General features: G+C 33.6%; 118 protein-coding genes and 1 pseudogene (1 of these 119 running past the window's edge). 41 read left to right on the top strand and 78 right to left on the bottom strand.

All coding sequences use genetic code 11. The annotated features are described in order from the left end of the window. From ACP5QL_RS04865 to ACP5QL_RS04845, 5 genes are all read right to left on the bottom strand, one after another. On the bottom strand, positions 1-866 hold the 5' portion of the coding sequence (locus tag ACP5QL_RS04865) for a glycoside hydrolase family 44 protein (RefSeq protein WP_428125760.1). It extends 736 nt beyond the left edge of the window; 866 of the gene's 1,602 nt are visible here — the first part of the coding sequence; its start codon is at positions 864-866; its stop codon lies off the left edge, out of view. 478 nt (positions 867-1,344) lie between these two features. Further along, entirely contained in the window at positions 1,345-1,743 is a 399-nt protein-coding gene (locus tag ACP5QL_RS04860; RefSeq protein WP_012582522.1) for a hypothetical protein, read from the bottom strand. 170 nt (positions 1,744-1,913) lie between these two features. Then, positions 1,914-2,333, bottom strand: a complete 420-nt coding sequence (locus ACP5QL_RS04855) for an NAD(P)-binding domain-containing protein (protein ID WP_424662128.1) — start codon at positions 2,331-2,333, stop codon at positions 1,914-1,916. Between the two features lie 113 nt (positions 2,334-2,446). Beyond that, on the bottom strand, positions 2,447-2,656 hold the full coding sequence (locus ACP5QL_RS04850) for a HEPN domain-containing protein (protein ID WP_428125754.1): 210 nt from the start codon (positions 2,654-2,656) through the stop codon (positions 2,447-2,449). Next, positions 2,653-2,997 (bottom strand): nucleotidyltransferase domain-containing protein, encoded by a 345-nt coding sequence (locus tag ACP5QL_RS04845; protein WP_012582526.1) that lies wholly within the window; start codon positions 2,995-2,997, stop codon positions 2,653-2,655. The genes ACP5QL_RS04850 and ACP5QL_RS04845 overlap by 4 nt, the downstream gene beginning before the upstream one ends. 249 nt (positions 2,998-3,246) lie before the next feature. Between ACP5QL_RS04845 and ACP5QL_RS04840 the strand changes: the two genes are divergently transcribed. Further along, a complete protein-coding gene (locus ACP5QL_RS04840; protein WP_164930934.1) occupies positions 3,247-3,639 on the top strand; it encodes a class I SAM-dependent methyltransferase in 393 nt (130 codons plus the stop codon). A gap of 113 nt (positions 3,640-3,752) precedes the next feature. Beyond that, complete coding sequence (gene hepT / locus ACP5QL_RS04835; protein ID WP_424662123.1) at positions 3,753-4,085, top strand: type VII toxin-antitoxin system HepT family RNase toxin; 333 nt, start codon at positions 3,753-3,755, stop codon at positions 4,083-4,085. Between the two features lie 76 nt (positions 4,086-4,161). Here the strand turns inward: hepT and ACP5QL_RS04830 are convergent, their stop codons facing one another. From ACP5QL_RS04830 to ACP5QL_RS04815, 4 genes are all read right to left on the bottom strand, one after another. Next, the gene (locus tag ACP5QL_RS04830; protein ID WP_164930935.1) at positions 4,162-4,359 is read right to left on the bottom strand and encodes a hypothetical protein; all 198 of its coding nucleotides are present in this window, start codon (positions 4,357-4,359) and stop codon (positions 4,162-4,164) included. Positions 4,360-4,384: 25 nt separating this feature from the next. Then, positions 4,385-4,570: a hypothetical protein gene (locus ACP5QL_RS04825; protein WP_012582527.1), complete on the bottom strand. Its 186-nt coding sequence runs from the start codon at positions 4,568-4,570 to the stop codon at positions 4,385-4,387. A 178-nt stretch (positions 4,571-4,748) separates the two neighbouring features. Then, positions 4,749-4,952, bottom strand: coding sequence for a hypothetical protein (locus ACP5QL_RS04820; protein ID WP_012582528.1), 204 nt, complete (start codon positions 4,950-4,952; stop codon positions 4,749-4,751). A gap of 29 nt (positions 4,953-4,981) precedes the next feature. Continuing rightward, positions 4,982-5,323, bottom strand: a complete 342-nt coding sequence (locus ACP5QL_RS04815; RefSeq protein WP_012582529.1) for a hypothetical protein — start codon at positions 5,321-5,323, stop codon at positions 4,982-4,984. 285 nt (positions 5,324-5,608) lie between these two features. Here ACP5QL_RS04815 and ACP5QL_RS04810 point away from each other — a divergent pair, with 285 nt between their 5' ends. Next, the gene (locus ACP5QL_RS04810; RefSeq protein WP_272995694.1) at positions 5,609-7,066 is read left to right on the top strand and encodes a hypothetical protein; all 1,458 of its coding nucleotides are present in this window, start codon (positions 5,609-5,611) and stop codon (positions 7,064-7,066) included. Positions 7,067-7,120: 54 nt separating this feature from the next. Further along, on the top strand, positions 7,121-10,387 hold the full coding sequence (locus tag ACP5QL_RS04805) for a hypothetical protein (protein WP_273333261.1): 3,267 nt from the start codon (positions 7,121-7,123) through the stop codon (positions 10,385-10,387). Positions 10,388-10,685: 298 nt separating this feature from the next. On the opposite strand, the gene ACP5QL_RS04800 is transcribed toward ACP5QL_RS04805, so the two are convergent. The 14 genes from ACP5QL_RS04800 to ACP5QL_RS04735 form a co-directional block, all read right to left on the bottom strand. Further along, positions 10,686-10,892 (bottom strand): hypothetical protein, encoded by a 207-nt coding sequence (locus ACP5QL_RS04800; RefSeq protein WP_428125737.1) that lies wholly within the window; start codon positions 10,890-10,892, stop codon positions 10,686-10,688. Beyond that, complete coding sequence (locus ACP5QL_RS04795) at positions 10,865-11,134, bottom strand: hypothetical protein (RefSeq protein WP_428125735.1); 270 nt, start codon at positions 11,132-11,134, stop codon at positions 10,865-10,867. The genes ACP5QL_RS04800 and ACP5QL_RS04795 overlap by 28 nt, the downstream gene beginning before the upstream one ends. A gap of 68 nt (positions 11,135-11,202) precedes the next feature. Further along, positions 11,203-12,168, bottom strand: a complete 966-nt coding sequence (locus tag ACP5QL_RS04790; protein WP_428125733.1) for a hypothetical protein — start codon at positions 12,166-12,168, stop codon at positions 11,203-11,205. A 316-nt stretch (positions 12,169-12,484) separates the two neighbouring features. Continuing rightward, positions 12,485-13,366: an undecaprenyl-diphosphate phosphatase gene (locus ACP5QL_RS04785; protein WP_012582534.1), complete on the bottom strand. Its 882-nt coding sequence runs from the start codon at positions 13,364-13,366 to the stop codon at positions 12,485-12,487. Between the two features lie 9 nt (positions 13,367-13,375). Then, positions 13,376-14,743, bottom strand: coding sequence for a tRNA uridine-5-carboxymethylaminomethyl(34) synthesis GTPase MnmE (gene mnmE, locus ACP5QL_RS04780; protein ID WP_273333637.1), 1,368 nt, complete (start codon positions 14,741-14,743; stop codon positions 13,376-13,378). Continuing rightward, entirely contained in the window at positions 14,733-15,356 is a 624-nt protein-coding gene (gene jag, locus ACP5QL_RS04775) for an RNA-binding cell elongation regulator Jag/EloR (RefSeq protein ID WP_428125730.1), read from the bottom strand. Before jag ends, mnmE begins: the two co-directional genes overlap by 11 nt. A gap of 5 nt (positions 15,357-15,361) precedes the next feature. After that, a complete protein-coding gene (locus ACP5QL_RS04770; RefSeq protein WP_012582537.1) occupies positions 15,362-15,991 on the bottom strand; it encodes a YidC/Oxa1 family membrane protein insertase in 630 nt (209 codons plus the stop codon). Beyond that, positions 15,992-16,246: a membrane protein insertion efficiency factor YidD gene (gene yidD / locus ACP5QL_RS04765; RefSeq protein ID WP_420536158.1), complete on the bottom strand. Its 255-nt coding sequence runs from the start codon at positions 16,244-16,246 to the stop codon at positions 15,992-15,994. Continuing rightward, positions 16,246-16,605 carry a ribonuclease P protein component gene (rnpA, locus tag ACP5QL_RS04760; protein WP_012582539.1) on the bottom strand — a complete coding sequence of 120 codons (360 nt, stop codon included), beginning with the start codon at positions 16,603-16,605 and terminating at the stop codon, positions 16,246-16,248. The genes yidD and rnpA overlap by 1 nt, the downstream gene beginning before the upstream one ends. Further along, positions 16,606-16,740, bottom strand: coding sequence for a 50S ribosomal protein L34 (gene rpmH / locus ACP5QL_RS04755; protein ID WP_272996231.1), 135 nt, complete (start codon positions 16,738-16,740; stop codon positions 16,606-16,608). A gap of 79 nt (positions 16,741-16,819) precedes the next feature. After that, positions 16,820-18,004 carry a nicotinate phosphoribosyltransferase gene (locus tag ACP5QL_RS04750; protein ID WP_272996234.1) on the bottom strand — a complete coding sequence of 395 codons (1,185 nt, stop codon included), beginning with the start codon at positions 18,002-18,004 and terminating at the stop codon, positions 16,820-16,822. Between the two features lie 4 nt (positions 18,005-18,008). Beyond that, entirely contained in the window at positions 18,009-18,551 is a 543-nt protein-coding gene (locus tag ACP5QL_RS04745; protein WP_012582541.1) for a cysteine hydrolase family protein, read from the bottom strand. A 37-nt stretch (positions 18,552-18,588) separates the two neighbouring features. Further along, positions 18,589-18,732 (bottom strand): hypothetical protein, encoded by a 144-nt coding sequence (locus ACP5QL_RS04740; RefSeq protein ID WP_012582542.1) that lies wholly within the window; start codon positions 18,730-18,732, stop codon positions 18,589-18,591. 42 nt (positions 18,733-18,774) lie between these two features. Next, a complete protein-coding gene (locus tag ACP5QL_RS04735) occupies positions 18,775-19,179 on the bottom strand; it encodes a secondary thiamine-phosphate synthase enzyme YjbQ (RefSeq protein ID WP_012582543.1) in 405 nt (134 codons plus the stop codon). Between the two features lie 85 nt (positions 19,180-19,264). On the opposite strand from ACP5QL_RS04735, the gene ACP5QL_RS04730 reads away from it, so the two are divergent. Together ACP5QL_RS04730 and ACP5QL_RS04725 are read left to right on the top strand one after the other, a co-directional pair. Next, positions 19,265-20,725: an RtcB family protein gene (locus ACP5QL_RS04730; RefSeq protein WP_272996238.1), complete on the top strand. Its 1,461-nt coding sequence runs from the start codon at positions 19,265-19,267 to the stop codon at positions 20,723-20,725. A 94-nt stretch (positions 20,726-20,819) separates the two neighbouring features. Then, positions 20,820-21,407, top strand: coding sequence for a glycerol-3-phosphate responsive antiterminator (locus ACP5QL_RS04725; protein WP_012582545.1), 588 nt, complete (start codon positions 20,820-20,822; stop codon positions 21,405-21,407). Here the strand turns inward: ACP5QL_RS04725 and atpC are convergent. The 26 genes and pseudogenes from atpC to ACP5QL_RS04595 all read right to left on the bottom strand — a co-directional run bounded on the left by atpC (position 21,388) and on the right by ACP5QL_RS04595 (position 42,209). Next, positions 21,388-21,825, bottom strand: a complete 438-nt coding sequence (atpC, locus tag ACP5QL_RS04720; protein ID WP_012582546.1) for an ATP synthase F1 subunit epsilon — start codon at positions 21,823-21,825, stop codon at positions 21,388-21,390. The two genes, ACP5QL_RS04725 and atpC, sit on opposite strands and share 20 nt — an antisense overlap. Before the next feature lie 2 nt (positions 21,826-21,827). Further along, positions 21,828-23,225, bottom strand: a complete 1,398-nt coding sequence (gene atpD / locus ACP5QL_RS04715; protein WP_012582547.1) for a F0F1 ATP synthase subunit beta — start codon at positions 23,223-23,225, stop codon at positions 21,828-21,830. 1 nt (position 23,226) lies between these two features. Beyond that, complete coding sequence (gene atpG, locus ACP5QL_RS04710) at positions 23,227-24,099, bottom strand: ATP synthase F1 subunit gamma (RefSeq protein WP_012582548.1); 873 nt, start codon at positions 24,097-24,099, stop codon at positions 23,227-23,229. Beyond that, positions 24,077-25,603 (bottom strand): F0F1 ATP synthase subunit alpha, encoded by a 1,527-nt coding sequence (gene atpA, locus ACP5QL_RS04705; RefSeq protein ID WP_272996242.1) that lies wholly within the window; start codon positions 25,601-25,603, stop codon positions 24,077-24,079. The genes atpG and atpA overlap by 23 nt, the downstream gene beginning before the upstream one ends. Next, positions 25,600-26,337, bottom strand: a complete 738-nt coding sequence (gene atpF / locus ACP5QL_RS04700; RefSeq protein ID WP_012582550.1) for a F0F1 ATP synthase subunit B — start codon at positions 26,335-26,337, stop codon at positions 25,600-25,602. Before atpF ends, atpA begins: the two co-directional genes overlap by 4 nt. A 25-nt stretch (positions 26,338-26,362) precedes the next feature. Continuing rightward, entirely contained in the window at positions 26,363-26,620 is a 258-nt protein-coding gene (locus ACP5QL_RS04695) for an ATP F0F1 synthase subunit C (RefSeq protein WP_272996245.1), read from the bottom strand. A 14-nt stretch (positions 26,621-26,634) separates the two neighbouring features. Continuing rightward, positions 26,635-27,297, bottom strand: a complete 663-nt coding sequence (gene atpB / locus ACP5QL_RS04690) for a F0F1 ATP synthase subunit A (protein WP_012582552.1) — start codon at positions 27,295-27,297, stop codon at positions 26,635-26,637. Beyond that, a complete protein-coding gene (locus ACP5QL_RS04685; protein ID WP_272996247.1) occupies positions 27,281-27,622 on the bottom strand; it encodes a hypothetical protein in 342 nt (113 codons plus the stop codon). The genes atpB and ACP5QL_RS04685 overlap by 17 nt, the downstream gene beginning before the upstream one ends. Beyond that, positions 27,597-27,803 (bottom strand): AtpZ/AtpI family protein, encoded by a 207-nt coding sequence (locus ACP5QL_RS04680; protein WP_012582554.1) that lies wholly within the window; start codon positions 27,801-27,803, stop codon positions 27,597-27,599. Before ACP5QL_RS04680 ends, ACP5QL_RS04685 begins: the two co-directional genes overlap by 26 nt. A 13-nt stretch (positions 27,804-27,816) precedes the next feature. Further along, positions 27,817-28,278, bottom strand: coding sequence for a tRNA (cytidine(34)-2'-O)-methyltransferase (locus ACP5QL_RS04675; RefSeq protein WP_272996249.1), 462 nt, complete (start codon positions 28,276-28,278; stop codon positions 27,817-27,819). Further along, positions 28,275-28,730, bottom strand: a complete 456-nt coding sequence (locus tag ACP5QL_RS04670; protein WP_272996251.1) for a GatB/YqeY domain-containing protein — start codon at positions 28,728-28,730, stop codon at positions 28,275-28,277. The genes ACP5QL_RS04675 and ACP5QL_RS04670 overlap by 4 nt, the downstream gene beginning before the upstream one ends. Beyond that, positions 28,712-29,198, bottom strand: a pseudogene (locus ACP5QL_RS04665) (GNAT family N-acetyltransferase). Before ACP5QL_RS04665 ends, ACP5QL_RS04670 begins: the two are co-directional and overlap by 19 nt. Further along, a complete protein-coding gene (locus ACP5QL_RS04660; protein WP_273333626.1) occupies positions 29,185-30,132 on the bottom strand; it encodes an acetoin utilization protein AcuC in 948 nt (315 codons plus the stop codon). Before ACP5QL_RS04660 ends, ACP5QL_RS04665 begins: the two are co-directional and overlap by 14 nt. After that, complete coding sequence (locus tag ACP5QL_RS04655) at positions 30,119-30,637, bottom strand: IMPACT family protein (RefSeq protein WP_428125770.1); 519 nt, start codon at positions 30,635-30,637, stop codon at positions 30,119-30,121. The genes ACP5QL_RS04660 and ACP5QL_RS04655 overlap by 14 nt, the downstream gene beginning before the upstream one ends. Positions 30,638-30,709: 72 nt before the next feature. Next, positions 30,710-31,666: a S1C family serine protease gene (locus ACP5QL_RS04650; RefSeq protein ID WP_272996257.1), complete on the bottom strand. Its 957-nt coding sequence runs from the start codon at positions 31,664-31,666 to the stop codon at positions 30,710-30,712. Positions 31,667-31,669: 3 nt separating this feature from the next. After that, complete coding sequence (locus ACP5QL_RS04645; RefSeq protein ID WP_012582560.1) at positions 31,670-32,563, bottom strand: alpha/beta hydrolase; 894 nt, start codon at positions 32,561-32,563, stop codon at positions 31,670-31,672. After that, positions 32,553-33,731 (bottom strand): NAD(P)/FAD-dependent oxidoreductase, encoded by a 1,179-nt coding sequence (locus tag ACP5QL_RS04640; protein ID WP_272996258.1) that lies wholly within the window; start codon positions 33,729-33,731, stop codon positions 32,553-32,555. Before ACP5QL_RS04640 ends, ACP5QL_RS04645 begins: the two co-directional genes overlap by 11 nt. A 3-nt stretch (positions 33,732-33,734) precedes the next feature. Further along, positions 33,735-33,893, bottom strand: coding sequence for a rubredoxin (gene rd / locus ACP5QL_RS04635; RefSeq protein WP_012547478.1), 159 nt, complete (start codon positions 33,891-33,893; stop codon positions 33,735-33,737). A 52-nt stretch (positions 33,894-33,945) separates the two neighbouring features. Further along, on the bottom strand, positions 33,946-36,072 hold the full coding sequence (locus tag ACP5QL_RS04630; RefSeq protein WP_428125715.1) for an LPS-assembly protein LptD: 2,127 nt from the start codon (positions 36,070-36,072) through the stop codon (positions 33,946-33,948). Continuing rightward, on the bottom strand, positions 36,051-37,139 hold the full coding sequence (locus ACP5QL_RS04625) for an LptF/LptG family permease (protein ID WP_424662106.1): 1,089 nt from the start codon (positions 37,137-37,139) through the stop codon (positions 36,051-36,053). Before ACP5QL_RS04625 ends, ACP5QL_RS04630 begins: the two co-directional genes overlap by 22 nt. Positions 37,140-37,141: 2 nt before the next feature. Continuing rightward, positions 37,142-37,789, bottom strand: a complete 648-nt coding sequence (lptC, locus tag ACP5QL_RS04620) for an LPS export ABC transporter periplasmic protein LptC (RefSeq protein ID WP_012582565.1) — start codon at positions 37,787-37,789, stop codon at positions 37,142-37,144. Between the two features lie 11 nt (positions 37,790-37,800). Beyond that, positions 37,801-38,346: a hypothetical protein gene (locus tag ACP5QL_RS04615; RefSeq protein WP_012582566.1), complete on the bottom strand. Its 546-nt coding sequence runs from the start codon at positions 38,344-38,346 to the stop codon at positions 37,801-37,803. Next, positions 38,343-39,770, bottom strand: coding sequence for an apolipoprotein N-acyltransferase (gene lnt / locus ACP5QL_RS04610; protein WP_428125708.1), 1,428 nt, complete (start codon positions 39,768-39,770; stop codon positions 38,343-38,345). The genes ACP5QL_RS04615 and lnt overlap by 4 nt, the downstream gene beginning before the upstream one ends. Continuing rightward, positions 39,758-40,312 carry a hypothetical protein gene (locus ACP5QL_RS04605; RefSeq protein ID WP_428125704.1) on the bottom strand — a complete coding sequence of 185 codons (555 nt, stop codon included), beginning with the start codon at positions 40,310-40,312 and terminating at the stop codon, positions 39,758-39,760. Before ACP5QL_RS04605 ends, lnt begins: the two co-directional genes overlap by 13 nt. Further along, positions 40,309-41,544 (bottom strand): HAMP domain-containing sensor histidine kinase, encoded by a 1,236-nt coding sequence (locus ACP5QL_RS04600; RefSeq protein ID WP_012582569.1) that lies wholly within the window; start codon positions 41,542-41,544, stop codon positions 40,309-40,311. Before ACP5QL_RS04600 ends, ACP5QL_RS04605 begins: the two co-directional genes overlap by 4 nt. A gap of 2 nt (positions 41,545-41,546) precedes the next feature. Continuing rightward, on the bottom strand, positions 41,547-42,209 hold the full coding sequence (locus ACP5QL_RS04595; protein WP_273333615.1) for a response regulator transcription factor: 663 nt from the start codon (positions 42,207-42,209) through the stop codon (positions 41,547-41,549). Positions 42,210-42,250: 41 nt separating this feature from the next. On the opposite strand from ACP5QL_RS04595, the gene ACP5QL_RS04590 reads away from it, so the two are divergent. Continuing rightward, positions 42,251-43,147 carry a glycosyltransferase family 2 protein gene (locus ACP5QL_RS04590; protein ID WP_272996071.1) on the top strand — a complete coding sequence of 299 codons (897 nt, stop codon included), beginning with the start codon at positions 42,251-42,253 and terminating at the stop codon, positions 43,145-43,147. Between the two features lie 208 nt (positions 43,148-43,355). Here ACP5QL_RS04590 and ACP5QL_RS04585 read toward each other — a convergent pair whose 3' ends face one another. The 8 genes from ACP5QL_RS04585 to ACP5QL_RS04550 form a co-directional block, all read right to left on the bottom strand. Beyond that, entirely contained in the window at positions 43,356-44,528 is a 1,173-nt protein-coding gene (locus ACP5QL_RS04585) for an O-antigen ligase family protein (protein ID WP_272996073.1), read from the bottom strand. An 88-nt stretch (positions 44,529-44,616) separates the two neighbouring features. Beyond that, positions 44,617-45,975, bottom strand: coding sequence for an alpha-glucosidase/alpha-galactosidase (locus ACP5QL_RS04580; protein WP_272996075.1), 1,359 nt, complete (start codon positions 45,973-45,975; stop codon positions 44,617-44,619). A gap of 25 nt (positions 45,976-46,000) precedes the next feature. Continuing rightward, entirely contained in the window at positions 46,001-46,984 is a 984-nt protein-coding gene (locus ACP5QL_RS04575; RefSeq protein ID WP_012582574.1) for an ABC transporter ATP-binding protein, read from the bottom strand. Then, complete coding sequence (locus ACP5QL_RS04570) at positions 46,977-47,972, bottom strand: ABC transporter ATP-binding protein (protein ID WP_012582575.1); 996 nt, start codon at positions 47,970-47,972, stop codon at positions 46,977-46,979. Before ACP5QL_RS04570 ends, ACP5QL_RS04575 begins: the two co-directional genes overlap by 8 nt. Beyond that, positions 47,973-48,851, bottom strand: coding sequence for an ABC transporter permease (locus ACP5QL_RS04565; protein WP_012582576.1), 879 nt, complete (start codon positions 48,849-48,851; stop codon positions 47,973-47,975). Between the two features lie 13 nt (positions 48,852-48,864). Next, positions 48,865-49,875, bottom strand: a complete 1,011-nt coding sequence (locus tag ACP5QL_RS04560; protein WP_012582577.1) for an ABC transporter permease — start codon at positions 49,873-49,875, stop codon at positions 48,865-48,867. Between the two features lie 72 nt (positions 49,876-49,947). Then, complete coding sequence (locus ACP5QL_RS04555; protein ID WP_012582578.1) at positions 49,948-51,810, bottom strand: ABC transporter substrate-binding protein; 1,863 nt, start codon at positions 51,808-51,810, stop codon at positions 49,948-49,950. 138 nt (positions 51,811-51,948) lie between these two features. Beyond that, entirely contained in the window at positions 51,949-52,941 is a 993-nt protein-coding gene (locus tag ACP5QL_RS04550) for a LacI family DNA-binding transcriptional regulator (protein ID WP_428125689.1), read from the bottom strand. Positions 52,942-53,095: 154 nt separating this feature from the next. Here ACP5QL_RS04550 and ACP5QL_RS04545 point away from each other — a divergent pair, with 154 nt between their 5' ends. Continuing rightward, positions 53,096-54,310 (top strand): lipid-A-disaccharide synthase-related protein, encoded by a 1,215-nt coding sequence (locus tag ACP5QL_RS04545; protein WP_012582580.1) that lies wholly within the window; start codon positions 53,096-53,098, stop codon positions 54,308-54,310. 1 nt (position 54,311) lies between these two features. Continuing rightward, positions 54,312-57,332 carry a glycosyl hydrolase gene (locus ACP5QL_RS04540; RefSeq protein WP_012582581.1) on the top strand — a complete coding sequence of 1,007 codons (3,021 nt, stop codon included), beginning with the start codon at positions 54,312-54,314 and terminating at the stop codon, positions 57,330-57,332. Here ACP5QL_RS04540 and ACP5QL_RS04535 read toward each other — a convergent pair. After that, a complete protein-coding gene (locus tag ACP5QL_RS04535) occupies positions 57,329-58,081 on the bottom strand; it encodes a DUF4272 domain-containing protein (RefSeq protein WP_272996081.1) in 753 nt (250 codons plus the stop codon). The two genes, ACP5QL_RS04540 and ACP5QL_RS04535, sit on opposite strands and share 4 nt — an antisense overlap. 189 nt (positions 58,082-58,270) lie before the next feature. Between ACP5QL_RS04535 and ACP5QL_RS04530 the strand changes: the two genes are divergently transcribed. From ACP5QL_RS04530 to hpt, 3 genes are read left to right on the top strand one after another with little or no spacing between them, the layout of a single operon-like run. Then, positions 58,271-59,380, top strand: a complete 1,110-nt coding sequence (locus tag ACP5QL_RS04530) for an iron-containing alcohol dehydrogenase (protein WP_012582583.1) — start codon at positions 58,271-58,273, stop codon at positions 59,378-59,380. 2 nt (positions 59,381-59,382) lie between these two features. Continuing rightward, positions 59,383-60,315: a cytidylate kinase family protein gene (locus ACP5QL_RS04525; protein ID WP_012582584.1), complete on the top strand. Its 933-nt coding sequence runs from the start codon at positions 59,383-59,385 to the stop codon at positions 60,313-60,315. 4 nt (positions 60,316-60,319) lie between these two features. Beyond that, positions 60,320-60,844, top strand: coding sequence for a hypoxanthine phosphoribosyltransferase (hpt, locus tag ACP5QL_RS04520; protein WP_012582585.1), 525 nt, complete (start codon positions 60,320-60,322; stop codon positions 60,842-60,844). Here hpt and ACP5QL_RS04515 read toward each other — a convergent pair. From ACP5QL_RS04515 to ACP5QL_RS04480, 8 genes are all read right to left on the bottom strand, one after another. Next, on the bottom strand, positions 60,841-61,212 hold the full coding sequence (locus tag ACP5QL_RS04515) for a PadR family transcriptional regulator (protein WP_164930939.1): 372 nt from the start codon (positions 61,210-61,212) through the stop codon (positions 60,841-60,843). The genes hpt and ACP5QL_RS04515 overlap by 4 nt on opposite strands. A 132-nt stretch (positions 61,213-61,344) precedes the next feature. Continuing rightward, positions 61,345-63,678, bottom strand: coding sequence for a glycoside hydrolase family 31 protein (locus tag ACP5QL_RS04510; RefSeq protein WP_273333606.1), 2,334 nt, complete (start codon positions 63,676-63,678; stop codon positions 61,345-61,347). Positions 63,679-63,703: 25 nt separating this feature from the next. Continuing rightward, the gene (locus ACP5QL_RS04505) at positions 63,704-65,761 is read right to left on the bottom strand and encodes a discoidin domain-containing protein (RefSeq protein ID WP_428125678.1); all 2,058 of its coding nucleotides are present in this window, start codon (positions 65,759-65,761) and stop codon (positions 63,704-63,706) included. 16 nt (positions 65,762-65,777) lie between these two features. Further along, on the bottom strand, positions 65,778-66,656 hold the full coding sequence (locus tag ACP5QL_RS04500) for a carbohydrate ABC transporter permease (protein ID WP_012582589.1): 879 nt from the start codon (positions 66,654-66,656) through the stop codon (positions 65,778-65,780). Positions 66,657-66,671: 15 nt separating this feature from the next. After that, positions 66,672-67,544: a carbohydrate ABC transporter permease gene (locus tag ACP5QL_RS04495; RefSeq protein WP_012582590.1), complete on the bottom strand. Its 873-nt coding sequence runs from the start codon at positions 67,542-67,544 to the stop codon at positions 66,672-66,674. Positions 67,545-67,592: 48 nt separating this feature from the next. Continuing rightward, the gene (locus ACP5QL_RS04490) at positions 67,593-68,969 is read right to left on the bottom strand and encodes an ABC transporter substrate-binding protein (protein WP_012582591.1); all 1,377 of its coding nucleotides are present in this window, start codon (positions 68,967-68,969) and stop codon (positions 67,593-67,595) included. A 35-nt stretch (positions 68,970-69,004) separates the two neighbouring features. Next, positions 69,005-69,520 (bottom strand): hypothetical protein, encoded by a 516-nt coding sequence (locus ACP5QL_RS04485; protein ID WP_012582592.1) that lies wholly within the window; start codon positions 69,518-69,520, stop codon positions 69,005-69,007. A 244-nt stretch (positions 69,521-69,764) separates the two neighbouring features. Beyond that, positions 69,765-70,799, bottom strand: coding sequence for a LacI family DNA-binding transcriptional regulator (locus ACP5QL_RS04480; RefSeq protein ID WP_273333602.1), 1,035 nt, complete (start codon positions 70,797-70,799; stop codon positions 69,765-69,767). 614 nt (positions 70,800-71,413) lie between these two features. Here ACP5QL_RS04480 and ACP5QL_RS04475 point away from each other — a divergent pair. From ACP5QL_RS04475 to ACP5QL_RS04455, 5 genes are all read left to right on the top strand, one after another. Next, positions 71,414-71,617 carry a P-II family nitrogen regulator gene (locus ACP5QL_RS04475; RefSeq protein ID WP_273333600.1) on the top strand — a complete coding sequence of 68 codons (204 nt, stop codon included), beginning with the start codon at positions 71,414-71,416 and terminating at the stop codon, positions 71,615-71,617. Positions 71,618-71,870: 253 nt separating this feature from the next. After that, entirely contained in the window at positions 71,871-73,211 is a 1,341-nt protein-coding gene (glnA, locus tag ACP5QL_RS04470; RefSeq protein ID WP_428125672.1) for a type I glutamate--ammonia ligase, read from the top strand. 108 nt (positions 73,212-73,319) lie between these two features. After that, the gene (locus ACP5QL_RS04465) at positions 73,320-74,558 is read left to right on the top strand and encodes a M48 family metallopeptidase (protein WP_272995570.1); all 1,239 of its coding nucleotides are present in this window, start codon (positions 73,320-73,322) and stop codon (positions 74,556-74,558) included. Continuing rightward, positions 74,555-76,135: an NAD+ synthase gene (locus ACP5QL_RS04460; RefSeq protein WP_428125669.1), complete on the top strand. Its 1,581-nt coding sequence runs from the start codon at positions 74,555-74,557 to the stop codon at positions 76,133-76,135. The genes ACP5QL_RS04465 and ACP5QL_RS04460 overlap by 4 nt, the downstream gene beginning before the upstream one ends. 45 nt (positions 76,136-76,180) lie before the next feature. Continuing rightward, positions 76,181-78,103, top strand: a complete 1,923-nt coding sequence (locus ACP5QL_RS04455; protein ID WP_428125666.1) for a transketolase — start codon at positions 76,181-76,183, stop codon at positions 78,101-78,103. Positions 78,104-78,150: 47 nt separating this feature from the next. Here ACP5QL_RS04455 and ACP5QL_RS04450 read toward each other — a convergent pair whose 3' ends face one another. Then, positions 78,151-79,077: a hypothetical protein gene (locus tag ACP5QL_RS04450; RefSeq protein ID WP_428125662.1), complete on the bottom strand. Its 927-nt coding sequence runs from the start codon at positions 79,075-79,077 to the stop codon at positions 78,151-78,153. Positions 79,078-79,175: 98 nt separating this feature from the next. Here ACP5QL_RS04450 and ACP5QL_RS04445 point away from each other — a divergent pair, with 98 nt between their 5' ends. From ACP5QL_RS04445 to ACP5QL_RS04435, 3 genes are read left to right on the top strand one after another with little or no spacing between them, the layout of a single operon-like run. Beyond that, complete coding sequence (locus ACP5QL_RS04445; RefSeq protein ID WP_424662093.1) at positions 79,176-79,985, top strand: histidinol-phosphatase; 810 nt, start codon at positions 79,176-79,178, stop codon at positions 79,983-79,985. 17 nt (positions 79,986-80,002) lie between these two features. Further along, the gene (locus tag ACP5QL_RS04440; protein WP_273333589.1) at positions 80,003-81,436 is read left to right on the top strand and encodes a TldD/PmbA family protein; all 1,434 of its coding nucleotides are present in this window, start codon (positions 80,003-80,005) and stop codon (positions 81,434-81,436) included. Then, positions 81,436-82,755 (top strand): TldD/PmbA family protein, encoded by a 1,320-nt coding sequence (locus ACP5QL_RS04435; protein WP_012582601.1) that lies wholly within the window; start codon positions 81,436-81,438, stop codon positions 82,753-82,755. Before ACP5QL_RS04440 ends, ACP5QL_RS04435 begins: the two co-directional genes overlap by 1 nt. A gap of 31 nt (positions 82,756-82,786) precedes the next feature. On the opposite strand, the gene ACP5QL_RS04430 is transcribed toward ACP5QL_RS04435, so the two are convergent. The 4 genes from ACP5QL_RS04430 to ACP5QL_RS04415 form a co-directional block, all read right to left on the bottom strand. Further along, a complete protein-coding gene (locus ACP5QL_RS04430) occupies positions 82,787-83,239 on the bottom strand; it encodes an Hsp20/alpha crystallin family protein (RefSeq protein ID WP_012582602.1) in 453 nt (150 codons plus the stop codon). A 125-nt stretch (positions 83,240-83,364) separates the two neighbouring features. Beyond that, positions 83,365-84,711, bottom strand: a complete 1,347-nt coding sequence (locus ACP5QL_RS04425) for an FAD-dependent oxidoreductase (RefSeq protein ID WP_012582603.1) — start codon at positions 84,709-84,711, stop codon at positions 83,365-83,367. Between the two features lie 137 nt (positions 84,712-84,848). Next, a complete protein-coding gene (locus ACP5QL_RS04420) occupies positions 84,849-85,607 on the bottom strand; it encodes a hypothetical protein (protein WP_272996039.1) in 759 nt (252 codons plus the stop codon). A gap of 9 nt (positions 85,608-85,616) precedes the next feature. Continuing rightward, entirely contained in the window at positions 85,617-86,630 is a 1,014-nt protein-coding gene (locus ACP5QL_RS04415; RefSeq protein WP_012582605.1) for a hypothetical protein, read from the bottom strand. Between the two features lie 126 nt (positions 86,631-86,756). Here ACP5QL_RS04415 and ACP5QL_RS04410 point away from each other — a divergent pair, with 126 nt between their 5' ends. The 7 genes from ACP5QL_RS04410 to ACP5QL_RS04380 all read left to right on the top strand — a co-directional run bounded on the left by ACP5QL_RS04410 (position 86,757) and on the right by ACP5QL_RS04380 (position 94,101). Continuing rightward, positions 86,757-87,287, top strand: coding sequence for a chromate transporter (locus ACP5QL_RS04410; protein ID WP_012582606.1), 531 nt, complete (start codon positions 86,757-86,759; stop codon positions 87,285-87,287). Beyond that, complete coding sequence (locus tag ACP5QL_RS04405) at positions 87,266-87,796, top strand: chromate transporter (RefSeq protein WP_012582607.1); 531 nt, start codon at positions 87,266-87,268, stop codon at positions 87,794-87,796. The genes ACP5QL_RS04410 and ACP5QL_RS04405 overlap by 22 nt, the downstream gene beginning before the upstream one ends. A gap of 91 nt (positions 87,797-87,887) precedes the next feature. After that, positions 87,888-89,345, top strand: coding sequence for a tagaturonate epimerase family protein (locus ACP5QL_RS04400; protein ID WP_272996045.1), 1,458 nt, complete (start codon positions 87,888-87,890; stop codon positions 89,343-89,345). Between the two features lie 2 nt (positions 89,346-89,347). Continuing rightward, positions 89,348-90,358, top strand: coding sequence for a D-isomer specific 2-hydroxyacid dehydrogenase family protein (locus ACP5QL_RS04395; RefSeq protein WP_012582609.1), 1,011 nt, complete (start codon positions 89,348-89,350; stop codon positions 90,356-90,358). Next, positions 90,340-91,830: a gluconokinase gene (locus ACP5QL_RS04390; RefSeq protein WP_012582610.1), complete on the top strand. Its 1,491-nt coding sequence runs from the start codon at positions 90,340-90,342 to the stop codon at positions 91,828-91,830. Before ACP5QL_RS04395 ends, ACP5QL_RS04390 begins: the two co-directional genes overlap by 19 nt. A gap of 15 nt (positions 91,831-91,845) precedes the next feature. Beyond that, positions 91,846-93,258: an NADP-dependent phosphogluconate dehydrogenase gene (gndA, locus tag ACP5QL_RS04385; protein WP_012582611.1), complete on the top strand. Its 1,413-nt coding sequence runs from the start codon at positions 91,846-91,848 to the stop codon at positions 93,256-93,258. A gap of 12 nt (positions 93,259-93,270) precedes the next feature. Further along, entirely contained in the window at positions 93,271-94,101 is an 831-nt protein-coding gene (locus ACP5QL_RS04380) for an SDR family oxidoreductase (RefSeq protein ID WP_012582612.1), read from the top strand. Positions 94,102-94,127: 26 nt separating this feature from the next. Here the strand turns inward: ACP5QL_RS04380 and ACP5QL_RS04375 are convergent, their stop codons facing one another. Beyond that, positions 94,128-95,570 carry a CehA/McbA family metallohydrolase gene (locus ACP5QL_RS04375; protein ID WP_012582613.1) on the bottom strand — a complete coding sequence of 481 codons (1,443 nt, stop codon included), beginning with the start codon at positions 95,568-95,570 and terminating at the stop codon, positions 94,128-94,130. 84 nt (positions 95,571-95,654) lie between these two features. Between ACP5QL_RS04375 and ACP5QL_RS04370 the strand changes: the two genes are divergently transcribed. Together ACP5QL_RS04370 and ACP5QL_RS04365 are read left to right on the top strand one after the other, a co-directional pair. Next, positions 95,655-96,902, top strand: coding sequence for an SLC45 family MFS transporter (locus tag ACP5QL_RS04370; protein ID WP_012582614.1), 1,248 nt, complete (start codon positions 95,655-95,657; stop codon positions 96,900-96,902). 2 nt (positions 96,903-96,904) lie between these two features. Then, entirely contained in the window at positions 96,905-97,876 is a 972-nt protein-coding gene (locus ACP5QL_RS04365) for a glycerophosphodiester phosphodiesterase (protein ID WP_272996050.1), read from the top strand. A 3-nt stretch (positions 97,877-97,879) separates the two neighbouring features. Here the strand turns inward: ACP5QL_RS04365 and ACP5QL_RS04360 are convergent, their stop codons facing one another. The 5 genes from ACP5QL_RS04360 to ACP5QL_RS04340 form a co-directional block, all read right to left on the bottom strand. After that, positions 97,880-98,515, bottom strand: coding sequence for an N-glycosylase/DNA lyase (locus tag ACP5QL_RS04360; protein WP_012582616.1), 636 nt, complete (start codon positions 98,513-98,515; stop codon positions 97,880-97,882). Continuing rightward, positions 98,502-99,158: a DNA/RNA nuclease SfsA gene (sfsA, locus tag ACP5QL_RS04355; protein ID WP_012582617.1), complete on the bottom strand. Its 657-nt coding sequence runs from the start codon at positions 99,156-99,158 to the stop codon at positions 98,502-98,504. Before sfsA ends, ACP5QL_RS04360 begins: the two co-directional genes overlap by 14 nt. A 75-nt stretch (positions 99,159-99,233) precedes the next feature. After that, the gene (gene pstS, locus ACP5QL_RS04350; RefSeq protein ID WP_428125641.1) at positions 99,234-100,262 is read right to left on the bottom strand and encodes a phosphate ABC transporter substrate-binding protein PstS; all 1,029 of its coding nucleotides are present in this window, start codon (positions 100,260-100,262) and stop codon (positions 99,234-99,236) included. A gap of 61 nt (positions 100,263-100,323) precedes the next feature. Then, positions 100,324-100,719 (bottom strand): hypothetical protein, encoded by a 396-nt coding sequence (locus tag ACP5QL_RS04345; protein ID WP_272996054.1) that lies wholly within the window; start codon positions 100,717-100,719, stop codon positions 100,324-100,326. A gap of 125 nt (positions 100,720-100,844) precedes the next feature. Next, positions 100,845-102,185, bottom strand: coding sequence for an MFS transporter (locus tag ACP5QL_RS04340; protein WP_272996056.1), 1,341 nt, complete (start codon positions 102,183-102,185; stop codon positions 100,845-100,847). A 51-nt stretch (positions 102,186-102,236) separates the two neighbouring features. Here ACP5QL_RS04340 and ACP5QL_RS04335 point away from each other — a divergent pair, with 51 nt between their 5' ends. Genes ACP5QL_RS04335 through ACP5QL_RS04315 form a run of 5 tightly spaced genes read left to right on the top strand, consistent with a single transcriptional unit; the run spans position 102,237 to position 106,207 of the window. Then, a complete protein-coding gene (locus ACP5QL_RS04335) occupies positions 102,237-102,536 on the top strand; it encodes a methyltransferase (protein WP_012582621.1) in 300 nt (99 codons plus the stop codon). A gap of 35 nt (positions 102,537-102,571) precedes the next feature. After that, the gene (locus tag ACP5QL_RS04330; protein ID WP_012582622.1) at positions 102,572-103,366 is read left to right on the top strand and encodes a ParA family protein; all 795 of its coding nucleotides are present in this window, start codon (positions 102,572-102,574) and stop codon (positions 103,364-103,366) included. After that, entirely contained in the window at positions 103,338-104,156 is an 819-nt protein-coding gene (locus ACP5QL_RS04325; protein WP_012582623.1) for a ParB/RepB/Spo0J family partition protein, read from the top strand. Before ACP5QL_RS04330 ends, ACP5QL_RS04325 begins: the two co-directional genes overlap by 29 nt. A gap of 7 nt (positions 104,157-104,163) precedes the next feature. Next, positions 104,164-105,561: a diguanylate cyclase gene (locus ACP5QL_RS04320; protein ID WP_428125634.1), complete on the top strand. Its 1,398-nt coding sequence runs from the start codon at positions 104,164-104,166 to the stop codon at positions 105,559-105,561. A gap of 4 nt (positions 105,562-105,565) precedes the next feature. Further along, positions 105,566-106,207 (top strand): HAD family hydrolase, encoded by a 642-nt coding sequence (locus tag ACP5QL_RS04315; protein WP_012582625.1) that lies wholly within the window; start codon positions 105,566-105,568, stop codon positions 106,205-106,207. Here the strand turns inward: ACP5QL_RS04315 and ACP5QL_RS04310 are convergent. Continuing rightward, positions 106,196-107,401, bottom strand: a complete 1,206-nt coding sequence (locus ACP5QL_RS04310) for an NADP-dependent isocitrate dehydrogenase (protein WP_012582626.1) — start codon at positions 107,399-107,401, stop codon at positions 106,196-106,198. The genes ACP5QL_RS04315 and ACP5QL_RS04310 overlap by 12 nt on opposite strands. Before the next feature lie 102 nt (positions 107,402-107,503). Here ACP5QL_RS04310 and ACP5QL_RS04305 point away from each other — a divergent pair, with 102 nt between their 5' ends. The 7 genes from ACP5QL_RS04305 to ACP5QL_RS04275 all read left to right on the top strand — a co-directional run. Then, positions 107,504-108,946, top strand: a complete 1,443-nt coding sequence (locus ACP5QL_RS04305; RefSeq protein WP_012582627.1) for a hypothetical protein — start codon at positions 107,504-107,506, stop codon at positions 108,944-108,946. Positions 108,947-109,111: 165 nt separating this feature from the next. Beyond that, the gene (locus tag ACP5QL_RS04300; RefSeq protein WP_428125628.1) at positions 109,112-110,941 is read left to right on the top strand and encodes an ABC transporter substrate-binding protein; all 1,830 of its coding nucleotides are present in this window, start codon (positions 109,112-109,114) and stop codon (positions 110,939-110,941) included. A 128-nt stretch (positions 110,942-111,069) separates the two neighbouring features. Next, positions 111,070-112,101: an ABC transporter permease gene (locus ACP5QL_RS04295; protein ID WP_012582629.1), complete on the top strand. Its 1,032-nt coding sequence runs from the start codon at positions 111,070-111,072 to the stop codon at positions 112,099-112,101. A gap of 1 nt (position 112,102) precedes the next feature. Then, positions 112,103-112,945 carry an ABC transporter permease gene (locus ACP5QL_RS04290; RefSeq protein WP_012582630.1) on the top strand — a complete coding sequence of 281 codons (843 nt, stop codon included), beginning with the start codon at positions 112,103-112,105 and terminating at the stop codon, positions 112,943-112,945. 7 nt (positions 112,946-112,952) lie between these two features. Further along, complete coding sequence (locus ACP5QL_RS04285) at positions 112,953-113,948, top strand: ABC transporter ATP-binding protein (RefSeq protein WP_428125624.1); 996 nt, start codon at positions 112,953-112,955, stop codon at positions 113,946-113,948. 12 nt (positions 113,949-113,960) lie between these two features. Beyond that, positions 113,961-114,785 (top strand): ABC transporter ATP-binding protein, encoded by an 825-nt coding sequence (locus ACP5QL_RS04280; RefSeq protein ID WP_428125621.1) that lies wholly within the window; start codon positions 113,961-113,963, stop codon positions 114,783-114,785. Positions 114,786-114,869: 84 nt separating this feature from the next. Next, positions 114,870-115,343 (top strand): glycoside hydrolase family 3 N-terminal domain-containing protein (locus ACP5QL_RS04275; protein ID WP_428125619.1); only part of this gene is annotated, 474 nt, incomplete at its 3' end.

The raw sequence follows: 115,343 nt of genomic DNA, 5'->3' as shown, positions 1-115,343 counted from the left end.
GAAAGCACATCAAGAAGCCTCTTACCATAAGAGTCTGATGCTTCTTTCATCCTTTGTAGGTAATAGCTTATAAACCACTCATGACTTCCTTTTACACTATTCCAATCAGGAGCATCTTGAAGAGAATAGTATCCCATAAATCCATAGGATTCATATCCAAAGACTAAAGCACTAGGATCCATCTCTTTTATAACCTTTGCAAGTTCAATAGATTTTGATATAAGTTCATTACAAGTTACTTTATTGGGATGTATTCTTGGATGAGTACTTGACCAAAGATCCGGCTCATTATCAAGAAGATATCCTTTTATTCCTGTAGAAGTATCAGCTTTCCCATATTTGCTAATTAGATAATTCAAAAGTTCATCAATATAAACATAATTATCAGAGGTATCAGGATTTGAAGAAAAACCTACTCCCTTTCTAAATTTTACTTCAGCCCATCTTGAAGATGGAGCAGTTTCATCTTCTGAAACAGGCCCATTAGCATCTTTTGCCACATAGCCTGCCATTTGGAGGGTTACCAAACTAATAGCACCCATACTGAGAGACTGATCATGAAATTTTGTAAGCACAATTGCAGGAACATTATACTGATCTTGAGGTATTCCCATAACCCAAGGTAAATAGTAATCACTGGAATGATCCCAGTCAGATCCTGCATTAGACATATTGGTTTCCCAATTGTATCCTGTAAGTCTATTTCCTCCAATTCTTCTTGCAGTATGTTTTACCCCTTCCACATCTTGGTTTGCCCCATAAATATAGGGACTTATGGGAGTTCTATCCTGATCAGGATTCACAGTAATATTTACTGTAAATTCACCTGTTGGCGTAATAACACCTCCCTGAGATGATTCTTTCACACACCCCGATGTAAAAAAAACTAGGAATAGAATTAAAAGAAAAAGTTTGAAGCCTTTCAAAAAAAGTCCCTCCCTTCTAAAATTCTTCATATATTTTATACCTATTGGCAGGAGTTTTAAAAGAGTTAAAAAGGATTTAAAAATTTTTTCTAGGAAAAGAGAGGAGCCAAAAGAGTTTTGATTTGAAAATAAAGTGCCACAGGCTCAACAGATCCTACTTGGAAACTCCCCTGTACCCTCTCACCTTTCAGCCTCAGGATTTTTCAGATTTCGTAGGAGTACCAGGTTTCTCCAACACCCCTACTACTCTCTAAACCCTAAGTACTCAGTAAGGAGTCTTGCTCCTCCACTTTTCCCCAGCTACCCAAGACTTTACTCAGTGCCAAGGTACATCAGGAGTACCTTTTGGACCCCTTGACGCCTGTGGCAATTATAATTTTAACATAATTTTAAAAATTGTCAAGGGGTATCTTTTATATTAATTTAAAATTATATAAATTTCAGTTGCCACCAACTCTTTTTTATTATTCTCAAGAATGAATCCATTTATAAAAACCTTACTCTTTATTTTAAGAAAACCAAAACCCACACTTTTATGTTTTTTCAATTCCAAACCTTCGTTCGTTTTCACAAAGCTGGCAAAATAAAATTTTGTGCCCGAAGTTATTTTTATACTTACCACATCATTCCTCACAAATCCCTTTATATTTTTGCTATGGCTTTCAACCTTTACCTTAAGAAGCCCAGAAGGACCAATAAACATTATAGATCCTTTAATATTAAAATTTTCTCTTGGTTTTGCCTCAATCAGCTCAGTGTTAATAAGAGAAAATACTAATAACAAAAGAAGAAGAAAAATAAATTTCTTAAATCTCATTCAAAATACCTCCTTTTAAACTTAATTTATCCTAAAAAGCTCATCTGCTCTTTCTTTTATTAGTTTTCTCTTTTCAAGAGTTTTTCAAAAACTTCATCAAAAATTTTAGGAAGGTAACTCTCTAATACTTTAACTCCTTCTTCAGTTATTCCACCCTTTGTAGCAACCTTTTATATTATATCTTCAAAAGTCAAGTTCATATTATAGATTAACTTTGCAGTACTATATATAGTATAAATTAGTATATCTTTTACCTCGTGCATGAGTTCATTAAAAATAGAAGCCAAAAAACCTGGTGCACAACTTTTTATTTCCACCGCAAAAGGAAAATCTTCTTCCCTATTCTCTATGGTTATTGCTCCTGCAAGAGATATAACATGTTTATTATGATCAAGAAATTCCTTTATTTCATCTAAAACTCCTTTCACCTCTGGCTGTTTCACACAGATAAAAATATATTTCGCCTTCTTTGCAAGATCTTTATTATTCTCTGCAATATTAATTTCAGGATAAATTTCTTTTAATTCTAAAAGTTTACTTTTTGACCTTGTAGAAACAATTATTTCCTCAAATTTATCCTTACTTAACAAAATCCCTTAGAAAACTTATGACATTCCCAAACAAAGTAACAAGATATTGTTCTATCTCTTCAGCCAATTTTTAGCCTCCTCTTTATAAGACAGAAAATCTTCCTTTCTATACTCTATAAGCCTTGAAATTCCCCCTCATGACTTTTAGGTTCAAATCCTTTTGTAAAAAGAAGAGCTCTTACCATATGTAGAGTATAGTAATATAAGCGCGATATAGCATCCTTTATTAGTCCGTTCTCAAATAAAATGTTCGCAGATTTGTGAGCTTCTTTTGCTCTTTCTATCTCCTCTTTTACATTTAACCTTATATTCTCATCTTTCATATTTCAATTCCTTCTCTTTCTATATCAAGTGCTATTCTCCGCTCTCTTCTTTTTAAGAGCTCAAATTCTTCCCTTGAGATTACTAATGTCGATAAAGGAATGCCATATTCTGTCTCTAAATTAGTGACTATGGAAAGAATATTTCTCTTAAGATTTCTATCCAAATAATTCACAATTATTGCTACATCTATATCAGAATCATTATCATAATCGCCACGTGCTTTTGATCCAAAAAGAATCACAGCTTCAAGATTAGAACCTAAAAGCTCTAAAAGTTTAGTCTTAAGCTCTTTAAGTATTATTCTTTCACTTTCTTCTAAATGATCAATAGCTTTACTCATGTTACAAAAATCCATTTTTTAATTTTACCACACTCTTCCTTCATATACACAGGGGAAGGGAGTTGAGAATAGATTAGTTCCAAAATGTTATATACAGGATCTTAAAGATACGAAGTCATAACCAACATCCTTTTAGAAGCTGTTTTACTTTAAGCCAGACAATATTATTTAACCATAGAAGGGGAATGATAAGAAAATCATAGAAGTAGTGCTAGATAAAAATAACATTTTTGTAATATAATAAATCCTATGAAATCAAATTCAGATATGCTTTCCCTTCCATACGAGAATGAGTTTTTTGACTGTGTCTTATCCTATCATTCAATTTACCATACCAATAAAAAGGGGTTAGAAAAGGCTATCTCAGAGGTACATAGAGTACTTAAAAAAGATGGAGAATTTTATGTGACCTTTAACTCCAAATTTAGTAGAAGCTATAACAACCCTAAAAACACTGTCCTTAAAGACGGTACAATAATTAAGCAGGAAGGAATAGAGGCTGGAATTCCTCATTGTTATTTGGACGAAGAAGAGATTTATATCCTAATAAAGGATTTTGAAATTTTAAGCATGAAATATATAGAAGATATAATTCCAACAAGAAGTAATAAGTATTTTGTCTTAGCTAAAAAGGAAATTTAACTTTTTCTGTAAAATTTCTCTCTCCACAATGTGTTTTAATGAAAAAATAGAGATTATAAAATCTTTTACAACAATCAGTATTATTATCCCCACCCACAATAGAGAAAAACTCCTTGCTTGCGTGGTCTTTACCTCTCATTGAGTCCTATAAAATTTTAAAAGAGATATATGAAATATATGATAAAACTTTCAAAGAAAAATTAGAACTCTTTGTTCCCGGTCTAAGACCTCCAAAAGATTATTCAGATACTTTTAGAGTTCTTTTTGAAAATGGTTTTTTGGAAAAAGCGTTCTTTGAAAGTTTGGCGAATATGGTCAAATTTAGGGACAGATTAGTACACATATATTGGGAGATTGATAATGAGTTTTTATACTCAATTTTAAAAAACAATGTTAAAGATTTAAAAGGTTTGATCAATAGAATAATTGAAATTTTAGAGCTCTAAGGTCCTACGTAAAAGGTACAAATGTAGTTTTATAACCCTTTGTTTCATATCCCTCATAATTTGCAAATCTTTTTAACTAGAGTAAATTTAAACCTTTTTCAAGGGATAATTCATCTTTTAAGAAATTCAATACTTCAAACTCTTCTACTTTTTCACCAAAATAATTTAAAAGAGTAGCAATAGCACAGGCTCTGCAGGTGTGTTCCGTAGTCTGAATTATTACTTTCTCCCTTTTTATTTCTTGATAACTTTTGGCTTTGTTAATTTGTTTCAATATAATTTATAGTTTATTTTTTCTTTCATAAGAAAAGTTGTCCCTCAACTTTTTCAAGTTCTTCGTCAGATAGCTCTTCTCCTTGAGGAAGATTTACTTTTACCTGAATTTGAGCTGTTGGAACAGCAGGGGTTTGTGCAAAAACAGGTAGAAAGATAGGTACCAGTATGACGAATATAAGAAGAGCTATGAAAAGCCAAATACTAAACATCTCCTTGATAAAAACTCTCTCTCAATATAAGTGGAAAACCGTTGGAAGACCTTCATTTCTTAAAAGTAATACTTACGTCTCTACCAAGCGCTAAGATAAATTTGAAAGAGAACATAGCAAATTAAAAAATTTTAGAGGGGAGACTTTCTCCCCTCTTTATGACTCTTTTAACCTTATGTTAGTATCCAACTCCTATTAATTTTAGGAGTTTATCCGTCCATGTCCCTAACTTAATAATTATGAAAGAAAAAATATCTACGAAAATTCTAAGTATAGTCGCAGAACATATGAATAGAACTAATATTTGAATTAAGAGTCTTATAGGTCTCTTAAGAGTCATTGGACCAAAGATATCTTTTGTAATCTTTAACAATTTTTCCATTAAAATACCCCCTTTTCTTATAAATTTTCTTATAAAGCTACTGAATCTGAGACACTCAAAGAAAATGATCCTACAGTGATACCTACTCCGGATATTCCTATGTAAACTCTAAAATTTGCTTGTCCCCTTGCCCAAGCAATATTTGTCCCTACAGTTCCATAGGAACAAGAGGTAGTAACTTCAGCAAACATACCAGAGGAAGCAACAACATTAGCATTAACAGAGACTACTTTTCTTGTATCATAATTATAGTAAAAACTACCAAGAAGTACAACGGCCCCACCAAAAACTAGTGGACCAGCATTACTTGTATACTCTGCATAATCATATAAAGTTCCATATCCTATGCGAGAGGAAGAGTTATATATCAATATCTTCCTTTTAGGATCTTTTTTATGAATAACTTACCCTTCATTTCTATAACAGATAATTTTTGGAACATTATGTAAACACCCCTTTCTACTTAATGTTTTGTTTTTTATTTTACCTTCCCGCATATGACTTTCAAATTTACCCTATCTGGAAATATTGATGAAATCTTGATTTTGAAAGGGTAAATTTTTAGGTTTTTTTAAAATTTTTTAAAGTGAAACATTTTACAAAAAATAACTTGAAAAGTGGTATAATTAATCAAAAAGTTTTCTCAATTTTGAAAGATGCCAAGTAAAATTCCACATATAAATAGAATCATATCTACCTACGGTTCCTATGCAAAGCCATTCTTAAACTGGGCTTTAGAAATGGCAAAAATTCCTCCACCTTGGAAGCATTATTTCATTGCTTTGAAGTTCTATTGGAAAAGAGAGTACTTTTTATCTTTAGCTGAATTAGAAAAAGCACTTGATAAGTGTAATAGTAATAAAACGCTATATTATCTAATCCTTACCGAAAAACTTTCAATATTATCAAATATTAACAGTAGAGAAGGAAATGCAATTTATGAAAAATTAAAACGAGAATTTCCTTATATCCCTTCTTATGTAAGAAATATTGCGTCCCCATCCCTCCTTCATTATTATGCTACTAACTTCCCATCTAATCTTCGAAAATTCCGTATTTGGAGCAACAAGTATCCTTTGGATCCTTCCTCCAAAACTTTTATCCTTTTAGGTAAAGCAAGAGAAGAGATAAAAGGAAAAAATATTAGAAAAGCTATATCTTATTACTCTGAAGCTTTTAGAACTTCCCTCTCTATTCCTCATCCCACAGGAATCATCAATAGTTTAAATGATGCCTCTTGGTATCTTAAAGAAAAACATCCCAAATTTTCCCTTTTATTAGCTAAAAAGGCTGTTTATTATTCTGCTTGGTATAGAGAAGATCTATCATATGATTTTGCTGTCCTTGATACTCTCTTTGAGGTACAGAGAATTAATAATGACCCTTCCATTTGTGAAACCTCTATGATCATCCAACATTATTATAAATCTTTACCAAATTCTTCTGGAAAGTACACTAAAGAACACTACAAAAAACTTTTTGAATTCTCTAAAAAATTTTGCTTTAATTTAGAAGCTTCCTTCTATGAAAATGATGGAAAGAGGATAAATATCTTTGAAAATTTCCAGAAATCAATAGAAATACTAAATAGCATGTCAAAAAATAAAAGAGAAATTTTAATCCTTTCAACCTTTATGAGTATTTGCAATAGAAAGATGTTATTCCCCTTTATTTCCAAAAACCTTAAAAATATATTAGCTTACTCTGAAAGTATTAAAAAAATCATTAACCTTGCAAATAAAAATTTTGAAATCATAAGATTTCTATCATACATATCTACTGACCACCCATTCCTAAAAGCAAGAAAAGATTTGGCAACAAAATTTTTGGAGACCTTGCATCCTAATAAGAAAGAATTTTTCATAAGTTTTTACCTCTCTCTAAAAGAAAAAGAAAGAGAATTTATAGATACCTTCATAAGAAATTATGTAAGATATGATAGAGATTGGAATATTAAAATTCATACCCCAGAGGAAATAATTCCTTTCATTAAAAAATTTCAACTGAAAGAATTACCATCTTCTTTAGCTTATTTCTCCTTTGAAAAAAGAGAAAGAAGAGAGTTTGATAGTTTAATAAACCATATTTATTCCTTATTTATTGACCAACTTTAGCTTTCATATTAAAATAAGTTTTATAATGAAACAATTTTTATTATGGAGGGTTTTATGAATCCCAAAATTAAATATGAGGTGGATAAAAAGAAAGATTTGACTTTTAATATTTACAATTACAACTATGCCTTCCCCTTTTCCAGCTTCCTTCCCGGAATATCTGGAATTTTAGGAATCCCTATGTGGTGTTTTTATGTAAATAGGGGACAATGTATTACAAGTTTTGGATTCGAGAGTAAAGATGGTGCTATACTTGAGTTTCATCCTGCTAACAAAGCCTATAGGCTTACTCCTATATATGGTTTTAGAACCTTTATAAAAATTGACAATGTTTTTTATGAGCCTTTTAGAGAGTCCCCTGAAAATGAAACTTTTGAGAGAGAAAATTATATGAGTATAACTCCCTATGATCTTACCATATATGAGATAAACAAAACCCTAAATATCTCTTGCAAAGTGAACTACTTTACTCTCCCTAATGAGCCTGTAGGAGCCTTAATAAGAATTTTTACTATAAAGAATCATGGAGAAAACGAATTGAACCTTGAAATTATTGATGGTATACCTCAATTTCTACCCTATGGACTTACCAATGAAGTTATGAAGAATATGTCAAGAACCATTGAAGCCTGGTATAGGGTAGACAATTTAGAGAATAATGCACCCTTTTATAGGCTTTATACAACCTTTCAGGATATAACCGAAGTAAAGGTAATAAAAGAAGGACATTTTTATTTTGCTCTCTCAGAAGACGAAAAACTTCTTCCTGTAATAATAGATCCTGATCTCATCTTTTATCCTTCTAATGATTTCTCCTATCCTTATAAATTTGCAAAGGGAAAATTTACCCTTCCTAAGGCAGTATTTTATGGGAATAGAACTCCCTCTGCTTTCTCCTACACTATAATTACTCTTTCTCCAGATGAGGAAAGATCCATAATATCTTTTGCAGGAAAGGCAGATTCCTTGGAGAGATTAAATAAAATAGTAAAAGATTATGCTCATAAAGAATTTGTCAAGAAAAAAGCTAAAGAGAATGAGATACTCATAAAGAGCATTATGGATAATGCCTTTGTACATAGTGCTTCAAAAGAATTTAATTCTTACGTGAGACAAAGCTTTCTTGATAACCTTTTAAGGGGAGGCCTCCCTATTACTTTAAACTATAATTCTAAAAAAGATGTAATTTATCTCTTTGGAAGAAAACATGGAGATTTAGAAAGAGATTATAACTTCTTTACCCTCGAAGCTAATTATTTCTCTCAAGGAAATGCCAACTACAGAGATATAAATCAAAATAGAAGAAATGATATCTATTTTAATCCTGATGTAGAACACTTCAATATATGGTATTTCATAAACCTTATTCAACTTGATGGATATAATCCATTAGTAATAAAGGGAGTTAAATACCTTATAAAAGAAGATGTTTTAGGAGAATTAAAAAATTGGGTTTCCGAATATATAGAAAAGGAGTTAAAAGAAATACTTCAAAAACCTTTTATTCCTTTTGACGTAATAAAGGTTCTTGAAAAGTACAACTATGAGCTAAAAAAGGGAAATCTTATTGACTTTATCTCATTCCTACTTACAGGTAGTAGAAAAATAGAGTTTGCAGAACATGGAGAAGGATATTGGATAGATCATTGGTTTTACAACTTAGATCTCATAGAGAGCTATGAGTCTATATTTCCAGATAAAATGGAAGATCTCCTTTTAAATCAAGAGATTTTCACCTATTATGATAACTCTGAAATTGTGCTTCCAAGAGAAGAAAGGTATGTTCTTACAGAAAATGGAGTACGCCAATATAGATCTTTAAGAAATGATGAAGAAAAAGTAGCTCTTATAAGATCAAGGAAGATAGAGCCTAATAAAGTAAGAACCAAATATGGAAAAGGAGATATTTATTATACCTCTTTACTTTCCAAACTTATTGCCCTTGCTACTGTTAAATATTCAACTCTTGATCCAGAAAATATAGGAATAGAGATGGAGGCAGGAAGACCTGGCTGGAATGATGCATTAAACGGTCTTCCTGGACTTTTTGGATCATCAGTAAATGAAACTTTTGAACTCAAAAGACTTCTCTTGCTTATAAAATCATGGATTGAAAAATACAAACTTTATGAAAGAGAAGTGAGAATTCCAAAAGAATTATCAGAACTTTTAAATTCCCTTGTGGAAATAACAAAAGAAAATCTTAAAGGTAAGATATCAAACTTTGAGTTTTGGGATAAAAGTTCAAATCTAAGAGAAGAATATAGAGAAAAAACTAAATTGGGTATATCAGGGGAAGAAATATCCATAAGACTTTCTGAAATTTTAAACATCTTGGATCTATTTTTAGAAAAATTAAATAAAGAGCTTGAAAGAGCCTTTGATAAAGAAAAGGGACTTTATCATACATATTTTTATTATGATCTTGTGGATTATGACATTATAGAAAAAAATGGAAAAAAGGTAATAAAACCAAAGAAATTTGTAAGAAAAGATATGCCCCTCTTCCTTGAAGGACAAGTCCACTATCTCAAAACTGAAAGGGACAAAAATAAAAAGAGAGAGATCATGGAGAGAATAAAACAAAGCGATTTATATGACAAAAAATTGAAAATGTATAAAGTTAATGCTCCTTTGGACTCTGCCCCCCTTGAAATTGGGAGAATCAAAGCTTTTCTTCCTGGATGGCTTGAAAATGAAAGCATATTCTTACATCTTGAATACAAATATCTCCTTGAAATATTAAAAGCAGAAGAATTTGAAAAATTCTATGAAGAAATGAAAAATTGTCTTATACCCTTTATGAATCCAGAAACATATAGAAGAAGCATATTTGAAAATGTATCCTTTATTGTGAGTAGTAGAAACCCTGATCCAAATCTTCATGGAGCAGGATTCTCTGCAAGACTTTCTGGAAGTACTGCAGAATTTTACCATATGCTCCTTGTTATGGCTTTTGGTAAAAATCCATTTTACCTTGATGAAAACAATAATCTTTGCTTTAAACCAACTCCATCAATACCGGATTTCCTTTTCACCATAAAAGACGAATTTGTAAATTATTACGGCTGTGGTAAAGAAGAAAAAATATTCATACCTAAAAATTCTTTTGTTATAAACTTCCTTAAAAATACCCTTATCTACTTTATAAATCCTAAAAGGAAAAATACTTTCGGAGAAAATGGAGCTAAGATAAAAAAATACATATTATACAGCAGTAATGAAGAAAAGGAGGAAATAAATAGAGAAATACTAACATCTCCATACTCTTATAATTTGAGAAGTGGAGTTTATGAAAAATTAGAAATCGTCTTAGAATAAGATATAATCTATAACCTAATCAGCCTCCATAAGCCTCCTTCTTTCCTAAAAATAGGACTTACAATCCCATACTGGGAAAGACCATCAAGAGACCTTGGATAAGCTTTTATTGTAACATTTTCCCCTTCAGCTTTATATTCTTTTACTATAAAAACTGTGTTTTCGGAAATCAAATTTTTTAACTTTTCCCTTCAGATAGTAAGCAACACCTTTCTTTCAGGACTCATATAAGGAAAGATATCTAAGGAAAATAGGGAGTATTTTTCATTAAGTTTTTTGTAAATCCAGTAATATACATCTATACTCTCATCTTTATCGGAACATACCACATAATAGGGTAAAATATTTCTTCTTTTTTATCCCCCATAGTCCACACTTTAACATATATCCTTGCTCTCAAATCTCCTTCCCCATCACTTTTTATGAAAAATCCCGCTGGAATACTCCAAACTTTTGTGCCTAAGCTTACTGAATAACTCATATCCCTTGGATCAAATTCAAACACAAAATCCTTTCCGCTCCCGTTCTAATATCCATCTCCTCATCTTTATGTTGAGAGCCACGCAGTCCAGAATCACTTTCAAACATCCTTATTTGTATTCTCACCCTCCTATCATCCCAAAGAGGCTTTAAAACTCCCCATATAGTATAATGATACCCCATGGAAAAACCAAAAGCTATCTTTATAAGTTGAAGGGAAAGTAAAAGAATGAAAAATAAAGAATAAATAAATAGTTTATTTTTCATAACTTCTCCTCCCATACAAGGGAAAGCAGAGAAGCAATTAAATAAGCTTTATCTCTGCTTTCCCAGACTTACATTATGTTATCTGCACGTGTTCCATCATGTTTAATCAAACTTAAAGTGAAGCCATCTTGGCGATTATCTACTGCACCAGCCATAACTCCAGGTTTTGCCGATAAAACATATACAGGTCCTTTTGAAAAAGAGGGAGTAAACTGTATATTCTGCCCATTACTTCTCATCCTTACTTCACCTTTAAAACCATTTTTTGAGTTTGGAACAACTACCATCCATAACACCCATGCACCACTTACTGTCCTTCCACTATCATCTAAAATACATAAATCAAAACCATCAGGTGCATTATTTTGGGCACCACTTATCAATGCTTTACCATCTTTTTGAGCATTTGTTACTATAACTGGAGTTGAGGATAGCCTTGGAAAAGATATATGTTGTCCATGGCTTGCTATTAAAACTCCGCCTATTACCTCTTGGGTTGGAGAGGGAACAAAGGCTATCCATTGAACCCATGCATTGGGCACTGCTCTTCCCTGATCATCGGTTAAATAAAGAAGAAAATTATCTTTTGCAAGATTAACTGCACAACTTGAAATTGCTTTACCATTAATTTGTGCCGATGTTATGACTAGAGGATTATATGCTTGAGATTTGACAGCAACCCATTCATAAGCTTCAGTCATAGAAATAAAGCCATCACCATTTCTATCGGTTCTATTATCACTTGTTCCTCCTAAAAGAGCATTCCTCCATTCTCCAGCCCAGCCAAATCTGTTAGTTTGGTTAGCATTAACCGAAGTAATAACAATTACTCCTTTTCTGCTTATATCATCTACCACTGCACCACTATAACAAGGATTAAAACTTGCAATAATTACTTTCGCACCTTCTATTGGAAGCTTGTCCCTATGAGTTATTATCCCTTCTAAGGTAGCATAAGATAGCTGAGATTGACTAAAGGCAAGAGGAAGCAAAAGAATCATTAATATCAAGGAAAAACAAACTTTTTTAAGCATTATTTTCTCCTTTCTAATTTTAAAATGAGGCACTTTTACATTATACAAATATTGAACAGAAAGTTAGATGAAGAAATTATTCTCTTTTATGAACATTTGGTAGAACCGATAAAACTTATTGGAACTATTATAACCCTTGCTGCAAGGAGGTTCTGCAGGAAAAGAGGGGTCAAGTGCTCAAATTGGAGCAGGGCTTGTCTCATTTTTTCAGACCTTTTTAAGTTTGATTATAGGGATAGGAAAAAACTTGTAAGAAGTTCTACTTCCATCCTTATTCTGATAAAGCCACCTTATCAACCATAGATAGGGCAAGCTTTTAATTACGCTCTTTCTCACCTCTTACCATCCTAAAAATTAAGTAAACTATAGCTACTCCAAAAACTATAAGAGACAAAACTTGGAGATTAAAATACGCAAGCAAAATAGCTAAGGCAAGGATAAATCTATAATAGGAAAAAACTTTTAAAGAGGCTTTTTTAACATAATTTAAAAGTAGATGAATAGTTAAGATACCTACAATAAAAGCTACAATTGCTCCCCAAAGTATCAAAGAAAGAGATCCCAAATCTCCGCTTTTTATCACATGGAACAATTTAAAAAATACTGCACCACCTATTATAGGTAGGGAAAGATAAAAGGAAAATTTGGTAGCCTCATCCCTTTTTAACCCTGTAAACATGCCTCCTGATATGGTAGAGCCCGATCTTGATACCCCTGGAAAAAGGGAAAGAACTTGCCAAAAACCTATAATAAGACCCCTTTTTAAATTAAGATCTTTTATTTCAAGATTTTTCTTTGAGTATTTCTCAAGAAGTAAAAATATAATGCCAAAAGAAATTACTCCTATAAGGATTATCCAGATAGCAAAGGAATAAACTTGAGGCTGAGATATTTTTTCCACAAAAGGATCTAGAAAAACTCCTAGGATTCCTGCAGGCAAAGTAGCAAGTACAATAAGTCCCAATATTCTTCTTTTTTCTCCTCCTTTAAATATACTTACTAAGAATTCCCACCAATCTTTTAGAAAATAAATGAGAACTGCCCAAAAAGTCCCAAGGTGAAGTCCCACATCAAAGGAAAGCCCAAAATCAGGAATCTTTACCAGATAAGGGATCAAAATAAGATGAGCGGTACTGCTTATGGGAAGAAACTCCGTAATTCCTTGCACTATTCCTAAAATAATAACCCAAATATTCATTTCTACCTCCTATTTCCCTACACAGAAATTTGCAAAAATTTTATCTGCTATATCCAAGGAAACCTCTTCCCCAAGAATCTCCCCAAAGGCTTTCTCCATATCGTATAAAATATCTCCGAGAATATCTAAACTCTGAGGAAGATTTATAAGAACACTTATACCTTCTTCACAAAATTGATAAATCTCCTTTAATTTTTCCCTATGATATACATTTAAAAATATTCCATCTTCCAATTCTTGAGAGGAAATATGTCTCTCAATAGCTTTTTCAAGATCTTCTATCCCTATTCCCTCTTTTGCTGACACAAAGATCTTCTCTATATCCTCTGAAAAGACTGAAAGTTCTATCTTTTGAGGAAGATCTACTTTGTTTATAACAAGGATTATTTCTTTATTCTGATAACTTCTAATCTTCTCAAAAAGATTTATCTCTTCTTCGGAGATTTCACCACTTCCATCTACCACAAAAAGGATCAAGTTGGACTTTTCAAGAATTTTTTCGGTCTTTTCCATCCCCATTTTATCTAAGATATCCTTAGGTATGCCAAGTCCTGCAGTATCATAAATCTTAACAAGATGCCCTGAGGAAAGGTAAAGCTCGCCTTCTATATAATCCCTTGTAGTTCCAGGAATAGGAGTTACTATAGCTCTATCTTCCTTCATTAATGCATTAAAAAGACTTGACTTTCCAACATTTGGTCTTCCTACTAATATAACTCTATATCCTCCTTTAATCCAATCTCCTCTTTCTGCCTTTTCCAAAAGATAAGAAACCTCTCTTTTTATCTCTTCAAGCCTCCTTAACCAATCTTCTCTTTCTCTTTCTTCTACATCTTCAGGAAAATCTATAGAAGCTTCCAAATATATTCTCAAATGCTCTACTTTAGATTTCAATTCTCTCAGGCTTTTTGATACTTCACCTTTTAATTTTGATAATGCTCTTTTCAAGGCAGTTTTGCTTTCCGCTCTTATAATCTCGTTTATACTTTCTGCCTGCAGAAGATCAATTTTTCCATTCAAGAAAGCCCTTTTTGTAAACTCTCCTCTTTCTGCAATCCTTGCTCCTTCCTCCACAAGAATCTTCAAAATTTCTTCAAGAATAATAGGACTCCCATGGGTAAAAATCTCCACCATGTTTTCACCAGTATAGGAGTTAGGTGCTTTATAAATTGCTACAAGCACCTCATCTATAATCTCATCTTTGTAGATTATATTTCCATAATGAAGAGTATGGGATGAAACTTTTTCAAGATCTTTATTTCTCCTTGGGCTAAAAACTCTTTTAACAATGTTTATTACATTGGGTCCACTTAACCTTATAACACCTATAGCGCTAAAACCAAGAGGAGTTGCTATAGCAACAATATCATCCTTCATTTTTCCTAGGAGCTATAACTACCCTTCTTTCTGGTTCTTCCCCAATGCTATAAGTAATCACATCAGGATCATTTTGCAGAGTTATATGAATAATCCTTCTTTCCCTTGAACTCATAGGCTTTAAATGAAATTCCTTCTTCTCCTTTTTAACCTTTTCCGCAATCTTTTTAGCAAGATTAGAAAGGTATTTCTCTTTTCTTTCTCTGTAATGATCCACATCAAGGGTTATGGTTTCCGTAATTTGATTTTTAGCAGCAAAAAGTCTGAGTATAAATTCAAGAGATGATAGGGTTCTACCTCCAGGTCCAATTAATTCTCCTAAATTTTCTCCCTCTAAACTTATCTTAATATGTCCTTCTTCTTTTATCACTCTAATCCTTGCTCTTAAATTTAGTCTCCAAAGCAGTTCTTTTAGAAAATTTCTTAATGCATCTTCTGGGTTCTTCCTTATCCATGCTAAAACCCTAAAGGGTCTTGCACCTATCCCCAGAATGCCTTCTCTCCCATATTCCAAAACCTTATACTCAATCTTATCAAGAGGAACCTCCAAAACAGCTTTTGCCTTGAGAAGAGCCTCCTCTAAGGTCTTTCCCTCAGTTTCTATCTCCTTCATAATTATTAGCCTCCCCTATGGAGTCTAAAAACCACTACTTGCTGCAATAATTGGAATAAACTTGATACTAACCAATAGAGCATAACTCCTGCTGGCACTTTATAAAGCAAGAACATACCTGTGAAGAGTAAAGTTGTAAATATATTCATGATTCTTTGCTGGTTTTTCTGTTCCGGAGCTGCGGATAAGGATGAAAGTTCTCCTGAAAAATAAGTGACAATTGCCATAATGATTAGCAGAATATAGTCAGGCTTTGTTAAGTCAGAAATCCACAGGAATTGAGGAGTAACTGCATATTTGTAATGGAGTAATAACTGATAAAGGGCAATCAATATAGGGAATTGAATTAGCAAAGGAAGACAGCCCATCATAGGATTAATCTTATATTGTTGATATAGAAGCATTATCTGTTTATTCATCTCTTGAGGATCATCTTTAAATTTCTCCTGAATCTTTTTTATCTCTGGCTGAATTTTTTGTTGCATAAAAAGACTCTTTAATTGGGCATGAGTCAATGGGTAAAGAATGATTCTTACAAGAATAACAAGAAAAATAATTGCAAGTCCATAATTTCCTGTTAATTTATAAAAAAGTTCTAAAATATATCCAAGTCCGTTAGCAAGGGCATTTATCATTTATTTTTTCCTCCTTTTTAATTTCAATTCTAAAAATTCTTCTTTTGTAGGTACAGGATCGTATCCCCCAGGATTAAAGGGATGACATCTTAATATCCTCTTTATAGCAAGAATTCCTCCATCAATAGGACCAAACCTCTCTATAGCCTCCATGGCATATGTGGAACAGGTAGGATAGAATCTACAGCTTCTTGGAAGAACAGGGGAAATAAACTTTTTATAAAACTTTATGAGGATAATTAACAAATTCTTGATCATTTCTTTAAAATTCCAGCCTTTTCCCATATCTTAATAAGCATTTCCTTAACTTTATGGAAATCAAGATTCTTTATGTTTTCTCCTGGTTTCACTATTACAAGCATTTCTATATCTTCTTTCAAATAAGGTCTGTGAAGTCTATATACCTCTCTTATGAGCCTTTTTATTTTGTTCCTTACTACAGCCTTTCCAACCTTTTTGTTTACACTTATACCAATACGTCTTTTTTCTGCTCCCTTTCTGATATAGACCACAAAATTCTTAGAGAGGGAATAGGGCTTTCCCTCCCTTAAGATACGTAGAAAATCTTCTTGCTTTTTTAACCTTTCTTCCTTAGGAAAAAAATAAAGTCCCAATTATACAGTAAGTCTCTTTCTTCCCTTTGCTCTTCTTCTTTTGATAACCCTTCTTCCACTTGGTGTCCTCATACGGGCAAGAAATCCATGAACTCTTTTTCTGTGATGCTTTTTAGGCTGATAAGTCCTTTTCATTTCTTACCCTCTCCCTTTCTTCAGCATTTACCAAATTTTAATAAATACAAAGTAATACTAACAAAAAAGTGTTTTATCGTCAAGGTAAGAACTCTGGAATATAGACTTTTCCACCCTTTATAATTTTTAAGTTTTCGGGAAGAGAATTTAAACCATTCAAAACTCTTTTTCTTATGGAGTCAATCTCTTCAAAATCTCTAACTATTTGTCCCTCCTTGATAAGAGGCTTTAAAAGTGGTTTTTTTTCAGGAAGTAGTTCTGAGTTAAAAAGCCTTATAGTATCATTAAAACCATTACCTCTCTGCACCTGTTTCGCTCCAGGCATATTACCTGCCTTAGCCACAGGATTACCATCCACTTCCACAATTTTCAATGCAAAATCAATAACAGGTGCATTAGCAACCCTTGTGCCTACTCCAAAAGCATCGGCATACTCATAAAATTTTTCTACTTCATACTCATCAAGTCCACCGCTTAAAAAAATCTGTATGTTTGGATAACCTCTTCTCGCAAATTCCCATCTTATATCCTTTATAAGGTATGCATAATCTTTACTATCTATTCTTACACCTGCAAGTTTTTCTTTCAATACCTCTAAAGCATTTAATGCTCCTACTGTTGGAGAACCATAAGTATCAATTAAAGCAATCCTTGGAATTTTAGGATCCACATACTGATCAAAAGCTAAAAATGCCTCTTTTTCATCTCCTATTATAAGAATTAAGGCATGAGGCATAGTTCCTACAGGGGTCTTGAAGATATACTTAGCCCCAAGAACATTTGAAACCCCATCAAAACCAGATACATAGGTACAATATTCAACTACAGGAGATAAGAAGGGATGTTGTCTTCGGGTACCAAAACTGTAAATTTTTTTATCCTTTGCAGCTATTCTTACCCTTGCAGATTTCGTCGCGATGCCTGACATGAAAGAGAGAAAACCAAGAATAGTGGTCTCATATCTTGCAAAGTCTTTGTATTTCCCCCTTATCTGTAATACTGGTTCATAGGGGAAAAATATCTCTCCCTCATCCATGGCATAAACATCCACAGGAAGTCCTTCTAAAAGTTTTGCTACCTCATAAATCCCAAGCAAAACTCCAAATTGGTAGTTCTCATCAGGAAAACTTTTGGTAAAAAGTTCCATTACCACATTGGGGTTTTTTCCTATACCCTCAAGAACTTCTTCTGTCCTTAAAAAATATGCGTCAGTATTTAATCCGCTTTTTATTTCTTCTGGTTTTGCAATAAGAAATTCTTTCAATTTTCTACTCCTCCCATCTTTCTAATAATTCATAAGTAGTATATATTTTAGCATTATGGATTTCTTTCATATATTTTAAGGCTCTTTCATGCTCTTCAGGGACAAAAGAAGCAGTAGCATCAGAGATTACTATAATGTCAAACCCTCTAAAAAAGGCATCTGCTGAGTTATGAAGTACACAAATATGAGTACTTGTACCTGTTAATATCACTGTATCTACATTTAAACCTCTGAGGAGATCTTCAAGCTCAGTTTTATAAAATCCACTATATACTTTCTTTTTGATTATATAATCATCCTTTTGAGGGGCAAGCTCTGGAATAATCTCAGAGCCTTTATCTCCATCCATGGCATGTTTTCCCCAAAGAGAAAGCTCTTTATCTTCCTCTGTATGAGCGTCTCGCAAATATATAACTGGAACTTTTTTTTCATGAGCCTTGTCAATAAGAAGTTTTATATTGGGAACAATCTCTTGAACATAAGGATTACCAAACTTACCTGTTACAAAATCAACCACCATATCTACAATTATTAATGCGGGACGCATCTTACCACCTCCCCAAAATCCCACCATTTCGCTACTATTATAGCAAATAATAAGGGATGGCATAAAGCCATCCCTTCACTTCAAATTCCATAGAAAAACTTACTAAAATTACTTCTTGCCTTTTGTGAAATACCAGATTAAGAGAATAATAACGATTACTATTAATATCCACCAATACCATGCCATTTTATATCCCCCCTTTCCCAAAAATTATGCTCTAATTCTAATCTTTATCCTCTATTATGTCAATCCATAGCTTTCTATATCTTGGTCCATCAAACTCTGCAAGAAATATTCCCTGCCAAGTACCAAGCTTTAATTTTCCCTCTCTAATAAATACAAAGGTATTAACTCCTACTATAGTGGACTTAATATGGGCTGGAGAATTTCCTTCCAAATGAGCATATGGCAGATTCTGTGGTACTATTCTTTCATAGGCATTCAATATATCTCTTATAACACTAGGGTCATAATTTTCATTTATTAAAATCCCACAAGTGGTATGGGGCACATAAATAAAACAGATTCCATTTCTAACTTTACTCTCTTTAACGGTCTCTTCTATTTTTTCCGTAACATCAACAAGAGCAATTTTTTGGGGTGTAGATACAGATATTTCATAAAACATTATTTTTCTTTTCCTCCTTTCCTTGTTTTTTAGAAGATATATTCATTATAATAAAATTATAGGAAAAAATGGAGGTGAGTATATCATGAGCAATGAGTGGAAGGGAAAAATAATTAAGATAGATGATTATAAATTTATGATTCCAAAGGACTATAAACCTTTTATGAAGGTGGACGGAATAATTTTTGCTGATGACAAGCTCATGGAAGATATTGTAAAAGACCAATCTCCCGAACAAGTAGCAAACGTAGCCTCTCTTCCAGGCATAATTAAATATTCCTTGGCAATGCCAGATATCCATTGGGGATATGGCTTTCCTATTGGTGGGGTTGCTGCCATGAAGAAAAAGGGAGGAGTTATATCTCCAGGAGGAGTAGGATACGATATCAACTGTGGTGTAAGACTCATAAGAACAAACCTTAGTAAAGAAGATGTAATGCCAAGGCTTAAAGAGCTTGTAGATGCCCTTTTTGATAAAATTCCTGCAGGAGTAGGGTCTGAAGGAGATTTGAGAGTTAAAGGAAAAGAACTTGATGAAGTTTTAGAAAAAGGAGCCCAGTGGGCTGTAAAACAAGGATATGGATGGAGGGAAGATTTAGAGCATATTGAGGAAAGAGGAAGATTAAGCTACGCTGATCCAGATAAAGTTTCAAAAAAAGCAAAAGAAAGAGGAGAGTTTCAACTTGGAACCCTTGGATCTGGAAACCACTTCCTTGAGGTTCAAGTAGTAAGTAGAATCTTTGAACCAGATATTGCAGATAAATTAGGTTTATTCCCTGATCAAGTAGTAGTAATGGTTCATACAGGATCTCGAGGATTAGGGCACCAGGTAGCAGAAGATTATATTAGAGTAATGAAAAATGCCATGAAGAAATATGGAATTGAGGTGCCAGATATTCAACTTGCCTGCGCCCCTTTTGACTCGCCAGAGGGACAAGACTACTTCTCAGCAATGTGTGCTGCTGCCAATTTTGCTTGGGCAAATAGGCAAATGATAACCCATTGGGTAAGAGAGGTATTTGAGGAAATATTTAGAGAAAGCGCTGAATCCCTTGGAATGAAACTAATATACGATGTAGCTCACAATATTGCAAAGCTTGAAGAACATGATATAGATGGAAAACTTGAAGAGGTTATAGTTCATAGAAAAGGAGCAACAAGAGCTTTTCCAGCTGGACATCCTGATCTTCCAGAAGCCTATAAAGAGATAGGACAACCAGTAATCATTCCAGGAGATATGGGAAGATCTTCCTTCGTGTTAATAGGTTTACCAAAAGCTATGGAACTTGCTTTTGGATCTACTTGTCATGGGGCAGGAAGAACTCAAAGTAGGAGCAAACTCCTAAAAAGTGGTAGAAGAGCCTATGAAATCGAGCAAGAACTTTTAGAAAAAGGAATCCTCGTAAGGGCTGCATCTAAGTCTTCATTAGTAGAAGAAGCATCAGAAGCATACAAAAATGTAGTAGATGTGGTGAACGTAGTACATAATGCAGGACTTTCTAAGAGGGTAGCTCAAATGAAGCCCATAGCTGTGATTAAGGGATAAATCATATTTTCCTTTGACATAGTCTTTTTCTTTTTGATATAATGAAAAACAAGAATATATAAGGTTTTAAAATCTCTTTCAGAGAGGGGATAAAATGGAAAAGAAGAGACTTTCAAAAGAAGAGTTTCTTGATGTCCTTAAAGGTAACCCCATTATAGCAGCAGTCAGAGAAGAAGAGAGACTTTCACAAGCATTGCAAAGTAAAGCAAAGGTTCTTTTTCTTCTTAAAACCAACGTGTTAACATTACCAAATGTGGTCCAAGAGATTAAATCTCATGGAAAACTAGTATTTATACACTTAGACCTCTTAGAAGGTTTAGCACAAGACAAATATGCCCTTAGATATTTAGGGGATGTGGTAGGGATTGATGGAGTAATTACCACAAGAGCCAACTTAATACAACAGGCAAAAGCAGAAGACTTGATAGCCATTCAGAGATTCTTTGTACTTGACTCTTCGGCCCTTGCTACAGGAGTAAAAATTATGCAATCAGCTGAACCTGACATGGTAGAGATTCTTCCTGGAATTATATTTATCCATTTAGGAGAAGAACTAAGAACCCAAATTCCTTACCCTCTTATAGCTGGAGGATTAATAAGAACCCCTGAGGAAGCAAGAGAGATTTTAAAAGCGGGAGCTACAGCAGTATCTACCACTTCAGTTACTTTGTGGAATATGTAGTGTAAAGTTTAACAGCCTTTTGCTTTAAAGAATTTAAGAGAAGAGCTTTATGAAGCTCTTCTCTTTCTTTATAATTTTGAGCCTGATTTAATTTATTTTTAAGTTCAATCTCTTCCTTTTTAAGAACATCCTCATTCAGTCTTTCCCCTAATTCTCCATCCTCAGCAACAATATATATTTTATCCTTTGTAATCTCCATAAAACCTTCAGAAACCACTAAGATAATCTCTTTATCTCCACTTCTGGCTTTAATAATTCCTGGCATAACCCTTGCCAAAGTATTGACATGACCAGGTAAAATTCCTATCATGCCATCTTCTAAAGGGATACTTACTGCATCCACAAATCCTCTAAAGACAGATTTCATTGGAGTATTTACTTCAAGATATAGTCTCTTAGAAGTAGATTCTTTTTTCATAATTAATACATTAAAGCCCCGTGTTCTTGAGCTTTTTTCTTGACATCTTCAAGAGTTCCTACCATATAAAACGCATCTTCAGGAAGATCATCCACTTCACCCTCTATTATCGCCTTAAAACCCTCAATAGTCTTTTCCCTTGGGACATAAACCCCAGGTATATTAGTATATGCAGCAGCCACAAACAAGGGCTGAGAGAGAAAGAGTTGTATTTTTCTCGCCCTATTTACAATAACTCTATCCTCCTCAGATAATTCTTCAACACCTAAAATAGATATTATATCCTTCAAACTTTCATAGTGTTGCAAAATCTCCACCACTTTTCTTGCCACCTCTGCATGCTCATAGCCAACAAATTTTGGTTCAAGAATTTGAGAAGAAGAAGCAAGAGGATCTACCGCAGGATAAATACCCATTTCTGCTATGCTTCTCGACAAAACAAGGGTTGAATCAAGGTGCGAAAATATAGTAGCAGGAGCAGGATCCGTAAGGTCATCTGCAGGAACATATACCGCTTGTACCGCCGTAATAGAACCAGTATCGGTAGAAAGAATTCTTTCTTCCACTTCACCAAGTTCAGTGATAAGAGTTGGCTGATACCCTACCGCAGATGGAATTCTTCCAAGCATAGAGGAAACTTCCATACCAGCTTGGACATACCTAAATATGTTATCCATTAAAAGGAGAACATCCTTCCCAAGATAATCTCTAAAATATTCTGCAATGGTTAAAGCAGTAAGAGGAACCCTCATTCTTACTCCAGGAGGCTCATTCATCTGTCCAAACACAAGGACAGCCTTTGAAAGCACTCCTGATTCTTTCATTTCTAACCAAAGTTCATTCCCCTCACGGGATCTTTCTCCAATTCCTGCAAAGACCGATATACCTCCATGAGCCACAGCCACATTATGAATTAGCTCCATAATGAGTACTGTTTTCCCTACACCTGCCCCTCCAAAAAGTCCTATCTTACCTCCTTGAGGAAATGGCGTAAGAAGATCAATAGCTTTTATACCTGTCTCTAAAATAGAGTAAGAAGGCTCTACTCTTCTAAATTCTACAGCATTTTTTATAATAGGAGTCATTTCACCCTTTATTTTGTCTCCCCCATCTATAGGCTCCCCAAAGACATTCACTACTCTTCCAAGTACTTCTTCACTTACAGGAACACTTATAGGATGAAAAGTTCTCTTTACTTTCAATCCTCTACTTATCCCATCAGTGGAACCAAGGGCTATAGCTCTTACCCTATGATCTCCAAGAAGTATTCTTGTTTCAAGAACCAATTTTTCATTTTTTACAGGATTTTCTAATTCTAATGCCTCATAAACATTTGGGACGTCATCAGGAAAATATATATCAATCACAGGACCATTAACCGCTATTATTTCCCCTTCCAATTTATTTCACCTCTTCTTTCATAGCCTCAATACTGGAGGTAATATCTAAAAGTTCCTTTGTGATCTGAGTTTGTCTCAATTGGTTAAGCTGAAAAATCAATTTAGAATGTAATTTTTGAGCATTATCATAAGCTCTTTTCATTGCAAATCTTCTGAAAGCTTGCTCACTTGCAGCAGAGTCAAGCATTATTTGATGAATTTGAGTTTCAAAAATATCCATTAAAAGAGGATCTAATATAGAGGAGAGAGATGGGAGAAAAAGGAAATATTCTTCTTTTCTCTCCTTTACCTCAACAGGTATCATGGGAAGTATTTTCTTAATTCTTACTTCTTGTTTAACTATATTTATAAACTCAAAATATATTACATAGAGTTCGTCTATTACATAGTTAAGGAAATCATCAAGAAGGTCTTTAGAAAGAATTTTAGCTTGAGAAAAGGATGTATCCTCGAGAAATTTAATGTATTTTTTTCTAATGTTAAAATTGTTTGAAGATAGATACCTTTGAGCATAAAAACCAATAGAATAAAAAACTAAATTTTGAGCCCTTTTCCCTTCAATAAACTTTTTTAAACTTTCAATTATCTGTAAATTATAGCTTCCACAAAAGCCAAGATCAGAGGTAAAAACTAAAATTCCAGTTTTATACACTGATCTTTCCCTAATAAGAGGGTGATTCAAATACTCATTAGGTAGTCTCGTTATAAGTTCCATCAATATATTGTTTAATTCCTCGGTATATGGTTTTAATCTCAAGGATTTATCTTGTAAAGCCCTGATTTTTACCATACTCAGGGTTTCCATAGAGTGAATTATATGGCTTATGTTTTGAATTGTCTTTACTTTACGCCTAAGACCCTGTAGAGTTGGCATATACTTCTTTTTCAAACTCCTGAAATATATTATGAAGCTGATAAATTATCTGATCAGAAAGTTGTAACTCTTCTCTTAAGAGGGTTAGTACCGAAGAGTATTTTAGTTTTAAATATGCAATATACTTAATAACCACATCTTTAACCTTTTCCACAGGATAGTTATCAAGAAATCCTCCATTAGCAAGGTAAAAAGAAATAATTTGCTCTTCAATAGGTTGTACTTCATGGGCTCCTTGTTTTAAAAGCTCCTCTACTCTTCTTCCTCTCTCAATCTTCTTTTTTGTTGCCATATCAAGCTCTGTCCCAAACTCAAGGAACATAGCATATTCCCTATATTGAGCAAGATCAAGTCTTAATCTTCCTGCAACCTGTCTCATTCCCTTAGGCTGAGCTGAACCACCGACCCTTGATACTGAAAGTCCTACGTTTATAGCAGGTCTTATACCTGCATTAAAGAGATTAGTATCTAAATATATTTGTCCATCGGTTATGGAAATTAAGTTTGTAGGAATATAGGTAGAGATTTCACCTGAAAGAGTCTCTGCTATAGGAAGAGCTGTTAAAGCTCCCCCTCCAAGCCTTTTATTTAACTTTGCCGCTCTTTCTAAAAGATGGGCATGAAGATAAAATATATCTCCAGGATAAGCCTCCCTTCCTGGTACCCTTCTTAAAAGAAGTGCCACCTCTCTATAAGTATTGGCATGTTTAGTTAAATCATCGTAGACAATTAGTACTCTCTCCCCTTGTCTCATAAAATACTCTCCCATAGCACAACCCGCCATAGGAGCAATATACCTTAATGCAGGTGGTTCATCAGGGAAAGTTGCAATAACAATAGTATTAGATAAAGCACCATACTCTCTTAAAGTTTGAACAATCCTCGCAATGTTTGTTCTCTTTTGAGCTATTGCCACATAAATACAGATAGTACCATAATTCTTTTGAGAGATTATGGTATCAAGAGCAATAGTAGTTTTGCCTGTTTGTCTATCTCCAAGAATGAGTTCCCTTTGACCATGACCAATTGGAATTAAAGCATCAATAGTTCTTATGCCTGTATACAATGGCTCCTTCACAGGTTCTCTATCAAAAATACTTGGAGCCTCATTATCTATAGGCACATAAGCCTCAGGAAATATTAATCCTCCACCATCAATAGGATTTCCAAGGGGATCTATTACTCTTCCAAGGAAACCATTCCCTGTAGGAACTTGTAAAATTTTACCCGTTGAATAAACCACATCTCCTTCCTTCACATATTCGTCCTTTCCAAAAAGTATTACTCCTACCGAATCTTCTTTTAAAGAAAGCACCATTCCCTGAATACCTGACTCAAAAACTACCATCTCTCCTATAAAGGCAGAGTTTAAAAGAGAAACCTCAGCAACTCCATCTCCCACATGCTTTACATAACCAATATTAGATATTCGAGGAGAGAAATCATATTCTTTTATTTTTTTCTCAATCTTATCTATGGGCAGACCAAGTACTTCTTCTTTCATATATTTTCCACCTCTCTTATGGAGTCATATATCTGTGAGAGGTGATAATCAAGGGAATTATCAATCAAAAACTCACCTATAAATAGTTTAAATCCTAATCCAATGCTTGGGTCTAATTCAAAGTTAAGTTTCCAACTCCCAGGAAGAAGAGATCTTAATTTATCTTCTATCTTCTTTTTTATTTGACCACTCACATTATCAGGAGAAACAAACCTAATTTCTTCAATATTATCACCCTTTACATTTACAATCAGTAAATTCAAAGAATCTACAAATTGATTAATAAGGAGTTCTTCAGCCTCAACAGGAAGAAATCTCCTGAAAAATTCCTTTATTATTAGTCTTGAAAGAGACAATACCTCCTTTTTAGCAGTTTCCAAAACTCTTTTCCTTTCAGCCATGGATATCTCGTGAGCTTTAACTATAATCTTTTCAGCCTCTTCTTCAGCTTTTGCTGTAATATCTCTCTTCATCTTCTCAGCTGTTACAATTGCCTCATTAACAATTTTTGCAGCCTCATCTCTTGCTTGAGCAAGTTGAGATTCTCTTTGTTTCCTCAATTCCTCAGCCTCTTGAAGCTTTTTTTCTGCCTCCTTCATTGCTAATTCAATCTTTTCCCTTCTCTCATTCATTATTCGGATAATAGCACCAAGAAAGTATCTCTTTATTATCCAAGCAAGAGCGAGAAGATTAACTATGGAAGAAAAAATTGTCAACAAATTGAACGAAAACATATCCTTTCGCCTTCTTTATCATTTCTTAAGAGAGTTTTCCAAGAAGTGGATTTGCAAAGAGAAGAATTAAAGCAACAGTTAAGGTAAAAATCATTATGGTTTCTATAAAAGCAAGGGCAAAAAGAAGCATTCTATTTATTTGGTCTCCTGCTTCAGGTTGACGAGCCACACTTTCAAAGGCACTTGCCGCTGCATTTCCCTGAGCTTTAGTGGCATTCATACCCACAAGAGCTACTGAAAATCCTGCAGTAATAATAGAAACTATAATTACCCATGCAAGCATACTTTTACCTCCTTCTATTCCTCTAATGCTGCTGCAAGATATGCAGCGCTAAGACTTGTAAAAATAAAAGCTTGTATAAATCCCATAAACATATTAAGAGCCATTATAGGGACAGGAACGATAAGAGGAGCAAGTAAAGAAATAATGCCAAGTACAATATGTTCACCAGAAATATTGCCAAAAAGCCTTAATGCCAAAGAAACAGGACGAGTAATTTGCTCCAAGATATTTATAGGTAGAAATAAGACCGAGGGAGAAACAAAACTCTTAAGATATTCTACTCCTCTCTCTTTAAAAGCCACATACTGAATATAGAGGATAGTACCAATAGCAAGCCCTGCAGTTACATTAATATCAGAGGTTGGAGAGGTAAAACCAGGAATAAAGCCTGACCAGTTTGAGATAAGAATAAACAAAAACAAAGTTGCAAAGAAAGAGAAATATTTCTCCGCTATATGCTCTTCCAGAAAACCAGAAAGATATCTTTTAAACATCTCAACCAAAGTTTCTGCAATATTTTGCCTTGTAGTAATGGTTTCCTTGGGTTTATAGCTTAGCCAAAAAGCAAGAAGAATAACAAAGAGAGATACTATCTGTAAAGAGATAAGAGTGTTTGTTATAGGAATTCCAAATATTTGGCCTACAACCCGTGGTCCTATTTCAGGCCCTCGTTCCATCTTTACTCCTCCACACCTTCCATATCATATACCATTGTCCTACAACATATCCTATTAAAAAGAGTATGACGCCTATAAATCCTGCTTTAACACTCAACAAAAACAACAATATTAAAACTCCATACCTTTTTATTATACTCCTATTATACCCACTTAAGCCATATTTTTTCAAATCTCTTGCCAACCAACAAAAAGAGATTATACTCCCAGATAATCCAAAAATCAAGGAAGAAATAGGAGAATATATGAAAAGGAAAATAAGTCCTATTAATACTCCGTAAAAGGCAATATCTAAGTATTTACCGTAGAAATCTGAATATATCACGGAATCCCACCCATATTCCAAGGACTGTAAAAGCTAAAAGAAACACAGGAGAAGTATTAAAAAGTTTATCAAGGTAATAACCTATGAAGATACCCACAAGAAGAGATCCAAGAAGCCCAGTACCAAGAGCAAAAGTAAAATTAAATATCTCCCATATATTTTTGGGCTTTTTTCTCTTCATTTTAAACCTCACTTTAAAATTTTTTAATTTGTCTTAATGCCTCATAAACTACTACTGCAACTGAACTTGATAAATTCAAAGATCTCACAGGACCAAACATGGGAATAGTAACAGAATTTTCCCAATATTTTTCAATTATCTCTGACGGAATTCCGTAATCTTCAGATCCAAAAATTAAATAATCACCTTCCTGATAAGAAACCTCCGTATATAACTTAAAAGCCGGAGACTCTACAAAGATAAATCTTCCATTTTTGTTCCTCTCTACAAATTCTTCAAAGTTCTTATATACTTCATAATCCAAAAAACTCCAATAATCAAGTCCAGCTCTTTTCAAGTATTTATCATTAAGAGAAAAACCAAGCTTTCCCACAAGATGTAATTTGGAATTTGTTGCTACACAAAGTCTTCCTATATTTCCTGTATTATACGGTATCTGTGGTTCTATTAATACCACATGTAAATTGTATCTCATTCACCTTTTAATAATTCCTCCACAACCCTTCTTATTTCTTCTCCTTCAGCAAATCCTCTTAGTTCTGCCATAGCCTCTTTCATAACCTTCCCCATATCCTTCATGGTTCTCGCCCCAACTCTTTCAATAATACTTTTTATTCTTTCTTTGAGTTCTTCTTCTGATAAACCCTGAGGTACATATTCCTGTAAAATAGCAAGCTCCTTTTCTTCCTTTTCTGCTAAATCTTCCCTTCCACCCTGTTTATACATTTCTATAGCCTCTTTTCTCTTTTTTATTTCTTTTTTTATTACATCCAAAACCTCTTGATCATCAAGCTCTTTTCCTTTTTCTCTCAACTCTATTTCTCGGTACTTTATGGCTGATCTTAAAGTACTTAGAACCTCCGCTCTAAAACTATCCTTGTTCTTCATCGCAGACATATAATCCTTTGTTATCCTTTCATAAAGCATCCTTCATCCTCCTTTTTTAAAGACTGATAGAACTCTTCTCTTAATATGGAGTAAAGCTTCATATCCCAAAAGCTTCCTTTAACAAACACCTCTTCCCTCAAAACTCCTTCAAATTTCATTCCTACCTTTTGCATAACCCTTTCCGATGCAATATTTTCTACTTTACACTTTGCTTGAATCCTATCTTACTGCTTCCGTCATTAAACCTTGATTCCAGTACTTCCTCGACAAAACATAACCTATCTCTGCTTTGTAATTTTTCCTATCCCACCATACAAAACCACAAGTTCCAATTATCTTCTTGTTCTCTTTATACTCTATTCCCCAATCTCCATATCCCTCTTTTTCATACTTATTTACTTCTAAATCCTTTGCATAATCAAATATATCTTGAGCATCTTCTAAAAAAAGCTTTCTCAAAACAAGACGAGATGTCTCTAAGACAGGAAAATTTTTAAAACTCTCCATAAATAACCCTCCAAACCCTCATCCAGCCATTTTTAGTATTTTCAGGATTATATCCACCACCCCCAAGAATAAGAATCTTACCACCACATGTTTGATTTGCCACATCAACCATTCCCTCTACAAATTTACCATAACCCTCTATGCTATAATTCAAATGAGTTATAGGATCTCCAGAAATACCATCTACTCCTGCCTGAAGTATGATAAATTCAATCTTTACCTCCCACGCAAAATTCTTTACTTCCTCAAAAGCAAGTAAAAGTTCATCATCACCTGAACCTGGAAGAAGAGGAATATTAAGCTTTGTCCCATAAGCTTGTTTTTCTCCCCTTTCGTCCCTTCTTCCTGTTCCAGGATAAAGAAATCTTCCATCCTCATGCACATCAGCTATGAATAAGTGGGGATCATCTACATATTCGTAAAAAACTCCATCACCATGATGAGCGTCTATATCCACATAGAGAATATTCTTTACTCCATAATTTTTCCTTAAATATTCAATGGCAACCCCAATATCATTAAATATGCAGAATCCAGAAGCAGAATTTCTTCTTGCATGATGAAGGCCTGCCATAGGCACAAAAACCCTTTTATATTTTCCTTCCATTATTAACCTTATACCTTTCAAGGTAGAGCCAACCACATAAGAGGCAGCCTCATAACACCCCAAAAAAGCAGGCGTATCTCCATAATCCAAATACCCTTCTCCAGTCTTTGACTTCTCCTTAACAAGATCCGTATAACTTTTGGTATGAAACAGAGTAATTTCATCATAAGAAGCCATCTCAGGAGATTCCACATTGCTCAAATTTGAAAACTTTTTAAATTCTGAGTCAAAGCTTTCAAGTCTCCTTCGGTTCATTGGATGGGGCTCAGGGAAAGAATATAAAAAAGATTCTTCTCCCCAAATTATGCTACCTTCAGAGTTTTTCAATTTCTACCCCCCTTTTGAAAAGGAATTTTTCAAAATCATCTTTCAAAAAAATAGGAACCTTTATTTCCATAATCACATTATCTTCAAATTTTTCTTTCACTTCGCATCTAAAATGTCTTAAAACTTCACTTTTAAAGGCGTTAAAATCTTTGTAAGAAAGCCTAACAACATAATCACTAGTTATAATTTTTTCTGTAATTTTAGACTTTTCTAAAGTTTTTTCCATAGTATAATGATAAGCATCAATTAGTCCTCTTATTCCAAGTTTTATTCCTCCAAAATATCTTATCACAATTCCTATAATATCATATAAATCTCGCTCTCTCAGAGCATTTAGAATAGGAATTCCTGCAGTACCTGTAGGCTCTCCCCCGTCAGTAAAATATTCTTCCCCTGTTGCCTTTCTATAAGCATAGCAATAATGAGTTGCATTTTTGTATCTTTCTTTAACTTCCTTTAATATGTCAGAGGGATGTCTATTATTAATAGGAGAAACTATTCCTATAAATAAAGACCTTTCAATTTTTATTTCAAAAATCTCTTCCCTCTCTACTGTTAAATACTTTTCCCTTATAATCTATTCACTCCCCAAGACTATAGAAATTTCCTTTATATTATTATCTCTTATAACCCTAACTGCAACTCTACTTCCTGGAGGTGTATGGCTCAAAAATCTATGTAGATCATCAATACTATTTATAATCTCATTCTCTGCTTGTATTATTATATCACCACTATTTATTCCTCCTCTTTGAGCAGGACTTCCTGGAGCAACTCTCAAAATGTATACTCCACCTTCTTGAGATAAGGATAGATTCTCCCTTAATCTCTTTGGTAATACTACACTCTGACCAATAATCCCAAGATAGCTTCTTCTTACTCTCCCTTCTTTAATAAGAAGACCTGCTACCCACTTTGCAGTATTTATAGGAATAGCAAAACATATACCTTGAGCACCTTGTATTATAGCAGTATTAACTCCTATTGCTCTCCCATGTATATCCACCAAAGGTCCTCCTGAACTTCCAGGATTTAGTGCAGCATCAGTTTGAATAATATTCTCCATAAGATGTCCACTAAAACTTCTCAAAGATCTTCCCAAAGCACTTATTACTCCACTAGTCACACTATGGCCAAAACCAAGAGGATTTCCTATAGCAAGAACTATTTGTCCGACCTTTAATTTTTCAGAATCTCCCAGCTCTAAATAAGGAAGATTATTCTCATGGATCTTTATTACCGCAAGATCTGTTTGAGGATCTTCACCTACAAGTTCTGCCTGATAAGTTCGTCTATCTGCAAGGGTAATTTGAATTTTAGATGCCTGATGAGTAACATGGCTATTGGTTAATATATATCCATCAGGGGTAAATAGAAATCCAGAAGCAAAACCTTTGATCTCTTGAGGACCGAAGAAAAAGGGAATAAAAGTACTTTGAGAAAGATCTAAATTCACTACTGCTGGACTTACCTTTTCTACCACTTTAACAAGGGCGTTAGAATAATCTTCTAATATTCTTTCATAATCCTCCATAAATTAACCTCCTAAAATCCATTCTTTTATATATAAGGGACTTTTTATTATGACGTCAATATGATTGCTATCTTTCAAAAGGATAAATTTTCTTTTAGTTCTTTTATAGACTTCATAAACTTTTAAAACCTCTTCTGAAGGATAAAATTCATCTTTATTGCCTACAATAGAGAGAATAGGAAGATCTAACTTTTCCCAAATTTCCTTTATATTTGAAGGAAAAGCAGACCTAAAAAACATATAAGAATAATTATTAACAATAAGGGAGTCATCTATCTCTTCGGGCAAATCCCATCCAATTATTCTAAAATGAGGGAATATATATGCTATGAAAGAAAACAATTTAGATATAGGTTTAATCCTTAATAAATCATTGTTTTGATGGATCTTCTCCACTGGTAATCCTCCAGAAATTAAAATCAAACCTTGAGGTTTTAAGTTTTCATGATAAACCAACTTTAATATGAGACCTGCTCCCATGCTATGCCCAGCCAAATAAACAGGTATATCCTTATTTTCTTCCTTCACAAAATTATAAAAAAGCAATAAATCTTTAACGAAGGTTTTTTCCTCTGGCGAATCTCCCCTTCTTCCCTCAGAATTTCCATGTCCTCTAAGATCAAGGAAATATACCTTAATCCCGTAATCTGATAACTCCTTTAAAAAGGGATAATAGTATCTTCCATATAAAGAAATACCATGGATGAAAATCAATACGTATTTTGTCTCCTTAGGTTCAGCTATCCTATAGGCTAATTTGGTTCCATCAAAGGAATGTATGTAAAAAACTTCGTCACTTATACTTTTAACTTGTTTATAAAGACTCTGAAAATCATAGGAAAAAAGATTTGAGAGCAATAATAGAAAGAATAATAAAAAAATTTCTTTAATCCTCATTTAGTAATTCTTCTTTATTTAAGACCTCCTCTTTTTTCTTCATCAAGCTCAAAATTTTGTTAACATAACTCCTTTTGTTCCCAAGCAGAATCGCCCCTAAAATCATGTTATCTCTAAATATTAATTTTCTGTAAAAACCTCTCTCTTCATCCTTTTTAACAAAAACCTCACAGTTATCCTTAGGCTCTATTTCACCTATAGAAGTTAGATCTACCCCAGTAACTTTGAGAGAATTAAAAGGCAATGTACCTTTATACTCCACCTTTTCAGATGTTACATTTCTCCCTACCACTTCCGATTGTTCCATACATGCAGGAATAATGCCATAAATTCTGCCGTTATGCTCTGCACAATCTCCCACAGCATAAATATTCTCAATATTAGTTTCCATAAAATTATTTACAATAATCCCTTTATTTGTCTCTATTCCTGAATTTTTAGCAACCTCTATATGAGGGATTATGCCTGCTGAAACTATGAGCATATCTCCCATAATTTTCCTTCCATCTTCAAGTTCTATCCCCTCAAACCTCTTACTTCCAATTATTTTTTGAGCCTTTACTCCTAAATAAAACTCAAAGGAAAATTTTTTCTCAATAATATTTTGAAGAATCTTAGCACCTTCCTCATCAAGTTGTCTTGGAAGAAGCCTTGGGAAAAATTCCAAACCTATAATTTTTAATCCCCTTTGAGAAAGAGCCCTTCCTGTCTCTAACCCTAAAAGCCCACAACCAAGAAGAATTACTCTCTCCTTTTCTTTTATATAGGACAGAATACTAAGGGCGTCATCTATATTTCTTAAAGTAAATACCCCCTCAGCGTTAATATTTTCAATATTTGGTTTAAAGGGAATCGCTCCTGTGGCTAAAATAAGTTTATCAAAAGAATATTCATTCTTGTCCGTTATTAATATCTTTCTTTGGGTATCAACCTTTATAGCATTCTCATCACAATGAATCTCAATATTCTGCTCTTTATACCATTCTTCTGGGTAAAAGGGAAGTTGATCTATAGTTATATTTCCTGCAAGAAATTCTATGAGCTGTGGCCTTGAATAGTATGGATATTTCTCTCTACTTATTACAACTATTCTGCCTTCTTTGTCCCTTTCTCTAATTACTTCCGCAGTATTTATTCCTGATATTCCATTTCCAACGATTAAGTACATAGCCTAAACTGGTTTAAACATGCTCTTGTCTGCTCCACAGACAGGACATACCCAGTCCTCAGGGAGTTCTTCAAAGGGAGTGCCGGGTGGAATATTTCCTTCGGGATCCCCCTCTTCAGGATCATAAACATATCCGCATACCACACATCTATATTTTCCCATTTTAAATTCCCCCTATTAAAATTTATTTTTAACTCAAATTATACCAGATATTTTAGAAACTTGGAAGAAGAGTAAAACCTTCTGGTTTTCCTATAAATTCAATTCCCTTTGTAGGAAATGCCTTTAGAGATAAGCTAAATTGAAAACTCCGAGAAGAGAAGTAATAAATAAGTTTTGCATTAAAGCAGTGAAGATCTTTGTTAAGAGAAAGAGAATAAAGGGTATTTCCTGTAGAGGGAAGATAGTAGCCAGTTAGGGTGATATTTCCTGCATAATGCCAATCTCCAGTTATTTTAAAAGTTAGCCTATAATCAAGCCTTTGAAACATTCCTAAGTTGATATCATATAAGCTTCCAAATCCTAAGGAAAACCATGGATATTGAATAGTACCTTGAAGAAATATAGGATTTAATTTCAGAGTAGAAAAATTGAAAGAAGTCCTTAAAGTTAAAACAAAAGTATTTCCTGATCTTATTAAACCAGATATAGAAAGAGGAGAAAGCGTCTTGGTTATAAAGTTATAGGATTCCTGCAAACTTAATCCGATATCTGGTGTCCCTAAATTTAAAGTAAGATTTAAGTTGTTTAAATTGGAGAGATAATCAAAATAAAAAGGAGAATTTCCTAATTCTCCTGTAAGAATATCTTTTCCTAACCATTGAAAATTATAAGCAATTGTTCCAGACAAAATTGGGGAAAATTTATAGTTTGAAGAAAGATTAGCATATAGAATATATCTTGCATCTTGGGTCCCATAAAATTCCTGTTTATATCCCATGTTAGTATTTATATTCATGAAAGAAAGATTAAACTTGGGGGAGAAACTTAAGTAATATCCTAATTTCCATGTTTTTATAGTAAAGGGATAAGAAGGCTCAATATAATTGCCAAAAAGAAATTCAATTTTAGATGGGGTACCTAAAAGATTGAAATCTCTCCCATAATAAATCTCAGGAAGCTTTTTTAAAAGAAAATCCGAGACATTAGTCCAACGATTATTAGCAAATATATAGAGAATTTGTCCTTGGTCATTAAATTCAAACTTTACATTTCCCTGTAGATCTTCTCTATTATTCCCCAAAATATTTAAAGAGTTATAACTTATGTTTGTGGAAAGATTAGTCTTACTACCCAGCTTAATTGATGAGTTAATGGTAGTATTAAAATTCTCTTGAGAAGGGGTTTTATTATAATTTGTCCTTATATTTGATCTAAAAGAACCTTGAGTATATGTTAATTGAGATGAACTTTGAAGAGAGTAATTTTGAGAATAGGGATAAAGAAGATAATTAGTATTAAAACTAAGAGAAAAATTTGAAGAAGGTTTATATATGCCTGAGAGAGAGAATTTAAATTGATCCGTATTATAAAGATAGTTGTATAAATAATAAGAATCAATGCTTCCTGATAAATTAGGAAAGTGATATTTTTGATTTAAAGTAAACTGAACTCCTTGATTTTGAGAGATTAGAAAAGTTAAGACTCCAGGAAGTCCCCATAAAGAATAGGTAAAAGGATAAGAGAAATAGAGTCCTAAGTTAGGATCATAACCAAATTGAGGGAAAGGTGATGGTTCCTTTGTAAGAGGAAGAACATAATAGGGTACGTAAAAGATGGGTATATAAAAATAGGGATAAGGAAATCTTAACCAAAATAGCACATTTATAAAAATTATCTTGTCATTAGGGAAATATTCAATCTGCGATGAAGAAATGTAATAATGAGGTTTTTCATAAGAGCAAGTAGTAAAATTACCTTTTTTTAGATCCACATTACCCTTTTCCCATTTAACCTCCTCTCCTTTTATATACATTTTTTCTTCACTTTCTGAAACAGGATATGTAACTTTTACACTTTTTATAAATGCTTTTTCTTCTTTATAATAGTACTCCATATATTCTGCACTAAATTCTCCATTTTTATCCTTAAAGGTTACATTTTTCTTTGCCTCAAAAAATCCTTCTTTCACATTCCCTTTAATATAATCCGCCTTTAACCATATATCTTTTCCTAAAAACTCTACCTTTCCTTCTGCCTCAAATTCTTGAGATTCCCAGTTAAAAGAAATCTTTTCTGCCTTTATCTTCCAAGAAGACTCCTGAGAAAAAGCAATTTGAGAAACAAACAAGAATATTAATAATATAAAAAGAAGAAATTTTACCACTTTCTTACCTTCCATATGAACACTCCCAAACTTAAACTTCCAAGGGTTATATTAGGAAGCCAAGCAGAAAGAAAAGGTGAAAAAACCGCATATTCCCCAAAGGATCTTGCTATAATATTGAACCCATAATAAAAGAAGGCAATAATTATGCTAAAAGCAGTACCCCACAACCTTCCTCCTCTCCCTGTAAGGAGGATCACACTAAATCCCATAAGAGCAAAAATAGGCACTGCTATACTTTGGGCAATTCTAAGATAATCTTCCACTAAGTAGGATCTTGCAGATATTCCTGCCTTTTTATATACGTTAATTCTTTTCTTAAGCTCATTTGTTGGCATTTCCTGAGGAGTTCTATCCCTATAAAAGATATACATAAAATCTTGAGGAAGATTTATTTTAAACTCTTCAAACTTTCCTTCCCATACCACAAAGGAATCATCCCCAAGATGGTGAACTACTCCATTTTTCAATATAAGAGAATCCCTATTCCATATGGCCTCCTCTGCTGTATAGATTATAGGATACTTATTAGAGGATGAGGTGTCAAAAACCAATACATTTTGCATAACATTCCTATTTTCTATTATCTTCTTTACATAATAATATCTTCCTTCTTCGTCATGGAAAAATACATTCTCTCCCTTTATAGGTGCAGGATTTAAAAAGAAATATTTCTGGATCAGTCTATTAGATCTATAATTGGATTCAGGAATAAGAGAATAAGTGAAAAACCAAAGAATAAGAGAAAGAAGGATAGAGAACAAAAGAGGAGTTAAAGTAAGACTAAAAAAATATATGCCACTTGATCTCATGGCAAAAATCTCGCCATCTCTCATAAGTCGTCCAAAGGAAAAAATGATAGCAAAAAGCAAAGATACAGGTATAACGAAAACAAATAGGGATGGAATCTTATAATAAAGAAGTTTTAGAACAACCTCAAAACTTACTCTTCTCATAATAATGAAGTCTGAAAATTCATAAAGAATTTGGATCAACATTACCAAGATGAATCCAAAAATTCCTAAAAAAAATGGTCCCAATATTTCACTGAATATATATTTATGATAGGTTTTTATATGCATACTCATTCGGTTACATAGAAAGTAGTGTCAATGTTTCCTTCTGCCACAACTACCTTGTCCTTTACATAGACTACAAGCCTTTTACAATTTATCTCATTTTTATCTTTATCCATCATTTTCACATTATCTACAAAGGTATAAATTTCCTTATCGGTATCAAAATCAGCACTATTTGCTGAAACCGTTAAATCCTCCCTCTCAATTCTTACACCACCTATCATATTCCCTGTCTTGTTTTTTAATGAATAAACCACACTCTGGGAAAAAAGTTTAGTAATTTCAACTTTATTATCCACTTTCCTCTGAAGCACCATATTTACATTTTTCTTAAGTTCAAGAGTTTCCTTCTTCAAATCTACCTTTAAGTCTTCTCCCACTATACTTAAATCCCTCTGGGATATATTTACCTTACCTGGAGCCTCAACTACATTAGTATCCTGATTGTAAAATACTAAAGTTGCAGTAATTCTTGTCTCATCATCTTGCCCTGGCTTATAAATTACTACCACATTTCCTTCTGCACGAGTAGTCTTCTTTCCATAATCATAAGAAATCTTTTGAGCAGTAATCTTCACAGGATTTTTAGTCTGAGAAAAAGCAGAGGTCATGATTAAAATTGCTATCATTAAAATACAAATTAACCTTTTCATATTAACCTCCTCTAATAATAAGTCTCAATAACCACATTACCTTCAAACTCAGCCTTTCCTTTATTGGTATCAAAGACAAACATATCAGCTTCTGCCTTAAATTCTCCCACTTTCTCAAATTTTACCCTTCCCTTTGTGCTCATAAATATCCCAGTGTCAAAATACCAAATACCCTCTGGAGCAATCCCTTTAAAACCATCTTCTGTTTCAAAATGAAGTTCTGTAGGAATCTTAAGTATATTTTTATCCCTATCTATTTCTGCCCTTTTAGTGATTATTAAAAGAGAAAGTTTTTTATCTCTATATACCTTTCCCTTTACATCTCCTTCAAAGACAAAGTGTTTATAATTAAGATCAATATTTAAATTATCTGCTGAAACCTCCCAAGAAAGATTTCCCTCACTCCTACCCTTTAAATATACCTTCTCAGCATATATACCTGCTTTTTCTAAATTAGTATTTGAAACTTCCTTTTCTAAAGGAACAAAATAATAACTTGTCCCCCATGCCACAAGTCCTACTAATATAAATATTCCAAGAAGTATTATCCTCTTCATTCTCTTATTAATTTTATCAAAAGAAAGATAATAAATCCTATAAAGATAGGGAGATCTCCCCAGATGGTATAAATAGAAAATATTTTCTTAGGCAAATTAGCAACATAAACATTTCTTTCTCCCTCTCTACTTTCCTTCAATACCCTTCCAAAAGGATCCACAAAAAAGGTAATTCCAGTATTTGCTACCTGAACAAGAGAAATTCTATTTTCTACTGCTCTCAAAAGGGATTGATTCCTGTGCTGATATACTGCAGGAGTTCCCTCGAACCAACCATCATTTGTTATCACTACAAGAAAATTACTGCCCTTTTGGGAAAGTTCTCTTGCGAGATCTGAAAATAAGGACTCAAAACATATAAGGACCCCAATAAACTTTTCCTTCAAAGGGAGAGGAGTAAATCCAGGACCTCTATTATAATTTCCTATTAAGCCCTTAAAATACTCTGGTATGATAAAGTTAAATGGAAATGGTACCTCCTCAACAAAAGGCACCAATTGAGATTTTTTATGAGTTATATATTTTCCATCCTGGGTGATAAGATAGGCAGAATTATATATTTTATCTTCCCTTTTCTCTAAGGCCCCGATTAAAACTGGAGTATTCTTTTTTTCTGAAAGCTCCCTCAAACTTATCAAATATTGAGGATATTCATTGAGATAACAAAAAAGAACACTCTCTGCAAAGACCATAAGGTCCAAATTATCAGGGAGCTTTAAAGCCAAATCTCTGTGTACCTTAAATTGATCATAAATATCAGTGTAAAAATACTTAGAAAAACTGTCATAATTTCCTTGAACAGCTCCAACTTTATATTTACCTTCAGATTCCCCCATCATTAAAAAGCCAATGAGAAAGATTAAAACCAAAGAAAGAGCAAAAGCTGTTTTTCTAATAAATTTTAAATTTTTCCATCTTGAAATAAGAGAATTAACAAGCACTACAAAGAAAGAAAGCCCTAATTCTCCTAACACACTTGCCCACTGAAGAATAGGAAGAATATTTACCATAGGTTCTCCCAAAGATCCCCAATTGAAGGCAAGGGGTCCATGAGATCTTATCCATTGAAGAAGCACCATAAAAAAAGCTGGAAAAAGTATAGAATTCTCCTTCTTTTTGCACCCCCAAAGAAAAATTCCATAATAGGAAGAAAGATAAGAGATAAGAAGAAGATTAGCAAATATTCCAACTCCAAGATTAGCAAATTTGGAAACCAAATCAGGGATCCAATAAAAATTAACTCCATAAAAACCAAAACCATATAAAAATCCATAGATAAAGGCTTCTTTTGTGGAAAACTTAGGAAGCAAAGAAAAGAGAGGAACAAGAGTAAAGAAGATAAGAAAAGAAATGTTGAAGGGAGGATAAGAAAGGATATATAAAAGTATGGCAATAAAAAGAAAAAACAACTTTATTCGATCCATAGACTTAATCCCGAAATTATATTCCCTGTAAGGACAGAATTATAGCTATAAGGATAAGTGGAAAGATCTATTCTAATGCTCTCAGAATCAGAATCAGGATATTGCCAAGACAAATCCCTAAATCCTTGCAAAGGATCATACACAAAAGGATCATACACAAAATAAAAGATTTTCATATAAAGAGAAGTAGCATTCGAGAACAGATTTAGAGAGATTTTAAAAGAAAAATTTGTTCCATCCTCAGAAAACTTTCCACTAAGTAATGTCCCGTAGGAAGAAAAATCATTTATTCCCCACATAAACTTTTGATTAAATCCATCATACTCAATATAGTACTGCCAAGTGTTGGGGTCCTCTGTTATTACATTGTTTTCATTAAAAGCAATAATAAATGCATAATAAGATCCGTCAATTGACAAAATCAATCGACTATAAAAAGAAATACTAATTCCTAAATATCCTTTAGGTCTTTGAGTTACTGTCCGAGCACAACCTGATATAAATATCAATCCTACAATTAGTAGAATTATTATTTTTTTCATACTTTGATATAAAATATACTCCCCTCTCCTTCCTTACTCTCAACTATAATATCAGATCCAATACTTTCTGCAAGCTTTTTTGCAAGGGAAAGCCCTAAGCCATATCCTTTACTGCTTCTTGACTTATCCAACTTATAAAATCTTTCAAAAATTTTTGGTATTTCTTCCCCAGGAATTCCTTTTCCAAAATCTCTAACAAAAAACTTGCCCTCTCTATAACCTATATAAATCTCTTTTTTATCAAGAGAATTTTTAACTCCATTATCGATAAGAATTCCTAAAATAATTTCAATTACCTTCTTAGAAGTCTTTACCATGGGGTCACCCTCTACATATATCCTGAAATCAAAATCAGGATATATATTTTTATACTTTTCTAAAATCTCAGCCAAAAACTCCTTGACATTTATATCCTCCTTCTCAATTTCTTCAGGAACCCTTGATATCTTAAGGAGAGTATCCACCATATTTATCATATCCAATGTAGCATTCTCTAATATATCTAAGGATTCATCCAAAACCCTTTTATCTTCCTTACCCCATCTTTTAAGCATTCTTATATATCCAAGAATAGAGGTCAAAGGAGTCTTTAATTCATGGGAAATATCAGAAGAAAACTCTTCTTCCCTCTTATACGCCTTCTCTATTCTATCAAATAGAAGATTAAGAGTATTTGCCAACTCCCACAGTTCATCCTTAGCAGAAGGAAGCTCTACTCTTTTTCCTGGGTTTTTTATATCAATTAAACGAGCATCCCTTATAATCCTACGAATAGGGAAGAGAATCCTTTGAGATAAGAAATAACCAATAAGAAGGGATGGAACTACCCCTAATATGGCAATACTAATACAAGTTTCCCTTAAACGATCAAGAGCAGTCATAGTAGAAGTTATATCTTTTCCAATAAAATAATTGTTTCTTTTTACCACAAGAATATAACTTCCATCAGGAGACTGATATAATCCTTCTTTCTCTACAAGTCCTAAATTAAAAGGATCCTGAATTATATTTTCTTTCTCTGAAATATAAAAGGAAGAAATTCTTCCCCCCATCATTCTTCCCATCATAAATCCCCTACCCACTCCAAGTCCCATAAAGGTTCTATATAAATCCTTTTTATTTTCATCCATCAAAACATTTTCCGTCTGAATATAAAAAAGAAAAGAAAGAATACTTATAAGGAAGATGAGAATTCCAGTGTAAATTAGAGTGATTTTCCATGCAATCTTCATAATTAGTCCTTTCTGAAGGAATATCCTACTCCTCTTATGGTCTTAATATACTTACCTCTTTCTCCCAACTTTTTCCTTAAATAATTTATGTATACTTCTACCAGATTTTCCCTCTCATCATAATAATCACCCCATATGGAGGATAAAATCTTCTCCTTAGAAAGAACAATATTCTCGTTTTTGAGAAGAAGATAAAGAAGAGAAAATTCTGTTTTAGATAGCTCAACTTCTTTACCATCTATAAATACCCTATGTTGATCCACATAAAGTTCAATTCCATGCTTACTTATGATTTCTTCCTTTTTCTCTTTTCTTCTTGATACTGCCTGAATTCTTGCAAGGAGCTCTTCTATACTAAAGGGCTTAACCACATAATCATCAGCCCCTAAGTTGAAAGCTTCTACCTTATCCTTCACATCTCCTAAAGCGGTAAGCATTATTATTCCGAGATCAGGATACTTGTCCCTTAACCTCTTTGCTACCTCTTTTCCTGAAAGCCCTGGAAGCATAATATCAAGAATAACTACGTCAGGCTTAAAATCTTCCACCTCAATTAGGGCATCGTAGCCATCTCCTACAACTTTTACCTCGTGCCCCTCGTGGGTAAGCTCTAACTCTAAAAGATGAGATATTTTCCTATCATCTTCAACTACAAGAATTTTCATAGTTTTTAGTATAGCATAACCTATGCTATAATGGTCTATCTATGGATATAAGTGTAGTAATACCAACATATAATAGAAAAAAAATCTTAGAAATAACTCTCCCTAACATATTGAATCAAGATTTTGAAGGGGAATATGAAATCATTGTTTCAGATGATGGATCAGAAGATGAAACCTCTTCATACATAAAGGAACTTCAAGGAAAATATAAAAATTTAAAGTACATAAAAAATAATGAAAGAAAAGGACCCGCCTATGCAAGAAATAGAGCCATAGAAATTGCAAAAGGAAAATTAATGGTCTTTATAGATAGCGACATATTTGTGAAAAAAGATTTTCTAAAAAATCATTTTGAAATTCAAAAGAAAAATAACTTCAATATACTCGTACAAGGACCTGTAATTAATACCTATAACTGGGAAAAACCATGGGAAGAAAAATTTAAATTAAGAGATATCTCCTCTGCCTATTTTGCCACAGGAAATGCCAGTATTCCAAAGGAGATTTTATTAAAAGCTGGCTTTTTTGATGAAAATTTTACTTTTTATGGCTGGGAGGATTTAGAACTTGGAATAAGAATAAAGAAGTTAAATATTCCCAAAATTACCTCTGAAAAAGTAACAGTATGGCATATTCAAACTCCCCCAAATCTTAAAAATCTTCCGTATCTTCTTAACAAAGAAAAAGAAAGAGCAAAATCCGCACTATATTTTTATAAAAAGCACCCCATCTTAGAAGTAAAAATGATGATACAACTTGGAAAAATATATGAAATAGGAAACTTCATACAAAGATTATTTGGATTAATAAATGAAAAAAATATTGATAAATGGTGGGAGTGGGCTGAAAAAAGAGGATATCATACTTTATCCCAAATATTCCTCTCAGGAGTACTCAATAAAGTTTACTTAGAAGAATTAAAGAGAATTTCCTCGTAAACTTTAATAGTTTCATCTACCACCTTCTGCAATATTTCTCAAGGAACAAGCATCTCCCAAATATCATCCTAAATTTATCTCCACTATACCTCTTTTTCATAGGTTTTTAGATTAAAGGGAGTTAAAATAGGAATAATTAGCATAAGGTATTGCCAAAAAAAGTTAAAGTATCCTCTAATACCCTTCAAAAGTTCAACTAAATAAGCCTTTATTTCTCCAATACTAAAGTATATTCCTTATTCCTATTCAACAAGCCTATAAGTAAAGGAACATGTATGGAGAAAAGATCATCAAGAAGAACATGCCCAAAATATACCATTAAAATTGCTAAAATAATATGTTTATCCAAAGAATAATTAAATTTTAATCCTTTATATATCTTTTTAAAAAGCCAATAAAAGAAAAAAGAGGAGCCAATAATACCCCAACCCGATAAGAAATAAAAATAAATATTATGAGTAGTAACAGCATGAGAAAGCTCTCCAAGAATAAATTCTGGGACATATGGAAAGTTCTTTAAAGCATATTTGGGGTATTCATATACAAAACAACCCGGTCCAACCCCAAAAAGTAAATTATCCTTTATCATTCTTAATGTGCCAAGGTAGATGTAAATCCTTTCATAAATAGAACCTTGCCTGCCTTTTTGTAAAGAAATAGTTAACTTATTATAGAATTGGTTAAAAAATATAAAAAAAGCCAAGAGAAATAAAAAAACTATTAAAAGTACATACTTCCATTTTCTCTTAAGTTGGTTTAAAAATTCTTTATTTGATATTAAAACTATGAGCCCTACCAAGATTCCCAAAATTCCCCCTCTGGTCTCCGTTATCATAAATCCCAAAATACAAAAAACAAGCAAAAGTAAGATCTTCAAAATATCCCTTATATTCCTTTCAAAATATACCAAAAGTCCAATACCAGAAACAATTCCAAATTCCAAAAGCAAAGAAAGCCCTTGAGATTTTACTCCTAAAACTAAACCCCTTGGAGCATTTCCATCTACTATGGGGAACTCTAAAATATAAAGAGAAAATTTAAAAATCCTTGAAACAAAAAGAATAAAGCCAAGAATAGAGCTTCCTAAAAGAATGTAATAAATAATATTTTTATTGCTTTCCTTTAAACCTTCCTTCCCCAAGATATAAAACCCTACAAAGATGAAGGGTATTAGTGAGACAAGAAAAGCTTCTAACTTTTTACTTGAAAGCAAAGAACTTATAACTCCTGATATAAATAAAAGGACAAGAATTATTTTATCTTTATCATCCTCTATAAACTTAATTCGTAATTTTTTTACCCTAAGAATTAAATAAAAAACAAAAGGAATTTGAAAAATATAACTAAAAGAAGAAAAAATAAGCCCTAATTTTTCTAACATTTTCCCTCCTGTACCTATCTTTTAATCCTTAGAGGATATTATACCCTAAAATAATTAATTTGAGGGGAGAAAAATCTCCCCTCATTTCTCATTTATAATGTTTATTCATCTCTTCATTCCAAGGCTGAGATAAAATAGTCTCTACCAAATTCTTGCCTTGTTCAAAACTCTTAGTCCTTGGATCATCCATAACCATAAGTAGCAAACTGGTTCTATCTCCTTCTTGAAAAGCTTGAAGTATTCTTTCCATTCTTAACCATCTCGGTATGAGTACATAGAGCATCAATCTTGAGGGAATTTTTTCTATCTTCTCTCTTTCTATCCCATTTTTATCCACATATACAGGAATCTCTACTATTACATCATCAGGAATCCCTGGAATTGCCCCTTGGTTGGGTACATTTAATACAAGCCTTCGCCTATGATTATTAACTATCGCATCCACAAAAGGAATTATGGATTCCATGCTCTCTTCTACAGGAAGTTCCTTTACTATAGAGACATTAGGATCTCTTGCTAATCTCTCCATTTGAGCAAGCCTCAGTTTTAGACCATAGAGATACATAGTCCAACCTATTTCAGAATCAGGACCTCCCGCAGGATACCATTTCTTTTTCTCATTTAAATCAGTATGGAACCACCATGGTGAAACTGCCCTGGGAGTATCCCCTATGGGGAATAGACCATACAGTCTATACATCTCTACACTCGCCGGAGAAAGCTGAGTATATTCCCAAGGAGATATCATATATTCGTAAGAATTCCAAAGCTTTGGGGCTTCCTCTTCTATCCATTTATCTATTAAGGGATAAGCATTCTCTCCCTTATATTTAAATTTAGTGAGGAAAATGGAATGATTAAATCCTGCTACTTGTTCCTCTACATCCTTAGGATCAAGACCAAGCACCCTTATAAGATGAAATAGCTCTAAATATCCATGGCAGAAACCCACAACTTTTAAACCTGTTTCTCTCAAGGCCAAGTTTGTTCCCTCAAATACTGGGTTTGAAACCTGCATATACCAAGCATTAGGTGCTAACTTTTCTACATCCTTCGCAAGCTCCCTTATAAATTTTAATTGCTCATAAGCTGCAAATCCGCCATAATAATCGCTTACCCTATCTCCAAACCCTCTATAGTATCCCAGGCTTTCTGCAATCTCTCTTTCCTTTTCCATATTATGATAGCCACCTATTTTTACCACGTTAATAACGAAATCAGCCCCATCTATTGCCTTTTTTCTATCGGTGGTCTTTTCTAAATTTAATCTTGCCCCTGTTTCCTTCATATATTTTTCTGCAAGGGTATAAACCAGATCTAACCTCTCTTCATTTATATCCATAAATACCACGGTACTTCCAGAAAGATCCTTATAGTAATTAAGATCTTGAAGAAGCTTCATAGAGAAAGAAACACTACCAGCACCTATAATAGCAATCTTTACCATAAACTCTAAACCTCCCTATTTAAGATTAGTTTTTTACAAATTTATGACACATAACCCACCTATCATCCACAAAGACTTTTTTAGGTTCCTCATTGATACAAATATCTTCTCTTTCATCGCATCTTTCCGAGAATTTACAACCCAATTTTGTAAATTCCTTTACTTCTTGGGTAGAAAGTTTAATCTCTCCTGTCCACTTTTTATCAATGTCCGCCTCAGGCACTGATGCAATAAGCAGTTTTGTATAAGGGTGAAGAGGATTCAACATAACCTTCTCTACTGGTCCCATTTCTACTATATTTCCTCTATACATTATGGCAATCCTATCGCTTATATAATATGCGGTAGCTAAATCATGGGTTATATATATAACAGAAATTCCTAAGTTTTCTTTTAATTCTTTAAAAAGATTCACTATAGACATTCTTAAAGAAGCATCTACCATAGATACAGGTTCATCTGCTACAAGCAGAGAGGGAGTAGTTATTAAGGCTCTTGCTATGGAAACCCTTTGAAGCTGTCCTCCAGAAAGTTCATGAGGATATCTTTTTTCTATCTCTTTCAAACTTAGCCCTACAACTTCAAGTATCCTATTAACTATTTCTGAAGCATCGTTTTTGTTATTTGCTACTCCAAAATTTACTGCAGTTTCGTAAAGATAAGAATCTACCCTTTTTAGAGGATTAAAAGCCTCAAAGGGATTTTGAAATATGGGTTGAACTTCCTTCATAAAAGCCTTTCTTTCTTTTTTTGAGTTTAACTTAGCTATATTTACTCCCTTATACAGGATTTCCCCTGATGTGGGCTCAAGAAGCCCTAATATCATACGTGCAAGAGTAGTCTTACCCGAACCTGTTTCCCCCGCAATAGTAAAAATTTCTGGTCTGTCTTTTAAAATACTAAAACTCTCCTTATTGACAGCCACAAGTTTCACTCCTAAGAATCTACCTCCTATGATAAATACCTTCGTTAAATCTTTCACATAAAGTAAGTATTCTTGTTCATTCATGAATTTCAGCCTCCTTACTGTGTAAAAAACAAGCTACTTTATGTCCATTTTTCACATCTACAAGAGCAGGAACCTCTTTCTTACATATCTCCATAGCCATGTTGCATCTTGGATGAAATCTACAACCCTTAGGAGGGTTCAATAAAGAAGGGGGAGCTCCAGGAACACTTTTTCTTAAACTCTTATCTCCAATTTTAGGGAGAGATTCAATAAGATATTTAGTATAAGGATGAAGGGGATTCTTAAAAATGTCCCGTGCTGATCCTATCTCTAAAATTTTTCCCGCATACATAATAACGATTCGATCAGCAATATTAGCATGAACCCCCATATCATGAGTAACTATCACAATACTGTTTTTAAATTCAGATTGAATCTTCTTTAAAAGCTGAATAACCCCTCTTTGAACTACCACGTCAAGAGCTGTAGTTGCCTCATCAGCAATAATTACTTTCGGTTTCAAAATAGTACTTAAAGCAATTGTAACCCTTTGTCTCATGCCTCCTGAAAGTTGGTGAGGATATGAATTTAAAACTTCCGAAGGGAGCCCTAAGGCCTTTAAATGTTCTTCAGAAATTTTCCTTATCTCCCCTTTATCCTCAATTTTAAGATGTACTTTTAATAAATCCTCAAAGGTTTTTATAATCTTTCGGGTTGGATTAAGCACACTCATGGATCCTTGAGGTACATAAGAGAACACTTTCCACTTTAAGCTAGTTATTTCATCTTTTTTAGAAATTATATCTATCTCTTCTCCATTAAACTTGTATAAGATTTTGCCATCAAGAACTGTAAGAGGTGGTTTTATAAGACCAATCATAGTCTTAAGGAGAGTACTTTTACCACAACCCGATTCTCCAGCAATACCAAGAATCTCGTTCTCTAAAACCTCAAGATTTACATTATCCACTGCCCTTACCCTTCTTTCAACTCCATACAAAGAAGTTACATAATAAGCCCTTAGATTCTCTATCCTTAAAACCTCCATTTAAGCTTCTAAGCCTCCTTCTTTCATCCTCATTCTTTGAAGCCTAGTTCTTGGATCTAAGTAATTACTTATACTCACTGAAAGAAGGTATAAAGCTATAAAGAGTAGAATAGCTATAAGAACAGGAGTAAAAATCCACCACCATATACCCCTCAAAAGGGCTTGATATTGAAGAGCCCAATATATAGTGGTTCCTATGGTGGGAGTTTCTAAACTGGAAAGTCCATATATGGCAAGGGTAGTTTCCATTCCTATAGCCCATAAAATTGTATTTATAAAGTTAGCCATTACCCATGGTATAACAAAAGGCAAATGTTCAGTAAGTACAATCTTTAAGGTATCCATACCAGAAAAATTAGCAGTATAGGTAAATTCTCTCTCCCTAAGACCTAAGACTATGGACCTCACTTGCCTTCCTCCCCAGGGCCAAGAGAACAAAGATAAAATCACAGCAATTAAAACTATACTTATATGCTGCTTGATTATAGAAGAGATGAGAATTAGTATAGGCAAGCTTGGAATTACAATAAAACTATCATTAATAGACATTAAAATTCTATCTGTTCTTCCCCCTAAATATCCAGCAACAAGTCCAACCAAAGTACCAACAAATATGGAAATAACAGCAGTAAGAGAACCTAAGAAAAGAGAGTTTTTAATAGCATGGGTCAAATTCCAAAATATATCCTGTCCCATAGAATTTGTACCTAATATATACTTAAAAGAAGGAGGAAGATTCTTGGGAGCCACATTCCAAAGTTTTGGATCATAGGGAGACAAAAAAGAAATTAAAGCTAAGAAAATTAATATCATCAGAACAGTAAATCCAAAGGCAAATTTTTTATCACTTTTATAAAGATCTTTTATAACTAAGAACATTACTTTTACCTCCTCATCTATACCTGACCCGAGGATCAAATAAAGGATATAATAAATCTATCAATAAAGCTGCTGTAGCAATTCCTACAATAGAAAACACTGCAATTCCCATAATTAAGTTATAATCTCCATTATTGATAGCCATATATAACATTTGACCAAGCCCCGGATAAGAAAAAACAGTCTCCGTTATCAGTGAGCCACTAAATATACCTCCAATCTGAAGAGCAAGATTAGTTATTTGAGGTAAAAGGGCATTTCTCATTACATACTGAAAAAGTATTCTTCGGGATGGAATTCCCATAATCTGAGCATAAACCACATAATCGTCGGAAACAATAGTAGAAGTCAAAGACCTCATACTTAAAAACCACCAACCGATACCTATAAGAATAAGAGAAAGAGCTGGTAAAAAGGCATGTTTCAGCACATTTAATATAAATTCCAAAGAAAAAGAAGGAGTCAAACCAACACTATATCCACCTGTCATAGGAAACAGTGGAAATACATAGGCAAAAAGAATAAGAAGTACTAAAGCCATAATATAATATGGAATTGGATATATGGTCATGGCTAAAAGCCCAAGAATCTTTGCCCAATTTCTATCACCATAATATCCCGCAAGCCCACCAAGGATGTTTCCTATAATCCAAGAAAGCAAAGCTACAGTAATAAGAAGGCCTGCAGTCCATGGCAAAGAATTCATAATAATTGATATTACAGGAGTTGGAAAGATAGAAAGGGAAGGTCCAAAATCTCCTTTAAAAAGTCTCCCCCAAAATTTTAAATACTGTTCTAAGACATTACCTTTTAATCCATAAAGTTCCATCATCGTTTCTTTAAGTTTCTCTATAGCTGAAGGGTCAAGATATTGAGCTCCATAAGCAGTCATTCTATTTAAGACTGTTACTACAGGATCAAGGGGCGTCAATCTTGGAACTAGGAATACTACAGTAATTCCAATGAAAATAACAATAAAGTATTGAATCAACCTCGGTATAATATATCTTTTTAAAAAATTCATCTACTAATAATTCCCTCCTTTTCAAAACTAAGGGGGCATCCATAATGGATGCCCCCTAAAAACTTTCAGAAATTATCTTCTTCCCGTTGGCTGTAGGAATGGTAATATGAACTTAAATTGTCCCCACCACCAAACAGGTGCCATATAGGAATTATCCGAAGTTGGGAAGTTGGTCCAATAATAATGATCTTGAGCATTAAACTTAAGGTTAATTATGAACACAGGTGCAGGCATTTCTTCAACATAAAGCTTCAATATATCCATAACTATAGATTTTGCCTTAGGAGACTCTGGTTGTAGGTTAACTAACTGATCCAATAACGCATCAAGTTTTGGATTCTTCCATCTAATTTGATTCCCTGCGGTAGCAACCTGTCCTGTTGGTTTAAGGAATCTGGAGTGATAACCTTGTACAAAGTTATAGAAATCAGTCGCTGGTACTTCCCAATAAGATCCAACTTCAAAATCTCCAAGATTCCATTTATTCCAGAAAGGACCAGCTTCTACTGTTTCTACATTCACATCTATTCCAAACTTTCTCCATTGATCTGCTACAGCAAAAGCAAGCCTTGTAGCATGAATCTCAAAATTAGCTGGTGCAGTTATAGTAATCTTCCAAGGTGTCCCATCAGGTAGATACCACTTACCTCCAACTTTCTTAAATCCATTCTTAGTAAGGAGCTTCTCAGCTTCATCAGGAGCATACTTCCACCAACCAATTCCAAATATCTCCCTCGGATTACCCGAAAAAGTATATCCTCTCTTTTTAGCATAATCTACAATTCTATCTGGAACTGTAGGATCCCATGGTTTAAATCCATCCTCAAGAGCAAAATTCTTCAACCAATCTTCTAAAGGCAAGTAATACTCTTTCAACAAAGACTCTGTGGCACAGATCCACAAAGGATTAACCCTTGCAATACCGTCAAATCCAGAAGTTACTACATCCACTATATCGGTAGCGAGAGTTAATGCCCATCTTACATCTTTATTATTATATGGTGCCTTTTCTAAGTTCATAGCCATAATTCTTGCTCTAACATCATCCATCCATGCCCATGGGAAGTCCTTATACCAAACCCTTGAATAGGGGTTACTCTTTCTCAAAATCTCCCAGGCTTCAGGAGTTAGATCAAAAATCAAGTCTAACTGATGCTGTGCCTGGGACATAACTTTCTTCTCGTCGGGTCCATAATAGATGAACAACACATATCTTGGTTTTGGCATTCCATAAAGCTGACCTACACTGGTCCTCTTCCAATCAGCTCTCCTTTCAAAAAGCCACCAATATCCTTGAGGATCATATTGTTTTAATAAATAGGGTCCAAGAGAAACTGGAGGATTAAACTCAAACTTCAAAGGATCTTGAACCTTTTCAAATACATGCTTAGGCATAATATAACAAGTAGCATAAACAATAGATGTAAACAAATAATGGAATGCAGGTACCGATTCTTTTAATTCAAAAACCACTGTATAATTATCTTTCTTATATACTTTCGAGACATATCTATTAAAGGCATCACTATAGGACATTCCGGGATGTGCCATCAAATATGTTACTGTAAACACTACATCATCAGCAGTAAAAGGTTTACCATCACTCCAGTATATACCTGATCTAAGTTTCACTGTCATCTTTTTGAAGTTGTTTTCATAAATTGGAGCTGATGAGGCAAGAGCATTTATTGTCTTTCCCGTTTGTGGATCCAAATACCACAATCCATCAAGAAGCATCTGCTGAGTTCCATTCCCCACAGAAACTCCAGGCTTCCAAAAATTAAAATCCTTAGGATTTGCAAGTCTTCCATGTAAAGCGTCTACAATTAAGGTTTCGTGTCTTGGTAATTTGGGAAGAACCTGTGAAAATGTTACAGAAGAACCTAATAGAGAAAGCAAAAGGATAAATAACAATAAAATTGAAATCTTTTTCATCTAAAATCTCCTCCCCCTAAAAATTTAGAATAAAAGAAACCCAAAAACTATAAAACAAAAATCCTATCCTTTCCTATTTCACCTCCCTTTGTGTAAGCGCTTTTACATTGGAATTATATTTCAGTTAAAAATAATTTGTCAAGAGGTTAACCTTATGACTAATTCTAAAGGGAGTTCTATATGAGTAAAGGAGGAGTCTATGCCTAAGAGAAGATCAAGTAGAATTTTAGCACCCACCTCTCCCATTTCGGTCATGGGCTGTCTTACCGTGGAAAGCCCCAAATACCTAGCATCAGATATATCATCAAAACCTATAATAGCAACATCCTCAGGTATCCTTAAACCGCTTTCAACTATTGCACTCATAACCCCCATAGCTTGAATATCTGAAGTGCAAAATACTGCATCAAAAGGAATACCTCTACTAAGAAGGGTCTTTCCTGCCCTATAACCTTTTTCCCAAGAAAAACCTGTCTGTATGTGAAGACGAGGATTAAAATTCAAATTTGCCTCTTTTAAAGCTTGTAATAATCCTTCATATCTTTTATAGCTTGCCATAAAACCAAGAGGATCATGAATAGCTCCGCTTACAAAAGCTATATTCTTTCTACCAGTAGTTATAAGATATTTTACCGCCATATAAGCACCCTTTTTGTTGTCTACATATACACTGGGAAAATCAGGATGAAAACTATCTACCAATACTACAGGTTTTCCCATTTCTTTTAAAAAATCTGCCTCTTTCTTTTTAATATCAAAGGAAACTAAAATCATTCCATCACATCTATTAAAAACTTCTCTTGTGAAGATTTTTTCTTTATCCTCTAATTTCTCCACATTATAAAGATGAATGGAATAATCACTTTTAGATATTACATTATTTATTCCTCTTAACACTTCAACAAAAAAGTCCCGAGTAAAAAAGGGAACAAATATAGAAATTACATTGGTCTTTAAAGTCTTAGTAGCAAGACTTCTTGCCACAACACTGGGAGAATATCCAAGTCTATTTATAGCTTCAAGTACCCTCTTTTTAGTCTCTTCTCTCACCTTGGGAGAATTATTTAGAACCCTTGAAACAGTAGCTATACTTACTCCTGCTTCTCTCGCCACATCCTTTATGGTAATCATCTTTTATTCATCACCTCTTATTAAGCTTTTAACATTATTTTATCAAAGACAAAAATTTCTGTAAACGTTTTCTTAATGCAAAATAGCTTCATTTGACAAGAATATTCAATAAAATGTTAGAATTTTAAAAACTTATGCTTTAGATTGGGGAAATATGAAAAGGATATTATTTATAAGTAATGGATATGGAGAAGACTATGTAGCAGTTAATGTAGCTAAAGAAATTCTAAATATGGAACCTTCTATAAGCATAGAAGGGCTCCCTATAGTTGGGGAGGGGAATTTATACATAAACAGCCAAATCCCCATAATAGGTCCCCATAAATTCACCCCATCGGGAGGTTTTTTAAGTAGCATAAGAACCCTCGTTAAAGATGTAAGAGAGGGATTAATAAAACTTCATTATAAGCAATTAAAAAGCTTGAAAGAATGGTTAAAAGAGGATGGAATAATTATAGCGGTTGGAGATATTGTCCCTCTCGCTTTGGCAGTTTTTTCTAAAAAACCTTTCTTTTTTATAAGTATTCAAAAATCTGTCTACTATGTAATAAATAATAACTACGAAAACATAGAGAAAAAAGAAGCAATAAAGATAGCAAAAAAAGCCTACCTCTTGGAGTATTATTTCATGAAAAATAATAGACTTTTAAAAGTATTTCCTCGTGATAAATTGTCCTACGATATACTAAAGTTATCCCACATAAACGCTGAATATTTAGGAAATCCCATGATGGATGGGTTAGAGCCTACAGGTAGATTAAATCTTGATAAATTTGAGAATTACCTTAAAGTCCTTCTTCTTCCAGGTTCAAGAATTCCAGAAGCCTACAATAACTTTAATATAATCCTTAATGGAATTTTTTCTCTTGTTCACTCAGATATTAAAGAAAGATTTCTCTTTCTTACCGCTTTAGCAAAAAGCATAAATATGTCAGAGGTTAGCAAAATCCTTGATGAGAAAAATTTCACTCATATAGATTCCTCCGAAGATTATATGCTATATAACTATAAAAATCATTTTCTTCTCCTTACAAATTTATTTAACGACTGCATACATCAAGCCCAAATAGGAATTTGTATGGCAGGAACTGCTACAGAACAATTTGTAGGGTTAGGAAAACCCGTCATTGTCATACCTGGAAAAGGTCCTCAGTATACTAAAAAATTTGCTTATGCCCAAAAAAGACTTTTAGGACCTTCCCTTTTTATTGCAGAAAATCCTAAAACCCTTCCCAATGTCTTTAAAAAAATATATAAAAATGAGAAAATTCTTAAAGAGGTGCATGAAAATGGAAAAAGAAGAATGGGAGAAAAAGGAGCTTCCCAAAAGATTGCAGAAAGTATAATTAAAACTATAAAAGGGGGATAATATGGAAGAGGTAAAAAAATGTTTCAAAAATCCTGGAAAAGAGTATCGTGCTATACCATTCTGGTCTTGGAATGATAAATTAATCTCCTCTAAGCTTATCTCTCAAGCAAAAGATTTTAAAGAAAAGGGAATTGGTGGATTCTTCATGCATTCAAGAGTGGGACTTGAAACCGAATATATGGGGGAGGAATGGTTAAAATGTGTAGAGGATGTGGTAAAAGCATCAAAGGAAATAGATATTGATCCCTGGCTATATGATGAAGATCGTTGGCCCTCAGGTTTTGCAGGAGGAAAGGTAGCAAAAATAATAGGAGACGAAGGAAGAGCAAAAGTTTTAGCAATGAAGATTTTGAAAGGTCCACATGAGTTAAAAGGAGATGAACTTGCCATATATAAATCCCAAATAGATGGAGAAAAAATAAAATATCTCCAAAGAATAGAAAATAAAGTAGAACTTTTAGAAAAAGAAGTCTTAATTGCCTTATATAGACTTATTGCTCCTAAAACTGAGTGGTATAATGGAGATTCCCCACCAGACAATTTAAACCCTAAAAGTGTAAATGCTTTCATAAAATCCACCCATGAGGTATATTATAAGAGATTAAAGGAAGAATTTGGAAGAACTGTAAAAGGCATATTTACTGATGAACCCAACATTTATCCTTATCTCTGGGGCGGTGAATTTGATGTTGAATACGTTTTACCATATACTGACATATTTCCACAATTTTTTAAGGAAAGAAGAGGCTATGACTTTTTTGAAATAGCACCTTATGTATTTCTTAACGGGGAAAAATCAATAAAAGCAAGATATGACTTTTGGAGAACCATATCAGAGCTTTTTGTAGAAAGCTATACGAAGCAAATTTCCAATTGGTGTAAAGAGCATAATATCCTTTTTACAGGACACCTCTTAGAAGAAAACATCTTTCCCCATGCTATACTCTGCTCAGGCTCCATAATGCCTCACTATGAATATTTAGATATTCCAGGAATTGATATATTAACCGAGGTAAAGTATGAATTCTTAACAGTAAAACAGGCATCAAGTGTAGCAAATCAATTAGGGAAAAACAGAGTAATATCGGAAACCTACGGGTGTACAGGTTGGGAATTTACCTTTGAAGGGCAAAAACATGTAGGAGATTGGCAATATGCCCTTGGAGTAAATTTAAGATGCCAACATCTATTTTTATATTCATTAAGAGGTTGCAGAAAAAGAGATTACCCTCCATCCTTTAACCACAATCCATCTTGGGAATACCAGAATCTTATAGAGGACTATTTTGCAAGACTCTCTTATATACTAACCTTAGGAAAACCTATAAGAGAAATACTTCTTATTCATCCTATTGAAAGTAGTTGGTGTGAATTTAATGGAAGAGATAAAAGCATTCCTCAAGAAAGAGGAGAGGAGTTCCAAAATATTATCTCAGCTCTTTTAGGAATACATTATGATTTTGATTTAGGAGATGAAACGATTATAGAAAAATATGGGAAAGTGGATAAAGAAAAAAAGGAATTTGTAATTGGAGAAGCAAGATACAAATTGGTTATTTTGCCTCAAATGCTAACCTTAAGAAAATCAACCCTTTTTCTTCTTTTAGAATTTTTAGAAAGTGGCGGGAAGGTAATTTTGTTAGAGCCACTGCCTGAATATATAGAAGGAGAAGAAAGTAAAGATTTGGAAAGATTACTAAACCACAAAAATACTGTAATCTTAAAAGGAAGAAAAGCCCTCACAGAAAATATAGAAAATATTCTACTAAGAAGGATTTCTATAAGAGATGTGGTAGGTCAGGAAGCAGAGCAGTTTTTGTATATGGAGAGAGTTTTCAATGGCAAAAAGATATTTTTCATTGTAAACAATGATAGAGAGAGAGGATATGAAATAGATCTTTATCTTCACGGGGAGGGAAGAATTGAAGAATGGGATCTTTTCACAGGAGAAATAAAAAATGTATTCTCTATGCCTACTGAAGGATACCAACACCTAAGAGTAAAATTTGCACCTGCAGATTCCAAGCTTTATGTAATGTATCCGGGAGAAATAGGAAAATTTGAAAAACCTAAAAGAATTCAAAAAGTCCTTTATATGGAACCTGTATTTGAAATAGAGAGGTTAGATCCCAATGTTCTTACCTTGGATACTTGTCAATATAAGATAGAAGAAAATTGGTCAAGAGAAGTTCCTATATGGATAGCCCAAAGAGAGATAAGAAAGTACTTGGGCATGATAAATATTGATCACAATCATGGAATCCAAAGATGGAAATGGGTAAATACTCCTCATTCAAAGGACAACACAAAGATAGAGTTAAAATTAAAATTCCAAGTTAAGAAAGTTCCTAAAAAAGAAATACTTCTTCTTACCGAAAACTTTGATGAGATAGAAAAAATCTTTGTAAATGAAATTGAAATAGATAAAATTGATAGAGGGTGGTATTTAGATGAAAATTTCCGAAAAATACCACTTAAAAATATAAAAGAAGGAGAAAATGTTATACACATTATTCTCACATACAAAAACAGCACCGAGCTTGAAGACTTTTACTTATTAGGTGATTTTGCTGTAAATCCTAAGAGAGAAATTATTGAGGAGGATAAAAGCTTATCCTTAGGAGATTGGACACTCCAAGGATATCCACATTATGCTGGAAGAATGCTCTATAGACAAAATATAAATGTAGAAAAGCAAGAAAAAGAAGAAATATTCTTATCCATAGACGATTTTTCAGCCACATTAATAAAAGTAGTAATAAATAATAAAGAATGTGGTCTTATACCCTGGAAATCTTATAAACTCGAAATAACTGATTTTTTAAACAATGGCGAAAACAAAATAGAATTAATTCTTTACGGTAGTTTAAGAAACATGCTTGGCCCATTACACCATAGAGCTCAAAAAATTCCCTTTGTAAGTGCTCAGAGCTTTAGAGTTGAAAAAGAAGAGTATACTTCCCAATATGTATTTTATCCTTATGGATTATTCTCACCAGTAAAATTGGAGGTGATGTATTAAAACTCCTTTCTTTCGTCCCAACTTTTATAATAACCACAAAGCCAATTAAGGGTTAAATATCTCTCTATGATTATATTTGAAATATAAACGTAGTCTTCTTTTTCCAAGTGAGAAAAAGGTCTTCCTTTTATAGGAAAATCATTTTCTAAAATTTCTTTTATTGCCCCTAAGCTTAGAGCCTTCTCAGTCAAAATTTTAATAGCTTCATCATAGGACTTCCCTTCTTCTAATTTATAATTTTCCTTCATCATTCTTCCCAATTTCCATCTAAAATACCAAAGTTCTGCAATCTCTCTTTCTTTCATAAGTTCCTTATAATTTCTTAATTTTGCCCTATTCTCAAATTCTTCTCTACTCTTCAAAACAGGAATTAAATCAATAACATCATTTAATTTAAAACCTTCCTCGTAAGGAGGTATTTTATCAATAAAAGAAAGAGCCCATAGAAGTATACCCAAATCTTCCAAATAGCTTAAAGAAAGAAAAATCTCCATCTCTTCCCATTTCCCAATCTCTTTACCAAGGAGTAATTTTTCTCTTGTGCTTAAAATGTTTATTATATTTTCATCTTCCATCCAATCTTCAACTTCATCAAAAAAGTTTTTCTCAATTTTCAGGATCTCTTCATCTTTTGAGGAGGAATAAATAGCCTCTGCTTGTGCCCTCAAAAAGAACACAGCCACAGAGATAGCTCTATTTATTACCGTTTTCTCGTCGGGTGGATTTAATAAAATATCTTCCTCTTCCATTTTTACCATCTATAGTTTATAAAGAAAATTAATGCATATAAGAATAGCCCAAAACTCATAAGAAGGCTTATAATTCCAAGTATTTCTACCACTTTACTTAAGCTCTTCATTTTTCGCACTCCTTTAAGAATTTGTTAAAGTATATTATAATATTGTTTGTATGAAATTAAAAGGAGGAAATAGCCTATAATGGCAAATATCTTAGAAATTCCCAAAAAGGTTATATATGGCAGGGGGAGCATATCAGTTATAGGAAGTGAACTCAAAAAAATTGGAAACAAATTTTTATTTCTCACCGGCAAGTCTTCACTTAAAAAAAGTGGACACTTAGATAAAATTGTGGAAGAGGTTAAAAAATATGATCTTGAAGTAATAGTAATAACTGGCATACCTTCTGAGCCCAATGTAGATGTAGTTTATCAGATTTGTGACAAAATTACAGGAAATAATTTTGATGGAATTGTGGGCATTGGGGGAGGAAGTGTAATGGATATGGCAAAAATTATTGCTTTTCGTCTAAAGACTAAGTTAAATCCTATAGATGCTAAAGGTAAAGAAGTAGAAGATGCCCTCCCTATAATTGCTATCCCAACTACTTCGGGTACTGGCAGTGAAGCCACAAAATTTGCGGTAATAACCGATGATGTAGTAAAGGATAAATTCATAATTATGGGAAGCGCTTTAATACCAACCCTTACCATAATTGACCCAGAATTAACCTTTACCATGCCTCCCCTTGTAGCAGCATCAACAGGAATAGATGCTTTTTCACATGCCATAGAATCCTATTTATCAAGAAACTCAACCCCAATAGTAGAATATTTTTCAAAGTCTGCCATAGTAGATATATATAACTTCTTACCAGAGGCAGTGTTAAACCAATTAGAAAGTGCAAAAGAAAGAATGGCTTACGCAGCTTTTTGGGCAGGTGTGGCTATAAACAATACAAAAACCACTTTAGTACATGCTATGTCCAGGCCCTTAGGAGGAATCTATAAGATTCCCCATGGTATAGCAAATGGAATCTTACTTCCAGCCTATTTAAGATTCAATGCTCCTTTTATCTCCGATGAAAAATATAAATTCTTAAAAAACACCTTAGGAGGAGATCCTCCAGAAAAAGTAGAAGAGTTACTTAAAAAATTAAATCTTCCCACTAAAATTTCTCAGGTAGTCAGAGAAAAAATAGATCTTGATCTTTTAGTAAAAAGAACTTTGGAAGCTAAATTCAATGTGGAAAACAATATAAGACCCGTAAAAGAAGAGGATGTATACAATCTATTTTATGAAGTAATGTAAAAATGAGTAAGATAAAGCTTATTACTGTCTCAAGAGATTTTGGAATTGACATTGACCATATAATAGAAAGGATATCAAGTAAAGTAAATGGAGAAATTATTGATAAGCAGAAGATTTTGAATTATCTAAAAGAGATAAATATAAATGTAGAAGAATTCATTAAAAAAGAAAAAGAATTAATATATGGAAAAAAAGATAAAGAATTCATAGAAGACTACAAAAAATACATAAAAGAAGGAGTAAAACTAATAATTGAAGAAAAAGATTCTATTTTATTCCTATTAGGAAGGGGAGGACAATTTATATTTAGAGATGAAGATTATGCTTTTCATTTAAATATTTTTGCACCATTAAATTTTAGAATAAAGTACTTAACTCAAAAATATCTCCTTCCTGAAGAAAAAGCCCTGGAGATAATAAAAGAAAAAGATTTTGAGAGAGAAGCTTTTTACAGTATAATGTTCGGTACAGATTGGAAAAATCCATATCTGTACAATTTAGTTATTGACCGCTCAGTTTTTACCCCTGAAGAAATCGAAGACATGATCTTAAAGATCATTGAGAAAAAAGAAATTTCAAAAATTCAACTCGAACAAATACCTCTTCCCACAAAACCTAATTTTGCCAACAAAAGCGAAGAAGAATTTGCAAAAATTTTATCTTTCTATCAAATAAGATGGGAATATGAACCAAGAACCTTTCCCTTAGAATGGGATAGTGAAGGAAATATTGTTGAATCTTTTACTCCCGATTTTTACCTTCCTGATTTTGATCTTTATATTGAGCTAACTTTACAAAAGCCAAGGGTTATGAGTGAAAAACTTAAAAAAATTAAAAAACTAAAAGAGCTATATCCTAATATTAAAATAAAACTTTTCTATGGAAAAGAATATGAAAAACTACTTGCTAAATTTGGTGTTATGGGAATAAGATAAAGCTATGGAAAAGATTGGTAAAATCTTATTTACAAAAGAAGAAATAGAAAAGAGGATAAAAGAATTAGGAGAAGAAATAAGCAAAGATTATATATACAAAGATTTAGTCCTTGCTTGTGTTCTAAAAGGAGCAGTATATTTTACAGTGGATCTTACAAGAAATCTAAGTGTACCTTTTGTATTAGACTTTATCTCTATCTTAAGTTATGGATCTTCAAGGGAGAGTCAAGGCATTGTCAGGATAATAAAAGATCTTGATGTGAATATATATAATAAAGATGTTTTAATAATTGAGGATATTGTGGACACAGGGTTAACTCTATCTTATTTAATAAGAAACCTTCAAGCCAAAAATCCATCCTCCATAAAAGTCTGTACTCTGCTTGACTGCCCCGGAAGAAGAATAATAGATATAGATGTAGATTATAAGGGATTTGAAATACCAAATTATTACGTCATAGGATATGGCCTTGATTACAAAGAAAAATATAGAAATCTACCTTATATTGCAATTCTTGAAGAGTTTTAGAATTTCTTTGAACTTAATTCAAGAAACTTATTAATATAATCCTGCATCTCTTCAATATGCTTTATAATGTCCTCCCTTAATCTCTCACCTTCCGAAGTAAGTCTATACACTTTCTTGGCAGGACCCGTACCTTCCAAATCCCATCTACTCACAATAATTCCTTCCTCTTCAAGATCCTTCAAAATTCTATATCCTCTTCCCATACCACCTATCCCTGGAGAAAGAAGATTTGGAAAAATCTCACTTAAAGAAGAAATAAGTTCATATCCATGAAGCTCTCTCTCAGAAAGAGAGATTACTATCCATGCCCTTAACCAGAACGTGGGTGAAAGTCCTGTAATTCTTGTCCTGCACTTTTTCACTTTCATCCCTCCTATATTCCATTTTTATATATATGATAAGTTCATTTATTTGTCAAGGAGGGAGAAGAGGATAAATAACTACTATAATTAATAACTCAGGGAGAAGGCACCCTATTCCTTCCCCCTTGAGTAATTACCTTAAAGCTTTATCTTTATATGATCTTTATCCTCTATTACGAATTCTTTATCAAGGTATCTTACTTTAAACCATTTCCTATCTGAGTTATATTCTTTGTGAATATATTTTATCTCAAAACTTCTTTCATCTATCTTAAATTTTATCAAGTTATAGATTCCTTTTTCATAATCCCATGATATGCCATCATCCTCATAGTATGTGAATTCACCCTTGCCAGGATAAATAAGAATTTCTAAAGTTTCTTGTTTCTTCTCACCGATATAGTTTTGAGGTTCCCAAAGAGGAATTATACTTCCTTCTCTAATAAAGATTGGTATTTTATCAAGGGGAGCTTTTATTGAAATATAGTCAGGTCCTTTATATACTTTCCCCTCCCAGAAGTCATACCACAACCCCTCTGGAAGATAAACCACCCTTGCTCTTACTCCTTCCTGATAAATGGGCGCCACAAGAATAAAAGGTCCCAATAAGAATTCGTCATAGTTATGAATAGCCTCTTTATCGTTAGGAAATTCAAGAATTAAAGACCTTATAAGGGGAATTCCTTTTTCCTTTGCCTCCCAAAACAGAGAATAAAAATATGGGATAAGCCTATATCTCAGCTTAATATACTCTTTTGAGATCTCCTCAACTTCTTTTGAAAACGCCCATGGTTCTTGTGATCTTGTATTTAATTCGGAGTGATTTCTAAAAAAGGGATAAAAAATACCAAGTTCTATCCACCTTACAAAAAGCTCTGGAGAAGAATCAAGACCAAATCCTCCTACATCTGCCCCAATAAAAGGTACACCAGATATTCCCAGATTTTGAAGCATAGGGATACTTATATAAAGATGCTCCCACCAACTTTTATTGTCTCCTGTCCATACTGCCGAATATTTCTGCACACCTGAAAAACCTGCCCTTGTAATTATTAATGGTCTTACATTAGGATTTTCCCTTCTCCATCCTTCATAACTTGCTTTTGCCATTAAAAGTCCATAAACATTGTGGATTTCATCATGAGTAAATTCTCCCTTTTCTCCATGCACCACATCCTTAGGAAAGGTCTTGTCATAAAAAATCTCATCATTATGATCAGAGAAAATTCCCCAAAAAGTATTGTGCCTCTCCCAAGACCTTGAGAAAATATCCATAGGATGAGAGAAAGAAGAAGGCTCATTCATATCATTCCATATCCCAGAAACCCCAGCCTCAGTAAGTCTCTTTTGCTTTTCCCCCCACCAATCTCTAACTTCCTTTTTTGTAAAATCAGGAAAAGCACATTCCCCAGGCCAAACATATCCTACATATATTTCTCCAGTGGACCTCCTGCAAAAAAAGTCTTTTTCTACCCCTTCTCTATAAATCTCGTAATTAATATCTTTTTTAACTCCTGGATCCACAATAGGTACTATTTTAAAGCCCATATTATTCAAATCTTCTATCATATTCTTTATATTTGGAAATCTCTCCTCATCAAAGGTAAAAACCCTAAATCCATCCATGTGATCAATATCCATATAAAGCACATCACAAGGAATATCTTTCTCTCTAAATTTTCTTGCAATATCCATAAGCATTTCCTTATTCTTATATCCCCATTTTGACTGCTGATATCCAAGAGCAAAAAGAGGAGGCATGTAATATCTTCCCGTAAGGAGAGTATAATTCTCAATTACCTCCTTAGGAGTAGGACCATAAATAAAATAGTAATCAAGTTCTCCATTGTCGGCATAAAAATAGTAATATTTTGAGCTTTCTTCCCCTAAATTAAAGTAAGTCCTAAAAGTATTATCAAAGAAAATGCCATAAGAAAACTCACTATTCCAGGCAAGAAAGAAGGGATGAGATTGATAAAGAGGATCAGTATGAGGATAATGATGAGGATCATCAGTATTCCAATTGATGTATTTTTTCCCTTTTTTATTAAGTCCTCCCATCTTTTCTCCAAGTCCTAAAAAAGCCTCTTCTTTTTCAAAGTTCTTAAAGGAAAATACTTTATCTTTATACTTTGCATATCCATAGTTTTTATAATCTGAATGAATAAGCTCATCCTCTTTTGTATAGATCTTTATATTGGGAATATTTTTATTTATAACTACCTTAAGAATTTCTGTGCTTAGTATTATATTTTCTTCCTTTTCCTCTACTGTAAAATCAATTTTAGGAAGCTCTTTCTCTATGGCAAAGGAGTAGTTATGCCTCCAAGCTTTATTTTTGGAAAAGTGAAATCTTATGATCTTTTCATTAATAACCTCTATCTTTAGATCTTCACTACCTATTAATAACAAACTTTTTCCCTTCTTTTCCCATGAAACTATCTTTGACCACGGCTTTGTTCTCTCCATCATATTTCTTACTCTCCTTACTTAAATTTTATTCATTCACCTCATCAGAATAAATTTCTAACTCCCCTATTTGTCCTCCTGTAGCCCCCGTATTCGCATAAAAAATGATCTGCACAAATCTTACTTCCGTAGGCTCTTTCAACTTGATATCTACAATATTACTTGTAAGAGGATCAAAGATATAGTCTGATTTAGGAACAAGAGTAAGATATTCATTTCCATCTAAGCTGTATTTAATCTCAAAACTTTGAATTCTTTTACTCCATATCCTATCTGGATTTAAAGCAATCCGTATAGTATGTATTTTATATATCTTTTCAAGATCAATAGTTATTATGTTAGGATAGGAATTAGCTTTTCCCTCCCAATAGCTTTTAATCTTTCCATCATTAGCATACCTTTCCCTATAAACATCTTGAAATCCATTAGCAGTAATAGGCTTCTTAAGAGCCACATTAACCCCAGAAGGTTTCTCAGGAACTATAGGCTGAAACCTCTTAAAGTTTTCTGGAACTTGAGCTTCTGTTTGTTCTGGGGTTTTAATCACTTTCACAAATTCAGGCTTTATATTGGAAAGAGAACTTAACACTTTTGGATCATATTTTCTACCCGTAGTCTCACTTTCTCCCACAAAACTTATTTTCACATTTTTTACAAAAAGATTTATTTTAAACTTTCCTTCTTCAAGGGTTTTAATTTTCTTACCTAAAATTTCCAGATTTTTAATTGACACATTTTCTACAGTATGCTTCTCATCATATCCAATAATCCTTGAAGGAGGAAAATTACCCCTAAGAACCCTTACATTTTCCACATATACATCCCTTATATTTCCTCTTTCTTTTGTGGAAGACCATTGGCTCGCAAGTACTGCAAAATCAATCAATTGATTATTTTCTCCCGCATCTCCTTGTCCCATAAGAGCATTTTCTACTACTATATTCTCATAATAGATATTCTTTACCAGAGCGTCATCACTATTGTGAATACTTATTACAGGTTTGTGAAAGTTATATAAAACTGTTATATTCCTAAAGCTAATATCAGAAATCACAGCATTCTCTTTTTTCCCTTTGTTAGTCTCATAGCCTATTTCCATAGACTGGGCAAGATCGGTCCATATTTGGATGTTATTAAAATTTATAAATTTTGAATCCACAGAATAATTTTTAACCACAAGACTATCATCCCAACTTCTTACAAAAGAATCAGAAACATTAATATTTTTGGAAGATTGAATAGTTATACCATCGCCATTTTGCCTTGCAGTAATTATTTTTACATTTTTGACTATAGTATTTTCACATTCAAACAAATTCAATGCCCAGGCATTTGGATTTGTAATAATAATTCCCTCTATAGTGATTCCTTTACTATTCCTCAAGTTAATAGGAACCCTCGCCGTTTCTCCTGGAGTAAGCCAATTCTTCCATATACTTCCATCAATAATCCCTCTTCCTCTTATAGTCACATTATTTAAAAATATTCCATGAATAGTAGTATGAAGTACTGCTCCGCCAGCAATATATAGAGTTTGCCCACTTTGAAGAGGGATATCCTCTATAGTCCACTCTCCAGGTCCTATATAAACAACATTAGGATCACTCCTATCAGGTACATTTTCCTCAAGGGGATTTGCAAATATATGCAGAGCTCTATCTGGAGAGTTATTAAATATTACAGTGTAAAATCCGGGTTCTTCTATATAGAAACTTATAACTTTTCCCTGAATAGTAGGCTTAATATTATATGAAGATGGTAAGACATTACAACTTTTTATATCTTTAGCAGTGGATATTTCAATTTTTAATTTTCCCCCTTCATAATCAAAATAACACATAGGAGTTGAAGAAAGCTTAATCTCTTCACTTCCCATCCATCTTCTGTTAGGATTTACAGGAATATCATACACAAAGACATCATGTCCTCCTACTTTAACTTTAATATCATTCGCAGGTTTCATAGTTTTAGGCGCCTCATAGATTACCAATTTAGGATTTGTTATGTTTTGGGCAAAATTCACTTTTATGCTTAAAGCCATAAACAAAAACAATAACAAAAGAAAGAAGATTCTTAAAGACTTCATAGAGAACACCTCCTATTTATCCTTTTATTCCTCCTCGGGTCATTCCCTCCATCATATATTTTTGGAAAAAGGCAAAAAGCAATATGGGAGGGATTATTGAAAAAGTAACTGCTCTTATAATATCCACATCAGTAGCAACACTGGTCCTAAATTGAAATAATCTTACCATTACTGTTTCTTTTCCTGTGTTATTAAGAAGAAGATAAGGTAAAAGAAAATCTGACCAAGCACCATTTATGGTGAAGATTGTAATAACCGTATTTATGGGATAACTCAAAGGAAAAACAACCTTAAAAAATATGGACCACTCTCCAGCACCATCTATTCTCGCAGCCTCTATTATGGATTGAGGTATAGAATCAAAAAAGTTTTTATAAAGTATTACAAAGAAGGCATTAGCTCCTGCAGAAAGCCAAAGGGGTATAAAACTTCCTTGCAATCCCAATCTCACTATGTTTATAAAAAGAGGAACAATACTTGTAGTGGTAGGAATCATTAAACTCCAAAGCAGAAGGTAATAAATAAGTTTATACCCTTTAGGTTTTATCTTAGAGAGAGCATAACCCAATAAGCCATTGCCAATAACAGCAAAAAATATGCTTCCAACCACAACTATAAAAGAATTTAAATAAAATCTTCCAAAATTTAAGATCTTCCAAGTCTCAATAAATTTATTTATATCATAGGTCCTTGGGAAAATTTTAGGCTCATTAACAAATTCTCTTAAGTCCTTAAAACCTGAAAGTATGGTCCATAGGATAGGAAATACTGCTATAAAGACTGCTATTAAACTTACTAAATACACCAAAATATATAAAAATCTTATCGCGTTCCTCTTAAAATCATAACTTCTCAATATTCCATAATCCTTTTTTAAGGAGAATAACCTATTCATTGCCTACCTCCAATCTTACCCCTCGTTTTCCTTTACCAGCTTGTTATATACAGCAGTTAAGAGAACAAGTATTAGTGCGATTATTACAGAGATGGACGCAGCCTTAGGATAGTCAAATTTCTCAAAGGCATATTTGTATACCAGAAGCATTAAAGTAGTAGAAGCATTATTAGGACCCCCATTGGTAAGAACTAAAGGTTCATAAAGCACCTGGAAGACAAAAATTACTTGAAGTATCAAAAGGGTTCTCGCCAAATTATAAATTTGAGGAAGAGTAATATACCTTAATCTTTGCCATATACCTGCTCCGTCAATGGTGGCAGCCTCATAAAGCTCTGGATCTATCCCCTGTAACCTTGCTAAGTATATAAGGGTAGTTGCTCCCGCTGAACGCCACGTCATAAATAGAACAATAAGGGGAATAACTAAATGAGATTTGGTAAGCCATGCCTGAGGAGGAATTCCTAATTGTCCCAAAATTATGTTTAAAAGTCCTGTTTTACCAGCTTTATATATATAAAGCCACATTATTGCCACAGCAAGTCCAGGAATTACATTAGGTAAATAAACCGATACTCTAAAAAAACCCTTAAAATGGATAATTTCGTTTATAATAATGGCAAGAATTATAGGAACCAAAAAGCCTATAACTAAGGACCAAAAGGTGTAGGAAAAAGTATTTAAAAAAGCAGCTTTAAAATCTGGATGTTGAATAACCTCTATATAATTTTGAAAACCTACAAATTTCTCAAGCCTTATGCCCTTTGCTGAATAAAAGGACATCACTATACTTGCCAAAAGTGGCTCCCATAGAAAGAAGATAAAAAGTATAATTGAAGGAAGCATTATTAACCATCCAGCTATATCTCTTCTATATTTTTTAAGCATTCTATATTCCTCCTACAGCAATATGGGGGCACATAAGTGCCCCCTTTATTACTTTTTGTTTACGTACATATCTAACATCTTTTGTAGATTGTTATTTGCAATATCAAGAAGCTTTTTAACATCAGCATTTTTATCACTTACTACCGCTTGTAATACCTTAGTTAGTTCCGCATACATATCCTGGGTTAAATAAGGCTCCTCGGGTCGTAATACGTTAGGCTTCTTTATCCAATTGTAATAATCATTATATAATCTCATATCCACATTTCTATACTGTTTTACTATTTCTTCTTGAGCTTTTAACCAATCCTTCGCTATCCATGCAGGAAAGGATGGAATTACGGGGACCCCATTTTTTACTCTATTTTCTGCATCTGCTCTCATTCCTGCAAGAGACTCTGGTGTAACTATAGGCGCCTTACCCATTATCTCTAAGAAATTCAACGCAGCCATAACCTCGTCAGAACTTGCTTTAGCACTAAACATATAAGGAGTACCCCCCATGAGAGAGTAATGATGACCTTTAGGTCCTGCTGGAACAGGAACAATAGCAAGTTTATCAATAGACATGCCATATACTTGGGTAGGCTGATTTACTGCATCTTGAGCCCCAAGATACATAGCAGCTCTTCCTGTAGCTATAGCCTCAAAGCCAGATCCCCAATCCTCGCTGGTAGGATCGTCAGTAAGGACATCATATTTCCATTTCAAATCTTTGACAAAATTCATTGCTGTAACAACTTCGGGAGAGTTTAAATTGGCATACCATTTACCATTTTTTTGTACCTCAAGCTTAGCCCCAAAATTCCATGCTATCTGTGTAAAATGCCATCCTCCAGCATTGTCTTTTGCAAGAAGACAAAAACCTGCTCTGCCTGTCTTGTCCTTTATAATCTTAGCAGCCTTTGCAAGCTCGTCCCATGTCTTTGGATATTTAGGGGTTCCATCAGGATTCATTAAACCAGCTTTTTCAAAAAGTTCTAGATTTAGATACATACCAAGGGCATAGGCGTCCCTTGGGACCCCATAGATCCTATTATTTTTAGAAAGTATCTGCTTTACTGATGGGTTCATTAAGGTATCCCATCCTTTTTTCTTGAGCTCATTGGTTATATCTTTGACAAAACCACCTGCAATCAGTTTTTGAGGTTCTGTAAACCATGTTTCAAAAATAGTTGGTAAATTTCCCGACTCTGCAAGGGGAACAAAAGTATCAGGAGAATACTTATAGGTTGCTGGCACCACTTGTACATTAGGATATTTTTTCTCAAACTCTTTTTTCCATTTCTCAAACATCTCTACATCACTCTTTAAAGTAGGCTCAGGCCACATTCCAAGCTTCAATATAATCTTTTTCTGAGCAAAAACTTCTGAGCCTAAAAAGACTAAGAGAAAAAGTAAGATAAATACAAAAATCTTTTTCATTTTCTTTTCACTCCCCCCAATTTTTTTCCCAAAAACTACTTAGTGTATTTTGTAGGATTGTTGGTTAATATCATACTTTTAACATATATCTTTGCTTTTATAGCTCCTGCCTTATTAAAAGCAAGGTCTGGCTCTGCCTTAGTCCCATCACCCCAATTTTTCAAACCATGAGCAAACAAATCAATTACATAAGTTTTAAAATCAGTAGTTAGTGTTATCCCCCAATCGGTAAAGGTCTTTTTCAAATTACCGAGGGTCATAACTATATTTTGGGCATCCTTAGGATCATCAGCCTTAATTGTAATTACCACATACCTATAGTCTTCTGCTTCCATAAAATCATCTTTAAAATTTAAAGTCATCCATGCATTTTCAATACTTGAATCAAAAACTAATACTCCATTTTCTAGCTTATATGCTGGCCCATAGGGTCCCCAATAACCTTCCCCATTTTGTTCCTCAAATTTTGTAGCAACAATAAAATCGTCATCTGCGAAAGTAAAAGCTAAAAGAAGTACTAAGATTAAAAGCCCTAAAAGACATTTCTTCATTTTTAGAATACCTCCTTTTAAAAATTAAACTTTAAACAAGGTTCTATTATATTAAGTTGAACGTTAAACTTAAAACTAATATTTCAAACCCCCTTTCTTATTTAAAGTAAAACTTCATTACTTTAACGTTAAACTTAACAAAGTTTAAAATCAATTTAATAAATCCTTCAAGCCATTTTAACAGGATAAAACCATTATTCTTCTCAAAAAAATATAAGCTTTTCTTCGATTTTTAAATTATTCCTCAATTTTTCTTAATATCTCTTACACTTTCTCTCTCAACAATCCTTACAGGAAGTATCACTGTTCTTTCTTTTATAACTTTTCCTTCAAGATAATCTATAAGCATTCTCGCTGCAATAGTCCCCTTAACTTCCACATCTTGATGAATAGTAGTAAGCCTTGGTGAAGTTATAAGACTTATATCAAGATCATCAAAACCTACAATTGATACCTCCTCGGGAATTTTCACCCCCATTTCAATAAGTCCACTCATAATGCCAGCAGCCATAATATCAGCAGTAACAAATATAGCTGTAAAATCTTTCCTTTTACTTAATTTTCTCCCCAATTCTATACATTCTTCTACCCTTGTCCCATGCTCGTAAATATTCTCAGATTTAAAAGGAATACCATAATCCTCTAATGCTCTTTTATATCCCTTCAACCTCTCTTCAAGCACACCCTTGGGTTTAATTTTGGGAGACACAAATAAAATCTCTCTATGTCCTTTTTCTATTAAATACCTTGTAGCCAAGTATCCTCCTTTAAAATCCTCAAGCCCAACCTTCAAAAATTTATCTCCATCTACATAACTATCTATAAGTACTACAGGAATATCTGTATTTAGGAGTGCTTCGTAGAATTCATCCTCAAAAATTCCAGTTACTATAACTCCATCAAGATTCCATGTTTTTAAAAGAGAAATAAGCTCATCCTTATCGTTTACCGTACGAAGCATAATAAAATATCCCCTTTTACTTAATTCTTTCTCTACACCACCTAAAAAGACAGTATGAAAAGGATCTTGTATAAAACTTCCCCTTGCAGTAGGTATCAAACAATTAATAACTCCAATTATCTTTGAATTTCTTTTTACTAAGGATCGGGCAAGCATATTGGGTATATAGCCTTTTTCCTCTATAATCTTTTCAATCCTTTTTACCGTTTCTGGAGAAACATGTTCATATTTTTTATGGATAACATTGGAAACTGTCGTAGGACTTACCCCAGCCTCCTTTGCAATATCCTTTATAGTAATACCATTCTTCTTCTTCATGCTTTCACCCTAACTAAAAAAATTTTTAAGTATATTATACATGTACTATGAAAGTAGCAGTTGCCCAAATAAATCTTACTATAGGAGAATTATATAGAAAGGGCTATTTCACAACAGGCTGAAATTATTATTTTCCCAGAACTTGCTATTCTTGGTTATCTTCTTTGAAAACTCTCTCAACAAACCATATAACATAGATCCAGTTAAGAACTTAGTCAAAAAAGGAATAGACCTTATGGTTAATATCTCTGCTTCTCCTTACCACTTTGGGGAAAAGAAGCTAAGATATGACATACTAAAACATATTGCTAAAAAGTATGGCAAAAAAAATTATATAAGTTAGTCAGGAGGATGGACTATTTTAATAAAATCAGTAGTGTCTTGTAGTAAGTGCTTTAGGAAATAATAACGTTTCAGGAATATTAATTTCCTCAGGGTATTCTTCTCTAAAAATACTTGACAAACTTAGTAAACCTATTATGGATCTTGCAGAAGAAAATCTTCAAGCAAGGTTATATGGTGCTTTTCAATGGGCAATGAGTCTGAGCTTGCGTTAGATTATAGTACTATTTACAAGGGAGTAAAAATTTTCTTCAGGGGTTGATAAGTGAAAAATGGAAAATATGGAGAGGAGAAAATACAGAATTGAGCTATTGCCCAAAATAAAAATAGAGATAGTAGTAAAAGATTCTGACAGTGAAGTCATTATTAAGGCGATAATAGAAAGTGCAAAAACTAAAGAGGTAGGAGATGGTAAGATATTTGTCTTAGATATAAAGGAGGCCATAAGGATAAGAACAGGAGAAAGAAGAGAATAAGCAATCTAAAATAATTTTCATATCGGTAATATATTGCCGTATACCTTTATAAAAATTATATCTTGACAAAAAACTAATTCACAATAATATAATTAAAAGTTTTAAACAAAGACGTTTAAAGAGCAATGGCGCTTCAATTTTAGTAATCCTCTAAATTACAAAATCAAATTCCCAAGGAGGTGAGAATAAGGTAAAATATTCTTAATATTGAAAATTATTTTGTAAAAAAGAATTAAGAAGGAGGAGAAAAATTATGGCTAACAGTTTTCCAAAAACAAAAGAAGAAATTCTAAAATATATTAAAGAAAATAATGTCTACTTTATAGAAATCTGGTTTGCAGATATTTTAGGTTATTTGAAAAGCTTCACTATCACAGCTCATGAATTAGAAAAAGCCTTTGAGGAAGGATTAGGATTTGATGGCTCATCAGTAAGAGGATTCACAAGAATTGAGGAAAGCGATATGATCGCATTTCCAGAACCAGAAACCTTCACTATCTTGCCTTGGAGACCCCAGGACAAAAAAGTAGCAAGAATGTTTGCAACTATTGTAGAACCAAGTGGAAAACCCTTTGAAGGAGATCCAAGAAATGTTTTAAGAAGAGTACTTTCAAGGGCGAAAGAGATGGGATTTACCTACTATGTAGGACCTGAATTAGAATATTTCTATTTTAAATCCCCAAGCCCTAATCTAGAGGTCTTAGACTGGGGAGGGTATTTTGATTTAATTCCAAGGGATGAAGCTATAGATTTAAGACACCAGACAGTATCAATGTTAGAAGAAATGGGAATTGAAGTAGAGTTTACCCACCATGAGGTAGCCCCCTCTCAACATGAGATAGATTTTCGCTATGCCGAGGCTTTAACTATGGCAGATACTGTTATGACTGCAAGGTTAGCCATAAAGGAAGTAGCATATCTTAACGGAGTATATGCTACCTTTATGCCAAAGCCTTTATTTGGACAAAATGGTTCTGGGATGCACGTTCACATGAGTTTATTCAAAGATGGTAAAAATGCTTTCTTTGATCCTCATGATAAATATCATCTCTCTGATACTGCAAAACACTTTATTGCGGGCCTCTTAAAACATGCAAAGGAAATAACTCTTATCACTAATCAATGGGTAAATTCTTATAAGAGATTAGTTCCTGGATATGAGGCTCCTGTTTACATATCTTGGGCTATGAGAAATAGATCTGATCTAATAAGAGTTCCTATGTATAAGCCAGGAAAAGAAGAAGCTACAAGAATTGAGTATAGAGCACCTGATCCTGCATGTAATCCGTATTTAGCCTTTGCTGTAATGCTTGCTGCAGGTCTTGAAGGAATAGAAAAGAAATATCCTCTCCCAGAGCCAGTAGAAGAAAATGTCTATCATATGACGGAGGAAGAAAGAAAGAAGAAGGGAATTGAAAGTCTTCCTGGAAGCCTAATTGAAGCTATAGAAATTACTGAAAAAAGCGAAGTAGTGAAAAAAGCCCTAGGAGAGCATGTTTTTACAAATTTCATAGAGAATAAGAAGATTGAGTGGGACAATTATAGAAGGCAGGTGACTACTTACGAGTTAGAGACCTATTTACCTGTCCTATAAAAAAGAGGGGGACCATATAGTCTCCCTCTTATCCTCTTTTTGAAAAAATAGCTATCTGTGAAGTATAATATAATCGTTTTTCGCCAAGCTTAACAATAGGAGGACAGCATGTTTTTAGGGATATTCTTAATATTTATTATTGGCAAAGTCTTAATCCATGCTTACCTTAATCTGAGAAACTTAAAACACTCTCTTTCTCACAAAGAAGTTCCAGAAGTGCTCAAAGATATAATAACCAACGAAGAACTAAAAAAAGCTCAAGAGTATTTAAAAGACAATACTGTTTTGGGCTTAATTAGTCAGGCTTTTGATCTAATCTTTACATTAATTTTCTTGTTTTTATTTTATCCCTACATTGAAAAAATTGTATCCTCAATCACCTCATCCTTTATTATGCAAGGATTATTATTTTTTGGTATTTCCGGACTTATAAATCTAATCTTATCTCTTCCTTTTGAGGTTTATGATATCTTTGTTATAGAACAAAAATATGGCTTTAATACAATGACTCCAAAGATATTTATTCTTGACATTATAAAATCAATAATACTCTCTATAATATTAGGAGTTCCTATACTCTCTCTTTTACTTTACATAATTAAAACAGATCCAAACTTCTGGTGGAAATTTGCTCTCGTAATAGTCTTATTTGAAATCTTTGTGTATTATATATATCCTATACTTATAGCTCCTCTTTTTAATAAATTTACTCCCTTAGAAGAAGGAGATTTAAAAAATAGAATTATTGAAATAGTAAATAAAGCTGGATTCAAAGTGAATAATATTTTTGTTATGGATGCCTCTCGTAGAACTAAAAAACAAAATGCCTATCTTACCGGTTTTGGAAAAACAAGAAGAGTAGTACTATTTGATACTATGCTTTCTTATCCTCAAGAAGAAATACTTGCTGTTCTTGCCCATGAATTAGGTCATCATAAAAAGAAACATATTCCCAAATTATTAATTTTATCCATAGTTTTTTACCTACTATACATCTATCTAACATTTTTTGTATATAAGAATGCTCCTTTTAGTAAATATTTTGGAATTACTAAAGAGTTTAGCATTCTTCTATATTCCTTCTTATTTGTCTCTTCCATATTTTATTTTATAAATCCCTTAGTAAATGCCTTATCGAGAAAATTTGAATATGAAGCAGATAAATTCTCAGCCGAGGTTTTTGGGAATCCTTTTCCTTTAATTAATGCCCTTAAGAGATTAATAAAAGAAAATCTCTCCAACATTTATCCTGATCCTATATTTCGTACCTGGTATTACTCCCATCCAGCCCCCGTAGAAAGGATATATAACTTATTAACCTTTCAAGAGAAAGGAGGAACCATATGAAAATCACTATAGCTCAGATAAATCCTATCATTGGAGATATAGAAGGAAATTTCATAAAAATAAAAGATGCTATATTAAAAGCTCTATCAGATAAAAGTGATATCGTCGTTTTCTCAGAGCTTTCCCTTTTAGGCTATCCTCCTTTTGATCTTTTAAAGAATAATATTATTAAGAATAAGATAGAGGAAGGTGTAAAAAGAATTTTACAAGAAAATTTTCCCATAAATATCCTTTTAGGTGCGCCTTATTTTGAAGATAACAGAATTTATAACAGCATATATTGGATAAAGGAGAATAAAATAATAAAAAGAATTGATAAATTCTACTTTTCTAATGACCCAATAGGACAAGGGAATTATTTCTCTTATGGAACTCCTGATTTTCTTGAGATAGACAACAAAAAAATTGGTTTATTTATTGGTGATGACTTTATTTTTTCTTCAGACCATTCAAATTACAAGGATTACTTAAAAACTTCTGATCTAATTCTCATAATATCGTCTTCTTTTTACTACTTTGGAAAAAGACAGGAAAGGATAGAAAAAATATCTCAATTAGCTAAAGGAATTGAGAAAGAAGTTATTTATGTAAATCAGGTAGGAGGAAATGGGGAATTAATCTTTGAAGGGGGAAGTTTAGCAATCTCTAAAAAGGGAGAACTACTCTTTGAGGGAGAAATTTTTAAAGAAGATATTAAAACAATAGATCTAAAAAATCTTTACCCCACATCCTCTAAAGGAGAGGATATTTCCTTTTTATACGATGGACTTGTCTTAGGAGTTAGGGACTTTATAAAAAAATCAGGTTTTCAAAAGGCCGTAATAGGACTTTCGGGAGGAATAGATTCAGCCCTTGTGGCATGTATAGCTAGAGAAGCCTTAGGAGAGGAGAATGTCCTTGGTGTTAGTCTTCCTTCTATCTACACATCAAGAGAGAGTATTGAAGATGCCGAAAAACTTTCTAAAAATTTAGGAATTGAATTCAGAATAATCCCAATAAGTGATATCTTCTATTCTTATTTAAAAGAATTAAATCCATCAGGAAATCCTATAATGGATGTGGCTGAAGAAAATTTACAATCAAGAATAAGAGGAAATCTTTTAATGTTCATATCAAACCGAGAAGAATATATTCTTCTTGCAACAGGAAATAGATCTGAAGCCCTTACAGGATACTGCACTTTATATGGAGATACTGCAGGAGCATTAGAGGTTATAGGAGACATATATAAAACCACTGTTTATGAACTTGCAAATTATGTAAATAAAAATAATGAGATCATTCCTCAAAATATACTTGCAAAAGCTCCGTCAGCTGAATTAAGACCAGGCCAAAAAGATGAAGATTCTCTTCCCCCCTACTCTATTCTTGATCCTATACTAAAGGCCTATGTAGACGAAAATAAGTCTTTAGAAGAAATAGTTCAAATGGGATATAAAAGGGAAATTGTTAAAACTGTAATTGAGAAGGTAGAAAAGAGTGAGTATAAGAGAAGACAAATTCCCCCTGTTTTAAGAATAAGATCAAAGAACCCCTTAAAGGAACGATTTTTTCCATTGGTTTACAAAATCATATGATATAATTCTTTAGATTAAGTTTCAGAAATAGGAGGTGTAAGTTTCATGAGAAGAAATCGTTTTACAGCTGAGCAAATAGATGAAAAGGATATGGAGTACCTGAAAACCCTTGCCCATAAGTGTAGAGGTGATATCCTAAAAATGACAACCCTTGCTGGTTCAGGACATCCAGGTGGATCCATGTCCTCCATTGAAATGTACTTAACTTTATACTACTTTGCCAATGTAGATCCCAAAGATCCTAAAAACCCCGATAGGGATAGGATTATTATCAGCCATGGACATACTTCTCCAGGAGTATATTCTGCCCTTGGAAACTTAGGTTTCTTCAATATTGATGAGGCTATAGCCTATTTTAGGCTCGCAGGAAGCATCTTTGAAGGTCACGTAGAAAGATATGTCCCTGGAGTTGAATGGAGCACTGGAAATTTAGGACAAGGACTTTCTGCAGGATGTGGAATGGCTCTTTCTGCAAAACTTCTTAAAAAAGATTTTCATGTTTTTGTAGTTATGGGAGATGGAGAACAACAAAAGGGCCAGATCTCTGAGGCAAGAAGGTTTGCTAAGAAATATAATCTCTCTAATTTGACAGTACTTATAGATTATAACAAGCTACAACTTTCGGGACCTCTTTCGGAAATAATGCCTCAGAATATTAAAGAAAATTATCTTTCAGATGGTTGGGAAGTAATAGAGGTAGATGGACATGATTTTGAAGCATTGTATAAAGCCATAAGAGAAGCAATCTATGATAATAAACCCACTGCTATTCTTGCCTATACTATTATGGGCAAAGGCGTATCTTTTATGGAAAATAAATTTGAATTTCATGGAAGAGCATTAAAACCCGACGAATATAAAAGAGCTTTAGAAGAGTTGGGAATTGAAGATGACTTAGAAAAGTATAAAAAAATGAGAGAAGAATTTAAACCTTCTGGAAAACATGTAATAGAGCCTTATCCTATAAACATTGAAACAGGTACCCCTATAACTTATGAAAAAGATGCAAAGATTGACAATAGAGGCGCCTTTGGAAAAGCTCTCACAGATCTTGGAAGGTTAAATGTAGGAAAAGAAGATAAAACTCCTATAGCAGTGGTAGACTGCGACTTGATGGAATCAGTAAGAACTCATGAGTTTAGTAAAATAGCTCCTGAAAACTTCTTTGAAGTAGGTATCCAGGAACACAATGCAGCAACCCTTGCAGGAGCTCTTTCTTCTCAAGGAGTTATCACCTTTTTTGCAGATTTTGGAGTCTTTGGAGTTGACGAAACCTATAATCAACACAGATTAAATGATATCAACTTTACAAATTTAAAAGTTATTGTAACCCACTGTGGTCTTGATGTGGGAGAAGATGGCAAAACCCATCAGTGTATTGACTATATAGGAGCTTTTAGAAATTTATTTGGCTTTAAGATTATTGTACCTGCAGATGGAAACCAAACCGATAGAGTAATAAGATATGTGGCAAAAGAATTTGGAAACTTCTTAGTTGCCATGGGAAGATCAGTAGCTCCAATAATCACCGATGAAAATGGAAATCCTCTCTTTGGAGGAAATTATGAATTCATTTATGGAAAGATGGACAAGGTAAGAGATGGAGACAAAGCTACCATTATAGCTTGTGGTCCTATGGTGGCAAAAGCGGTTCAGGTATGGGAAAAACTAAAAGAAAAAGGAATAAAGATTAAAGTATTTAATTTCACCTCTCCTAAAGAAATTGATTGGAACGCCCTATCTGAAGCTGCAAAAACAGGATTCATATTAACCTATGAAGATCATAATGTACATACGGGTATAGGAAATGTAATAGCAGAAGCCCTCTTAGAAGGAGGATATAAGGTAAAATTTAAGAAATTGGGAGTAAAAGAATACGGTCTTTCTGGAAAACCTGATGCTCTATATAAATTCCAAGGATTAGATGTGGACTCTGTGGTAGACCTGATACTTAGAGAACTCAAATAAACTCAAAAGGGGAGGTATAAATCCTCCCCTTGTTAAGTTTTCTACTATTAATCTCTCCTAAATACATTCTCTTCTGTTGGGGGCCAAAGAACATTTTCTTCCTGCATAAGATTAAAAGTATAAAGTTCCACATTCTCTGCCACAATCTCTTCTCTTTCCCTGATTGCTCTAAGAAGTCTTGCATAAAGCCTCTCTATCTCCTTAGCTAAATAATAAAGCTCTTCGTTAGACTCAATTTTACAACTCCAAGTCTTTTTATCAAATTTTATATTTATAGGTCCCTGATAACTCTCTAAAGGAAGCAACATTAACTCGGTAGTATTTTGTCCCCATTTTTCCACCAAGGTTCTTGCAATAGCTGAAAGGAGCTTTTCAGAAAATTCTATAATCTTCCTCCTTGCTTCTTGCTCCCAAAGTTCAAGATAATCTTTTACTTCTATAGTATCAAGGGCATATACACTAATAAATCCATAAGGGGGAAGTATAACAGGAGGAGGATTAGTAGATTTGCCTTTCTTAAAAATCCAAAACTTAACATCTTCGGCACTTCTATACAAAACTACACCACTGAACTCTCTATTTTGCAGAGCTGTAAAAAATTTGGTTGGTATTATAGTATTGGCATCTAAATCCACATAAAGGGGAGTTCCTACATAAATGGCAGAAAGTACAAGAATAAGAACCATATCGGTAGGATAGTAAGTAATCTTTCCATATCCCTGTTGGATTTGCCTCATTATAAAATCAACCGCCTCTGTTCCCTCAAGAACCTTATTATTCTCTACCTTTGCAAAAAAGGCTTTACCTTCAAAAACAAATATGGCACCACGCCCATTATCCGAATTATAAATAATAACACCTGTAGCTTTTTCATTTCTTAATTTCTTAATAAACCTTTCTGCATTAAGCAAAGCAGCAGGGAGATTTTCAAATTCAGGTTTTACCCTTTCTAAAAGATACATAAACTCTTTCATAACATTTCCCCCATAATAAAAATTCCCTGTAAAAGTTTAACATAAAATAAGATAAAATAAAAGATATTAATTAAGAAAGAACTATGGAGGTAAAAAATATGCTAATAGACTATCATATGCACTTAGAAAGAGGACCCTTTGAGGAAAATTGGTGGCTCAAATTTTATGAAAAAGCAAAAGAAAGGAACATTAAAGAATTAGGTATTTCTGAGCATGGACATCGCTTTAAAGAATTTAGACCCATTTACAATCATCTCCCCATAACTGAATCCTGGTGTGATAGTAATCTTTACGAATATAAAGAATTTACTATGTTCTTGAAGAAAAAATACAACCTAAAGATTGGGCTTGAAATGGACTACTTTCCTGAAAAAGAAAAAGAGATAAAAGAACTTTTACAAGAATACAATTTCTTTGATTATGTTTTAGGTTCGGTGCATTTTATAGACCATGGATTTGGATTTGATATAGATCCTAATGATCCTCGTTGGACTGAAAGGGATATTGAGGAAATATTTGAGGATTACTTTGATAAAGTAGAAAAACTTATAAAAAGCAACCTGTTTGACGTGATAGCTCATCTTGATGTGGTCAAACTTTGGGGTGGAAGAAAACCTAAGAACCTCAATAATTTATACGAAAAGATAGCTAAGGTTATCATAAATTCTAACATATCCTTAGAATTAAATACCGCCGGTTGGAGAAAACCTGTAAACGAAGTCTACCCATCTCCTGAATTTCTAAGAATATTAGCCCCTTATGATGTTCCTTTAACTTTTGGAGCAGACGCCCATACTCCAGAAGATGTGGGAAGAGATATTCAGAAAGCATATAATTTAGCAAAAGAATTAGGATTTAAGAAGTTATCAATTTTCAACAAAAGAGATAAAATTGTAGTAGACCTTTGAAGAAAGGAGTGAGGAATTTGTTAGAGATAGGTAGAGAAATCCTTAATTATGCATCAAGATTAGGTGGAGATTATGTGGATGTAAGAATTGTAAGAAGAAAGCAAGAAGAAATAGAGGTTAAAAATGGAGTTTTAGAAAATGCAAGCAAAAATGAAACTTATGGCTTTGGAGTGAGAGTACTTTATAATGGGGCTTGGGGATTTGCTTCTTCTTTTAACCTATCTGATTACAGAAAAATTGTGGAAAAAGCCTTCCAAATAGCTAAGGCAAGTGCGTCAGTAAATAAGAAAAAAGTGGTTTTAGCCCCCGAAGAAGTTTATAAAGCAAAATGGGAGAGCCAATATAAAATTGACCCCTTTTCTGTTCCTTTTGAAAAAAAACTTGATTTACTTTTTACTGCCGACAAGATAATGAGAGAGGTAAAAGGAATAAGTCTTACAGAAGCATCTTTATCTTTTTTTAAAGAAGATAAAGTATTTTTAAGCAGTGAGGGTTCTGAGATTGAACAAAGTATTCTTGAAAGTGGGGGAGGCATAACCGCATACGCTATAGAAGGCGCTGATGTTCAAAGAAGATCCTATCCTAATTCCTTTGGAGGAGATTTCAGAAAAGGAGGATGGGAATTCATTGAAGAATTGGATCTTATAGGAAATGCAGAAAGAATAGCAAAAGAGGCAGTTTTACTTCTTTCTGCAGAACCATTACCCGAAATGGTCACTACTCTTATTCTTGATGGAACTCAGCTTGCTTTACAAGTCCATGAATCCTGTGGACATCCCACAGAACTAGATAGGGTATTGGGAATGGAAGCAAGTTTTGCAGGAACAAGTTTTTTAACCATTGATAAAAGAAATAACTTCCAATATGGCTCGGAGATAGTCAATATTGTTGCTGATGCAACTCATCTTTATGGACTTGGAAGTTTTGGTTTTGATGACGAAGGAGTACCTGCTCAAAAGAATTATCTTGTAAAAAACGGACTTTTCGTAGGTTATTTAACATCCAGAGAAACTGCAGCACTCTTTGGAGAAAAATCTAATGGTACTATGAGAGCTGATGGATGGAACCGAATTCCTTTAATAAGAATGACCAACATAAACCTTCTTCCAGGAGATATGCCTTATGAAGATCTTATTGCCTCTACCGATGAAGGAGTATACATGGCTGTAAACAGAAATTGGTCTATTGATGATAAAAGATTAAATTTTCACTTTGGCTGTGAAATAGCTTACGAGATAAAAGATGGAAAACTTGGAAAAATTTATAAAAATCCATATTATACAGGGATAACCTATGAGTTTTGGAGAAGTTGTGATGCTATAGCCGATGAAAAATCTTGGAGAGTATGGGGAGTACCTAATTGTGGTAAGGGAGAGCCAATGCAAGTTGCAAGAGTAGGTCATGGGGTTGCTCCTGCAAGATTTAAAAAAGTAAAGGTAGGTGGTAAATAATGTGGGGAGAAGATAAAATTTTAAGCTTTTTAAAAAATATTCTTGATAAAATACCCTTTGAGAGGAAAGAAGTAAGTTTGGCTATTAATAATCAAGAACTAACAAGATTTGCCAATAATATTATCCATCAAAATGTAGCCGAAGAGAACCTATCTCTTACTATAAGAGCTGGTGAGGGAAAAAGAAAAATCATAATAAACACCAGTGATCTTGATATAGAGAAAATAGATAAATTAATCAAAGACTTAGATGAGCTTTTAAAAGCCCAACCCGAAACAGAAGAGTTATATCTCCCAGAACCAGAACCCATTCCAAGCCATGAAAAAAAACTCATCAACCCATCTCCTGAATTAAGAGCAAATCTTGTAAAAATTTTCACAGAAAAGGGGGAAAAACACAACTTAGAAACCTTTGGAGCTTTATCAGAAAATATAAGTGAATTTGGAATTATGAACTCAAAAGGAGTAAAAGCTTATACTGTTTATTCCTATGCTCATGGTAAAGTTATGTATATGGGAGATGGTTCAGGATATCAGGAAGAAATAGGAAAAAATCTTAATAATATTAACTTTGAAGAACTTTCTGAAAGAGCCTTACAGAAATGTATAGATAGTAAAAATCCTGAAGAAATTGATCCTGGAAGTTATACAGTGATTCTTGAGCCCCTTGCGGTAGGAGAACTTCTTGAGATGCTTTCTTATTTTGGATTTTCGGCAAAAGCAGTCCAAGAAAAAAGATCTTTTTTAAATCTCTACATGGGACAAAAAATATTTAAAGATTTTATAAATATTTTTGACGATGGGTTAAATCCAGAAGGCATTGTAATTCCCATAGACTTTGAAGGAGTGCCCAAAAAGAGGGTAGACCTTATTAAAAACGGTATTCCTATGGGACCAGTATATGACACTGCAACCGCAGTAAAAGAGGAAAAAAAATCCACTGGACATGCTCTTCCACCCCCTTCCTGGGGTCCTGCTCCTCTAAATCTTTTCTTTGCTCCTGGGGAAAAATCCCTTGAGGAGATAATTAGTGAAACAGAAAGAGGAATCTTAGTCACAAGATTTCATTATGTAAATGCCTTCCTCGATCCTATAAGAGTCCTCGCTACAGGCATGACCAGAGACGGAACCTTCTTAATTGAAAACGGAAAAATTAAAAAGCCATTAAAGAATTTAAGATTTACTCAAAGCTTTGTAGAAGCCCTTACAAATGTGGTGGAAATATCTAAGGAAGCAATTCTTGTTCCAAGTATGGGATTTTCTAAAGTACCAGCTATAAAAGTAGAAAATTTCAACTTTACAGGGAAAACAGAATTTTAAAAAGAAGGCGGGAAGAGACCCCGCCTTCTTTTTATTTCTCTTCTTTGATCTTTATTTTGATCCCTTCAAGTTTTTCAGGTTTCGCCTTAGGCAATGTCAAAGTCAGTATTCCATTCTTGTATACAGCCTCGCTCTTGTCAGGTACTACAGGCTTTGGTAAGTCTATTCTTCTGTAGATTCTACCTATTCTTCTTTCCTTTCTATAGAAGTTTTCCCTTTTTACTTCTTCCTCTTCTTTAGTTTCGCCTTGGATAATTACGCTATCTTCTGTTACACTTATATCTACATCTTCAGGCTTGAAGCCTGGAAGTTCAGCTTTTACAACAATATTCTCATCAGTCTCATACATATCTATGGCAGGAGCATAAGCCCCTCTTCTTTCCTCAATTGCTGTAGTTTCACCAAAGAAATCAGCAAATAATCTATCCATTTCTCTTTGTAAATGTCTTATTTCCTCAAAGGGATCCCAATATCTTCTTAACATACTTTCACCTCCCCATTGAGATTTTAGATATATTAATTTTGTCTATATATATTATATATCCCTATATACCTCTGTCAAGTTTAAAAACTCTCTCCCCCTATGAGAAATAAGTAAAAATCTTATCTTTAAATTTTACTTATTGCCTCTTGAGCTGCCATTACTACATGATAAACTGTAGGTGCACAGGTCAAATAGGGATGAGTTGCCATCTGAAGAGTTTCAAGTTCTGAAGCGGTCATTCTCTGTTGAATAGCAACCCCAATCAAATTAATAAGCTCTGCAAAAGACATTCCACCTGCAATTTGCCCCCCAAGTAAAACTCCAGAATGTTTTGAGAAAATAAGTTTTACTTTTGTTTTATTTACTCCAGGAAGAGTTCCAGGATGTTTATCAATTCCTTCAAAAGTTCCTGTTACTATTTCGAAACCTTCCCTCACAGCATTACTCTCTGTAAGTCCAGCTGAAGCAAGAACAAGCCCATCTACATAAGTAGAATAAACAGCAATAGTACCTTTATTTTCTCTTATCAATTTAATCTTATATAGATTAGCTCCAGCTATCCTTGCTTCAGCAGTGGCAGTAGAAGCAAGCATTACAGCCGTATTTCTTCTGGTATAAAAATCTCTCTTTAAGGCACAATCTCCAATGGCAAAAATATCAGGATCAGATGTTCTCATATATTCATCAACCCATATAGCCCCTGTACTTATAACTTCAAGCCCTGTATTTTTTGCTAATTCAGAATTTGGTCTTGCTCCTATTCCCAAAAGAACTACATCCACATCTATTTCTCTTCCATCCTCAAGTTTCACCCTTCTAACTTTTTCATCTCCAATAAATTCAATCACTTTAGCATTGGTAAGAACATTAACCCCTTTGGATCTTAATTTTTCTTCTACAAGTACAGAAAATTCTTTATCAAAAGACTGAGCAAGGAGGTGAGGAAGCATCTCTACAAGATAAACGTTTATTCCTTCTAATTTAGAGATCTCATCTGCTATCTCTACTCCAATAAATCCTCCTCCAAGAATAAGTACATTTTTAGATTCTTTTACCTTTTCAACTACATCCTTTAAATAATCAAGATTCTTATAAATGGAGAAGATATTCTTTTTTTCTATTCCTGTAATTTTAGGGATAATAGGTAGAGATCCTGTAGCAAGGACTAATTTTTCATAATAATACTTAGTTCCACTTTTTGTCTCCACATATTTTTCCTTTCTATTTATACTTACTGCCTCATCCACCAATACTTCTATTCCTGCACTCTCAAGTCCTGCATAACCCATTTTATTATCCTCAGGCTTCTTAAGACTGTAAAACATATAAGGAATACCACAAGGAACTACGCTATTTTGAACACTTCTAAGAACAGTAATTTTTTTATCAGGATAGTAGTTTTTAGCAGTTGAAGCACAAACAATCCCTGCGGGTCCACCGCCTATGATTAGTACATCAGTTCTTTTCTCCATATGTCTACCTCCATTATGTGAAATTTTTTATAACAAATATTATAGCACTATTTGAGGAGGTTATTTTACTTTCTCAAAAAATAATATTTCATCATTTTTTATTAGGAGATCCAAAATTTACTCCATAATCCCAAACATTAAACCGCATGCATTAATCCCTCTTTCACTATGGCATAGACAATTACAAGATAAGCGCCAAGGTATATTATTTTATCAAGTTTTAGTAACTCATAACTTCCTAATACATATGAAAATATAATACTTGCAACAGATAAAAGGGCTATTCCAAGAGCAAGAAGATAATAATTTCTCGCTATTTCACCACCCCAAAAGTTAGTTGTAACGGTAAGAAATAAAATCATGAATACTACAAGAATAAAATAATTTCCAAGAAGATAAATTACACTTATTACTTTATCCCACAGGGGATCTTTACTTAAAAGGGTAGGAAGAAGTCCTACCTGCAAAATCAATATGAAGAGTAAAATAGCATTTATAACAAGTAGGAAATTTTCATTAAAAGTCAATCTTAATCTTAAAGAATTACTAATAAATATTATAAATATAAGAATTCCTACAAAGCTTAATATAAAAGACAGTATTCCCAAAATAACCGAAAGATTTTGTTGATCTAAAAAATTTAAAAGATCCTTTAGGAAATACGCCCCCAAACCAAGGAGAATGAAAAACCATCCCAACCACAGCTTTTGATTTTTATCTATCTTTAATGCATAGATTAAAGCAAACAAAAGGCCTACTATTTCTGCTAAAAGGTATACAAAATCGTAAATTTGATTAGAAATAGATACATTGAGCAAAGGTAAAAAAGAAAGAAGAATCACCACAAAGAGACTTAAAAAGAGGCTTACCTCCACCACCCTAAGCCCTTTCTCCATATTCCCCTCCTAAGAGTTAATATTTTCTGGACTCAAATAGGAAAAAAGATTGGAAAGTTCAGGATGGTTTTTTATCTTTTCATAATAGTTCTTATAAACCTCCGTATATTTTTCATTCAAAAGTTTCTTTCCCCAAAGTTTGACAAGTTCACCGTTTAAGTTCTTTATAAAGTCAGAGAAAAGATTTACCGCCTCATACCAACTACTTATAACATTCTGTCTTATCATGAATTGATCTTCTACAAGAATAAAAGAGTCCTTCATTAAGCCATTTTGACTGGAAAAAATTTTTTCTACAATTTTCCTTACCCTATCAGGATAAATTCCTATATTTACATAAGTTGTTATTAATTGATTCAAAAATTCTATAAGTGTTTCTATTAAAAAATCTACGTTCTTTTCTATTTCTCCAAATTTCAAGGATGGAAATTTTAATTTCTCAAAGTCCTTTATAGGCATATTATAAAAATATAGATATCCCATTTTAGAATTCAAATTTTGGATGAGTCCAATTTTCTCTTCATCTTCAATAAATTCTCCATCTTTTTCATTATAATATCCCAAATATTTTCCGTTATAAAATAAAAAATGAAAGTTATTTACATCTAAAATCAGATTAAGATGAGAAATATTTGATTTTTCCAAACATTTATCAATAATACCTGAAGGGTCAAAGATTTTAAGATCTCCATTTAGTACCGGATTAGAGAAAAGTTTTAAAAGAATACTTTTTATAATCCTCTCTTCAAGATTATATAAAGATATGCAAGAGACCCTCATCATAGCATCTGTAACAAAAGAATCAATAGCTTCATCATCTTGAAGAAGAAGTTCACTATCTTTATAAGTAAAAGCTTTTCGGGGCTCTCCTTCGGTAATTAGTATCTGAGTTCTAATATCTGAAATCTTTCCCTCTAAAACCCCATCAAACTTTTCCATTCTTATCCATGCCACAAGCTCCTTTAAATTAATTAGTCCTGAAGGGGTATCTTCATATATGGGCTTCCCCTTAGGAAATTTCATTATTTCTATCACCTCTTCTATTTTAACATTTTTTTAATAATTGTATTTTTATTTTACCACAAGAATAATAAGAATATTCCTAAATTCATCTTTTAACTCAAAAGCAATATTGCTATAATAAACTCTATGAGTCTATGGGATTTATTTTTAGTGTTTTTAAAGATTGGGTGGCTTACTCTTGGCGGGGGCTACGTAATGGTTCCCCTCTTTTTAGAAGAAATTGTAAAAAAAAGAAGTTGGATGAATGAAGATACTTTTTTACAAACTTTAACCCTTGCTCAACTTTTTCCAGGTCCTATCGCTTTTAATCTTGCGGTAGCTGTAGGGTATAAACTGAAGAAAATAAAAGGAGCTATAATGTGTGGGCTTGCGGTAGTCCTTCCCTCTTTTGTTTCAATTCTTGTTATTGCCATATTTTTCCTAAGTTTTGAAAAATTAAAAATAGTTCAAGGATTTTTTTATGGGATAAGACCTGCTATAGCATCCGCTATGGTGGTTGCAGTTTTAGAACTTATTAAGAAAAGAAAATGGTCTAAATTAAATATCCTTTCTTTTACGGTGTTATCCATTCTTTTAATATTCTTTAAAATTAACCCTATTTATATAATCTTAATATCCTTAGGAGTAGTGATTTTATGGGTATATATGGGGCATTAATTAGGGTATTTTTCAAAATAGGGCTTTTTGGTTTCGGCGGTGGATATGCTATTATTGCTCTCATAAGACATTTAGTTGTGATTCAAGAGAAATGGGTTAATGATCTTCAATTTATTGATATAGTTGCCATATCTCAAGTCACGCCAGGCCCTATCGCTATTAACGCAGCAACCTTTCTAGGGTATAAGATGGGAGGGATATTAGGAAGTTTATTGGCAACCTTGAGTTCTGTCCTTGCTCCCTTTATCTTAGTATTTTTTGCCTCCTATTTTGTACATAATACAAATCAAGAAAAATATCAGAAGTATCTAAACCTCCTCTCTCCTGTAACTTTTTCTTTAATCCTTGCAGGAACATATGGCATTTTGAAAAGTTCTATCTCAGACCTTTGGAGCACTATTATATTTATTGGGGCTTTCATTCTGGGTTATAAGTATAAACTAAGCCTTACAAAAACCCTAATTCTTTCAGGACTTTTAGGAGAAATAATCTATTTTTTAATCAAATAGAATTATTGCGTAGCATGTAAAAATATGTTAAAATCTTCTTGTCTTAAAGTTTAATTTTTATTAAGAATGAAAAATTGGAGGGTACAAAAATATGTTAAAATTGTTAAACGAATCCTTAAAACCTCTATCAATCTTCATATATTCAGAATCCTTAAGAAAAATTAATGATGATTTATATATTTTTGTAGCTAAAATAAAAGATCTCAAAAACATAGGAATAGTTAAGCAAAACCAGATCCTTTACTTCTCAAGTCCATATTTTTCTGAAGATAAAAAGATAGAAGGAACAAACTTTTTAGTAAATCTTTATCCTCTAAATTTTGAAAACTACCAAAAATTAAAAGAGATAATTCCTATTTCGCCAAAAGTATGCGATAAAAAGATATCCTTTGGAACAGGAGACAGATTAGGATTAATAACATCAGCCCAGCTTTCTGCCCTTAAAGAATATGATCTCTTCCCAATTCTTGCTCAGCAATCTCCAAGAGAACTCATAAAAACTAAAAGAGATTTCAAAGATGTACTACTAAAAAGTGCTATGGGAGTTTTGGAAACAGGATATACAGGCAAATATGGAGCTGACGCAGATCATATTAAAGATGAAAAATATCTCATGGAAGCTATAGATGCAGGATATACCATGTATACCCTTGATATAAGTGATTTTATTGAAAAGATAAAAGATCTCTCTGAGAAAGCACTCAAAGAAAAATATGAGAAAGTTTCCTCTTTTTCTAAAAAAATTATTGATAAATATGCAGGGAAAAGGGTTAAAATCTCTGACGAGGAATATTTTGAATTATCCTATAATGAGCTTTGCAAATCTGCCATTGTTTATGAGAAAGCCCTTTCCTTTGTAGAGATGGTATACGAAATATTAAAAAGTAAACTTTCTGAATTCGACATAGAAGTATCTATTGATGAGGGAGAAAGAGATACTACTCCTGAAGATCATTTCTTCGTAGCTCAGTTTTTGCATGATAAAGGAATTGACTTTAAGAGTTTAGCTCCTAAGTTTCCAGGAGAATTTCAAAAAGGAATAGATTATATAGGTGATATTAAAGAATTTGAAAGAGCTCTCAAAAAACATTATGCCTTAACAAAAGCTTTAGAAGGTTACAGGTTAAGCCTACATTCAGGAAGCGATAAATTCAGTATCTACAAGATTTTCTATAAAATTACCGAAGGTAATTTCCATATAAAAACATCGGGTACCAGTTGGCTTGAAGCAGTAAAAGTAATAGCTAAATTCTTTCCTGACCTTTTTGTAGAGCTATATCAAATTGCTTTGGAAAACTTAGAAGAGAGTAAAAAGGCATATAAAGTAAACATTACAAAAGAGGAATTTCCAAAAGAAATAAAAGAGGATTATATGGAATTTCTACACAAAGATAATGTAAGACAACTGTTTCATATATCTTATGGGGTTCTTTTGGATGAAAAAAGAAAGGAGATTTATGACCTATTAAACCAGAAGGAGAAGGAACATTACCAATATGTATCTGAAAATATTAAAAAACATCTAAAGAACTTATTCGAGGAGGAATAATTATGTATCGCATTGCTGTTGTAAATTCTAGCAGTTTTGGAAAATATTTTCCAGAACATATGGAAAAACTTAAAAAAATTGGAGAAGTAGAAAGATTTTCTCTTCCTGGAGATCTGCACGGAAGAGAATTAGCAGAGAAACTTATGGGATTTAATATTATTGTTGCCAGTGTTACACCTTTTTATGATGAGGAATTCTTTGAATACAAAGATGAAACCCTATTAATTACAAGACATGGCATTGGATATAACAATATTGATATTAACTCGGCAACAGAAAAAGGAACCATAGTAACAAAAGTTCCAGGTGTAGTAGAAAGAGAAGCGGTAGCCGAAACAGCAGTAGCCCTTCTTATGACAGTAATCAGAAAAATAAGAGAGGCTTCTTTAAAGGCAAGAGAGGGAAAATGGGAAGAAAGAGCTCAGTTTATAGGTTGGGAAGTGAAGGACAAAGTAGTAGGAATAATAGGCTATGGCAATATTGGAAGTAGGGTAGGAGAGATCTTAAAAAATGGATTTAATGCAAAAGTAATAGCCTACGACCCTAATATACCAGCAGAAGTATTGAGAGAAAAAGGTGCAGAACCTGTATCCTTTGAAGAACTGTTAAAAATTTCTGATATTATATCCCTTAATGCCTCTCTGAACGAAAAGAGCAGACATATGATTTCAGAGAGAGAGTTCTCCATGATGAAAGATAATGTAATCATCATAAATACAGCAAGAGGAGAACTTATGGATGAGGAGGCTTTAATAAGAGCCATAAAATCAGGTAAGGTTGCAGGGGTAGGGCTCGATGTGATGAAGGATGAACCACCTGATCCCCAAAACCCTCTTCTTCATATGGAAAATGTAGTAGTAACACCCCATATTGCAGCCTATACCTATGAGTGCCTAAAGGGAATGGGAGATAAGGTGGTCTCTGATATAGAAAAGGTAGTAAATAAAGAGATTCCTGATGAGATAATCAATAAAGAAGTATTGGAGAGATTACCATGGACAAAGAAAAGCTAGTATTAGCAGTTGATCTTGGAACTACTAATATAAAAAGTGGAATAATCAATAAAAAGGGTAAAATATTATCCCTTATCCAAAAAGAATTACCCCTTGAAAAAGACAATACGGGAAAAGCAGAACATGCGCCTGAAGTAATTTTTAACATATTTGTAGAGACTATCAGAGAGACCACAAAAGGATATGAAGATAAAATTGGTATTCTGATAACCTCATCTTACATGTTTGGAGTTTTACCATTAGATAAAAATATGAAGCCTTTAACAGGCATTATAACCCTTCTTGATACTCGCACTAAAGAGATATTTAATGAGCTTCTAAAAGAAGTAGATTTTAAAGAGGTTTATAAAAGAACAGGCTGTCCTCCCCTTCTTTATTATCCCTTTGTAAGAATTTATTGGCTAAAGAAAAAACATAAGGAAATATTTGACTCAGCCAAATTTTATCTTGGATCTAAATCCTTCCTTATATATAAATTAATGGGAGAATTATATACTGAACCAAGTATTGATTCTTCAACACAACTCTTAAACATACACACCTTAAATTGGGATCCTTATGTCCTTGATTTTCTTGGTATATCATATGAGAATCTTCCCCAGGTAGTTTCCGCAGACAAAATTTTAGGGAAGCTACCAAAAAGTACCCTTAACCTTTTAGGATTAAAGGGGGAAGTACTTTTAGGGGTAGGACTTTATGATGGTGGAGCAGTAGGGAGTGGAATTGGAGCCTTAGGAGGAGATGGTATAGGAGTAATTAATATAGGTACTACTGCCATGTTTAGAGTACCTTATCCTAAGGTAGTATTTGATGACCCTCAAAAAATGAGAATTCAAGTGCCATACTTTTTTGATGGGAAGTGGTTTCCAGGTGGTGGTATAAATAATGCAGGAATTATACTTAAATGGTATAGAGATAATTTATTTAATTTAAGCTATGAAGAGCAAAGCAAAATAGCAAAAGACATAGAGTCGGATAATTTATTCTTTCTTCCCTATCTTACAGGAGAAAGAAATCCTGACATAGGAAGCATTGCTTCGGGAGTTTTATTTGGTTTAAGACCTCACCATACTAAAGCCCATATAGTAAGAGCAGGAATGGAAGGAGTTTCATATATTATAAGAATGCTTTACGAAACTCTAAGAGAATTAGGAATTGAAGTAAAAGAAGTTAGAGCAGGAGGCGGAGGAACAAAATCTGACACATGGATGCAGATTCTTGCAGATATTATGGGATTAGAAGTGGCAGTAACAAGAGTAGAAGAGCCTGCTCTCCTTGGATCTGCAGTTCTTGGATTTACTATGTTGGGAGAATTTTCATCCTACAAAGAAGCTACAGAAAAACTTGTAAAAATTGAAAAAGTATATAGCCCAAATAAAGAAAAAAAAGAATACTACAATAAAAAATTTGAATTTTTTGTCCAACTAACCCATAATTTAAAAGAAGCTTTTTCCATGCATAACCAACTATAAAAGGAGGTTATAGATATGAAAAATTATATAGGCTTAATAGGTTTGGCTGTGATGGGACAAAATTTAGCGTTAAATATTGCAAGGAATGGATTCTCAGTTTCAGTCTATAATAGAACTCCTGAAAGAACTAAAGAGTTTATAGAAAAAAGGGTAAAAGAAGAAAAAATTGATCCCTATTATGATTTAAAGTCCTTCGTAGAAAGCCTTGAAAAACCCAGAAAGATAATCCTCATGGTCAAGGCAGGACAGCCTGTAGATGAGATGATCCAAGAGCTTTTACCCTATTTAGAGCCTGGAGATTTAATTATTGATGGAGGTAATTCTTACTTTAGAGATACTTCAAGAAGAATCAGAGAATTGAAAGACAAGGGAATTCTTTATCTTGGAATGGGAGTTTCTGGAGGAGAATATGGAGCCCTTCATGGACCGTCTTTAATGCCTGGTGGTACAAAAGAGGCTTATAAACTTGTAGAAGAAATGCTTCTTAAGATTGCAGCCAAAACCGAAGATGGTCCCTGTTGTACTTATGTGGGAGATGATTCCGCAGGACATTTTGTAAAAATGGTGCATAACGGAATTGAGTATGCCATAATGGAGCTTATTGCAGAAATCTATGATATTATGAGGAAAGTACTAAATATGCCCTCAGAAGAAATAGGTAAAGTGTTCGAAAGCTGGAATAATGGAGAGCTTAATTCCTTTCTAATGGAAATATCCTATAAGATAATGAGGGTAAAAGATGAAGAAACAGGGAAACCCCTTGTAGAACTTATATTAGACAAGGCAGAGCAAAAAGGTACAGGAAAATGGACTGCTCAAACTGCCCTTGATCTTGGAATTCCAACCCCCACTTTAAATATGGCAGTAGAAGCAAGAATTATATCCCATTTCAAAGATTTAAGAGTAGAACTTTCTAAAACACTTCCAGTATCAAAAGAAAGTATATCCTTAAATCGAGAGGAAATCCTTAAAGATCTTGAAAAGGCATTACTTTTTGGTGTATTTATATCTTTCTCTCAAGGACTTTGGCTTATAGACGAAGCCTCAAAAGTCCTTAATTACAATATAGATCTTTCGGAAGTATTAAGAATCTGGAAAGGTGGATGCATTATAAGGGCTAAAATTCTAAACTTCTTAAGGGAAATTATAAAAGAAAATCCTCAGAATGCTAATCTTCTTGCCTCAGAAAAAACAGTAAATTTCCTAAAAGACAAAATAGAATCTGTAAAGAAAATTTCAGATATAGGCAAAAGATCCGGAATTTCTCTTCTCTGCTTAAATTCTGCCCTTGACTACTATTTTGCCCTTGCTACTGAAAATCTTCCCGCCAACCTAATTCAAGCTCAAAGAGATTTCTTTGGAGCCCATACTTATGAAAGGATAGATAAAGAAGGAATCTTTCATACTGAATGGGAAAAACTAGAATAGGAGGTGTTAATAATGAGTTATATTGAGGAACTTTTTTCAGTAAAAGACAAAGTAGCCTTTTTTACTGGCGGAGGAGGAATATTAGCTTCTGCCATATCAGAGGGATTGGGAAAGGCAGGAGCAAAAATAGTTCTAACAGATATAAATGAAAAGGCTTTAATGGCTCAAGTAGAGAAATTAAAGAGTATGGGAATAACTGCAGAAGGTTTTGTAATGAATGCCTTAGAAAAGGAAAACGTAAAAGAAGTAGCAGAAAAAGTTAAGAATATGTTTGGAAAGATTGATATCCTCCTCAATGCAGCAGGAGGAAATATCCCTGAAGCAGTGACATCAGATAAAGTAACTTTCTGGGATCTTCCTGTAGAATCTATTCAAAAAGTAGTAAACATAAATCTTTTTGCGGGAGCCATTATTCCAAGCCAGATAATCGGAAAGATGATGGTGGAAAATCCCGATGGAGGAGTAATTATAAACTTTGCTTCTATGTCCTCCTTTAGACCTTTAACAAGAGTAGTAGGATATTCCGCAGCAAAGGCTGCGGTAGCTAACTTTACTCAATGGCTTGCAGTATACGTAGCAAAAGAGTTCTCCCCTAAGGTAAGGGTAAATGCCATTGCCCCTGGATTCCTTATAACTAACCAAAACAGGTATCTCCTTTTAAATGAAGACGGATCTCTCACACCAAGGGGTAAAGCGGTAATCGAACATACCCCCATGGGAAGATTTGGAGAGCCAGAAGAGCTTATAGGAACTATCATATGGCTTGCATCTCCAGCAAGCTCCTTTGTGACTGGAGCGGTAATACCTATTGATGGTGGATTTAACGCCTTTTCAGGAGTATAAAATTAGGAGGGGCAATGGCGCCCATCCTATGCTAAATAGATGGGATTAGTAAAAGCAATGAGTTTTTTTCCTTCCCAAAACTCTAAATAAACATAGCCAGGGTCTTTAAGCTTTAGATGAAAAGCCCCTTTTTTAGTGCCTGGTATTTTTATGTACTCATCCCCATTGTATATGATCTTAAGTTCACTTTCCTTCTCACAAGAGTATTTAAGAATTAAATCCTCTTTAAAATCTACATTTTCTCCTATAGAATGGCCATTTATATAAAACTCTACTTGGGGACCTGTGGTAATATAAACCCTACCTTCTCTGATAGCCTTTAAAATACTTTCTTCACTTAAATCTTCTACATACGCATAAACTAGGGGTACATCCTCCTTTATATCCTCAATCTTATGCATATCAGAGCCTCCCAGAGCAGTTATTCTGTATCCATTTTTCAAAAGCTCTCTCCATTTTTTCAAAGCTTCGGTAATCTCAAATCTTCTCATTTCAAAAGATCCTGTCCACACCTCCATAGCATCTACAAAATTATAATCAAGATAAAGTTCACACCTACATCCAGGACATACAGGGGCGGAGATAGTATATGGATGGGCTACACAAAAAACTCCTCCCTGAGATCGCACCCTTTCACTTAACTTTCTTATTCCTACCTCAGGATTTGCCAGATCCCAGGGAATATATTCCTTAATACCTAAGCCCAGAAAATGCCCCCAAAAGGTAGTAAATTCAATACCTCCATAAATAGGATAAAATTCCCACTCAATAGTATGAAAACCTGAAATTTTATTGTGATCAGTAAGAAATATGAAATCAAGTCCCCTTTTTATACTAAACTTTATAAGCTCTTCTATAGAGAGCTCTCCATCACTATGATAGGAATGAAGATGAACATCTCCCTTTACCCACCCACTTTTATCATAAGGCTCTCTCACAACAGGATTATAGGAAAGTATAATATCCTTCACCTTAGTGATCTCTTCCCGATGAAGATAAACCACTATGTTCAAGATACATTTTTTTAAAATTTGCTTTATTTCAAGAATCAGCTTCCAAATTCCAGCTTTTATCTCACCTGATACACAACCAACAGTACTATCACAAACCCCAATCTTTATAGGAATCCCTTTGGTAAACCTTTGATCCCCTGTTCCCCTAAAATTTCCTTCAGCATCCAATACCCTTATATTCACCACATTTTTCAGTGGAGAAAATCCTCTTATTATCTTCTCCAAGATATCATTAGGCACCTGTTTTATATCTAAAGGGTCAAATCCTTGAGAAATATAAGTTTTTATAGCTTCTTTAATCAATCTTTTAGATTCCTCATGGGACAAGTATTCAGGTTCAAGAGTAGCTTTAATAATTATTTCTTTAATTCCTTCGGGAACCTCCAATTCCAAAAGAAGAAGCTTTTTGGAATCTTCAGGATATAACTCTATGTTATAATGAAACTCCCCACTCATTATTTAAATCTCCCTTAATAGATGTATTATAACCTAACTTATGTTTATGTTAAAATATATCCTAAAAGAGATGGGGAGGTATAAATGAATAGAGGCTTTAATTTTTTTAAAATCTTCTTATTAGGCTTTGGCTTTCTATCTATATCTCTCCTGTGGTCCATATATAATACCGATATTCCTATAATACTCCAAAAAACTTATAAAATATCAAGCTTTGCTGTAGGATGGGTAATGAATTTAGATAATATCCTTGCCATCTTTCTTATTCCCTTAATTGGTGTCCTTTCAGACCGTACCTTAACCAAAATAGGAAAAAGAATGCCCTATATTATAACTTCACTTCCTATAGGTGCCATTTTATTTTCTCTGATACCTTGGATTCCCATTTTCTTTGGCATAAATACCCCCTCTCTTATCCTTCTTGTTTTGATAATCCTTCTCATGAATATTGCCCAAGCAGTAGGAAGAGGACCTGTAATATCTCTTATGCCCGATCTTGTCGCTCCAGAACACCGATCTCCCGCTAATGGCATTATAAATTTCATGGGAGGATTGGGATCTCTTCTTGCCTATTTCTTTGTGGGAAGAATATCAGTAGTAAACAGACCCTTAGGATTTGCCATTGCAGGAATTATTCAATTAATTTCTGTGTTAGTAATATTTTTAGCTATAAAGGAAACTAAGGACTCTATTATAATGACAAAAATGGAAGAAGAAACTGAGCTTTCTTTTAAAAAACTTATAAATATTAAAGACAAGAACCTAATATTCTTGCTTCTTGCTATATTCTTTTGGTTTATAGGATTTAATGCAGTAGAGACCTTTTATTCTGTATACATGGCTTTAGAGAAGGGAATAGATCCTACCCTTGGAGAAAGTATTTCAAAAATTAATCTTGGAATTCTTGCTTTAACTTTCATGATCTTTTCTATTCCCTCAGGATTCATTGCTAAAAAAATAGGAAGAAAAAGAACCATAATGATAGGACTCTTAGGAATGATTCTTGCCTTTATAGGATTAATTATTTTTGAAAGTCTTTTCATCACAAGAATTATTTTTATATTAGGCGGAATTTCTTGGGCTTTAATCAATATTAATTCTCTTCCTATGGTGCTTGATCTTGGAAACCTTAAAAGTCAAGGAACCCATACAGGCTTCTATTACTTTTCCTCCCAGCTTGCCAGTATTGTAGCACCTCCTTTTGCTGGATTTCTTGCGGATTTATTAAAAACCCGTTTTGTAATATTTCCCTTAGGAGGAGTATTCTTTACTTTATCTCTTTTAATGCTTCTTCAGGTTCAAGGAGGAGAACCTAAAAAAGAGGAGGAATAAACATGCTTATTCTTGGACATAGGGGATGTGCTTATTTTCCAGAAAACACCCTCAAAAGTTTTGAAGAAGCATTAAAAACTTCTGATGGAATTGAACTTGATGTCCAAAAAACAAAAGATGGCGTTTTAACATTATCCCACGATGAAAGCTTGTTAAGACTTACTGGCATAGACAAAAATATAAGAGAATCCAAATTTGATGAGATAAAGGATATAAAAATTCAAGGAGAAAAGATTGCTACATTGGAGGAAGCTCTTGCCTTAGTAAAAAATATGAAAAAATTTGTGGACATAGAAGTAAAGAATCCAGAAGATTTTAGAGAAGTATATGAGGTAGTAAAAAAATTTGATCTAAAAGAATACATTATTTCATCCTTTTGGCATGATGGACTTTATCGTTTGAAAAAGGAGGATTCAAAGATAAAGATTGCTTTTCTTTACGTTCACCAGCCCACCAAATCGGAGCTTGAAAATTATTTAGCAAAATCTGATTTCTTAAAGCCAAATTTTAATTATGTCCATGAAATATATGAAGGATATTACCATCGCCTTATACCCTGGACTGTAAATGATGTGGAAAAAGCAAAGTTTTTCAAAAGTATAAATGTGTTTGCAATAATTTCTGACTTTCCTGATAAAATCCATGAAGGCATAAAGGAGGAGAAAAACATGTTCTTTTCAAATCCCTATTTATCTTATTTTATTCAAATGATAGACAGAAATTCTATAAAAAGAGACAATAAAACTTTCTCCTTTGAGGCTGTAAATTATATTATGCCCCTTCACATTGAAGAGATAAATATAGAAGGAGGAAAAATTGAGGTAAATAAAGAAACACCCTTTTCATGGAATCAGGGAGAAAGGATTAGATTTACCATAACCATAGAAGAAGAAGATCCTAAGATAAAAATAAGAGTAAGAGAAATTGGCGAAGTTATCTTCTCCTTGAAAGATATTCAAAAAGCCCTTGTTTAAAAACTATTTTTCAACTTTACCTTTTAATAAATACCAGATATAAAGATCGGTCTCACCAGGAGTCTTTCCTAAAAGAGAAGAAAGCTCAGTAAATTCTTTCTCGATATTTTCATACTTTTTCCAGGTCCAGCTCTTAGGTATTTCATTAATTATTCCTTCGTTAAAAAGAAATCTTAATATATGCTTATCCAGAATAGCTACATCCAATTTCCCTGTATTCCTTAAAAAATGGCTTGCCTCCTTCCACCCTATACCCTTTGCCTCTCTTATCAATATCTCTCTCGCCTCTATACTTGGCTTTCTCCATATGTTTCTTAAACTACCAATAAGCTTTCTATTTTCCACAATAAATTTTGCCCTAGTAATAGGATATCTATGCCCCACTTCTTTTAACTTTTCTACTAACTTTTCTAAGGATAATTGGGCAAAATTTACCTTGCCTATAATATTTTGAGCCTTGATTCCTCCTTGAGCAGACCAGTTAGCTGTAAGAACACAAAAAGAAAGCTCCGAGAAAAGATCCAACTCGTCCCCATACTTTCCAAGTGCCTCAAACTCTCTTATTCTTTTCTCTACAACAGGATAAGCAATTTCCTCTATACTTTTTATCTTCTCCAAAGCAGATTTATATTTGGACATCTACAAACTCCTTAAAATCTATACCAAATTCACTCACATAACAGGTAAAGGCAAAAAACACTCCACCACTTCTCTTAAGAACCTGAGTGGCCTGATAAAACCTCTCATCAAGATCTTTATTAGGCTTAAACAATCTTACATCCTCTCTTTGGATCACAAATATCACCCATTTCTCAAAGATCCAATCTTTCATAAATTCTAAATGTTCTGAGCCTCTTTTTGTGGGAGCATCAGGAAACATTCCTACTCCATTCTTGACTAAGGTAACTGATTTTACTTCCACAAGGATTTTACTATTTATTAAAAAATCATATCTTTTCCCATGATAATTAAATTCTCTTTTCAACTCTTTTACTTTTACAGGAAAACGAAAAAGATTCTCTTCAAAAATTTTATTAGCAAGACTTGCATTCAAAGAAACCAGTACTCCATTTTGGACTCCTAATACTGCTTCATAAAGGGTTTTTCTTTTCTTATCCTCTCTCCTCTTTACATACACTGTAGCAGAAGGATATACGATATCCTGAAGCCTTCCTGAATTGGGAAGATATGTGAGTAATTCTTTTCCCTGATAATCTACATATAATCTAAATCTTTTCTCCCTTTTTATAACCTTCGCTTTTTCTAACCTCTCAAAAATCATAGTAAAAAATTATATCAAAAATAAAAGGGAGGGACATACCCTCCCAAAGAAGATTCTAAACCTATTGCAATTCAACTATTTCAAAAGATCTACCACTTTTTTACCTTTATAGGTTATAAGCTCTAACTTCTTTAGAGCCAATTTTTTCACATTATCAGGAAGAGGAACATAAAGGAGCTCCTCAGCATATTTATCACCTTTCTCATAAGCCCATGTGATAAACTTTATAATTGCCTTTGCTTTTTCTAAATCTTGATACTCTCTCTTAAGGAGTAAAAAGGTATATCCTGCTATAGGATAGCTATTCTTGCCTGGCGCATCCACTATATAAACTGCAAAATCTTCGGGTAATTTAAAGAAAGATGCTGCATATTTAACAGTCTCTATGGATGGATAGACAAAGGTTCCATATTTATTCTTTATTTGAGCATAGTTTAAATTGTTTTGAACAGCATAAGCAAACTCTACATAACCTATGGCTCCAATAGTATTCTTAACTATTCCAGCAACTCCTTCATTACCCTTTCCCCCGATTCCTACAGGCCAGTTTACCGAGGTACCAGCTCCTACCTTTTCTTTCCATTCAGGGCTTACTGCAGATAAAAAGTTGGTAAAAATAGCGGTAGTTCCACTTCCATCGGACCTTCTTGCCACCACTATAGGAATATTAGGAAGATTAATATCTTTGTTAAAAGCCTTTATCTTTGGATCATCCCATCTTTTAACTTTTCCAAGATATATATCTGCAATAAGCTCCTTTGTTAACTTTAAACCCTTTCCCACATTAGGTAGATTATATACAATGGCAATACTCCCTGCTACAGTTGGTATCATAACAAGTTTTGATTCCTCTTGTTCTTTTCCAGGAAGAGGAGCATCACTGGCTCCAAAATCCACAGTACCAGCTTTTGCCTGTTGAATTCCAGCCCCACTACCCACCGACTGATAATTTATCTTTATACCTGTCTCTTTTTCAAATTCGTAAAACCATCGAGAATAAAGAGGATATGGAAAAGTAGCACCAGCGCCATTAATGATTACCTGTTGTCCAAAGGCCCCCGATGAGATAAGAAGGATCATAAGGATTAAGAACCATTTTTTCATGATTTACACCTCCCGAATTTTTTTTCATTCTAAATCATAAAACACAAATCTTAAAGGACATTTAATGTATGATTAAATTGCTATAAGAATAGGTTAAGGGAAAATTAAAATTTTCTCTTATATTGGTTAAAAGATAACTTATTCTTTCTGGGATTTCTTTCTTAAACTCTTCATCTCCTCTTTTCAATTCTATATTGTATCCTTTTTGTAGAATCCCACTCTTCCCTGCAAAAAATTTACAAGAAATTATGGTTCTCAAGTAATTAAATAAATCTCCGTTAAAATATTCTTTTACAGAAGCAAAACTATGCTTTCCTGGCTGAGCATAAATTACAGGATGTCCATCAATTACTTGAAACTCTTCAAAACTTCTATACTTTCCATGCCAATTTCCTTTTATATAAACCCAGACATGCTCTAAATCATACATATGCTCAATGTCAAAGTCCCAAAACACAGCATAAAAAAATCGCTCATAGAATTTTCTTTAAAAATCATAAAACCAACCTTATATTGAGGGCTAATTCTTTTTCATCAAAAGAAAGAATATAGTTTCCAAGAAATAAGAAAACAATCAAAAAGCTAAAAAGTTTTACGAACCTCATGTCTCTTTATAGATAGAAAAACCCCTACAAAACACAAAATTCCATATATTATCATAAGAGTCCCATAAGAATTCATCAAGTCATTATTTAAAGAAAAAATTAAACTCACCATAACCATACTTAAACTTTGTCCTATAACCCTCATAGTGGCAAGGAAAGAAGAAGCAAAACCATAATCTTTCTTATCTACAGACCCCATAACGATATTAGTATTAGGAGATGAAAATAAAGCAAAACCAAAGCCTAAAAATGTACCATAAATAGGTATTAAGAAAATAGGACTCCGAGGACTAAGTTTTGAAAGAAGAAAAAGAAAAATACCAATAATAAACATTCCTGTAGAAGCTAAAATCTCTGGTCTCTTCTTATCAGAAAGTCTTCCAGCCCAGGAAGAAAATAAGGCTTGAGTCAAAGGTTGAAATATAAGAAACAATCCTGCATCCCTTGGAGAAATCCCCTTTATATTCTGAAGATAAAGACTCAAAAGAAAAGAAACCCCGAAAGTAGAGGCATAATTTATAAGAGCAGTAATATTGGCAAAAGTAAAATTTTTATTATTTATAAGAAGCTCTACATCAATTAAAGGATCTTTGACTTTTCTTTCTAAAAAATAAAACAAAAGGAGAATAATAATTCCAGCTATAGTACTAATGATCCCCATAGGTTTTAAAATTTGCGCTGTTCCAAAAAGAAATAAAAAAACAAAAGAGGAAAAGAGGATTGTCCCCCATATATCTAACTTTTCTTCCCTTTTTGACTCCCTTTCCCTATAAAACAATCCTAAAATCATACTAAGTATACTTAATATCAAAGTAAAAACAAAAATACCTTTCCAACCTACGTACTGGGTTAGAAAACCTCCTAAAATAGGTCCAAAGGATAATCCTAAGTAAACTAATGTGGTATATATCCCAAGGATATAGCCCCTTCTTTGAGGATAAAGAGAAGTTAATATAGCTGAAGATGTGGCAAATATAATAGAACTGCCTATACCTTGAATAATCCTGGACAAAAGTAAAAAGGAGTAACTCATAGAAAAAATAGAGAGAAAAACCCCAAAAGCAAAGATGAAAATTCCTAAATAATATAATTCTCTTCTACCTTTTATATCAGCAAGTTTCCCAAAAGTAAGAAGAAAAGTTGCAGCAGAAAGTTGAAAAGAAGTGTTTAACCAGGTAAGAGCCACATTGTTAAGCTTAAATTCCTTTCCCATCACAGGGATGGCTATGTTTATAGCAGAGCCTATAAAACTTGTCAAAAAAGATGCTATTAATACAGATATGACAATTTCTTTTTTGCTTTCTGAATTCCCAATCATAGCTTTATATGCTATAATAAGAACTAAAATTTTTCAAGGGGAGGTTTAAGAATGCCTGAATTTGGTACTCCTTATTCGGTTTTAGGTGTGGGAAGAAAGATTAGTAAAGAGGAATTAATAAGAGCTATAAGATTATTTGTTGCTGCAGAATATGAAGCTATCCAATTATATGAAGAGATAGCGGAAGCCACTAACGATCCTCTTGCCAAGAAAGTGCTCTATGATATTGCTAATGAAGAAAAAGTACACGCCGGAGAATTCTTAACTTTATTAAAAGAGCTTGATAAGGAAGAGGAAAACTTCTATAAAAAGGGCGAAAAAGAAGTAGAGGAGATGAAAAAAGAACTTTAAAAATTGTTTCACGTGAAACATTACAAAAGAGAGCAATGAGTAAAATAATAAGCGTAGCCAATCAAAAGGGTGGTGTAGGTAAGACTACTACAGTAATAAATTTAGGTTACTCTTTAGCTGAACAGGGGATGAAAATTCTTTTGGTAGATGCTGATCCTCAAGGGAATACTACGAGTGGTATATCTAATCTTAAAAATCAAAAGCCTAATCTTTATTCAGCTCTTATTGAAGAGGTTTCTATAGAAAAAGTAATTTATTCCTTAGGAGATGGAAAAAATAAGGTAAGGGAAAATTTATTTATTATTCCTTCAAATATAGACCTTGCAGGTGCAGAGATTGAATTAGTATCTATGCTTTTTAGAGAATTAAAACTGAAAGAAATCCTAGATAAAATAAAAGAAAATTTTGACATAATACTTATTGACTCTCCCCCATCCTTAGGACTCTTAACAGTTAATTCCTTAGTTGCTTCAGACTATGTCCTTATTCCTCTTCAATGTGAATATTATGCCTTAGAAGGAATCAGTCAACTATTAAAAACCATAAACTTGATAAGGAAAAATTTAAATCAAAACTTAGAAATCCTTGGCGTTCTTCTTACCATGTATAGCCGTACCACCCTTGCCCAACAAGTTATAGAAGAAGCACAGAAATACTTTAAAGATAAAGTTTTTAAAACTCTTATTCCTAGAAATGTAAGATTGAGTGAGGCCCCAAGTTACTCCCAATCTATTTTTGAATATGCTCCAGATTCCTCAGGAGCAGAAGCTTATAGAGAAATCACAAAAGAGGTGATACAACGTGTCTTCTCAAAAGAAGGGCTTAGGTAGAGGACTTGAAGCCCTAATAGGAGAGGAAGAAAAACTTATAGAAAAAATACCTATAGATAAAATAGTTCCCAATCCAAACCAACCAAGAGAAACTTTAAATCCAGAAACCCTTCAGGAGTTAGTAGAATCAATAAAACAGTTAGGGCTTCTACAACCCATATTAGTAAGACCTAAAGGAGATTATTACGAAATAGTAGCTGGAGAACGTAGATACCATGCTGCAAAAACTGCAGGATTAAAGGAAATCCCTGTAATCATTAAAGAAATAGATGATCAATCAGCCTGGGACATAGCTCTTACTGAAAATCTCCAAAGAGAAGATTTAAATCCCATTGAAAAAGCAAAAGCATTCCAATACTATATTGAGACCTTTAATGTAACTCAAGAAGAGCTTGCCCAAAGACTTTCTATAAGTAGGTCTGAAGTAGCAAATTTTTTAAGACTCCTTCAGCTTCCCCCTGAAATACAAGAAGAGGTAAGAAGAGGCAATTTAACCTATGGTCACGCAAGAACTCTCCTTGGAATAGAAGACCCTAATATGCAAAAACTTTTAGCCCAAAAAATAATAAGGGAAAAACTATCTGTAAGAGAAATCGAAGACCTTGTAAAAAAAAGAAAAATTAGGAATGAAATAGAAATTCCTGAGATAAGATCTCTTGAGGAAAAACTGGAGCAATATTTAGGCACCAGAGTAAAAATTCAGCCTAAAAGCCCTAATAAAGGTAAAATTACTATAGAGTATAAAAGTTTAGAGCACTTAGAAGAGATTATTAGGAAATTTTTGGAGTGATAAAAGTATGAAAGAATTAAATGAAAAATTAATTGAAACATTAATTCTTGATACCTTAAAAGAAATGGTTATAGTATTGGATAAAGACATGAATATAGTCTATGCTAATAAATCAGCCCAAATCTCCCTAGACTTAGATCTCAAAAACATTACAGATAAAAAATGCTATAAGCTCTGGCACTATAGAGACACTCCATGTATAAACTGCCCCGTAATAAGATCTATGGAGACCAAAGAAGTCTCTGAAGGAGAAGTCACTACTCCCGACGGAAGGGTATGGCATATAAAGTCTTATCCCATTTTAAATGAGAAAAACAAGGTTATTGGTGCTATAGAAATAACACAAGAAATTACAGAAAAGAAAATCTTTGAAGCAGAAATTCAATATCTTACCTTTCATGATAAACTTACAGGGCTTTACAATAGAGCCTTCTTTGAGGAAGAACTAAAAAGGCTTGATACTCAAAGACAACTTCCTATAAGTATTGTAATGGGAGATCTTAATGGCTTAAAGCTCGTAAATGACGCCTTTGGACACGAGGAGGGAGACAAACTATTAAAATCAGTGGCAGAGATCTTGAAAAAATCTTGTAGAAAAGAAGACATTATCGCAAGATGGGGAGGAGATGAATTTGTCATAATCTTTCCTAAAACTCCTAGAGATGTCGTAGAAAGAATTTGTGAAAGGATAAAAGAAAACTGTGAAAAATATAATCAAGAAATAGATAAAAAACATCCTATACCTCTAAGTATTGCCCTTGGACATGCTACCAAGGAAGAAAAAGACGAGGAAATGTTAGAAGTACTTAAAAGAGCCGAAGATAGAATGTACAGAAACAAATTAATAGAAGGAAAAACCTTTAGAGATTCTGTCCTCAAATCCCTCAAAAATCTCTTATGGGAAAATACCTTTGAAAGTGAAAGTCATGAAAACAAAATAAAAGAATTGGTCTCCAAAATGGCAGACATCCTTACCCTATCCGATATAGAAAGAGAAGCTCTAATATTTCTTTCCTACTTTCATGATATAGGAGAAATAGCAATTCCAAAAGAAATTATGAGAAAACCAGAAAAACTCACTGAGGATGAATTTAAAAAAGTAAAAACCCATCCTGAAGTGGGCTATAGAATTGCTGAAACCTCTTATGAACTTGCTCCTATTGCAGAATACATTCTTACTCACCATGAATGGTGGAATGGAGAAGGATATCCAAGAGGTTTAAAGAAAGAAGAGATACCTCTGGTCTCAAGAATCTTTGCCATAGTCGACGCTTATGAAGTGATGATCTCGGGAAGACCATATAAAAGAGCAAAAACAAAAGAAGAAACCATTGAGGAACTAAAAAAATTTGCTGGTATACAGTTCGATCCAAATTTAGTGGAAGTTTTTGTAAATATAATATAAAAACATGGAACTTAAAGGTATAATTTTTGATTGGGATGGAACTCTTGTAGACTCATTTCCAGCTTGTATAAAGGCCACAAAAGAAATTTTTAAAAAATTCGGGTTTATCATATCCGAAGAGGAGTATAGAGAGAAATTTTCTCCAAACTGGTATGATATATACAGAAAACATAATATTCCAGAGAAATATTGGAAAGAAATAGATCTACTATGGAAGGATTATTTTGATTATTCTCTGGTAAAGTGGAGAGAAGGAGCGGTAGAAAATTTAACCTTTTTAAAAAAACTGAACCTTAAAATAGGAGTGGTCACCGCAAGTACTAAAGAAGATATAGAGAGAGAAAAACCTTATCTCAATCCTGAAGAATATATAGATGGGTGGATTACTTGGGAAGATTCCGAAAAGCCAAAACCAGATCCCTTACCTCTTCTAAAAATACTAAAAAAATTAAGCCTTTCACCTTTGGAAGTAATATATGTAGGAGATACAAAAGAGGATATAGAGATGAGTAAAAAACTCAACATTCTAACCATTGGAGTTCTCTCCCCCTTCACCCAAAAAGAAAAACTTGTCTCTTCTAATCCAAACTTTCTCTTTAACAATCTCTTTGAATTATTAAAGTTTTGGAAAGATTTATTCCTTTAATAAAAATTCCAATCTTTCTTTTACTGCCTTAATAAAATCCTCGGTATAATAGTATCTATCTACAGGAGGATATGCTTGAGGTTGTAGATCCTTAGTCATAATACCACTTTCTATGGTTTTAATAGTTGCTTCTTCCAATTTATTTGCAAAATTGACTACTTCAGGAGTACCGTCTAATTCTCCTCTCTTCCTTATACCTCCTGTCCAAGCAAATATGGATGCGGTAGGATTTGTAGAAGTTTTGTTTCCCTTTAAGTATTCGTAGTAATGTCTTCTTACAGTGCCATGGGCAGCCTCAAACTCATATTCTCCCTCAGGAGAGACTAATACAGAAGTCATAAGTCCAAGACTTCCAAACCCTGCAGCAATCATATCGGACATTACGTCTCCCTCGTAATTCATACATGCCCAGAGCATCCCACCTTCTGATTTCAATATCTGAGCCACAGCATCATCAATAAGGAAATATCTATAATTTATTCCAGCCTTTTCAAAATCTTCTTTTCTTCTTTCTACTTCTTCTTGGAATATTTCTTTAAAATATCCATGATAAATCTTTGATATAGTATCCTTGGCAGAAAACCAGAGATCTACTTTTTCAGAAAGAGCATAATTTATGCAGGATTTTGCAAAACTCCTTATAGACTTTTCAGTATTATGAAGAACCATAAATATTCCTTTCCCATCAAAGGTATGAACCTTAAATTCTTTAACTTCAGAATTTTTAACAATAACTTCAATTTCTGCAGGCTCTTCAACCCTATATTCAAAAGCATTGTATATATCTCCATAAGCATGCCTTCCTATTATTACCGGCTTCTTCCATGTCTTCACATAAGGAGGAATATTTTTCACAATAATAGGTTTTCTAAATACCGTTCCATCTAAATACGCTCTTATAGTAGCATTAGGACTTTTCCATGCTTTTTTTAAGTTATACTCTTTTACCCTTTCCTGATCTGGCGTAATGGTAGCACACTTTACCCCTACTTTGTACTCTTTTATGGCTTTTGCCGCTTCAAGGGTTACCATGTCAGAAGTGGCATCTCGGTTTTGGATTCCCAAATCAAAATATTTAATAGGAATGTCTAAATAAGGAAAAATGAGCTCTTCTTTAATCCATTTCCACATTACTCTTGCCATTTCATCCCCATCAAGTTCTACAATAGGATTTTTTACTTTAATCTTTCCCACATTTATCCCTCCCTTTCTCTTTCTAACTTTTTAAATAATAACCTAATAAATAACTTAAGACAACGTATTATAATAAATTAAAAAAGGTGAAGGAGGAAGAAAATGAAGAAAGAATTCTGGTGGCTTAAATACCCCACTTTAATACTCTTAAAAGAAATTCAAAAGGTTAACAAAAATATGGACAAATCTATTGAAAACTTAAAAGATTATATTTATGAAATTTTGGTTCAAGAATTTAAAGAGCATAATTGTGAGGTAATCCTGTGGAAAAAAGAGCAAGATAAGAAAGTAAAAAACAATTATGCGATAATAATAAATCCAGTGTTTTTAGGAAAATTAGATTCTAAGATAGAAGAGGTATTAAAAAACAACAAGCTTCCTGAAGATAATGAAATCCTAAAAGAATCCCTTCCAGAAGTAAATCCTCCCTTTGCTATTAGTATTGGAAGGAAGGTATGCAAAAATTTAGAGATATACCCTGAACTTCATCCCAATTTTATTAATCTTGTATTTATTGAGGACAATATAAATATCCATAGTCTATCTTCAAATACAAAAGTTCAACTTATAAGATTTCTCATGGCAAAATTAGGAGCTTTTAAAAATATTATTGTTCCATATAAAGGGGAAAATATATCTGAGAATAAAGTTATATTAGGAACCTTAGAGGGAGGACATCCATCCTTAAGGATAGAAGATCTGGCAAAAAGACTTATGGTTTTTGGATCTTGTAAAGAAGTAGGGGGTTATGAGGAAATAGATTGGGAAATAAAGGAAGATGTATGGAAAAAATCTAAAATTGTAAATAGCATGATAAATCTTGGTAAATTTCTGGGTGAAAAGAAATTACTTTCTGAACCTGTAGAAATAAGAAATTTAGTAAAAGATGAAAATCTTGCAAAACTCATCGTTAGGCTTGTGAATTATTCAAGACAAGCAGAAGGAGCCTTTATGGCTTTTGAGCCCGAAATAAAACCTCCTAAAGAGTTAAACTTCATGAATGGGATATTTATAGTCACCTGCTCTGGAAAATACGGTACAGTAAAAAGTAACTTATCCTATAAAGATTTAGCACCTATCATTCCCTTAAAAAACGGTAAGGTTGGAGTATTTAAAAAAGAAAAGGAAGAAACCATTGGTCCATCTGTAGAAGCAGAGGAATTTACTCTGCCCCTTTTGGAGATGAAAGAAAAACTTGATTACCTACCCATAATAGGAGTGGTTCATTTACATAGAGGATATAAGATTTTAAATCCTTCCTCAAAATTTTTTTATATACCTATAGATATAAGAGAGTATCCTCCTGTGGGATGTGGTGTAGATCTCATGCAAGAAATGAGTAAGTATGCCATGAAAAAAGCAGTGGAAATCTGGGAAGAAAGAAAAAAATTACCTTATTTTGCCCTCTTTTATGTACCTAATCATGGAACAAATATATTTATTTTTCCTAAGGACAACTTCAATATTTATGAAGATCCTTTTTACTACTTTAAAGAAAGTGTGGATTTAAAGGAACTCATTTTCACAGATGTTCCTCAGGTGTAGCCAATATTTTAATAATTTTTTGCATAAAGTTATTAAAAAATTTTAATAATTTCAAAATGAAATTACCCTCTTTACAAAATTGTTTCCTTATGATATTATTTTTTACACGAAAGGACCTGGAGCATGGTCCAGATATAAATTTACCCCAAAATAGGAGGTGTAAAAATGAGGGGTAAAGTTTTAGGGGTGTTTTTAACAGTTTTACTTTTGACCCTTCTACTTGTACCTTCCACATTAGGTCAGGTTTCTTTACCACGTAATGAAACAGTTTATACCGTTGGAGCACTTTGGTCTGCAACCACCTACAGTTTATATGCACCTTCTTCCACCTATGGTACTGAGCATTTCTTGTACATGCCACTTTTCATCTACAGCAATATGAAAGATGGATGGCTACCAGTACTTGCCGAATCCTTCACAGCAGTGAATAAGAGAACACTAAGAGTAAAAATCAGAGATATTGCAAAATGGAGCGATGGTACTCCAATTACTGCTGATGATGTAGTGTTCACCTTCAACTGCACAAAAGAAGTAGGATTTGGACCTGGTAATGGATGGTGGGATTACATCCAAACAGTAAGAGCAGTAGACAATAAGACAGTAGAATTTGTAATGAGACCAGATGCACAAAACTATGCCTCTTTCTTAGGATATGCCTTCACTACAAGGATTGTTCCAAAACATGTTTATGAGCCTCTATTAAAGCAAGGCGTACAAGCAGTAAAAGATTTCCAGAACAATGATCCTGAAAAACAGGTAGTTTCTGGACCATATAAACTCTACTACACAGATCCCAACATTGTAGTATATGGAAGAATTGATGATTGGTGGGGCAAAGCAGTATTTGGGCTTCCTGTTCCTAAATACATTGCTAATGTAATTTATAGAGATAATGCTGTAGCAAACTTAGACTTTGAGAAAGGAAATGCTGACTGGGCAGGAGTCTTTATACCCGATGTAAGCTCCCTCTGGACTCAGAAGAAGCTCCCCATTGGAACTTGGTTCAAGAACAAACCATACTACATGCCAGATGGTCTTGATCTTCTCTACATCAGCTACTACAATCCATTACTCAAGGATCCTGCAGTAAGAAAAGCTATAGCTTATGCAATACCATATAAAGAGATGCTTGATAAAGCATACTTTGGCTATGGTAACCAAGCTCATCCATCAATGGTAATAGACGACTTTGAAGCATACAGAGAATACATTGATCAAGCTTATGCAAAATATGTATGGGGTTCTCCCGATGGAAAACCTAAGACAGATCTTAAGAAAGCAAATGAAATACTTGACAAGGCTGGATATAAGAGAGGAAAAGATGGTATAAGAATCAGTCCAGATGGAAAGAGAATGGGTACTTTCACTATTCAAGTTCCAAATGGATGGACCGACTGGATGATGATGTGTGAAATGATGGCAGCAAACATGAGAGAAATTGGGCTCGACGTAAAGACCGAATTCCCAGACTTCTCTGTATGGTGGACCAGATGGACTCAAGGAACCTTTGACTTCATCCTTGGATGGTCTGCAGGCCCTGGTTTTGATCATCCATGGAACGTCTACAGATTAGTATTAGATCCAGCCCTTTACAAACCATTTGGTCAAGATCAGTATGGTAACTTTGAAAGATATAACAATCCAGAGGTTGGCAAACTCTTAGATAAGATTGCTGCAACCCTTGATCCAAAGGTCAAGAAGACATTATTCTATCAATTACAAAGAATAATCTACAGAGATCTCCCAGCAATTCCACTCTTCTATGGAGCTCACTGGTATGAATACAACGAAACTGTATGGACTGGATGGCCCAACGAAAGCAAACCATGGTGGTACCCAGCTGCTCCTTGGAGCAACATGGCACTACCAATACTCTTTGGCATAGCTCCAAAAGGACAAACACCTAAGGTACCAGCTTGGGTAGAGTTCAAAGCAAAAGGCGGTCTCCTTATACCAACCAACGACGTCCTCAATGCATTAGCAAAGGCAAAATAAATTTAAAGGAGAACTTTATGGGCCATGCTCTAAGGTCCTAACCGAGAATCAGAATATAAACCCCCCGGAGTTTTCCGGGGGGTTATTTAGTTAAAATATAAAGCAAGATAAAGGAGGCTTAAGAGTAAATGCCGAAAACAGCTATGAAACCTTTTTTAAAGTACATAGGACGAAGGCTCTTCTTCCTAATACTCACATACTTTGTGGCAATTACCATAATATTTATCTTGCCAAGAGCCATTCCAGGAAATCCATTAGCGGTTATCCTCCAGCGTATAGCAGTACAGGGAGCAAGTAATCCAGAGACCATGTCAAATGTACAAAAAACTATGATGGAAGAATTTGGTTTTAACAAACCCATTCATATTCAATATCTAAATTTTTTAGGACGTCTTTTTAAGGGAGATCTGGGAACGTCTATTCACTATTATCCTAAAAAGTGTATTGATGTCTTAGCTCCCTTTATTCCATGGACCTTATTTTTATTAATACCCGCCACATTAACCGCTTGGATTATTGGGAATACCCTTGGTGCTATTGCTGGAAACAAGAGAGGAACCTGGATTGACAATATTGTGCTTAATTCTTCCCTTGTTATAAGTCAAATTCCTTATTACTGGTTAGGAATGCTCTTAATTTATACCCTTGCTGTTAAGCTAAAGATTTTCCCCAATCAAGGGGGATACTCTCAAGGACTAATACCAAATCTTTCTCTAACTTTTATCTTAGATGTGCTTTATCATTACATTCTCCCCTTTCTTTCCATAGTGATTGCAGCTATTGGGGGCTGGGCGATTGGAACAAGACTTTTGGTTATATACGAATTAGATGCGGATTATACGGTGTTTGCAGTAAATTTAGGAATGAGGGATAACACTGTATTCAAATATGTCTTTAGAAATATATTACTACCTCAAATTACTGGTTTAGCTCTAAATTTAGGATCTGCTCTTGGTGGTGCCCTGATAACTGAACTTATTTTTAACTATCCCGGAACAGGATATATCCTTTTTAGAGCATTAAGTACCCTTGATTACACGTTAATTCAAGCGATTTTTGTAATCTTAATTGTAGCTATATACTTGGCTAACTTTATTGTGGACTTTGTGTATGCCATTGTGGATCCAAGAATAAGATTAGGACAAGGAGAGGGAAGCTAAAATGTGGAAACAAATGATAAGACCATTATTTAAAAGTCCAAAATTTATTGTGGGAGCGACTATTTTCTTATTAATTGTTTTAATGGCTATATTAGGTCCAATTGTTTACCCAAAAGATCCAACATCCTTTGCAGGAATACCAGAACAACCTCCAAGTAAGCAGTACCCCTTAGGAACCGATACCTATGGTGGAGATCTATTAGCAAAGGTTCTAAATGGAACTAGATCATCCCTATACATAGGATTTTTAGTAGCTATAATTTCTATGAGTATAGGACTTCTTGTAGGAACATTCTCTGCTATTAAAGGCGGTATTATTGATGATATTTTAATGGGTTTAACAAATATAGTTTTAACAATACCAAGTATTCTCCTTGCTATTTTAATTGCAAGTTATTTAAACATAAGAAGTTTAGAAGTTATTGCTGTCATACTGGGAATACTCTCTTGGCCTTGGTTTGCAAGAGCCATACGTGCCCAACTTATGAGTTTAATAAATAGAGAGTATGTCTATCTCTCAAGGCTTGCAGGGTATGGAGACTTTAGACTCGCAATAGAGGATTTGATTCCTGCAATTGCAACCTATACCTTTATGGCATTTATTCTCTTTATCAATGGTGGGATTTTGGGAGAAGCAGGATTAAGCCTTATTGGATTAGGTCCTACAAAGGGAGTAACCCTTGGTATAGTTCTCCAATGGGCTGTCCTAATGGAAGCCATAAGGAGAGGACTTTGGTGGTGGTTTATCCCACCAGGAGTTATCATAGTTGCTCTCACTTCCTCTCTTCTAATCATTACCACAGCAATGGATGAAGTATTCAATCCAAAACTGAGAGAGAGGTGATAAAAATATGAAAGGCACTTTAATAATCAATTTAGACAATGTAAAAGCATATTATGCAAGAGGAGATACCTATGTAAAAGCGGTAGATGGGGTCACATTAAACGTATATAAAGGGGAAGTGGTGGGCATTGTAGGGGAAAGTGGTTCTGGAAAATCCACCCTTTCTAATGTTATGATCATGAACATAAAAAAACCATTAACTTTTATTGATGGAAAAGTCACCTTAAATGCAGGAGCAGATTTCTTAGAGCTAAACAAAATGCCAAGACAAGAACTTCAAAAAATCGTCTGGGGAAGAGAGACCTCCATAGTTCCCCAAGCTGCAATGAATGCCCTTATGCCAACTAAAAAGATAAGAGATTTTATATCGGATTTAGTTAAAGACCATTTTGAAAAAGCCCTTAACGAGGAGGAGATTGTAGAAAGAGCAAAACAAAGATTTACCGATGTAGGAATAAGCCCTAATGACATATATAGATACCCCTTTGAGCTTTCGGGGGGAATGAGACAGAGAGCAGTAATAGCCATTGCAACATTACTAAACCCAAGACTTTTAATATGTGACGAGCCTACTTCAGCCTTAGATGTGGCAAACCAAAAACTGGTTCTAAAAACATTGGAACAATTAAGAAAAAGAGAAATTGTAGAATCCATTGTCTTTATTACCCATGATATTGCCACGGTAAGACAGATTGCCACAAGAATGGTAGTTATGTATGCTGGAAAAATTGTTGAAAATAGCCCAGTAGATGATATCATAAAAGATCCATTACATCCCTACACAAAAGGATTACTACTTTCGGTAGTAACTCCTGAGCCTGAAGTAAAAAAACGTGGAATATCGTATATTCCTGGAACACCACCAGACCTTGCCAATCCTCCTCATGGATGTAGATTCCATACCAGATGTCCATATAAGATGCCTATTTGTGAAGAGCAGGAACCTGCTCTTAAGAAGATAGATACCAATAGAGAAGTAGCATGTTTCTTATTTAATAAATGAGGTGAGAAAAAGATGGCACTTTTAGAGGTCAAAAACTTAAACAAAATATATGAAGTTGGTTTATTTGTAAGAAGACAAATTCACGCTGTAAAAAGTATAAACTTCTCTGTAGAAAGGGGAGAAATTGTATCCCTTGTAGGAGAAAGTGGTTCTGGAAAAACTACCACTGCTAAAATGATACTAAGACTTGAAAAACCAACATCAGGAGACATTATTGTAGAAGGTATAAACGTATGGAAAGACATAAAAACAGTAGAAGATAAGAAAAATTACTACAGAAAAGTACACGCAGTATTCCAAGATCCCTTTGCAAGTTATAATCAATTTTATCCCATTGATAGAATACTACACCAAGCTTTAAGACTTATAGACGTAGATCCTAACAATCCAAAATCAAAAGAACTAATTGAAGAAGCCTTAATCCATGTAGGATTAGAACCTAAAAATATCCTTGGAAAATATCCCCATCAACTTTCCGGTGGAGAAAAACAGAGAATAATGATTGCAAGATGTTGGCTCTTAAAACCATCTCTAATCATAGCAGACGAGCCTGTATCTATGATAGATGCATCCACTCGTGGTGGTATAATAAAACTATTTGAAAATCTAAGAGATGAGACAGGAACTTCCATTATATTCATCACCCACGATATGGGACTTGCCTACTATATTTCAAACAGAATATTAATAATGTATAAAGGAGAAATTGTAGAAGAAGGAACTCCTGATGATATAATATCTAATCCTAAACACGATTACACAAAAAATCTCATTGGAAGTATTCCAACCCTCTATAAAAAATGGGAAGATATTGGAGAACTTGAAACAAGAGTATAAAATCTCTAAGAATTTAAAAAGGGGAGAGATCAATAAAAATTCTCTCCCCTTTTTATTACAATTATTAGTTAAGGAGGTAAACTAATGAGTGTGGATATAAAAAAGCTCATATCTCAAATGACCCTTGAGGAAAAGGCAAGCCTTTGTTCTGGGCTTGACTTTTGGCATACAAAACCCATTGAAAGACTTGGAATACCATCTATAAGAATGTCGGATGGTCCTCATGGACTTAGAAAAGAAGAAACCATGTTTAGTAAGACTGTTCCTGCTACATGCTTCCCTACTGCTGTAACTATTGCAGCATCCTGGGATAAATCCCTTGCTGAGAAGATGGGAAAGGCTATTGGCGAAGAATGCCAGGCTGAAAATGTACAAATACTCCTTGGACCTGGAGTTAACATAAAAAGATCTCCCCTTTGTGGAAGAAACTTTGAATACTACTCTGAAGATCCACTCCTTGCAGGAGAACTTGCAGCCCATTTTATTAAGGGAGTACAAAGTGAGGGAGTAGGAACTTCTCTTAAACATTTTGCACCAAACAACCAAGAACATAGAAGG

It is taken from the genome of Dictyoglomus sp. (genome assembly GCF_049968615.1).
In the GTDB taxonomy this organism is placed as follows: domain Bacteria; phylum Dictyoglomota; class Dictyoglomia; order Dictyoglomales; family Dictyoglomaceae; genus Dictyoglomus; species Dictyoglomus turgidum.
The sequence above is the reverse complement of the archived record's forward strand: the minus strand, read 5'-3'. Positions and strand labels throughout refer to the sequence as shown.

Excerpts from the sequence above, each read along its gene's own strand:
- ACP5QL_RS04860 (WP_012582522.1), bottom strand. The coding sequence starts at position 1,743 with ATGAGATTTAAGAAATTTATTTTTCTTCTTCTTTTGTTATTAGTATTT.
- ACP5QL_RS04850 (WP_428125754.1), bottom strand. The coding sequence starts at position 2,656 with ATGAAAGATGAGAATATAAGGTTAAATGTAAAAGAGGAGATAGAAAGA.
- ACP5QL_RS04845 (WP_012582526.1), bottom strand. The coding sequence starts at position 2,997 with ATGAGTAAAGCTATTGATCATTTAGAAGAAAGTGAAAGAATAATACTT.
- ACP5QL_RS04840 (WP_164930934.1), top strand. The coding sequence starts at position 3,247 with ATGAAATCAAATTCAGATATGCTTTCCCTTCCATACGAGAATGAGTTT.
- ACP5QL_RS04825 (WP_012582527.1), bottom strand. The coding sequence starts at position 4,570 with ATGTTTAGTATTTGGCTTTTCATAGCTCTTCTTATATTCGTCATACTG.
- ACP5QL_RS04820 (WP_012582528.1), bottom strand. The coding sequence starts at position 4,952 with ATGGAAAAATTGTTAAAGATTACAAAAGATATCTTTGGTCCAATGACT.
- ACP5QL_RS04810 (WP_272995694.1), top strand. The coding sequence starts at position 5,609 with ATGCCAAGTAAAATTCCACATATAAATAGAATCATATCTACCTACGGT.
- ACP5QL_RS04805 (WP_273333261.1), top strand. The coding sequence starts at position 7,121 with ATGAATCCCAAAATTAAATATGAGGTGGATAAAAAGAAAGATTTGACT.
- ACP5QL_RS04795 (WP_428125735.1), bottom strand. The coding sequence starts at position 11,134 with ATGAAAAATAAACTATTTATTTATTCTTTATTTTTCATTCTTTTACTT.
- ACP5QL_RS04790 (WP_428125733.1), bottom strand. The coding sequence starts at position 12,168 with ATGCTTAAAAAAGTTTGTTTTTCCTTGATATTAATGATTCTTTTGCTT.
- ACP5QL_RS04785 (WP_012582534.1), bottom strand. The coding sequence starts at position 13,366 with ATGAATATTTGGGTTATTATTTTAGGAATAGTGCAAGGAATTACGGAG.
- mnmE (WP_273333637.1), bottom strand. The coding sequence starts at position 14,743 with ATGAAGGATGATATTGTTGCTATAGCAACTCCTCTTGGTTTTAGCGCT.
- jag (WP_428125730.1), bottom strand. The coding sequence starts at position 15,356 with ATGAAGGAGATAGAAACTGAGGGAAAGACCTTAGAGGAGGCTCTTCTC.
- ACP5QL_RS04770 (WP_012582537.1), bottom strand. The coding sequence starts at position 15,991 with ATGATAAATGCCCTTGCTAACGGACTTGGATATATTTTAGAACTTTTT.
- rpmH (WP_272996231.1), bottom strand. The coding sequence starts at position 16,740 with ATGAAAAGGACTTATCAGCCTAAAAAGCATCACAGAAAAAGAGTTCAT.
- ACP5QL_RS04745 (WP_012582541.1), bottom strand. The coding sequence starts at position 18,551 with ATGCGTCCCGCATTAATAATTGTAGATATGGTGGTTGATTTTGTAACA.
- ACP5QL_RS04740 (WP_012582542.1), bottom strand. The coding sequence starts at position 18,732 with ATGGTATTGGTGGATATTAATAGTAATCGTTATTATTCTCTTAATCTG.
- ACP5QL_RS04735 (WP_012582543.1), bottom strand. The coding sequence starts at position 19,179 with ATGTTTTATGAAATATCTGTATCTACACCCCAAAAAATTGCTCTTGTT.
- ACP5QL_RS04730 (WP_272996238.1), top strand. The coding sequence starts at position 19,265 with ATGAGCAATGAGTGGAAGGGAAAAATAATTAAGATAGATGATTATAAA.
- ACP5QL_RS04725 (WP_012582545.1), top strand. The coding sequence starts at position 20,820 with ATGGAAAAGAAGAGACTTTCAAAAGAAGAGTTTCTTGATGTCCTTAAA.
- atpC (WP_012582546.1), bottom strand. The coding sequence starts at position 21,825 with ATGAAAAAAGAATCTACTTCTAAGAGACTATATCTTGAAGTAAATACT.
- atpG (WP_012582548.1), bottom strand. The coding sequence starts at position 24,099 with ATGCCAACTCTACAGGGTCTTAGGCGTAAAGTAAAGACAATTCAAAAC.
- atpA (WP_272996242.1), bottom strand. The coding sequence starts at position 25,603 with ATGAAAGAAGAAGTACTTGGTCTGCCCATAGATAAGATTGAGAAAAAA.
- atpF (WP_012582550.1), bottom strand. The coding sequence starts at position 26,337 with ATGTTTTCGTTCAATTTGTTGACAATTTTTTCTTCCATAGTTAATCTT.
- ACP5QL_RS04695 (WP_272996245.1), bottom strand. The coding sequence starts at position 26,620 with ATGCTTGCATGGGTAATTATAGTTTCTATTATTACTGCAGGATTTTCA.
- atpB (WP_012582552.1), bottom strand. The coding sequence starts at position 27,297 with ATGGAACGAGGGCCTGAAATAGGACCACGGGTTGTAGGCCAAATATTT.
- ACP5QL_RS04680 (WP_012582554.1), bottom strand. The coding sequence starts at position 27,803 with ATGAAGAGAAAAAAGCCCAAAAATATATGGGAGATATTTAATTTTACT.
- ACP5QL_RS04675 (WP_272996249.1), bottom strand. The coding sequence starts at position 28,278 with ATGAGATACAATTTACATGTGGTATTAATAGAACCACAGATACCGTAT.
- ACP5QL_RS04670 (WP_272996251.1), bottom strand. The coding sequence starts at position 28,730 with ATGCTTTATGAAAGGATAACAAAGGATTATATGTCTGCGATGAAGAAC.
- ACP5QL_RS04650 (WP_272996257.1), bottom strand. The coding sequence starts at position 31,666 with ATGGAGGATTATGAAAGAATATTAGAAGATTATTCTAACGCCCTTGTT.
- ACP5QL_RS04645 (WP_012582560.1), bottom strand. The coding sequence starts at position 32,563 with ATGAGGATTAAAGAAATTTTTTTATTATTCTTTCTATTATTGCTCTCA.
- ACP5QL_RS04640 (WP_272996258.1), bottom strand. The coding sequence starts at position 33,731 with ATGTACTTAATCGTTGGAAATGGAATATCAGGAATAAATACTGCGGAA.
- rd (WP_012547478.1), bottom strand. The coding sequence starts at position 33,893 with ATGGGAAAATATAGATGTGTGGTATGCGGATATGTTTATGATCCTGAA.
- ACP5QL_RS04630 (WP_428125715.1), bottom strand. The coding sequence starts at position 36,072 with ATGGAAGGTAAGAAAGTGGTAAAATTTCTTCTTTTTATATTATTAATA.
- ACP5QL_RS04625 (WP_424662106.1), bottom strand. The coding sequence starts at position 37,139 with ATGCATATAAAAACCTATCATAAATATATATTCAGTGAAATATTGGGA.
- lptC (WP_012582565.1), bottom strand. The coding sequence starts at position 37,789 with ATGAAAAGGTTAATTTGTATTTTAATGATAGCAATTTTAATCATGACC.
- ACP5QL_RS04615 (WP_012582566.1), bottom strand. The coding sequence starts at position 38,346 with ATGAAGAGGATAATACTTCTTGGAATATTTATATTAGTAGGACTTGTG.
- lnt (WP_428125708.1), bottom strand. The coding sequence starts at position 39,770 with ATGGATCGAATAAAGTTGTTTTTTCTTTTTATTGCCATACTTTTATAT.
- ACP5QL_RS04605 (WP_428125704.1), bottom strand. The coding sequence starts at position 40,312 with ATGAAAAAAATAATAATTCTACTAATTGTAGGATTGATATTTATATCA.
- ACP5QL_RS04600 (WP_012582569.1), bottom strand. The coding sequence starts at position 41,544 with ATGAAGATTGCATGGAAAATCACTCTAATTTACACTGGAATTCTCATC.
- ACP5QL_RS04595 (WP_273333615.1), bottom strand. The coding sequence starts at position 42,209 with ATGAAAATTCTTGTAGTTGAAGATGATAGGAAAATATCTCATCTTTTA.
- ACP5QL_RS04590 (WP_272996071.1), top strand. The coding sequence starts at position 42,251 with ATGGATATAAGTGTAGTAATACCAACATATAATAGAAAAAAAATCTTA.
- ACP5QL_RS04585 (WP_272996073.1), bottom strand. The coding sequence starts at position 44,528 with ATGTTAGAAAAATTAGGGCTTATTTTTTCTTCTTTTAGTTATATTTTT.
- ACP5QL_RS04580 (WP_272996075.1), bottom strand. The coding sequence starts at position 45,975 with ATGGTAAAGATTGCTATTATAGGTGCTGGTAGTGTTTCTTTCTCTATG.
- ACP5QL_RS04575 (WP_012582574.1), bottom strand. The coding sequence starts at position 46,984 with ATGAATGAACAAGAATACTTACTTTATGTGAAAGATTTAACGAAGGTA.
- ACP5QL_RS04570 (WP_012582575.1), bottom strand. The coding sequence starts at position 47,972 with ATGGAGGTTTTAAGGATAGAGAATCTAAGGGCTTATTATGTAACTTCT.
- ACP5QL_RS04565 (WP_012582576.1), bottom strand. The coding sequence starts at position 48,851 with ATGTTCTTAGTTATAAAAGATCTTTATAAAAGTGATAAAAAATTTGCC.
- ACP5QL_RS04560 (WP_012582577.1), bottom strand. The coding sequence starts at position 49,875 with ATGAATTTTTTAAAAAGATATATTATACCGAGGTTGATTCAATACTTT.
- ACP5QL_RS04555 (WP_012582578.1), bottom strand. The coding sequence starts at position 51,810 with ATGAAAAAGATTTCAATTTTATTGTTATTTATCCTTTTGCTTTCTCTA.
- ACP5QL_RS04550 (WP_428125689.1), bottom strand. The coding sequence starts at position 52,941 with ATGATTACCATAAAGGATGTGGCGAGAGAAGCAGGAGTAAGTATAGCT.
- ACP5QL_RS04545 (WP_012582580.1), top strand. The coding sequence starts at position 53,096 with ATGAAAAGGATATTATTTATAAGTAATGGATATGGAGAAGACTATGTA.
- ACP5QL_RS04540 (WP_012582581.1), top strand. The coding sequence starts at position 54,312 with ATGGAAGAGGTAAAAAAATGTTTCAAAAATCCTGGAAAAGAGTATCGT.
- ACP5QL_RS04535 (WP_272996081.1), bottom strand. The coding sequence starts at position 58,081 with ATGGAAGAGGAAGATATTTTATTAAATCCACCCGACGAGAAAACGGTA.
- ACP5QL_RS04530 (WP_012582583.1), top strand. The coding sequence starts at position 58,271 with ATGGCAAATATCTTAGAAATTCCCAAAAAGGTTATATATGGCAGGGGG.
- ACP5QL_RS04525 (WP_012582584.1), top strand. The coding sequence starts at position 59,383 with ATGAGTAAGATAAAGCTTATTACTGTCTCAAGAGATTTTGGAATTGAC.
- hpt (WP_012582585.1), top strand. The coding sequence starts at position 60,320 with ATGGAAAAGATTGGTAAAATCTTATTTACAAAAGAAGAAATAGAAAAG.
- ACP5QL_RS04515 (WP_164930939.1), bottom strand. The coding sequence starts at position 61,212 with ATGAAAGTGAAAAAGTGCAGGACAAGAATTACAGGACTTTCACCCACG.
- ACP5QL_RS04510 (WP_273333606.1), bottom strand. The coding sequence starts at position 63,678 with ATGATGGAGAGAACAAAGCCGTGGTCAAAGATAGTTTCATGGGAAAAG.
- ACP5QL_RS04505 (WP_428125678.1), bottom strand. The coding sequence starts at position 65,761 with ATGAAGTCTTTAAGAATCTTCTTTCTTTTGTTATTGTTTTTGTTTATG.
- ACP5QL_RS04500 (WP_012582589.1), bottom strand. The coding sequence starts at position 66,656 with ATGAATAGGTTATTCTCCTTAAAAAAGGATTATGGAATATTGAGAAGT.
- ACP5QL_RS04495 (WP_012582590.1), bottom strand. The coding sequence starts at position 67,544 with ATGCTTAAAAAATATAGAAGAGATATAGCTGGATGGTTAATAATGCTT.
- ACP5QL_RS04490 (WP_012582591.1), bottom strand. The coding sequence starts at position 68,969 with ATGAAAAAGATTTTTGTATTTATCTTACTTTTTCTCTTAGTCTTTTTA.
- ACP5QL_RS04485 (WP_012582592.1), bottom strand. The coding sequence starts at position 69,520 with ATGAAGAAATGTCTTTTAGGGCTTTTAATCTTAGTACTTCTTTTAGCT.
- ACP5QL_RS04480 (WP_273333602.1), bottom strand. The coding sequence starts at position 70,799 with ATGAAGAAGAAGAATGGTATTACTATAAAGGATATTGCAAAGGAGGCT.
- ACP5QL_RS04475 (WP_273333600.1), top strand. The coding sequence starts at position 71,414 with ATGGAAAATATGGAGAGGAGAAAATACAGAATTGAGCTATTGCCCAAA.
- glnA (WP_428125672.1), top strand. The coding sequence starts at position 71,871 with ATGGCTAACAGTTTTCCAAAAACAAAAGAAGAAATTCTAAAATATATT.
- ACP5QL_RS04465 (WP_272995570.1), top strand. The coding sequence starts at position 73,320 with ATGTTTTTAGGGATATTCTTAATATTTATTATTGGCAAAGTCTTAATC.
- ACP5QL_RS04460 (WP_428125669.1), top strand. The coding sequence starts at position 74,555 with ATGAAAATCACTATAGCTCAGATAAATCCTATCATTGGAGATATAGAA.
- ACP5QL_RS04455 (WP_428125666.1), top strand. The coding sequence starts at position 76,181 with ATGAGAAGAAATCGTTTTACAGCTGAGCAAATAGATGAAAAGGATATG.
- ACP5QL_RS04450 (WP_428125662.1), bottom strand. The coding sequence starts at position 79,077 with ATGAAAGAGTTTATGTATCTTTTAGAAAGGGTAAAACCTGAATTTGAA.
- ACP5QL_RS04445 (WP_424662093.1), top strand. The coding sequence starts at position 79,176 with ATGCTAATAGACTATCATATGCACTTAGAAAGAGGACCCTTTGAGGAA.
- ACP5QL_RS04435 (WP_012582601.1), top strand. The coding sequence starts at position 81,436 with ATGTGGGGAGAAGATAAAATTTTAAGCTTTTTAAAAAATATTCTTGAT.
- ACP5QL_RS04430 (WP_012582602.1), bottom strand. The coding sequence starts at position 83,239 with ATGTTAAGAAGATATTGGGATCCCTTTGAGGAAATAAGACATTTACAA.
- ACP5QL_RS04425 (WP_012582603.1), bottom strand. The coding sequence starts at position 84,711 with ATGGAGAAAAGAACTGATGTACTAATCATAGGCGGTGGACCCGCAGGG.
- ACP5QL_RS04420 (WP_272996039.1), bottom strand. The coding sequence starts at position 85,607 with ATGGAGAAAGGGCTTAGGGTGGTGGAGGTAAGCCTCTTTTTAAGTCTC.
- ACP5QL_RS04415 (WP_012582605.1), bottom strand. The coding sequence starts at position 86,630 with ATGAAATTTCCTAAGGGGAAGCCCATATATGAAGATACCCCTTCAGGA.
- ACP5QL_RS04410 (WP_012582606.1), top strand. The coding sequence starts at position 86,757 with ATGAGTCTATGGGATTTATTTTTAGTGTTTTTAAAGATTGGGTGGCTT.
- ACP5QL_RS04405 (WP_012582607.1), top strand. The coding sequence starts at position 87,266 with ATGGGTATATATGGGGCATTAATTAGGGTATTTTTCAAAATAGGGCTT.
- ACP5QL_RS04400 (WP_272996045.1), top strand. The coding sequence starts at position 87,888 with ATGTTAAAATTGTTAAACGAATCCTTAAAACCTCTATCAATCTTCATA.
- ACP5QL_RS04395 (WP_012582609.1), top strand. The coding sequence starts at position 89,348 with ATGTATCGCATTGCTGTTGTAAATTCTAGCAGTTTTGGAAAATATTTT.
- ACP5QL_RS04390 (WP_012582610.1), top strand. The coding sequence starts at position 90,340 with ATGGACAAAGAAAAGCTAGTATTAGCAGTTGATCTTGGAACTACTAAT.
- gndA (WP_012582611.1), top strand. The coding sequence starts at position 91,846 with ATGAAAAATTATATAGGCTTAATAGGTTTGGCTGTGATGGGACAAAAT.
- ACP5QL_RS04380 (WP_012582612.1), top strand. The coding sequence starts at position 93,271 with ATGAGTTATATTGAGGAACTTTTTTCAGTAAAAGACAAAGTAGCCTTT.
- ACP5QL_RS04375 (WP_012582613.1), bottom strand. The coding sequence starts at position 95,570 with ATGAGTGGGGAGTTTCATTATAACATAGAGTTATATCCTGAAGATTCC.
- ACP5QL_RS04370 (WP_012582614.1), top strand. The coding sequence starts at position 95,655 with ATGAATAGAGGCTTTAATTTTTTTAAAATCTTCTTATTAGGCTTTGGC.
- ACP5QL_RS04365 (WP_272996050.1), top strand. The coding sequence starts at position 96,905 with ATGCTTATTCTTGGACATAGGGGATGTGCTTATTTTCCAGAAAACACC.
- ACP5QL_RS04360 (WP_012582616.1), bottom strand. The coding sequence starts at position 98,515 with ATGTCCAAATATAAATCTGCTTTGGAGAAGATAAAAAGTATAGAGGAA.
- sfsA (WP_012582617.1), bottom strand. The coding sequence starts at position 99,158 with ATGATTTTTGAGAGGTTAGAAAAAGCGAAGGTTATAAAAAGGGAGAAA.
- pstS (WP_428125641.1), bottom strand. The coding sequence starts at position 100,262 with ATGAAAAAATGGTTCTTAATCCTTATGATCCTTCTTATCTCATCGGGG.
- ACP5QL_RS04340 (WP_272996056.1), bottom strand. The coding sequence starts at position 102,185 with ATGATTGGGAATTCAGAAAGCAAAAAAGAAATTGTCATATCTGTATTA.
- ACP5QL_RS04335 (WP_012582621.1), top strand. The coding sequence starts at position 102,237 with ATGCCTGAATTTGGTACTCCTTATTCGGTTTTAGGTGTGGGAAGAAAG.
- ACP5QL_RS04330 (WP_012582622.1), top strand. The coding sequence starts at position 102,572 with ATGAGTAAAATAATAAGCGTAGCCAATCAAAAGGGTGGTGTAGGTAAG.
- ACP5QL_RS04320 (WP_428125634.1), top strand. The coding sequence starts at position 104,164 with ATGAAAGAATTAAATGAAAAATTAATTGAAACATTAATTCTTGATACC.
- ACP5QL_RS04315 (WP_012582625.1), top strand. The coding sequence starts at position 105,566 with ATGGAACTTAAAGGTATAATTTTTGATTGGGATGGAACTCTTGTAGAC.
- ACP5QL_RS04305 (WP_012582627.1), top strand. The coding sequence starts at position 107,504 with ATGAAGAAAGAATTCTGGTGGCTTAAATACCCCACTTTAATACTCTTA.
- ACP5QL_RS04300 (WP_428125628.1), top strand. The coding sequence starts at position 109,112 with ATGAGGGGTAAAGTTTTAGGGGTGTTTTTAACAGTTTTACTTTTGACC.
- ACP5QL_RS04295 (WP_012582629.1), top strand. The coding sequence starts at position 111,070 with ATGCCGAAAACAGCTATGAAACCTTTTTTAAAGTACATAGGACGAAGG.
- ACP5QL_RS04290 (WP_012582630.1), top strand. The coding sequence starts at position 112,103 with ATGTGGAAACAAATGATAAGACCATTATTTAAAAGTCCAAAATTTATT.
- ACP5QL_RS04285 (WP_428125624.1), top strand. The coding sequence starts at position 112,953 with ATGAAAGGCACTTTAATAATCAATTTAGACAATGTAAAAGCATATTAT.
- ACP5QL_RS04280 (WP_428125621.1), top strand. The coding sequence starts at position 113,961 with ATGGCACTTTTAGAGGTCAAAAACTTAAACAAAATATATGAAGTTGGT.